117 protein-coding genes (2 of these 117 running past the window's edge) are annotated in these 111,424 nt (G+C 60.3%); 42 read left to right on the forward strand and 75 right to left on the reverse strand.

Annotation, left to right across the window (positions count from 1 at the left end):
* The 6 genes from fdhF to HGP17_RS19990 all read right to left on the reverse strand — a co-directional run.
* Window positions 1–568: the beginning of a formate dehydrogenase subunit alpha gene (gene fdhF / locus HGP17_RS19965; RefSeq protein ID WP_168812199.1), read on the reverse strand. It extends 2,312 nt beyond the left edge of the window; only the first 568 of its 2,880 coding nucleotides appear in the window; its start codon is at window positions 566–568; the stop codon falls past the left edge of the window.
* Between the two features lie 5 nt (window positions 569–573).
* Entirely contained in the window at window positions 574–2,130 is a 1,557-nt protein-coding gene (locus HGP17_RS19970) for an NADH-quinone oxidoreductase subunit NuoF (RefSeq protein ID WP_168812200.1), read from the reverse strand.
* The gene (locus HGP17_RS19975) at window positions 2,127–2,606 is read right to left on the reverse strand and encodes a formate dehydrogenase subunit gamma (RefSeq protein ID WP_168812201.1); all 480 of its coding nucleotides are present in this window, start codon (window positions 2,604–2,606) and stop codon (window positions 2,127–2,129) included. The genes HGP17_RS19970 and HGP17_RS19975 overlap by 4 nt, the downstream gene beginning before the upstream one ends.
* Before the next feature lie 162 nt (window positions 2,607–2,768).
* Complete coding sequence (locus tag HGP17_RS19980) at window positions 2,769–3,662, reverse strand: LysR family transcriptional regulator (protein ID WP_168812202.1); 894 nt, start codon at window positions 3,660–3,662, stop codon at window positions 2,769–2,771.
* A 69-nt stretch (window positions 3,663–3,731) separates the two neighbouring features.
* Window positions 3,732–4,070, reverse strand: coding sequence for a metalloregulator ArsR/SmtB family transcription factor (locus HGP17_RS19985; protein WP_168812203.1), 339 nt, complete (start codon window positions 4,068–4,070; stop codon window positions 3,732–3,734).
* A gap of 102 nt (window positions 4,071–4,172) precedes the next feature.
* On the reverse strand, window positions 4,173–4,943 hold the full coding sequence (locus HGP17_RS19990; RefSeq protein ID WP_168812204.1) for an SDR family oxidoreductase: 771 nt from the start codon (window positions 4,941–4,943) through the stop codon (window positions 4,173–4,175).
* Between the two features lie 97 nt (window positions 4,944–5,040).
* Here HGP17_RS19990 and HGP17_RS19995 point away from each other — a divergent pair, with 97 nt between their 5' ends.
* Together HGP17_RS19995 and glpD are read left to right on the forward strand one after the other, a co-directional pair.
* Window positions 5,041–5,814, forward strand: coding sequence for a DeoR/GlpR family DNA-binding transcription regulator (locus tag HGP17_RS19995; protein WP_168812205.1), 774 nt, complete (start codon window positions 5,041–5,043; stop codon window positions 5,812–5,814).
* A 115-nt stretch (window positions 5,815–5,929) separates the two neighbouring features.
* Window positions 5,930–7,441, forward strand: a complete 1,512-nt coding sequence (glpD, locus tag HGP17_RS20000; RefSeq protein WP_168812206.1) for a glycerol-3-phosphate dehydrogenase — start codon at window positions 5,930–5,932, stop codon at window positions 7,439–7,441.
* A 9-nt stretch (window positions 7,442–7,450) separates the two neighbouring features.
* Here glpD and soxR read toward each other — a convergent pair whose 3' ends face one another.
* Entirely contained in the window at window positions 7,451–7,915 is a 465-nt protein-coding gene (gene soxR, locus HGP17_RS20005) for a redox-sensitive transcriptional activator SoxR (protein ID WP_168812207.1), read from the reverse strand.
* Between the two features lie 74 nt (window positions 7,916–7,989).
* Here soxR and HGP17_RS20010 point away from each other — a divergent pair, with 74 nt between their 5' ends.
* Together HGP17_RS20010 and HGP17_RS20015 are read left to right on the forward strand one after the other, a co-directional pair.
* Entirely contained in the window at window positions 7,990–8,565 is a 576-nt protein-coding gene (locus HGP17_RS20010; protein ID WP_168812208.1) for an NAD(P)H-dependent oxidoreductase, read from the forward strand.
* Window positions 8,566–8,731: 166 nt separating this feature from the next.
* Window positions 8,732–9,943, forward strand: a complete 1,212-nt coding sequence (locus HGP17_RS20015; protein ID WP_168812209.1) for an acyltransferase — start codon at window positions 8,732–8,734, stop codon at window positions 9,941–9,943.
* Between the two features lie 43 nt (window positions 9,944–9,986).
* Here the strand turns inward: HGP17_RS20015 and HGP17_RS20020 are convergent, their stop codons facing one another.
* The 3 genes from HGP17_RS20020 to HGP17_RS20030 form a co-directional block, all read right to left on the reverse strand.
* A complete protein-coding gene (locus tag HGP17_RS20020; protein WP_168812210.1) occupies window positions 9,987–11,108 on the reverse strand; it encodes a mandelate racemase/muconate lactonizing enzyme family protein in 1,122 nt (373 codons plus the stop codon).
* A 76-nt stretch (window positions 11,109–11,184) separates the two neighbouring features.
* Window positions 11,185–12,684 (reverse strand): aldehyde dehydrogenase, encoded by a 1,500-nt coding sequence (locus HGP17_RS20025; protein WP_168812211.1) that lies wholly within the window; start codon window positions 12,682–12,684, stop codon window positions 11,185–11,187.
* Between the two features lies 1 nt (window position 12,685).
* Entirely contained in the window at window positions 12,686–13,831 is a 1,146-nt protein-coding gene (locus tag HGP17_RS20030) for an iron-containing alcohol dehydrogenase (protein ID WP_168812212.1), read from the reverse strand.
* A gap of 117 nt (window positions 13,832–13,948) precedes the next feature.
* On the opposite strand from HGP17_RS20030, the gene HGP17_RS20035 reads away from it, so the two are divergent.
* Window positions 13,949–14,854 (forward strand): LysR substrate-binding domain-containing protein, encoded by a 906-nt coding sequence (locus tag HGP17_RS20035; RefSeq protein ID WP_168812213.1) that lies wholly within the window; start codon window positions 13,949–13,951, stop codon window positions 14,852–14,854.
* Window positions 14,855–15,132: 278 nt separating this feature from the next.
* On the opposite strand, the gene HGP17_RS20040 is transcribed toward HGP17_RS20035, so the two are convergent.
* The 9 genes from HGP17_RS20040 to HGP17_RS20080 form a co-directional block, all read right to left on the reverse strand.
* Entirely contained in the window at window positions 15,133–15,540 is a 408-nt protein-coding gene (locus tag HGP17_RS20040) for a F0F1 ATP synthase subunit epsilon (RefSeq protein WP_112795443.1), read from the reverse strand.
* Window positions 15,541–15,617: 77 nt separating this feature from the next.
* Window positions 15,618–17,048, reverse strand: a complete 1,431-nt coding sequence (gene atpD, locus HGP17_RS20045; RefSeq protein WP_168812214.1) for a F0F1 ATP synthase subunit beta — start codon at window positions 17,046–17,048, stop codon at window positions 15,618–15,620.
* A gap of 23 nt (window positions 17,049–17,071) precedes the next feature.
* Window positions 17,072–17,956 carry a F0F1 ATP synthase subunit gamma gene (locus tag HGP17_RS20050; protein ID WP_168812215.1) on the reverse strand — a complete coding sequence of 295 codons (885 nt, stop codon included), beginning with the start codon at window positions 17,954–17,956 and terminating at the stop codon, window positions 17,072–17,074.
* 29 nt (window positions 17,957–17,985) lie between these two features.
* Window positions 17,986–19,515: a F0F1 ATP synthase subunit alpha gene (atpA, locus tag HGP17_RS20055; RefSeq protein ID WP_168812216.1), complete on the reverse strand. Its 1,530-nt coding sequence runs from the start codon at window positions 19,513–19,515 to the stop codon at window positions 17,986–17,988.
* Window positions 19,515–20,081 carry a F0F1 ATP synthase subunit delta gene (locus HGP17_RS20060; protein ID WP_168812217.1) on the reverse strand — a complete coding sequence of 189 codons (567 nt, stop codon included), beginning with the start codon at window positions 20,079–20,081 and terminating at the stop codon, window positions 19,515–19,517. Before HGP17_RS20060 ends, atpA begins: the two co-directional genes overlap by 1 nt.
* Window positions 20,082–20,343: 262 nt before the next feature.
* Complete coding sequence (locus HGP17_RS20065; protein ID WP_168812218.1) at window positions 20,344–20,727, reverse strand: DUF4345 domain-containing protein; 384 nt, start codon at window positions 20,725–20,727, stop codon at window positions 20,344–20,346.
* Between the two features lie 107 nt (window positions 20,728–20,834).
* Window positions 20,835–23,066, reverse strand: a complete 2,232-nt coding sequence (locus HGP17_RS20070; protein ID WP_168812219.1) for a primosomal protein N' — start codon at window positions 23,064–23,066, stop codon at window positions 20,835–20,837.
* Between the two features lie 164 nt (window positions 23,067–23,230).
* Window positions 23,231–23,629, reverse strand: coding sequence for a hypothetical protein (locus HGP17_RS20075; RefSeq protein WP_168812220.1), 399 nt, complete (start codon window positions 23,627–23,629; stop codon window positions 23,231–23,233).
* A gap of 83 nt (window positions 23,630–23,712) precedes the next feature.
* Window positions 23,713–23,928 carry a hypothetical protein gene (locus tag HGP17_RS20080; protein ID WP_168812221.1) on the reverse strand — a complete coding sequence of 72 codons (216 nt, stop codon included), beginning with the start codon at window positions 23,926–23,928 and terminating at the stop codon, window positions 23,713–23,715.
* Between the two features lie 401 nt (window positions 23,929–24,329).
* On the opposite strand from HGP17_RS20080, the gene HGP17_RS20085 reads away from it, so the two are divergent.
* Window positions 24,330–24,566, forward strand: coding sequence for a hypothetical protein (locus HGP17_RS20085; RefSeq protein ID WP_348648981.1), 237 nt, complete (start codon window positions 24,330–24,332; stop codon window positions 24,564–24,566).
* An 84-nt stretch (window positions 24,567–24,650) separates the two neighbouring features.
* Here the strand turns inward: HGP17_RS20085 and HGP17_RS20090 are convergent, their stop codons facing one another.
* The 5 genes from HGP17_RS20090 to HGP17_RS20110 form a co-directional block, all read right to left on the reverse strand.
* The gene (locus HGP17_RS20090; RefSeq protein WP_168812223.1) at window positions 24,651–24,932 is read right to left on the reverse strand and encodes a hypothetical protein; all 282 of its coding nucleotides are present in this window, start codon (window positions 24,930–24,932) and stop codon (window positions 24,651–24,653) included.
* Between the two features lie 284 nt (window positions 24,933–25,216).
* The gene (locus HGP17_RS20095; RefSeq protein ID WP_168812224.1) at window positions 25,217–25,693 is read right to left on the reverse strand and encodes a hypothetical protein; all 477 of its coding nucleotides are present in this window, start codon (window positions 25,691–25,693) and stop codon (window positions 25,217–25,219) included.
* Window positions 25,694–25,862: 169 nt separating this feature from the next.
* Window positions 25,863–26,558: a uridylate kinase gene (locus HGP17_RS20100; protein ID WP_168812225.1), complete on the reverse strand. Its 696-nt coding sequence runs from the start codon at window positions 26,556–26,558 to the stop codon at window positions 25,863–25,865.
* A 60-nt stretch (window positions 26,559–26,618) separates the two neighbouring features.
* Complete coding sequence (locus tag HGP17_RS20105; RefSeq protein WP_168812226.1) at window positions 26,619–27,755, reverse strand: AAA family ATPase; 1,137 nt, start codon at window positions 27,753–27,755, stop codon at window positions 26,619–26,621.
* 26 nt (window positions 27,756–27,781) lie between these two features.
* Window positions 27,782–28,726, reverse strand: coding sequence for a 1-acyl-sn-glycerol-3-phosphate acyltransferase (locus HGP17_RS20110; RefSeq protein WP_168812227.1), 945 nt, complete (start codon window positions 28,724–28,726; stop codon window positions 27,782–27,784).
* Between the two features lie 246 nt (window positions 28,727–28,972).
* Here HGP17_RS20110 and HGP17_RS20115 point away from each other — a divergent pair, with 246 nt between their 5' ends.
* The 3 genes from HGP17_RS20115 to HGP17_RS20125 all read left to right on the forward strand — a co-directional run bounded on the left by HGP17_RS20115 (window position 28,973) and on the right by HGP17_RS20125 (window position 32,257).
* Window positions 28,973–29,908: a tyrosine recombinase XerC gene (locus tag HGP17_RS20115; protein ID WP_168812501.1), complete on the forward strand. Its 936-nt coding sequence runs from the start codon at window positions 28,973–28,975 to the stop codon at window positions 29,906–29,908.
* A gap of 130 nt (window positions 29,909–30,038) precedes the next feature.
* Window positions 30,039–31,130 carry a TraB/GumN family protein gene (locus tag HGP17_RS20120; RefSeq protein WP_168812228.1) on the forward strand — a complete coding sequence of 364 codons (1,092 nt, stop codon included), beginning with the start codon at window positions 30,039–30,041 and terminating at the stop codon, window positions 31,128–31,130.
* 92 nt (window positions 31,131–31,222) lie between these two features.
* Window positions 31,223–32,257 carry a TraB/GumN family protein gene (locus tag HGP17_RS20125; protein ID WP_168812229.1) on the forward strand — a complete coding sequence of 345 codons (1,035 nt, stop codon included), beginning with the start codon at window positions 31,223–31,225 and terminating at the stop codon, window positions 32,255–32,257.
* Window positions 32,258–32,304: 47 nt separating this feature from the next.
* On the opposite strand, the gene HGP17_RS20130 is transcribed toward HGP17_RS20125, so the two are convergent.
* From HGP17_RS20130 to sdhC, 20 genes are all read right to left on the reverse strand, one after another.
* Window positions 32,305–35,166, reverse strand: a complete 2,862-nt coding sequence (locus HGP17_RS20130; protein WP_168812230.1) for a M16 family metallopeptidase — start codon at window positions 35,164–35,166, stop codon at window positions 32,305–32,307.
* A 113-nt stretch (window positions 35,167–35,279) separates the two neighbouring features.
* A complete protein-coding gene (lpdA, locus tag HGP17_RS20135) occupies window positions 35,280–36,686 on the reverse strand; it encodes a dihydrolipoyl dehydrogenase (protein WP_168812231.1) in 1,407 nt (468 codons plus the stop codon).
* 28 nt (window positions 36,687–36,714) lie between these two features.
* Window positions 36,715–37,353 carry a LysE family transporter gene (locus HGP17_RS20140; protein ID WP_168812232.1) on the reverse strand — a complete coding sequence of 213 codons (639 nt, stop codon included), beginning with the start codon at window positions 37,351–37,353 and terminating at the stop codon, window positions 36,715–36,717.
* Window positions 37,354–37,374: 21 nt separating this feature from the next.
* Window positions 37,375–38,127 carry an SDR family oxidoreductase gene (locus tag HGP17_RS20145; protein WP_168812233.1) on the reverse strand — a complete coding sequence of 251 codons (753 nt, stop codon included), beginning with the start codon at window positions 38,125–38,127 and terminating at the stop codon, window positions 37,375–37,377.
* Window positions 38,124–38,645, reverse strand: a complete 522-nt coding sequence (locus HGP17_RS20150) for a hypothetical protein (RefSeq protein ID WP_246704156.1) — start codon at window positions 38,643–38,645, stop codon at window positions 38,124–38,126. Before HGP17_RS20150 ends, HGP17_RS20145 begins: the two co-directional genes overlap by 4 nt.
* Before the next feature lies 1 nt (window position 38,646).
* Window positions 38,647–39,396, reverse strand: coding sequence for a DUF4241 domain-containing protein (locus HGP17_RS20155; protein ID WP_168812234.1), 750 nt, complete (start codon window positions 39,394–39,396; stop codon window positions 38,647–38,649).
* A gap of 14 nt (window positions 39,397–39,410) precedes the next feature.
* Complete coding sequence (gene odhB, locus HGP17_RS20160) at window positions 39,411–40,646, reverse strand: 2-oxoglutarate dehydrogenase complex dihydrolipoyllysine-residue succinyltransferase (RefSeq protein WP_168812235.1); 1,236 nt, start codon at window positions 40,644–40,646, stop codon at window positions 39,411–39,413.
* Between the two features lie 30 nt (window positions 40,647–40,676).
* Window positions 40,677–40,799 (reverse strand): hypothetical protein, encoded by a 123-nt coding sequence (locus HGP17_RS33940; protein WP_281412774.1) that lies wholly within the window; start codon window positions 40,797–40,799, stop codon window positions 40,677–40,679.
* An 89-nt stretch (window positions 40,800–40,888) separates the two neighbouring features.
* The gene (locus HGP17_RS20170; RefSeq protein WP_168812236.1) at window positions 40,889–43,873 is read right to left on the reverse strand and encodes a 2-oxoglutarate dehydrogenase E1 component; all 2,985 of its coding nucleotides are present in this window, start codon (window positions 43,871–43,873) and stop codon (window positions 40,889–40,891) included.
* 174 nt (window positions 43,874–44,047) lie between these two features.
* Window positions 44,048–44,950 (reverse strand): succinate--CoA ligase subunit alpha, encoded by a 903-nt coding sequence (gene sucD / locus HGP17_RS20175; protein WP_077471929.1) that lies wholly within the window; start codon window positions 44,948–44,950, stop codon window positions 44,048–44,050.
* Between the two features lie 12 nt (window positions 44,951–44,962).
* Window positions 44,963–45,454: a DUF1579 family protein gene (locus HGP17_RS20180; RefSeq protein WP_168812237.1), complete on the reverse strand. Its 492-nt coding sequence runs from the start codon at window positions 45,452–45,454 to the stop codon at window positions 44,963–44,965.
* A 5-nt stretch (window positions 45,455–45,459) separates the two neighbouring features.
* Window positions 45,460–46,653, reverse strand: coding sequence for an ADP-forming succinate--CoA ligase subunit beta (gene sucC / locus HGP17_RS20185; protein ID WP_168812238.1), 1,194 nt, complete (start codon window positions 46,651–46,653; stop codon window positions 45,460–45,462).
* 27 nt (window positions 46,654–46,680) lie between these two features.
* Complete coding sequence (mdh, locus tag HGP17_RS20190; RefSeq protein ID WP_149635909.1) at window positions 46,681–47,643, reverse strand: malate dehydrogenase; 963 nt, start codon at window positions 47,641–47,643, stop codon at window positions 46,681–46,683.
* A 180-nt stretch (window positions 47,644–47,823) separates the two neighbouring features.
* Window positions 47,824–48,987: a cell division protein ZapE gene (gene zapE, locus HGP17_RS20195; protein ID WP_168812239.1), complete on the reverse strand. Its 1,164-nt coding sequence runs from the start codon at window positions 48,985–48,987 to the stop codon at window positions 47,824–47,826.
* 60 nt (window positions 48,988–49,047) lie between these two features.
* A complete protein-coding gene (locus HGP17_RS20200) occupies window positions 49,048–49,569 on the reverse strand; it encodes a protease inhibitor Inh/omp19 family protein (protein ID WP_168812240.1) in 522 nt (173 codons plus the stop codon).
* Window positions 49,570–49,714: 145 nt separating this feature from the next.
* The gene (locus HGP17_RS20205) at window positions 49,715–50,521 is read right to left on the reverse strand and encodes a nucleotidyltransferase domain-containing protein (protein ID WP_168812241.1); all 807 of its coding nucleotides are present in this window, start codon (window positions 50,519–50,521) and stop codon (window positions 49,715–49,717) included.
* Window positions 50,522–50,570: 49 nt separating this feature from the next.
* The gene (locus HGP17_RS20210) at window positions 50,571–51,350 is read right to left on the reverse strand and encodes a succinate dehydrogenase iron-sulfur subunit (protein ID WP_047630647.1); all 780 of its coding nucleotides are present in this window, start codon (window positions 51,348–51,350) and stop codon (window positions 50,571–50,573) included.
* Window positions 51,351–51,367: 17 nt separating this feature from the next.
* Complete coding sequence (gene sdhA, locus HGP17_RS20215) at window positions 51,368–53,224, reverse strand: succinate dehydrogenase flavoprotein subunit (protein ID WP_168812242.1); 1,857 nt, start codon at window positions 53,222–53,224, stop codon at window positions 51,368–51,370.
* Window positions 53,225–53,231: 7 nt separating this feature from the next.
* Window positions 53,232–53,612 (reverse strand): succinate dehydrogenase, hydrophobic membrane anchor protein, encoded by a 381-nt coding sequence (sdhD, locus tag HGP17_RS20220; RefSeq protein WP_168812243.1) that lies wholly within the window; start codon window positions 53,610–53,612, stop codon window positions 53,232–53,234.
* A 65-nt stretch (window positions 53,613–53,677) separates the two neighbouring features.
* A complete protein-coding gene (gene sdhC / locus HGP17_RS20225) occupies window positions 53,678–54,076 on the reverse strand; it encodes a succinate dehydrogenase, cytochrome b556 subunit (protein WP_168812244.1) in 399 nt (132 codons plus the stop codon).
* Window positions 54,077–54,379: 303 nt separating this feature from the next.
* Here sdhC and HGP17_RS20230 point away from each other — a divergent pair, with 303 nt between their 5' ends.
* Window positions 54,380–54,781, forward strand: coding sequence for a hypothetical protein (locus HGP17_RS20230; RefSeq protein ID WP_168812245.1), 402 nt, complete (start codon window positions 54,380–54,382; stop codon window positions 54,779–54,781).
* Between the two features lie 6 nt (window positions 54,782–54,787).
* Here HGP17_RS20230 and HGP17_RS20235 read toward each other — a convergent pair whose 3' ends face one another.
* The 5 genes from HGP17_RS20235 to tsaD are packed head-to-tail and all read right to left on the reverse strand — an operon-like array spanning window position 54,788 to window position 58,296.
* Window positions 54,788–55,438, reverse strand: a complete 651-nt coding sequence (locus HGP17_RS20235; protein ID WP_168812246.1) for a methyltransferase — start codon at window positions 55,436–55,438, stop codon at window positions 54,788–54,790.
* Window positions 55,439–55,455: 17 nt separating this feature from the next.
* Window positions 55,456–55,887 carry an EVE domain-containing protein gene (locus HGP17_RS20240; RefSeq protein WP_168812247.1) on the reverse strand — a complete coding sequence of 144 codons (432 nt, stop codon included), beginning with the start codon at window positions 55,885–55,887 and terminating at the stop codon, window positions 55,456–55,458.
* Between the two features lie 3 nt (window positions 55,888–55,890).
* Window positions 55,891–56,184 (reverse strand): YciI-like protein, encoded by a 294-nt coding sequence (locus HGP17_RS20245; protein ID WP_168812248.1) that lies wholly within the window; start codon window positions 56,182–56,184, stop codon window positions 55,891–55,893.
* A 28-nt stretch (window positions 56,185–56,212) separates the two neighbouring features.
* The gene (locus HGP17_RS20250; protein ID WP_168812249.1) at window positions 56,213–57,202 is read right to left on the reverse strand and encodes an NAD(P)H-dependent glycerol-3-phosphate dehydrogenase; all 990 of its coding nucleotides are present in this window, start codon (window positions 57,200–57,202) and stop codon (window positions 56,213–56,215) included.
* A complete protein-coding gene (tsaD, locus tag HGP17_RS20255; protein ID WP_168812250.1) occupies window positions 57,199–58,296 on the reverse strand; it encodes a tRNA (adenosine(37)-N6)-threonylcarbamoyltransferase complex transferase subunit TsaD in 1,098 nt (365 codons plus the stop codon). The genes HGP17_RS20250 and tsaD overlap by 4 nt, the downstream gene beginning before the upstream one ends.
* 84 nt (window positions 58,297–58,380) lie before the next feature.
* On the opposite strand from tsaD, the gene hemC reads away from it, so the two are divergent.
* The 6 genes from hemC to HGP17_RS20285 all read left to right on the forward strand — a co-directional run bounded on the left by hemC (window position 58,381) and on the right by HGP17_RS20285 (window position 64,321).
* Window positions 58,381–59,310, forward strand: a complete 930-nt coding sequence (gene hemC, locus HGP17_RS20260) for a hydroxymethylbilane synthase (protein WP_168812251.1) — start codon at window positions 58,381–58,383, stop codon at window positions 59,308–59,310.
* 6 nt (window positions 59,311–59,316) lie between these two features.
* Complete coding sequence (locus tag HGP17_RS20265; protein ID WP_168812252.1) at window positions 59,317–60,045, forward strand: uroporphyrinogen-III synthase; 729 nt, start codon at window positions 59,317–59,319, stop codon at window positions 60,043–60,045.
* An 80-nt stretch (window positions 60,046–60,125) separates the two neighbouring features.
* Window positions 60,126–61,382: a hypothetical protein gene (locus tag HGP17_RS20270; RefSeq protein WP_168812253.1), complete on the forward strand. Its 1,257-nt coding sequence runs from the start codon at window positions 60,126–60,128 to the stop codon at window positions 61,380–61,382.
* Between the two features lie 15 nt (window positions 61,383–61,397).
* Window positions 61,398–63,005, forward strand: coding sequence for a heme biosynthesis protein HemY (locus tag HGP17_RS20275; protein ID WP_168812254.1), 1,608 nt, complete (start codon window positions 61,398–61,400; stop codon window positions 63,003–63,005).
* A 112-nt stretch (window positions 63,006–63,117) separates the two neighbouring features.
* Window positions 63,118–63,603: a TerB family tellurite resistance protein gene (locus HGP17_RS20280; RefSeq protein WP_168812255.1), complete on the forward strand. Its 486-nt coding sequence runs from the start codon at window positions 63,118–63,120 to the stop codon at window positions 63,601–63,603.
* A complete protein-coding gene (locus tag HGP17_RS20285; RefSeq protein WP_168812503.1) occupies window positions 63,596–64,321 on the forward strand; it encodes a glutamine amidotransferase in 726 nt (241 codons plus the stop codon). Before HGP17_RS20280 ends, HGP17_RS20285 begins: the two co-directional genes overlap by 8 nt.
* A 69-nt stretch (window positions 64,322–64,390) precedes the next feature.
* Here the strand turns inward: HGP17_RS20285 and HGP17_RS20290 are convergent, their stop codons facing one another.
* Window positions 64,391–65,647, reverse strand: coding sequence for an MFS transporter (locus HGP17_RS20290; RefSeq protein ID WP_168812256.1), 1,257 nt, complete (start codon window positions 65,645–65,647; stop codon window positions 64,391–64,393).
* A 112-nt stretch (window positions 65,648–65,759) separates the two neighbouring features.
* Here HGP17_RS20290 and HGP17_RS20295 point away from each other — a divergent pair, with 112 nt between their 5' ends.
* Complete coding sequence (locus HGP17_RS20295; RefSeq protein ID WP_168812257.1) at window positions 65,760–66,083, forward strand: YggT family protein; 324 nt, start codon at window positions 65,760–65,762, stop codon at window positions 66,081–66,083.
* 196 nt (window positions 66,084–66,279) lie between these two features.
* Here HGP17_RS20295 and ppa read toward each other — a convergent pair whose 3' ends face one another.
* The 3 genes from ppa to typA form a co-directional block, all read right to left on the reverse strand.
* The gene (gene ppa / locus HGP17_RS20300; protein ID WP_168812258.1) at window positions 66,280–66,816 is read right to left on the reverse strand and encodes an inorganic diphosphatase; all 537 of its coding nucleotides are present in this window, start codon (window positions 66,814–66,816) and stop codon (window positions 66,280–66,282) included.
* Window positions 66,817–66,913: 97 nt separating this feature from the next.
* Window positions 66,914–67,420, reverse strand: coding sequence for an N-acetyltransferase (locus HGP17_RS20305; RefSeq protein WP_168812259.1), 507 nt, complete (start codon window positions 67,418–67,420; stop codon window positions 66,914–66,916).
* A 200-nt stretch (window positions 67,421–67,620) separates the two neighbouring features.
* Window positions 67,621–69,438, reverse strand: coding sequence for a translational GTPase TypA (gene typA / locus HGP17_RS20310; RefSeq protein ID WP_168812260.1), 1,818 nt, complete (start codon window positions 69,436–69,438; stop codon window positions 67,621–67,623).
* 115 nt (window positions 69,439–69,553) lie between these two features.
* Between typA and HGP17_RS20315 the strand changes: the two genes are divergently transcribed.
* Entirely contained in the window at window positions 69,554–70,102 is a 549-nt protein-coding gene (locus HGP17_RS20315; RefSeq protein WP_168812261.1) for a hypothetical protein, read from the forward strand.
* A 101-nt stretch (window positions 70,103–70,203) separates the two neighbouring features.
* On the forward strand, window positions 70,204–70,734 hold the full coding sequence (locus tag HGP17_RS20320) for a hypothetical protein (protein ID WP_168812262.1): 531 nt from the start codon (window positions 70,204–70,206) through the stop codon (window positions 70,732–70,734).
* A 99-nt stretch (window positions 70,735–70,833) separates the two neighbouring features.
* Here HGP17_RS20320 and HGP17_RS20325 read toward each other — a convergent pair whose 3' ends face one another.
* Complete coding sequence (locus HGP17_RS20325) at window positions 70,834–72,897, reverse strand: M3 family metallopeptidase (protein ID WP_168812263.1); 2,064 nt, start codon at window positions 72,895–72,897, stop codon at window positions 70,834–70,836.
* 98 nt (window positions 72,898–72,995) lie between these two features.
* On the reverse strand, window positions 72,996–73,637 hold the full coding sequence (locus HGP17_RS20330; protein ID WP_168812264.1) for a LysE family translocator: 642 nt from the start codon (window positions 73,635–73,637) through the stop codon (window positions 72,996–72,998).
* A gap of 161 nt (window positions 73,638–73,798) precedes the next feature.
* On the opposite strand from HGP17_RS20330, the gene HGP17_RS20335 reads away from it, so the two are divergent.
* The gene (locus tag HGP17_RS20335; protein WP_168812265.1) at window positions 73,799–74,281 is read left to right on the forward strand and encodes a MarR family transcriptional regulator; all 483 of its coding nucleotides are present in this window, start codon (window positions 73,799–73,801) and stop codon (window positions 74,279–74,281) included.
* An 87-nt stretch (window positions 74,282–74,368) separates the two neighbouring features.
* Here HGP17_RS20335 and HGP17_RS20340 read toward each other — a convergent pair whose 3' ends face one another.
* Complete coding sequence (locus tag HGP17_RS20340) at window positions 74,369–75,592, reverse strand: argininosuccinate synthase (RefSeq protein WP_168812266.1); 1,224 nt, start codon at window positions 75,590–75,592, stop codon at window positions 74,369–74,371.
* 179 nt (window positions 75,593–75,771) lie between these two features.
* On the opposite strand from HGP17_RS20340, the gene HGP17_RS20345 reads away from it, so the two are divergent.
* Both HGP17_RS20345 and HGP17_RS20350 read left to right on the forward strand, forming a co-directional pair.
* Window positions 75,772–76,626 (forward strand): SDR family NAD(P)-dependent oxidoreductase, encoded by an 855-nt coding sequence (locus HGP17_RS20345; protein WP_168812267.1) that lies wholly within the window; start codon window positions 75,772–75,774, stop codon window positions 76,624–76,626.
* A gap of 65 nt (window positions 76,627–76,691) precedes the next feature.
* Window positions 76,692–77,333, forward strand: coding sequence for a LysE family translocator (locus HGP17_RS20350; RefSeq protein WP_168812268.1), 642 nt, complete (start codon window positions 76,692–76,694; stop codon window positions 77,331–77,333).
* Here the strand turns inward: HGP17_RS20350 and HGP17_RS20355 are convergent.
* The 5 genes from HGP17_RS20355 to HGP17_RS20375 all read right to left on the reverse strand — a co-directional run bounded on the left by HGP17_RS20355 (window position 77,317) and on the right by HGP17_RS20375 (window position 80,925).
* The gene (locus HGP17_RS20355; protein WP_168812269.1) at window positions 77,317–77,745 is read right to left on the reverse strand and encodes a hypothetical protein; all 429 of its coding nucleotides are present in this window, start codon (window positions 77,743–77,745) and stop codon (window positions 77,317–77,319) included. The genes HGP17_RS20350 and HGP17_RS20355 overlap by 17 nt on opposite strands.
* 5 nt (window positions 77,746–77,750) lie before the next feature.
* On the reverse strand, window positions 77,751–78,986 hold the full coding sequence (gene rlmN, locus HGP17_RS20360; protein ID WP_168812270.1) for a 23S rRNA (adenine(2503)-C(2))-methyltransferase RlmN: 1,236 nt from the start codon (window positions 78,984–78,986) through the stop codon (window positions 77,751–77,753).
* A 295-nt stretch (window positions 78,987–79,281) separates the two neighbouring features.
* Window positions 79,282–79,830, reverse strand: a complete 549-nt coding sequence (locus tag HGP17_RS20365; RefSeq protein WP_168812271.1) for an invasion associated locus B family protein — start codon at window positions 79,828–79,830, stop codon at window positions 79,282–79,284.
* 333 nt (window positions 79,831–80,163) lie between these two features.
* A complete protein-coding gene (locus HGP17_RS20370; RefSeq protein WP_168812272.1) occupies window positions 80,164–80,553 on the reverse strand; it encodes a YkvA family protein in 390 nt (129 codons plus the stop codon).
* Window positions 80,554–80,619: 66 nt separating this feature from the next.
* Window positions 80,620–80,925: a 4a-hydroxytetrahydrobiopterin dehydratase gene (locus HGP17_RS20375; protein WP_168812273.1), complete on the reverse strand. Its 306-nt coding sequence runs from the start codon at window positions 80,923–80,925 to the stop codon at window positions 80,620–80,622.
* Between the two features lie 35 nt (window positions 80,926–80,960).
* Here HGP17_RS20375 and HGP17_RS20380 point away from each other — a divergent pair, with 35 nt between their 5' ends.
* The gene (locus HGP17_RS20380; protein WP_168812274.1) at window positions 80,961–81,425 is read left to right on the forward strand and encodes a low molecular weight protein-tyrosine-phosphatase; all 465 of its coding nucleotides are present in this window, start codon (window positions 80,961–80,963) and stop codon (window positions 81,423–81,425) included.
* On the opposite strand, the gene thpR is transcribed toward HGP17_RS20380, so the two are convergent.
* Both thpR and HGP17_RS20390 read right to left on the reverse strand, forming a co-directional pair.
* The gene (gene thpR, locus HGP17_RS20385; protein WP_168812275.1) at window positions 81,374–81,970 is read right to left on the reverse strand and encodes an RNA 2',3'-cyclic phosphodiesterase; all 597 of its coding nucleotides are present in this window, start codon (window positions 81,968–81,970) and stop codon (window positions 81,374–81,376) included. The two genes, HGP17_RS20380 and thpR, sit on opposite strands and share 52 nt — an antisense overlap.
* 68 nt (window positions 81,971–82,038) lie before the next feature.
* Entirely contained in the window at window positions 82,039–82,689 is a 651-nt protein-coding gene (locus tag HGP17_RS20390) for an arylesterase (protein WP_168812276.1), read from the reverse strand.
* Between the two features lie 81 nt (window positions 82,690–82,770).
* Here HGP17_RS20390 and HGP17_RS20395 point away from each other — a divergent pair, with 81 nt between their 5' ends.
* From HGP17_RS20395 to HGP17_RS20410, 4 genes are all read left to right on the forward strand, one after another.
* A complete protein-coding gene (locus HGP17_RS20395) occupies window positions 82,771–83,481 on the forward strand; it encodes an ABC transporter ATP-binding protein (RefSeq protein ID WP_168812277.1) in 711 nt (236 codons plus the stop codon).
* Entirely contained in the window at window positions 83,478–86,024 is a 2,547-nt protein-coding gene (locus HGP17_RS20400; RefSeq protein WP_168812278.1) for an ABC transporter permease, read from the forward strand. Before HGP17_RS20395 ends, HGP17_RS20400 begins: the two co-directional genes overlap by 4 nt.
* 194 nt (window positions 86,025–86,218) lie before the next feature.
* Window positions 86,219–86,959 (forward strand): Bax inhibitor-1/YccA family protein, encoded by a 741-nt coding sequence (locus tag HGP17_RS20405; RefSeq protein WP_168812279.1) that lies wholly within the window; start codon window positions 86,219–86,221, stop codon window positions 86,957–86,959.
* Window positions 86,960–87,075: 116 nt separating this feature from the next.
* Window positions 87,076–87,633 carry a GNAT family N-acetyltransferase gene (locus tag HGP17_RS20410; protein ID WP_168812280.1) on the forward strand — a complete coding sequence of 186 codons (558 nt, stop codon included), beginning with the start codon at window positions 87,076–87,078 and terminating at the stop codon, window positions 87,631–87,633.
* Between the two features lie 16 nt (window positions 87,634–87,649).
* Here HGP17_RS20410 and HGP17_RS20415 read toward each other — a convergent pair whose 3' ends face one another.
* The 3 genes from HGP17_RS20415 to acnA form a co-directional block, all read right to left on the reverse strand.
* On the reverse strand, window positions 87,650–88,051 hold the full coding sequence (locus HGP17_RS20415) for a DUF2794 domain-containing protein (RefSeq protein ID WP_168812281.1): 402 nt from the start codon (window positions 88,049–88,051) through the stop codon (window positions 87,650–87,652).
* A gap of 348 nt (window positions 88,052–88,399) precedes the next feature.
* Window positions 88,400–89,143, reverse strand: coding sequence for a thioredoxin family protein (locus tag HGP17_RS20420; RefSeq protein ID WP_168812282.1), 744 nt, complete (start codon window positions 89,141–89,143; stop codon window positions 88,400–88,402).
* 259 nt (window positions 89,144–89,402) lie between these two features.
* Window positions 89,403–92,093: an aconitate hydratase AcnA gene (acnA, locus tag HGP17_RS20425; protein ID WP_168812283.1), complete on the reverse strand. Its 2,691-nt coding sequence runs from the start codon at window positions 92,091–92,093 to the stop codon at window positions 89,403–89,405.
* Window positions 92,094–92,354: 261 nt separating this feature from the next.
* On the opposite strand from acnA, the gene ccmA reads away from it, so the two are divergent.
* The 5 genes from ccmA to HGP17_RS20450 all read left to right on the forward strand — a co-directional run bounded on the left by ccmA (window position 92,355) and on the right by HGP17_RS20450 (window position 95,536).
* Complete coding sequence (ccmA, locus tag HGP17_RS20430) at window positions 92,355–93,002, forward strand: heme ABC exporter ATP-binding protein CcmA (RefSeq protein WP_168812284.1); 648 nt, start codon at window positions 92,355–92,357, stop codon at window positions 93,000–93,002.
* A 256-nt stretch (window positions 93,003–93,258) separates the two neighbouring features.
* Window positions 93,259–93,918, forward strand: a complete 660-nt coding sequence (ccmB, locus tag HGP17_RS20435; protein WP_168812285.1) for a heme exporter protein CcmB — start codon at window positions 93,259–93,261, stop codon at window positions 93,916–93,918.
* Window positions 93,919–93,997: 79 nt separating this feature from the next.
* Complete coding sequence (locus tag HGP17_RS20440; protein ID WP_168812286.1) at window positions 93,998–94,759, forward strand: heme ABC transporter permease; 762 nt, start codon at window positions 93,998–94,000, stop codon at window positions 94,757–94,759.
* A 1-nt stretch (window position 94,760) separates the two neighbouring features.
* Window positions 94,761–94,934, forward strand: coding sequence for a heme exporter protein CcmD (gene ccmD, locus HGP17_RS20445; protein ID WP_168812287.1), 174 nt, complete (start codon window positions 94,761–94,763; stop codon window positions 94,932–94,934).
* Window positions 94,931–95,536: a DsbE family thiol:disulfide interchange protein gene (locus HGP17_RS20450; RefSeq protein ID WP_168812288.1), complete on the forward strand. Its 606-nt coding sequence runs from the start codon at window positions 94,931–94,933 to the stop codon at window positions 95,534–95,536. The genes ccmD and HGP17_RS20450 overlap by 4 nt, the downstream gene beginning before the upstream one ends.
* 9 nt (window positions 95,537–95,545) lie before the next feature.
* On the opposite strand, the gene HGP17_RS20455 is transcribed toward HGP17_RS20450, so the two are convergent.
* The 6 genes from HGP17_RS20455 to HGP17_RS20480 form a co-directional block, all read right to left on the reverse strand.
* Window positions 95,546–96,136, reverse strand: coding sequence for a DUF2585 domain-containing protein (locus tag HGP17_RS20455; RefSeq protein WP_168812289.1), 591 nt, complete (start codon window positions 96,134–96,136; stop codon window positions 95,546–95,548).
* Complete coding sequence (locus HGP17_RS20460) at window positions 96,133–96,852, reverse strand: septation protein A (RefSeq protein WP_168812290.1); 720 nt, start codon at window positions 96,850–96,852, stop codon at window positions 96,133–96,135. The genes HGP17_RS20455 and HGP17_RS20460 overlap by 4 nt, the downstream gene beginning before the upstream one ends.
* On the reverse strand, window positions 96,849–98,396 hold the full coding sequence (ftsY, locus tag HGP17_RS20465; RefSeq protein WP_168812291.1) for a signal recognition particle-docking protein FtsY: 1,548 nt from the start codon (window positions 98,394–98,396) through the stop codon (window positions 96,849–96,851). Before ftsY ends, HGP17_RS20460 begins: the two co-directional genes overlap by 4 nt.
* A gap of 18 nt (window positions 98,397–98,414) precedes the next feature.
* Window positions 98,415–99,689, reverse strand: coding sequence for a tRNA (N(6)-L-threonylcarbamoyladenosine(37)-C(2))-methylthiotransferase MtaB (mtaB, locus tag HGP17_RS20470; protein WP_168812292.1), 1,275 nt, complete (start codon window positions 99,687–99,689; stop codon window positions 98,415–98,417).
* Window positions 99,686–100,591 (reverse strand): diaminopimelate epimerase, encoded by a 906-nt coding sequence (gene dapF, locus HGP17_RS20475; protein ID WP_168812293.1) that lies wholly within the window; start codon window positions 100,589–100,591, stop codon window positions 99,686–99,688. Before dapF ends, mtaB begins: the two co-directional genes overlap by 4 nt.
* A gap of 210 nt (window positions 100,592–100,801) precedes the next feature.
* A complete protein-coding gene (locus tag HGP17_RS20480; RefSeq protein WP_168812294.1) occupies window positions 100,802–101,251 on the reverse strand; it encodes a PACE efflux transporter in 450 nt (149 codons plus the stop codon).
* A gap of 87 nt (window positions 101,252–101,338) precedes the next feature.
* On the opposite strand from HGP17_RS20480, the gene HGP17_RS20485 reads away from it, so the two are divergent.
* Entirely contained in the window at window positions 101,339–102,253 is a 915-nt protein-coding gene (locus tag HGP17_RS20485) for a LysR family transcriptional regulator (protein ID WP_168812295.1), read from the forward strand.
* 162 nt (window positions 102,254–102,415) lie between these two features.
* Window positions 102,416–102,859, forward strand: a complete 444-nt coding sequence (locus HGP17_RS20490; RefSeq protein WP_168812296.1) for an SRPBCC family protein — start codon at window positions 102,416–102,418, stop codon at window positions 102,857–102,859.
* 71 nt (window positions 102,860–102,930) lie between these two features.
* Here the strand turns inward: HGP17_RS20490 and HGP17_RS20495 are convergent, their stop codons facing one another.
* Together HGP17_RS20495 and HGP17_RS20500 are read right to left on the reverse strand one after the other, a co-directional pair.
* Window positions 102,931–103,947: an MBL fold metallo-hydrolase gene (locus HGP17_RS20495; RefSeq protein WP_168812297.1), complete on the reverse strand. Its 1,017-nt coding sequence runs from the start codon at window positions 103,945–103,947 to the stop codon at window positions 102,931–102,933.
* Window positions 103,944–104,921, reverse strand: a complete 978-nt coding sequence (locus HGP17_RS20500; RefSeq protein ID WP_168812298.1) for a hypothetical protein — start codon at window positions 104,919–104,921, stop codon at window positions 103,944–103,946. Before HGP17_RS20500 ends, HGP17_RS20495 begins: the two co-directional genes overlap by 4 nt.
* Before the next feature lie 375 nt (window positions 104,922–105,296).
* Between HGP17_RS20500 and ffh the strand changes: the two genes are divergently transcribed.
* From ffh to rplS, 8 genes are all read left to right on the forward strand, one after another.
* Window positions 105,297–106,865, forward strand: coding sequence for a signal recognition particle protein (gene ffh, locus HGP17_RS20505; RefSeq protein ID WP_168812299.1), 1,569 nt, complete (start codon window positions 105,297–105,299; stop codon window positions 106,863–106,865).
* Between the two features lie 18 nt (window positions 106,866–106,883).
* Entirely contained in the window at window positions 106,884–107,186 is a 303-nt protein-coding gene (locus HGP17_RS20510; protein WP_168812300.1) for a chorismate mutase, read from the forward strand.
* Between the two features lie 130 nt (window positions 107,187–107,316).
* Entirely contained in the window at window positions 107,317–107,679 is a 363-nt protein-coding gene (gene rpsP, locus HGP17_RS20515) for a 30S ribosomal protein S16 (protein WP_168812301.1), read from the forward strand.
* Window positions 107,680–107,898: 219 nt separating this feature from the next.
* A complete protein-coding gene (rimM, locus tag HGP17_RS20520; RefSeq protein ID WP_168812302.1) occupies window positions 107,899–108,480 on the forward strand; it encodes a ribosome maturation factor RimM in 582 nt (193 codons plus the stop codon).
* Window positions 108,481–108,507: 27 nt separating this feature from the next.
* Complete coding sequence (trmD, locus tag HGP17_RS20525) at window positions 108,508–109,200, forward strand: tRNA (guanosine(37)-N1)-methyltransferase TrmD (RefSeq protein ID WP_168812303.1); 693 nt, start codon at window positions 108,508–108,510, stop codon at window positions 109,198–109,200.
* A gap of 166 nt (window positions 109,201–109,366) precedes the next feature.
* Entirely contained in the window at window positions 109,367–109,927 is a 561-nt protein-coding gene (locus HGP17_RS20530) for a YcxB family protein (RefSeq protein ID WP_168812304.1), read from the forward strand.
* Between the two features lie 34 nt (window positions 109,928–109,961).
* Entirely contained in the window at window positions 109,962–110,402 is a 441-nt protein-coding gene (locus HGP17_RS20535) for a DUF1801 domain-containing protein (RefSeq protein WP_168812305.1), read from the forward strand.
* Window positions 110,403–110,679: 277 nt separating this feature from the next.
* Window positions 110,680–111,228, forward strand: coding sequence for a 50S ribosomal protein L19 (rplS, locus tag HGP17_RS20540; protein WP_168812306.1), 549 nt, complete (start codon window positions 110,680–110,682; stop codon window positions 111,226–111,228).
* A 62-nt stretch (window positions 111,229–111,290) separates the two neighbouring features.
* Here the strand turns inward: rplS and HGP17_RS20545 are convergent, their stop codons facing one another.
* On the reverse strand, window positions 111,291–111,424 hold the 3' portion of the coding sequence (locus HGP17_RS20545; protein WP_168812307.1) for a hypothetical protein. 19 nt of this gene lie beyond the right edge of the window; the window shows 134 of its 153 coding nt (coding positions 20–153); its start codon lies beyond the right edge, outside the window; its stop codon occupies window positions 111,291–111,293.

Genomic DNA, 111,424 nt, shown 5'->3' on the forward strand with positions numbered 1-111,424 from the left:
CCTCGCAGGCGCGCACGCAGCGAGAGCAAACGATGCACTTCGACGGATCATAGGTGAAATAAGGATTCGACTCGTCCTTCGGCATCCATTTCAGATTGATGTCGCCGTTGTTGCGCGCCTTGACGTGGTTGTCGCCCTCATAGCCATAGCGCACATCGCGCAGGCCGACGGCGCCGGCCATGTCCTGCAGCTCGCAATCGCCGTTGGCGGCGCAGGTCAGACAGTCGAGCGGATGGTCGGAGATATAAAGCTCCATCACGCCACGGCGGATATCCTTCAGCCGGCCTGTCTGCGTGTGGACGACGATACCCGGAGCAACCGGCGTCGTGCACGAGGCCGGCGTACCGTTGCGACCTTCGACCTCCACGAGACAGAGGCGGCAGGAGCCGAAAGCATCGACCATGTCGGTCGCGCAGAGCTTCGGCACCTGAATGCCGGCCTCCATGGAAGCGCGCATGATCGACGTGCCCTCAGGCACTGTGATCTGGCGTCCGTCGATGGTGAGCGTCACCATGGTTTCGGATTGGGAGGCAGGCGTGCCGTAATCGATTTCTGGAACGAGGGACATGGATCTTACTCCGCCGCTTCAATCAAGGGAGCCGGAGAAAAGTCCTCCGGAAAATGGGTCATCGCACTCAGCACAGGATAGGGCGTGAAGCCGCCGAGCGCACACAGTGAGCCGAATTTCATCGTATTGCAGAGATCGGCGAGCAAAACCCTGTTCTTCTCGGGCTCGATCCCTTGGGCGATCTTGTCGGCCGTCTCGACACCACGCGTCGAGCCGATGCGGCAGGGCGTGCACTTGCCGCAGCTTTCGACCGCGCAGAATTCCATGGCGAAACGCGCCTGCTTCAGCATGTCGGCGCTATCGTCGAAAATGACGAGGCCGGCATGGCCGATGAGGCCATCCTTGGCGGCAAAGGCTTCATAGTCAAACGGCGTGTCGAACAGAGCGCGCGGGAAATAGGCTCCGAGCGGTCCGCCCACCTGCACTGCCTTGACCGGCCGGCCCGTCGCCGTGCCGCCGCCGATCTTGTCGACGATATCACCAAGCGAAAGACCGAAGGCCGTCTCATAGAGGCCGCCATATTTCACATTGCCGGCGATCTGCAGCGGGATCGTGCCGCGCGAACGGCCCATGCCGAAATCGCGGTAGAAGGCCGCGCCCTTATCCATGATGACCGGGACGGAGGCGAGCGAAATCACGTTGTTGATGACTGTGGGACGGTTGAAAAGGCCCCTATGTGCCGGCAGCGGCGGCTTGGCGCGCACGATGCCGCGCTTGCCCTCGAGGCTGTTCAGCAGCGCCGTTTCCTCGCCGCAGACATAAGCGCCGGCGCCGGTGCGGATCTCCATATCAAACGCCTTGCCGGAACCGAGCACCGAAGCGCCGAGAATGCCGGCCTTACGGGCAATTTCGACCGCTTCCGTCATCGCAGCGATCGCATGCGGATATTCCGAGCGCGTATAGACGAAGCCTTTGGTCGCCCCCGTTGCGAGGCCAGCGATCGTCATGCCCTCGATCAGCACGAAGGGATCGCCCTCCATGATCATCCGGTCGGCAAAGGTGCCGCTATCGCCCTCATCGGCATTGCAGACAATGTATTTGCGGTCACCCGGCGCATCGAGCACCGTCTTCCACTTGATGCCGGTCGGGAAACCTGCGCCGCCACGGCCGCGCAAGCCGGAATCGGTGACTTCCTTGACGATATCTCCGGATGCCATGCCGATGGCGCGACGCAGCCCCTTGAGGCCGCCATGCGCTTCATAATCCTGCAGCGAAAGCGGATCGGTAACACCACAACGGGCAAAGGTCAGGCGGGTCTGTTCTTTCAGGAATGGGAGGCTTTCGACCTCCCCAAGACAGAGCGAATGTTCGCCGCCTTCGGCGAGCCCGGCGTCGAACAGTGCCGCGACATCCCTAGCCTTCACCGGGCCATAGCCGATGCGCTTGCCGTCGATCTCGACTTCGACCAGAGGCTCGAGCCAGAACATGCCGCGCGAACCATTGCGCACGATGCGTGCATCGAGCCCGCGCTTGGCGATTTCCTGAGCGACCGATTTCGCGACCTTTTCCGCGCCGAGTGAAAGGGCTGCGGCATCGCGAGGAATATAAATGGTGAGCGTCATTGGCGCGCCTCCTTGACGAGGTCGTCCGCGCTCTCATCATCGAGCCGACCATGGAGTTCGCCATCCAGCATCGCGGCCGGAGCGCACGCACAGAGCCCGAGACAGTAGACCGGTTCGAGCGTGACGCTGCCATCGAGGGTCGTCTGATGGAAATCGATGCCGAGCAGCCGCTTGATGCGCTCGGCCAGCGCATCGCCGCCCATCGATTGACAGGCTTCGGCGCGACAGAGCTTCAGGACATGGCGGCCTGTGGGGTGATCGCGATAATCATGGTAAAAGGTCATGACGCCGTGGACTTCGGCGCGCGAAAGGTTCAACGCCTTGGCGATCAGCGGCAGCGCATCCTGCGGCACATAACCGAATTCCTCTTGAATCCCATGCAAAATGGGCAAAAGTGGCCCTTCCATCGATTTCATGCTATCGATGATGGTCCCGGCGCGGTTGGCGACGTCGCTCGCAGCCTGATTCAAACTCATTAGCAGCCTCCCACGCATAGCTCCGAAAATCGAAGGCGAATCTTCAGACGCGCTTATGCGGCATTTCCTCCGTGGCGCGCGATCGACACGCCATAATTAAACGTCGCAGGGACGGCGCAAAGGATCAATAAGGCAGTCTCGTTGCTCGATAGAAAATTTCTATCAATCTTTGATCGATTCCGCGAGCAATCTCGCCTCATGCAACAAAGCGGAAACCAGTGGCGTGAAGGGCTCCCGGTGGGTAGCGACCAGCCCGACGAGATGCTCCGCATCCGGTTCCGTGATCGGTATTTTGCGAATATCAGCCGGAAAACCGAAGGAATCGGCAATATTCTTCGGCATGATGCTTGCCCAGCGCCCGGTCTGGACATGCGCAAAGAGAACGATCATCGAATTGGATTCGAGTGTCGGATTGGCGATCGCGCCCGCCTCGGCAAGGTGCCGATTGATAATACGGCGGTTCTGCATGTCCGCCGTCAATAGACAAAGCCGAAGATTGCCGATCTCTTTCCACGTTACGCTTTCACGCTCGGAAAAGGGGCTGCCCGCTGCAGTAATCAGATGATAACGCTCAGCAAAAAGCGGGACGCTGGTGACGCGGCCGAGCGGTTCGTTTTCGAGATAGGTGATACCGGCATCGATTTCGAGATTTTCCAGCAGGCTCAAAACCTGCAGCGAATTGCGCGATATGATGGAGAAGGTGACGTCCGGATGCCGTTCCTGAAAAGGCGTGGTGATCCTCGGCACCATTGCAAGCGCCGTCGGAATGGCCGCGATGCGGATGTGGCCAGCCAGACCCTTGCGCGCCGCTCGCATTTCCTCGCGCATGGTGCGGCTGTCGCCGACGATGCGGCGCGCCCATTCCAGCACACGCTGCCCCTCAGGCGTCAACCCCTGAAAACGCGAGCCGCGGCTGACGAGCATCACACCGAGCTGATCTTCCAGCTGCCGGATCGCCGCCGACAAGGTCGGCTGCGTGACGCCGCACTCTTCGGCCGCGCGGCCAAAATGCTTCTGATTCGCCAGCGCTATGAAGAATTCCAGCTTCTCGATCATCCACCTCTCCCGCAAGGAAAGAGTTAGACCGCAAGCCCTGCAAGCGCAACACGCAAGGCTCGATAACCCTCAACAGTCCTTGGGGCAAAAAGCTTCATGTAGCGAAGTGACGACAGCGCAAATTTCCGAGCGCGCGACGGCGTAATGAATAAGCCGTCCCTCGCGGCGCGTGTCGACCAGCTTATCCAGACGAAGACGCGCAAGATGCTGCGAAACGACCGCCTGCGGCAGGTCGAGGAGAGCTTCCAATTCCATCACTGTCTTTTCGCGCTTAGCGAGCATGAACAGAATGGCGAGCCGGGTTTCATGCGAAAGTGCCTTCAACACAGCGCTTGCCTTGCGCGCCTTCGCCGATAGCTCCTCGACATTATGTTCCGCAGCACCGCCCTGTGGTGGAGACGACGACATATCACAGCCTTCAGTGAGAACTCACATAGAGGTATGCTTATAATATTATCAAACCACAAACTGATTGAAAAAAGACATGAAAACCAAAAAAGGTCCGATTTGTCAGCAAATCAGCTGACCACCGTTGATTTCTATAACTTGTCCGGTGATGTAACCGGAGAGTGTGGGCGCGGCGAGAAAGAGATAGGCAGGGGCGCAATCTTCCGCCGTCCCAAGACGCTGCAACGGAATGGATTTGCGGGTCTGCTCCAGCTTCTCCTTGGAAGAATATCGCTCGTGGAAGTCGGTCGTTATCGTGCCTGGCGAAACACAATTCACGCGAATGCCATCCGGCGCGAGCTCGCGCGCCAAGGCCTTGGAATAGGTGACGACAAAGGCTTTGGACGCGGAATAGATAGCGGATCCGGGGCTTCCGCCCGTCAAGGCCGAGATCGATACCGTATTGATGATCGCCGCCTCTCCGCCAACCCGCAACAAGGGAAGCAATCCTCTCGTCACTTCCATGACCGAGGTCTGGTTGAGGTGGACGATCTTCTCATATTGATCATCCGTCAGTTCGCCCGCCAGAAACCGGCCAACCATCGTCCCGGCATTGTTGACCAGCACATCGACGCGATCGAAACGCTCGCCGGTCGCACTGACGAAATTCCGCGTGCCTTCCCCGCTGGAAAAATCGCCGGCGACGAGAAAGGCACGGCGCTCAGCCTGCGCCTCCATCAGAAAATCCGGAAGGTCGCGATTCGAATCACGCCCGACGTGAACGAGGACATGAGCGCCGCAATCGAGAAATTGCCGCGCCACCTCGAGCCCTATTCCACGGCCGGCGCCGGTCACGACGACATTGCGATTCTCGAACAACTTAGGATGAAACACGGCAGCCCCTCCACCCGCACAATTCGCGCGCCGGTAATTGCGGAATTTTCACTTTATCATATGATGACGAAAAAACGAAAGAAAGGGAGCGAAAATCATGTTCCTGTCCGGGCGCCAAACCGAGATTCTCGAGATCGCCAAAACGGAGGGGCGCGTGCTGGTGGAGGAGCTGGCACTGCGCTTTTCGGTAACGCCGCAGACCATCCGCAAGGATCTGAACGACCTCTGTGACGGCCGCGTCCTGTCGCGTGTGCACGGCGGCGCAATCTTCCCCGGCGGTACCGAGAATGTGAAATACGAAGCGCGCCGCTCGATCGCCGCTGTCGAAAAGCAGGCAATCGGCCGTGCCGCCGCCGCCATCATTCCAAGCAACAGCTCGCTTTTCATCAATATCGGCACCACCACCGAAGCTGTCGGCGAAGCACTGCTCGGCCATCACGAATTGATGGTCATCACGAATAACATAAACGTTGCCAACAAGTTACGTATCTTCCCATCCATCGAAGTGGTCATCGCGGGCGGCGTCGTGCGCGGCTCGGACGGCGGCATCGTCGGCGAAGCTGCGGTCGATTTCATAAGGCAATTCAAGGTCGACTATGCCGTCATCGGCGCCTCGGCCATCGATGCGGATGGCGCGCTTCTCGATTTCGATTTTCGCGAAGTGAAAGTCGCCCAGGCCATCATCGCCAACGCCCGTCATGTGATCCTGGTGGCCGACAGCACCAAGTTCGAGCGAACGGCTCCGGTTCGTATCGGGCACCTGTCGCAGGTTCATACCTTTGTCACCGATGAATGCACTATTGAATCCATACGAACTATCGCGAACGAGCACGATGTTCGCCTTGTCGAAGCGGCTCGCCACCCGACCTGATCGACGCACTTTCCGTCAACAAACGTTCGTTTGACATTCGTATCTATTTCGCTTTAGATGGTTTAATTTTCGAATTTCCATCTTCAGGGGATGGTGGACCTTTGCGGAGGGACGGGTGAGCGAACAGGTCTACGATATTTTCGTTATCGGCGGCGGCATCAACGGTTGTGGCATTGCCCGTGATGCCACGGGGCGTGGCTACAAGGTCGCGCTGGCCGAAATGAACGACTTCGCCTCCGGCACATCCTCCGGCGCCACCAAGCTTATCCATGGCGGCCTGCGCTATCTCGAGCACTATGAATTCCGGCTCGTGCGCGAATCCCTGATGGAGCGCGAAATCCTCTGGGCCATGGCGCCGCACATCATCTGGCCGATGCGCTTCGTCCTCCCCTATCACAAGGGCGGTATCCGGCCGGCCTGGCTCATCCGCCTCGGCCTGTTCCTCTACGATCATCTTGGCGGGCGAAAGCTGCTGCCGCCGACAGCGACACTGGACATGAAGAGGGATCCGGCCGGCAAGCCGCTGAAGGCGCTGTTCACCAAGGCCTTCGAATATTCCGACGGCTGGGTCGACGATGCCCGTATGGTTGTCCTGAACGCCCGCGACGCTGCCGATCGCGGCGCGACGATCATGCCGAGAACGAAAGTCGTGTCGGCTCGTCGCGAAGGTGCTGTCTGGACCATCGAAACCGAAAACACGATCAGCGGCGAGAAGCGCGAGTTTCGCTCGCGGATGCTGGTCAACGCCGCCGGGCCATGGGTCGACCATGTTCTCTCCGGCGCCTTCGGCAAGAACGAGGTGCACAATGTCCGCCTCGTTCAGGGCAGCCACATCATCGTTCGCAAGAAGTTCGATGATCCCCGCGCCTATTTCTTCCAGAACCCGGACAACCGCATCATCTTCGCCATTCCCTATGAGCAGGATTTCACGCTGATCGGCACCACCGATCGCGATTACAAGGACGATCCGAAGGATGTGAAGATCACCGCCGAGGAAACGACCTATCTCTGCAACGCCGCCAGCGAATATTTCAAGGAGCCGGTGCGGCCCGAGGACATCGTCTGGACCTACTCGGCCGTACGCCCGCTTTACGACGACGGCGCATCGAAGGCACAGGAAGCCACCCGAGATTACGTGCTCAAGGTAGAAGGTGAAGAGGGTCAGGCGCCGCTGCTCAATGTGTTCGGCGGCAAGCTCACCACATATCGCCGCCTGGGCGAACATGCGCTCGAAAAGATCGGCGAGGCGATCGGCCTCAAGGGCACGCCCTGGACCGCCAAGAGCTCGCTGCCGGGCGGCGATTTTCCCGCGCGCGGCTATGAAAGCGAAGTTTCGAAGCTGAAATCGCGCTACCCTTTCCTTATCGACCAGCATACGCGCCGCCTTGTCCGCCGGTATGGCACACGGGCCAGCATGATCCTTGGCGACGCAAAGACGGTCGCCGATCTCGGCCGCTGTTTTGGCAGCGACCTTTATGAAGCGGAGGTCCGGTATCTGGTCGACCAGGAATGGGCTCACAGTGCCGCCGACGTTCTCTGGCGTCGCTCAAAGAAAGGCCTCTACCTGTCTAAGGAAGAAGCCGCCGCACTCGAAAGCTATATGGCCGACAGCCGCGTTCACGCCTGAGCGCCAAGCTCATTCTCCAGGGTCGAGCAGTCGCGGCCCTGCCCCTTGTTCGGAAAGCGTATCCCAGGGATTGCGCAATGGACAGCTGTCGAGCGACAGGCAGCCGCAGCCGATGCAGCCGTCCAATTGATCGCGAAGCCCCTGCAGCCGCTTGATGCGCGCATCGAGATCACCCTTCCACAATCCCGAAAGCGCCTTCCAGTCGGAGGCCGTCGGCGTTCGTCCCTGCGGCAAGGCGCTCAAGGCCGCCTGAACTTCAGCAAGGGGAATGCCGACCCTCTGGGCTACTTTTATAATGGCGACCCGTCGCAGGATCTCACGAGGATAGCGCCGCTGGTTGCCGCTGCTGCGATGGCTCTCGATCAGGCCCTTTGCCTCATAGAAATGCAAAGTAGATACGGCCACGCCGCTGCGCGCCGCCACCTCCCCGACCGTCAGCAATCTGGGCATCTGTGCAGGATCGATTTTTCCCATAATTCCCTATTGACCTCAATCTTACTTGAGGTTTTATAACCCTGGCTCCAAACCGCGTAAAGCAGGAGCAAGACATGACTGAAAGAACCCGGCTGGCGATCATCTACGGCAGCACTCGCCCGGGCCGGCTGTGCGACCGGGTGGTCAAATGGGTCGCGCGGGAATTGGAGCAGTATCCTCTTATCGATATCGACCTGATTGATCCTCTCGAATTCGATCTGCCTTTCGTGCACGACCGCGAGCATTCTGGCGTTGCGGCTCTTTCGGAGCGGCTTGCGGACGCCGATGCCTTCATCGTCGTCACGCCTGAATACAATCACAGCTTCACGGCTTCGCTGAAGCTCGTGCTCGATCTCGTCTATGAACCTTGGCACGGCAAGCCCGTCGCCTTCGTTTCCTATGGCGGCATTTCAGCCGGCCTGCGCGCTGTCGAGCAGTTGCGGGTCGTATTCTCGGAACTGCACACCGTCACCGTGCGCGACACCGTGAGTTTCGCCAACCCGTGGGGCCAGTTTGCCGAAGACGGCACGCTGGAAAACCCTGCACGGGCAAGAAAGTCTCTAGCGCTTTTGATGGCGCGCTTGAACTGGTGGGCCAACGCTTTGAGACCTGCCCGCTCCGGCAGTCCCTATCGCCTGGCAGCCGCCTGACCCTTCTTCCAACATTCGAATCCGGTCTCCCGTTTCTGGCAGGTGCGTGAGATCGGTTCAACGCCCGGACCTTCATCAAGGTTCGGGCGTCATGTCGACAGGGATGCGCCTTGCCCAAATCGTCCCGATGACCTAACGCAGGGAGAGGAATTTAGGCGGTGCGGAAATGGAGAACGACGGGCGTCTCGGAGGAGCGGATTTCATGCGCGCCGTCGCATGCCTGATGGTGCTCGTCCACCACCTCGTGCTTCGTATGGATTTCAACAAACTGCCGCCGAGCCTGGAGACCAGCTTTATCGTCGCGCGCTTCGGCAATTACGGCGTCGCCGTCTTCTTCGTTCTCAGCGGCTTTCTCCTTTCGCGCCCGTTCTGGCTCGCCCTCGATAGGGGAGAGCCATTGCCGTCCATGAAAGTCTACGCGATACGCCGCGCCGCCCGCATCATGCCGGGCTTCTGGTTTGCCCTGACGATCGGCTTCCTCATCAGCTTCACCGTCTATGACTTCACGCTGGATGGCGAACTCGTCGGCCGCTATATCGCCGGCTTCTTCCTGATGAGCCAATGGCACTGGCGCACCTTTTTCCCCGTGCAAGGCGATGGGCCTTTGTGGTCTATCCCGTTCGAGACGACCTGCTACCTGCTTTTGCCGATCGGCTTCCTGCTGCTGTTCCATTCGAAACTCGGATCGCGCTCCGCGCTCCCTGGCCGTCTGCTGTGGGTCGGCATCATTGCGGCAGCACTTGTCGGGCACTGGCTCGTGGTCACCTCTTTCCCAACCGATAGCGTCGGACGCGGATGGCAATATGGTTTTCAAGGGGGCGCCAAGGAATGGATGCCGCGCTACAACCCGATCGGCTTCTTCGCAGTATTCGCGATCGGGGCGCTCGCCGCCGGCGTTCAGACCATCATCCCCTCCCGCCGCATGGCAATCTACGACGTCATCGCAGCACTTGCGATCGTCCTTGGCGCATGGCAGCTACCGCGATCGATTGGCGGTGACTGGGAAGGATATGCCTGGCTCGGCATTCCCTATCAGTTTCCGTTTCTTCCATTGGCGGTAGCGATCGCGCTTTGCACGCTGCCGCAATCGCGGCTGTTGGCAAATCTGCTCGACAACAGCCTTACGCGATATATCGCCACCGTCTCCTTCGGGGTCTACATCTGGCAGGATATCGTGCTGACTTTGATGCCGCGGCTTGTCCCCTCGTCCTTCGGCTCCGGCACGGATGACGTTTTGGGCGGCTGGGCAATCTCAAGCCTCATCGCGACCGCCGTCATCTTCACCATCGGCACGCTGAGCTATGTTCTGCTTGAACGCCCCGTCATCCGTTGGGCACGGACGCGAGAGAGCAAAAACATGCGGCCCGCCACTACGTGACGGGCCGAAAAAGCAGCAGGAGCAAGCCCCGCCGACAGCGCCTTTAGATACGGGTCGCCTTCAAGCGCTCTTCATCGAGAACGATACCGAGCCCCGGCGCGGTGCCGAGATCGAGCCAGCCGGCCTCGTGCTTGAGCGGCGACGCCATCGGATAGTCGCGGCGGGCTTCGCTCCATTCCGGATTGTCGTAGGGATATTCGAGCCAGGCTGCGTCGGCAACGCCGGCGGTCAGATGCGCATTGGCAAGCACGCCGATGCCGTTCGTCCAGGAATGCGGCGTGAACTGCACGCCCGCCTCGCGCGCCTGATAGGCCAGCCGCCGGCAACCCGTAATGCCACCGACGAGAGCGACATCCGGCTGGATGACGTCGAAAGCCCGCTCCTCGATGATGTCGCGGAACTCGTAGAGTTCACGCGTCATCTCGCCGCCGACGATTCTGATCGACGTTGCCTGCTTCAATTCCTTCATGCCCTTGCGATCCGAGCGATAAAGCGGCTCCTCCATCCAGTAGACGCCGAGCCGCTCCAGTTCCTTGGCGACGGTCAGCGCATCCTTGAAGGTCCAGGGGAGCGTCGTGTCCCAGGGCATGCGCCAACCCTGATTGCAGTCGACCATCAGCTCCAGACGGTCGCCGACGCGGGCGCGGATCGCTTCCAGCGCCTTCACGTCCTCACGCCAGCCGCCACGCCCGCCCGAAGACGAGGAAAAGCGCACCTTCATGGCCGGGAAGCCCTCATCAAGATAACGCTCGGCCTGATCAGCCATCGCGGACGGCTCGCGCAGCACGCCGGAGGAAGCATAGAGCCGCACGCGGCTGGCGCGGCCGCCGAGCATCCGCCAGACCGGCTCGCCCGTGATCTTGCCGGAAAGGTCCCACAGCGCAAGGTCCATCGGCCAGCAGCGGCCATAATGGAAATTGATATGCGAAAGGACTTCATAGTGACGTTCGAGGTGTCGCGGGTCCTGCCCGATGAACAGATCCTCGTGGCCTTCGAAACCCTTCATCAGGTCGCCGGAGCCGATGCCTTCGCGGCCCTCATCATCCCTGACGCGCACGATGGTCGCATCGAAATGCTTGCGTGGGCGACCATCCCAACTCGCCTTGAACGCCGGATCGAGCGGCAGGCGATGATGGGTGATTTCGATGGAAACGATCTTGCTCATTATGGCTCCCCTTTATCCTCCGATCATGATCCCGCAAGCGTCGCCGCTTTGTGCGGGATCATGCAATTCCAATGTCTCAGGCGAACTGCTGCCAGATGGTCTTGTAGTCGCAATATTTGTCGATCGCATGCACCGAGCGGTCACGCCCGAAACCGGACTGCTTGAAACCGCCGAACGGCGTTGCGAAATTCGACATATCATAGGTGTTGATCCACACCGTACCCGCATGGATCTCCTCGGAAAAGCGGTGAGCGCGATCCATATCCTTGGTGAAGACCGCTCCGGCCAACCCGTAGATCGTATCGTTGGCGATCTTCAGCGCCTCTTCCTCGGTATCGAAGGGAATGGCTGCCAGCACCGGACCGAAGATTTCCTGACGCGCCAGGCTCATGTCGTTGGTCATGTCGACGAAGACGCCCGGCGAGACGTAGTAGCCGCCGGTCTCGCTCAAGACACGCTCGGCCCCGAAGGCACGGCGCGCGCCTTCCTTCTCGCCAGCTGCGATCATCGCCAGCACCTTGTTCATATGTTCTTCCTCGATCAGGGCGCCAATCTGGGCTGCCGGATCGAGCGGATGCTTGAGCGCAATATCGGAGTTGGTGACTGCCTGGATCTTTGCAATCAGCTGGTCCTGCACAGACCGCTGCACGATGAGGCGCGTCGAGGCATGGCAGGTTTCGCCGGAATTGTAGAAGCAACCCCAGGCAGCCGCGACAGCTGCGGCATCCAGATCGGCGTCTTCGAACACGACGAGCGGCGACTTGCCGCCAAGTTCCAACGCCACGCGCTTGACGTTCGATTGCGCCGCATAACCCATGATCAGCTTGCCGACTTCGGTCGAGCCCGTGAAGGCGATCATGTCCACGTCCATGTGCAGCGCCAGCGGCTTGCCGGTTTCTTCGCCGTAACCAGTCACCACATTGAAGACGCCAGCCGGCAGACCAGCTTCAATCGCAAGTTCGGCAAGGCGGATCGCCGAAAGCGACGACTGTTCGGCCGGCTTCAGCACCACGGAATTGCCAGCCGCAATCGCCGGCCCGAGCTTCCAGGCATCGATGATCATCGGATAGTTCCAGGGCGTGATCGCCCCGATGACCCCGAGCGGCACCTTACGCACGAGTGCCCGCGCATTCGGCCCGGTCGGCGCGATCTCGTCATACATCTTGTCGATCATTTCGCCGTAGAACTGGATGCCTTCGGCGCAGAGGCGCACATCGACACCGAGCGACGCCATGACCGGCTTGCCGACATCAATCGTCTCCAGCATGGCCAGCTCGTCGCCATGGGCGCGAATGAGATCGGCCCATTTCAGCATGATCTTTTTCTTTTCCAGCGGCTCCTTCTTGCGCCAGACGCCACTTTCGAAGGCGGCGCGGGCTGAGGCGACCGCAGCATCGACATCAGCGGCATTGCCGCGCGCAAGCTGAGCGCCGGGCTTGCCGTCCATCGGCCGGATGCGGGTGAACGTCTCGCCCGAGGAGGCGGCGCGATGGGTGCCGTTTATGAAATGACGCCCTTCCGGCTTGATGTCGGAAAGAACGCTTTCCCAATAGTCGCGCGTATAGTTCTTGGTCATCTCAAATTCCTTTCGGCAGCGCCATGACGGCGGCTGCAAAGCGGTCGATATCGGCATCCGTCACGTCGCGGATCGTCGAGCGCCGCATGGGCTGGTTTTCGGTGGCGCGCATTTCGCGGGCGAGATCGGCTTCGTCGAACGGCTTGAACGCCGCCGGCAGTGACCGCACGATGCCGCAGCGATCCATCCAGTCCGACACGAATGCCGGCAGTTCAGCGGCGCTATCGAGACCGCAGGCCTTGGCTGCAGCATCGAGATCTGCCGTATTCGCTTCGACCAGCCAGGGAAGCGTCGCTTCAAAGCCGAGCGCCGTTGCAAGCCCATGGTGGACCGGCGCGAGACCAGCCATCGCATGGCTGACATTATGCGCGATCGCCGTGCCGCAATTGTCGATGGCGATGCCGCCGAAGCAGGAGCCGAGCAGCACATCGCCGCGGGCCACCATATCGTCGGGATGCTTGACGGCCGTTTCCAGCGCACCTGTCAGAAGCCGCAGCGCCTGATGCGCGTAGAACTGCGCACCGCGATGCGCATTGCGGTTCGTCGCCGCTTCAAAGGCGTGGATGAAGGCATCGAAGCCGCACCACGCCGTTAGGCTGGCGGGCAAGGTCCTCGTCAGCGCCGGATCGAGAATGACGAGATCCGCCTTCGTCTCCGGGCCCCAGATCCAGAGCTTCTTGCCCTCTGGGCCGGCAAAGATATTCGTGGCAGATGTCTCCGAACCCGTACCGGCCGTGGTCGGGATCATGATCTTCTTCAGCGCATTCTTCGGCAGCGGGTTGGCCGCCAGCGCGTAATGCATCGGGTCCTCGCCGGAGGCGATGCAGCAGGCGACGATCTTGCCGATATCGAGCGCGGAGCCACCACCGATGCCGATCACCATGTTCGCGCCCCGCCCTGCCTCGATGGCGGCATGAACATGTGCAAGCTTCGGTTCACCGGCAAAGTCCGAGAAAACCAGCGCCCTCACGCCCACCTCGGCAAGATCGGCGCTGACCTTGGCGGCCAGGCCAGACTGCGCCAGGAAGGCATCGATCACGAGCAGAACGGTGCCGACGCCATCGAAAGATTGAACCGCAGCGGGAAGGCCGGAGAGCGCACCCTCGCCGAAACGAATGTCAGGAATGGCGGAAATCGAAAAGGACACGAGGGATACCCCTGGAAAAACGACTGATATGATGCCGACGATCCTGCATCACAATTTCAGATCTTCAAATCCGGGCAATTATCGGGAATATTGATGATCTGACGTTATGGAGAGCCAATGCTAGAGAAAATACCGCTGGAGGCCTTCCGCGTATTCGATGCCGCCGCGCGCGCCATGAATTTTTCCCGCGCTGGCCGCGAGCTGAACATCACCCAGGCGGCCGTCAGTCGCCGTATAAAGGGGCTGGAAGATCACCTCGGCGCGACGCTCTTTACCCGACGCGGCCGCAACCTTGCACTGACGCCGGATGGCGAGCGGCTGTTTCAACGCGTGCGCGCGACGCTGGAATATCTGGAGGAAAGCCTGGAGCCCTTCCGCGCCGGGACGGGCGAAATCATCTCGATTGCCGCGAGCGGCTCGATCTCGCATCTCTGGCTCGGGCAGCGGCTGAGAGACTTCGGCAAGGAGAGCCCGGGCATCTCCGTGCGCCTGCTGACGACGGACGTCCATTCCGAACTCGCCTCGGAAAACAACGATCTCATCATCATCTATTCCACCGGCGAACATCCCCGCTGGAGCCTCACACCGCTTTTGAAGGAAGTCTTGGTGCCGATCGCTTCACCGGAATACCTGGCGACGCGTGGCCTCGACCCGCAAACGCTGACATCAGTAGACATCGCCGCGCTCAATCTCATCGATTACGAACGCGCCAATGCCCACTGGATCAGCTTCCGCCAGTGGTTCGGCCGCATCGGGGACCCCTTGAAGGGCAAGCTGCCGCGACCGCGGCTATCGTTCTCGACCTATATCATGGCTGTGGAAGCAGCACTCCGGGGTGAAGGCATAGCGCTCGGCAGCCTCGGCCTCATCGAAGAGTACCTGCAAGCAGGCACCCTCGTCACAATCGGCAACGACCGCGTCGAGAGCGGTTTCGGATATTATCTTGGCGCGCCACGCTTCCGATCTCTTTCGCCTGAAGCCGCGCAGCTGCACAGGTTTCTGCTGGACGGCCAGCAGGTCTAATACGATTTCGGCAGCAATCGCCTTACCGGCTTCTACCTTGCGAGGGAGTCTTGCAGATGTTGCTCACGGCGCTACTACCCTAAGCAAGGTGCAGCACGGCTAGGCGACGAACCACGAGATGATCCGAGTTCGCGCCGGATGCTACTCAATCGCGTGGTTTGCCGTGCCCTCCTCTGAAACAAGCGGCCAACGCCTAGGACGAGGATGGTCGCAGACGATTAAACAAAAAAAGCGGCCCGAAGGACCGCTTTAATCTCATTCACTAATCTTGGATCCTATCAATCCTGCGGGATCGAGCCTCGCAGATGCGACAGTTCCATGATGAAATGCTCAAGACGCGACTTGTGCTCGTGATGCTCGGCATCCTCAAGCTCGGTCTTGGCGGCATTGATGCGGCGATCCAGTTCGTCGCGGCTCATGTCCTCGACCGGAACGGCCGATTCTGCGAGCAGCGTGCAGCCGGTCGGCAGGATGTCGGCGAAACCGCCGAAAACAACGTAATCCTGCTTCTTGCCCGAAGCCGAATGCACCTTGACGACGCCCGGCTTGATGGTGGTCATGGTCGGCGCATGATGCGCCATGACGGTCATCTCGCCTTCGGTCGCGGGGATGACGACATCGATGACCTGCTCCGACAGCAGCAGACGCTCCGGAGAAACCAGTTCGAAATTGAAATTGTCAGCCATGGCCCGTCACTTCTCGATTGTCTTATTCGCAAGGCAAGGGCGCGCGGGCAACGCCGCGCGCCGATGGATTGGCCTGATTAGGCAGCGAGCTTCTTGGCCTTTTCGATCGCTTCGTCGATCGAGCCAACCATGTAGAAAGCAGCTTCCGGCAGGTGGTCGTAATCGCCGTTGACGAGGCCCTTGAAGCCCTTGATCGTGTCTTCGAGAGCGACGAGCTTGCCCGGCGAACCGGTGAAGATTTCGGCAACGAAGAACGGCTGCGACAGGAAGCGCTCGATCTTGCGGGCGCGGGCAACAGCCAGCTTGTCGTCTTCAGACAGTTCGTCCATGCCAAGGATGGCGATGATGTCCTGCAGGGACTTGTAACGCTGCAGCGTCGACTGAACCTTACGAGCAATTTCGTAGTGCTCTTCGCCGACGACCAGCGGGTCGAGCATGCGCGACGTGGAGTCGAGCGGGTCGACGGCCGGATAGATACCCTTTTCAGCGATCGAGCGCGACAGAACGGTCGTTGCGTCCAAGTGGGCGAACGAGGTTGCCGGTGCCGGGTCGGTCAAGTCGTCGGCCGGAACGTAAATGGCCTGAACCGAGGTGATCGAACCCGTCGTCGTCGTGGTGATGCGTTCCTGCATCTGGCCCATGTCGGTGGCGAGCGTCGGCTGATAGCCCACGGCCGAAGGAATACGGCCGAGCAGAGCGGACACTTCCGAGCCTGCCTGCGTGAAGCGGAAGATGTTGTCGACGAAGAACAGAACGTCCTGGCCTTCATCGCGGAAGTTTTCAGCAACGGTCAGACCGGTCAGAGCGACGCGTGCGCGTGCGCCCGGCGGTTCGTTCATCTGGCCGTAAACCAGCGCAGCCTTGGAGCCTTCGCCGCCGCCGTGCTTGTTGACGCCCGATTCGATCATTTCATGGTAAAGGTCGTTGCCTTCGCGGGTACGCTCACCCACGCCAGCGAACACCGAGTAACCACCGTGCGCCTTGGCGACGTTGTTGATCAGTTCCATGATGAGAACGGTCTTGCCGACGCCGGCGCCGCCGAACAGGCCGATCTTGCCGCCCTTTGCGTAAGGAGCGAGAAGGTCGACGACCTTGATGCCGGTGACGAGGATCTGCGCTTCCGTGGACTGCTCAACGTAGGACGGAGCATCCTGGTGGATGGCGCGCTTCTTGGCGGTGTTCAGCGGACCTGCTTCGTCGACCGGCTCTCCGATGACGTTCATGATGCGGCCGAGCGTCTCATGTCCAACCGGAACGGAGATCGGTGCGCCCGTGTCCTTGACCGGCTGGCCGCGAACCAGACCTTCGGTCGAGTCCATCGCGATCGTGCGAACGGAATTTTCGCCGAGGTGCTGTGCGACTTCGAGAACCAGACGATTGCCGTTGTTGTCGGTTTCAAGCGCGTTCAGGATCGCCGGGAGTTCGCCGTCGAAAGCAACGTCCACAACGGCGCCGATAACCTGAGTAACCTTACCGACAGAACCTGCGGGGGTAGCTGCGTCAGCCATTTTCTTACCCTCTTTCCCTAACCTCAGAGCGCTTCCGCGCCCGAAATGATTTCAATCAATTCCTTGGTGATCTGTGCCTGGCGCTGACGGTTGTAGTTCAGCGTCAGCTTGTTGATCATCTCACCAGCGTTGCGCGTCGCATTGTCCATCGCGCTCATCTTGGCACCCATCTCGCCGGCGACGTTTTCAAGCAACGCGCGGAAGATCTGGACAGAGATGTTGCGCGGGATCAGGTCCGCGAGGATCGAAGCCGCATCCGGCTCGTATTCGTAGACGGCGCCCTTGTGGGCCGCATCTTCTTCGACGACGGCGGGAGCCGAAGCCGGAATGAGCTGCTGTGCCGTCGGCACCTGGCTGATCACCGACTTGAATTCGGAGTAGAACAGCGTGCAAACGTCGAATTCGCCTGCTTCGAACATTTCGATGATGCGCTTGCCGATGGCATCCGCATTGTCGAAGCCGATACGCTTGACGTCGCGCAGTTCCTTGCGCTCGACGATCAGCGATGCATATTCGCGGCGAAGTACGTCATAACCCTTCTTGCCGACGGTGAAGATCTTCACCGTCTTGCCTTCGGCCAGAAGCTTGCGGGCATGATCACGGGCGAAACGCGAGATCTGCGAATTGAAGCCGCCGCAAAGGCCGCGTTCGGCCGTGCAGACGACGAGCAGATGCACATCGCTCTTGCCGGTTCCGGTCATCAGAAGCGGCGCACCGTCAGCATCGCTGACGGCAGCCGAGATGTTGGCCAGAACAGCGGCCATGCGCTGCGAGTAAGGCCGGGCGGCCTCGGCCGCCTCCTGCGCACGCCGAAGCTTCGCCGCGGCGACCATTTTCATCGCCTTGGTGATCTTCTGCGTCGCCTTGACGGAGGCGATCCGGTTTTTCAGATCCTTTAGTGAAGGCATCCTTGGTCCGTCCTAGAGCTTGGGCCCGATTACGTGAAAGACTTGACGAAGCTGTCGAGAGCAGCGGTAAGCTTGCCCTTCGTCGCGTCGCTGACGGCCTTCTCGGTGCGGATGGTGTCGAGGATTTCCTTGCCTTCCGAGCGGAGGTAGGAGAGCAGACCCTGCTCGAACTTGCCGACCTGGTTGACAGGCAGCTTGTCGAGGTAACCGTTGACGCCAGCGAAGATCACAGCAACCTGCTCTTCGGTCTTCAGCGGCGAGAACTGCGGCTGCTTCAGGAGTTCCGTCAGACGCGAACCACGATTCAGCAGGCGCTGCGTGGCGGCATCAAGGTCGGAACCGAACTGAGCGAAGGCGGCCATTTCACGATACTGGGCGAGTTCGCCCTTGATCGAGCCTGCAACCTGTTTCATCGCCTTGATCTGAGCGGACGAACCGACGCGCGAAACCGACAGACCGACGTTAACGGCCGGACGGATGCCCTGATAGAACAGGTCGGTTTCGAGGAAGATCTGGCCGTCGGTGATCGAGATCACGTTGGTCGGAATGAAGGCCGAAACGTCGTTACCCTGCGTTTCGATGACCGGGAGAGCGGTGAGCGAACCCGCGCCCTTCTCGTCGTTCATCTTTGCAGCGCGCTCGAGGAGACGCGAGTGGAGGTAGAAAACGTCGCCCGGATAAGCTTCACGGCCCGGCGGGCGGCGCAGCAGCAGCGACATCTGACGATAGGCAACAGCCTGCTTGGAAAGATCGTCGTAACCGATCAGGGCGTGCTGGGCGTTGTCACGGAAGTATTCGCCCATCGCGCAACCGGCAAACGGTGCCAGGAACTGCATCGGAGCCGGATCGGAAGCGGTCGCAGCAACGATGATGGAGTACTTCAGTGCGCCGCGCTCTTCGAGCACCTTCACGAACTGAGCAACGGTCGAACGCTTCTGGCCGACGGCGACGTAGACGCAGTACAGCTTTTCGCTGTCCGGGCCTGCATCGTGGATGGCCTTCTGGTTCAGGATCGTGTCGAGAATGATGGCGGTCTTGCCGGTCTGGCGGTCGCCGATGACGAGCTCGCGCTGGCCGCGGCCAACCGGGATCAGAGCGTCGATAGCCTTGAGGCCGGTCGACATCGGCTCATGAACCGACTTGCGCGGGATGATGCCAGGAGCCTTGACGTCGACGCGCGAACGGCGGGTCGCATTGATCGGGCCCTTGCCGTCGATCGGGTTGCCGAGCGCGTCGACAACGCGGCCGAGGAGTTCCGGACCAACCGGAACGTCAACGATCGCGCCGGTGCGCTTGACGGTGTCGCCTTCCTTGATGTCACGGTCGGAACCGAAAATAACCACACCGACGTTGTCGGCTTCAAGGTTCAGCGCCATGCCGCGAATGCCGCCGGGGAACTCGACCATTTCGCCGGCCTGAACGTTGTCCAGACCGTAGACGCGGGCGATACCGTCACCGACGGAGAGAACCTGGCCGACTTCGGAGACTTCAGCTTCCTTGCCGAAGTTTTTGATCTGATCTTTCAGAATTGCGGAAATTTCCGCTGCGCGGATATCCATCAGCCGACCTCTTTCAATGCAAGCTTAAGGGTGGAAAGTTTGGTGCGAAGGGACGTATCGATCTGACGCGAACCGACCTTGACGATCAGGCCGCCGAGGATCGACGGATCGACGGTGACGGCAATCGCCACGTCCTTGCCGGTGACGCCCTTCAGCGCCGCCTTCAATTCATCTTCCTGCGCCGGGGTGAGCGCATGAGCCGAGGTTACCTCGGCGGAAATCTCGCCGCGATGCTGGGCGGCGATGATGCGAAAAGCCTTGATCATGCCCGGCAGCGCAAAAAGGCGCCGGTTGCTGGCCACGAGCTTCAGAAAATTGGTGACGAAAACGCCAAAGCCAGCCTTGTTCGCCAGCGCTTCTACAGCGCCGACCTGCTCTTCAGCCGAAAAGACCGGGCTGAGGACGAAACGCTTCAGATCATCGCTTTCGTCGAGCATGGCTTGGAACCGATCGAGATCGGCGGTCACTGCCGGCACGGCACCTTCCTCAAGGGCCAATTCGAACAGCGACGAGGCATATCGTTCTGCAACACCAGAAACATGCTGGGATGTGTCTGCCACGGGCACAAAATTCCCTGATTTCAACCCAAGAACTCGACTCCCGGAGAACGGAAGACATATGCCCTTGAATTCGTTTTGATTTCCCCCAGAAATCAGCCGGAGCGCGCTCCTGCCTCATCCGAAATTCGGGGTTCGTCTAACATAGGATATTGAGACTCGCAACACGCGTATTCGACGAATACGCCATTCGGGCGAATTTATGATGGCAAAATTCGAAAAGCATGGGGATAGCGCGGGCAAAAAAGGCCGCGCGGAAACCATTTTTCACTCAAATATAGCCGAGACCATAGAGAAAAGGTAGCGCAGCCAGAGCAGCCTGCACAACCAGAAGAAGAAGGCTGACATAAATGCTGCCACGATCCGACATCAGCGAGAGGATGCGACCGAAAGCCGCGACGCCGAAGGCAGCGCCGAGCGCCAGGTAAATCATCGGCTGTGCAAGCAGGATCGCGACCAATCCGAAGCCGACCATGAAGCCGCCGGCCGAACGCGCTTCCGCATAGGCTTCCGAGCGCCCTTCCCTCACCTGAAGTTTGAGGAAACGGTAGGTATAACCGGGGGCAAACATCATGAAGAGGCCAATCAGCGCCGTAACCACGGCGGAACAGTATGCAAGCTGCTCACCGAATTCGGTCGGAAAATAAAGCTCCATCGGTCGCCCTCAAAATCAGTCGCGCAAATCACGTCAATGAGACGGCCGACTTATGGCATGATCCGCGCCGCAAGGGGAAGGCGCAGTCAAGCTATCTGCAACGTCAATCACAGAAAGCTTTGCGGATCGATGTCGAGATGCACCTGAACGGAGCCCCGTTCCTTCGGTGATTGCGCCAGCATGGCCCGCAGAAAACCCTGCATGTCGGAATTGCGCCGGCCGTGCACGAGCAGCCGGAAGCGATGGCGGCCGCGCACGAGCGCGATCGGCGCTTCGGCCGGCCCGAGCACGGATATGCCCGTCACCTGCGGCGCTGCATTGCGCATGCCGCGCGCATGGGTCTCGGCATCCTGCCTGGTATCTGCGGAGACGATGATCGAGGCAAGCCGGCCGAAGGGTGGCAGGATGGCTCTTTCGCGCTCCAAAATCTCGCGCTCGTAAAAGGCCCCGGCATCGCCCGAAACAATCGCCTGCATCACCGGATGCTGCGGTTGATACGTCTGCAGCAAGCCATGGCTCTTCAAGCCGGTTCGCCCGGCGCGCCCCGTTACCTGCGACAGCAACTGGAACGTCCGCTCGGCGGCACGCGGATCGCCGTTCGCCAGTCCAAGATCCGCATCGACGATGCCGACCAGCGTCATCAGCGGGAAATTGTGTCCCTTGGCGACGAGCTGCGTGCCGATGACGATATCCGCCTCGCCCTTGGCAATCGCATCGAGCTCCAGCCGCAGTCGCTTCACGCCCCCCATGATGTCGGAGGACAGCATGATCGTCCGCGCCTCAGGGAAGTGCCGCTCGACTTCTTCTGCAATGCGCTCGACGCCCGGCCCGCAGGCGACGAGATGATCGAGCGTGCCGCATTCGGGGCAGGCCTCCGGCGTGCGTTCCGCATAGCCGCATTGATGGCACTGGATCTGGCTCCGAAACCGGTGTTCCACCAGCCAGCTCGAACATTGAGGGCACTGGAATCGATGGCCGCAGACCCGGCAGAGCGTCAATGGCGCGTAGCCGCGCCTGTTGAGAAACAGCAGCGCCTGCTCGCCTTTCGCAACCGTCTTGCCGATTGCTCGCAACAGGACCGGTGACAAGAAGCCGCCGCGCTCAGGCGCATGCCGACGCATGTCGATCAGATGCAGATCGGGAAGTGCGGCGTCGCCATAGCGCGTCGGCAGGTGGATTGTGGTGTAGCGGCCGCTCTGGCCATTGACCTGGCTTTCGACAGAAGGCGTCGCCGACACCAGCACGACGGGGAAGTCGCCGATGCGGCCGCGCACCACAGCCATATCGCGCGCATTATAATAGACACGATCTTCCTGCTTGTAGGCGGGGTCATGCTCTTCGTCGACGATGATGAGGCCCAGATCTTCGAAAGGCAGGAAGAGCGCCGAGCGCGCCCCGGCCACGACCCGCACCTCGCCGGTGACCGCCTGACGCCAGACCTTTTCGCGCATTTTCGGCGCGAGATCGGAATGCCATTCGGCCGGCTTGGCGCCGAAGCGATCCTGAAAGCGCTCCAGAAAGCTCGCCGTCAGCGCAATCTCCGGCAAGAGGATCAAGACCTGCTTGCCGCGCCTCAGCGTTTCGGCGATGGCCTCGAAATAGACCTCCGTCTTGCCGGAACCGGTGACGCCGTCGATCAGCGAGACCGCAAATTCGCCCTTGCGCACATCGACCAAGATCTCGTCGGCCGCATCTTTCTGCGGCCCCTGCAGCCGCGACGCGGTGAATTCCGGATCGGGCTTGGCGACGACAGGCGGCGGCGGCAGGAAGATGGTTTCGAAAATGCCTTGCGAAATCAGTCCGTCGACGACGCTGGTGGAAACACCGGCGGCATGCGCCAGGCCAAGCCGCGTCCAGGAAAGCCCGTCGGCGGCGATCTCCATCACCTTGGCGCGGGCCGGCGTCAGCCGCTCCGGCTGGCCGCCGATGAACCGCAAACCTTCGACCATCGGCTCGGGATCGAAGGCGGCCGGCGCACGCAATGCCATGCGCGCCACCAGCCCTGGCGGCGATAGCGTATAGCCGGCAACCCAGTCGATGAAATCGCGCATATGCTTGCCGAGCGGCGGACAATCGAACACATGGCTGATCGGCCGAAGCTTCTTCGGATCGACCCCGCCATCATCCTCGCCATCCCAGACAACGCCGATGACCTGTCGCGGCCCAAGCGGCACCTGCACGACCGAGCCCGGCTCCACCGCCATGCCCTCAGGCACGGCATAGGAATAAGCCCTCGGCGCCGGCATCGGCACGAGAACGGGAACCGTACGGCTCATCACAGACTTTGCGGGCGCCGCCTCGAAAAGCGCACCGAACAGATCGGAAGAATCTTTGCTCATTGCGCGAGACCATGCCCCGGACGGATGAAAAAGGAAACCCGGGGGTGGGGCGTGACGATCCGCAAAATGGGGATGGCCTGAAGCTAAGGAGAATATCCATGGCCTTGTACGGCCGCGCCATCAATGACCGATATCGGCCCGCTGCAGACGAACATGTCCGGCGATCATCTCTCCCAAGCAAGCCTAGTCTCATAGAAGCTTTCGGCAAACTGAAGGGTAAGACCCATTGAACTCGCCTTCGTTCGAAGATCGAAATCAATATGATTTGCGTCGAATTTCCTCCCCAGCGCCATGTCGCCCAAAATACCGACAATGGTTTTGAGCATCTGTTCGTCCGGGAAATAGTGAAACGCAGAACCATCTTTTGTCGCGCTTGAGAATTTCTTTCCGCTCTGCCTTATGAAAATCTGATTGATGCCTCCGACAATTTCCACTTCTTCTTTCTTATCCGCCAAAACAACTGCAAATAAGGCGAGGGCTTGGCAGAGGTTCAGGTTGTGAATCTGAATTGAAACATGATCGGAAAGGACGGAGATATCATCTTTGAAGTTGAGTTTTATCAATGATGCGTCCTTTCAGAAGTTAGCGGCGTCTGCTTTCGGCCCGAAGCGGACGCACAAGGCCTCCATTAGACCAGAACAACGTCTCAGCCATTCCAATACCGCATCATGTCAGGAAATCTTTCCAATATCTTATTGCAGTCTTCGTTTCTGAAGCCTTTTTCTATTTGATTAAGTGCTGCGATGGTGGAGGGGCTTCGATTGTCTGCAAACATCTGATGAAAGTTTTGAGCTTTTTCGGTCAAGGTGGTGGCAATGTTGCAATAATCTTCAATCGCTCGAACTGCACCAAGCTTGTACAACTCGTCCTCAGACAGAGGTAGAGATACGGATGGCTGCCAGGTCTGATGAGTAATTGTCCATACGTGGACGAATATTGGAACACTGATCAACAAGCAGAAGATCCCAATGCCTAGCCAGTAGTCTTTCAAAAAAGCACCTTACGTAGCCGGATTGAACATGATGGTATTTCTATACAACTTTTGAAAGCATTGGCATCTTGTCGTTGACCCAAATGAGGGTGCTGCGTCAAGCTTTGCTCGCCTCAGTGACCGCAATCGGCCCTTTTCGGACATTCGGTTGCTATGCTTCCACCATAGAGTTGCCAGCGGGGGTCTTTCTGGTGGTGATGTGGACAGTCTTGACTGCAATATGGTCAAGCCGAAAAATGTGTTAAGCGGCAGCCAGACAACAACAGGAGTGTATCGTGAGCGAACCGACCGTAGCAGAGGCAACAGACCGTATTTATGAATCGCTCCGGGCAGACAATGCCGACATCGACCTACATATCGCAACCCTCAAGGCAGCCTTGGCGCGGGCGGGCTTGAAAGAGGCCTTCTTCGATCCGGCCAAGCTTGTGCACGGCAATCGCTCCGGCCGGAAACTCATGCAGGCCTACTTTCGGCAACGTGGCGTGACGGTGACATTCACGGCACAGTGACGCTGTCAGACGATGTCAGATGCGGCTTCAGTTCCGGAGCGCGACGAAGTCCAAGCGAGATAGCAGCTATCGGCCCATTGCGGATTAAAGGTGAATTTCGGCGACATCACCCTCGGCCTTCCAAGCGGTTGCCATAGCGAGCACTTCTTCCAATCGATCATGCGGATGTGATGTTGTGCAGAGGAAGCGACCGGGCTGGAGGTCACCTATTATCAGCCAGTCGATTTTTTCCTCCAGCTCCTCGCAACCTGGGCCGATAATCGCAAGGAGTGAAACCTTATCTCTCAGGCATTGTTCGACGAAACCTTCGAGGAGGGTTTCATCTGAGATCGGCGAATGCAGGATGAGCTTTTGATTGAGCGGCATTTCCTCGATGCTAAGCGATCAGTCAAAGGTCTGCAAACGTCCCGGAGCGGGCGTAGCCAGCTTAGCCGGGAAACAGATTCCGTTGGACCCATCGCCATCAGTCTGGCATAAGTGCCGACGGACGCGACCGCCGTTATCTATAGAACGGGATCGGGCGACAGATTGACGTCACGTTGCTGCCGCGAGACCACGCTGGCCGTCCATTCAATCATAGAGCTTCATGACGACCCTGGGCTCCAAGCAAGCAAACCTCAACCCGGCAAACTCTCCTCAATTCATTCAACTCATTCCGCGATTTTTTTTGCCTCTGTTCGACGAAGATAAACCGCTGCATCAGATCCGGGAAGCAGCGACCTATTGACGATCCCGAGCACATGATAATGAATAATAAGGGGCGTCGATCCGAAAGGCGTTCCTTGACCGGTCGGGTTGGCAAGCATCAACAAGTCGCCCGGAGTGATCGATAGTTGTTGTGCCAGCGCTGGGCTTACAAACACGCCTTTGCCCCGTCTAAATTCCTCCAGAGCCGCCTGTCTGACAGAACTTGGAAGGGCCTTTAGGGGTGATATGTCGTCTGCTTCGAAACTAAAGATCAAAACACCGCTGATTCCCTTCGCCGTTGTGGCAAGAGCCTGTCCTTCGAAGACTGAACCGGAACCTTGTTCACCATATGCCGGAGACACACTGATCGACAGTTGTGGAGAACAAAGCACCAGGAAGGATAACGCCCATAAGGCACAGCGAGATCTGGAGAGGGTCATCGTGTCTTTCGTTCCGCTTATCGATCATATCTATAGAGCGATCAGTCCTCGACCAGAGTGAAAGCGCATTCGAGTTCGATGTCTCCGATTGGCGCAAACCAGCCATACCCGCCACCGCCGACGTTGGTGTCACATCCGCCACCATGTTCGGTGCATATCAGAGATCCGACTACCTCGCAGCCAGCCTGCCACCCTCACGAAGCCGAAGAGCTGGCCGCTCAAAATCGTCGTTGTTGATAATCGCATCGGCCGAGAGAGTGGGCGCAGCCAGGCTTTCATAGAGTGCGAAGGCGGGGCGGTATCGATCGGCATAGAGCTGGCGGGTCGTCTCCGCTCCGCCGAGAAGCTGGGTGTCGCGCGCAATGCCGCGCTGCTCGGAGACATGCTCGGAGGTTTCGACGAAGATGGCGAGGTCCCAGCCCTCGCGCAGCTCCGGCCGCTGCAGAAACGTCCCGTCGACGATGAGAATCGCGTCGGCGGACGCAAATTCCGGATCCTGCTCGATCGGAACGTCATTGTGCAGGTCGAAGGAAGCCGTGCGATACCATTGGTCGCCGCCCGGCCCGAGCGGGTTCAGAAGCAGCGCATTGATGGCGGGAAGATCGCGCGCATCGTGGTAATAGCCCTCGGCGGAATGCCGCCCGCGCGCATAGCGCTCCACTTTCGGCCGATGGAATCCATCGATCGAGGTGCGGATGATTTGTCGTCCGCTGCCTTTCAGACACTCGGCCAGTTCGTTCGCCAGCGTGGTCTTGCCGGAAGCCGTCCTGCCGTCGATCGCAACACGGATCGGCCGCGCGGCGTTGAGCTTCGCGATCATGGCAGCCAGATCGTTCAATAGCGCGGTTCTATTCATAGAGGTCATTTCAAAAATTCCTTTTGGATAATTTCATGCGTCAATATTGAAAGTGCCGCCACACGGGGGCTAGTCGTCATCCTCGTCGATTTCTCCGGTCAGTCGCATGCCGTCGATCCAGGTGGAGCCGTCCTCGCGGATCACCCGGCGCGGCTTGGCACTGCAGCGTTCGCGCACGGCCTCGGCCAGACGTTCCGAGTGGGTCACAATCCAGATCTGGCTGGTCTTTGCGGCCGTGGCGATCATGTCGGCAAGCGGCACCAGCATGTCGGGATGCAGGCTGGCTTCCGGCTCGTTGAGCGCAATCAGCGGCGGCAGCCGATAGGACATCAAGGCGGCGGCAAGACCAAGAAACCGGATCTGGCCATCGGAAAGCTCTCGCGGCTGGAAAACACGGTTGGGAAATTCCGGCAACATCAGCCCGAAATCCGCCGTTTCCTGCGGCTCAGGCACGACGAGCCGCGCACCACCGAGCGCTGCGGCAAGAACGCGGTCCAGCTCGACGGTATCCTCACGCGTGTGAACGAGAGTGGCGAAAACGGCGGCGATATTGGCGCCGTCCTCATCCAGCATCGGCGAGGTCACGGCAAGGCAGGGCGCCCGCAACGGTGAGCCACGATCCGTGCGGAAGCCGTGGTAGAACCGCCAGGCATCGACGGCGCGACGAAAGGTGCCGATCTCCGGAAAATAGCCGGCATCGCCCAAAAGCGCGATAGCCGTCTCCGACGTCAGTGCGTTCTCGGGATAGGCCTGCATACGGCCGCTCTCGCCGCGCACGGAAATGCCCGGGCCTTCGCGCTTCATCATCGTCACCGGCCGCCGCCCGGTTTCGACCGAAAGCTCCTCGGCCTTGATTTGCGGCTCCAGCGGAAAACCGGCAGCGGCGCAGGGCGGCCGCATGCCGGCCTCGATCCAGTATCGGAAGGTCGCCGCGCGCTCCATGTCGAGCAGCTCGACATCGAAGCGGATGCGGGCAGACTCATGCGAGCGCCGCTTGCCTGACCACATGGCCGAGAACATGCCGCCTTCGCTGGAGATTTCATGCGCAAGCCGTCCGCGAACGGCCGACTGCACCAGCTGCAACGAGCGATAGAGATTGGATTTGCCGACACCATTCTCGCCGATGAACAGATTGACATCGGAAAGGTCCATTCGAATCGAGCGCAAAGAGCGATAATTGCGTGCAAACATCGAGCGTAGCTGCATGCCACGTCGTCTAGCCGATTCTCTTGTCACAGAGAATGCGAAACCAGAGGCTCATCCTGCTTTAGAGGAGCGAGCGGCGAAAATGTTGCGTTGCCGTCGGCAGCGAGATCGAAGACCGTGTGGTTCTCCAGCGCCTTCGTCACCTCGTTGACATCGCCGTCCAGATGCTCGACGGGGATCAGATTGCCGACCAGGAAATCGAACCGGTCGCCGCGCTTGTTCAGCAGCTCGTGGAAGACCGTCATATCGCGCAGTTCGGTCGACCATTTGGCAAACCAATAGAACAGGCCGGAATTGCGCGCCGTCAGATGCACCGGCAGGATCGGTAGATTGTATTTGCGCGCCAGCCCCACGGCCGAAGTCTTCCAGGGCCGCTCGTTGAGCTTGCCGTTCGCCCAGTAGGCGATGCGGCCGGAGGGAAACAGCACCGTGACCTTGCCGTCGGCAACGGCACGGTTGGTCAGCTGCAGCGTCTCGCGCGTCTTCGGCTTGCTCTTGTGTTCTTCGCGCCATTCGACCGGAATGATCATCTCGGCAAAGCGCGGATTGACGCGGACGGCATCGCGGTTGGCAAAGACCATCATGTCTGGCCGGCGCGACTTCAAGAGATCGAAGACGGCGACGCCATCGGCAATGCCGGTGGGATGGTTGCTGACGAGAATGAAGCCGCCGGACGCAGGGATGCGCTCGGCATGCGTGACCCCGATATCGAGCCGCAGCAGATCGCTCATATATTCGAAGCACTGAAAGCCCGAGAGCTTGGCGACATCATCGGCGAATTCGATCGCCTTGTTGTAGCGCAACAGCGTGTAGAGAAACGGGCGCATCAACGGCCAGAGCGGATTGCGCACGATCTTCTGCCCGCGCTCGGCGATCAGCGTATCGACGATATGTCCCGGCTGGCCTTGAGACACCAAAGCGATCGCTTCTGCAAGCTGTCCCAGTGCAGTTATCGACCCGCGGCGCGCCATGAAGTGTCCTGAATGGTTGAGAAATATTCTATCGCAATCGAATATGATCGAAGCATGACAAGCGCCTTGCATTCGGCCGCTGAACCATCGGAGGTCTGAAAGAGGCCTATATGCGGTTTTCTATTTAAAAGCCGCCACATGCGCGGCGCATCGGAAACGCCGGGGAAGCGACGGGAAAGTTAGCGATTCCATAACCTTCCTTACTTCAAAGTGGCAGAAGGAATCCGAATTTCAAGGGGTTTTCCACTGAACGAGTTGTTGATCATCGCAGACCCAGGGTTGATGGCGGAGCGCAGTCGCTGGCTTGCGGCGCTCGGTCAGGAGCGACGGCTCGCGACCCACACGTTGAATGCCTATGAGCGCGACACGCGGCAGTTCCTGACGTTCCTCACCGGACATCTCGGCGGCCCGGCGACGATCGAGGATATTCACGCGCTGCGCCCGGCCGATTTCCGTGCTTTTCTGGCGGCCCGACGCAAGGATGGCGTCGGCGCACGTTCGCTCGGACGCAATCTCGCCGGCCTTCGTTCGCTGCTCCGCTATCTCGAAAAGAAGGGCTTGGTGAATGCCGCCGGCGCTGCCGCCGTGCGCTCGCCCAAACAGCCCAAATCATTGCCGAAGCCGCTCTCAGACACGCAGGCAATCACAGTCGTCAGCGACGAGGCGCAATTGCACGAGGAACCATGGATCGCCGCGCGTGACGCCGCGGTTCTGACCCTGCTTTATGGTTGCGGGCTGCGCATTTCGGAAGCGCTCGATCTGAAGCCGCAGGATTTTCCAGCCGGCGCAACGTCACTGCGTATCACCGGCAAGGGCAACAAGACGCGGCTGGTGCCGCTGTTGACGATCGTCATCGAGGCGGTGGCGCATTACCGGGCAATCTGCCCCTACCATCTTGAATCGGATGGAGCGCTGTTCCGCGGCGCCCGTGGCGGCAAGCTGCAACCGGGCATCATCCAGCACGGCATGCAGAAGCTGCGCAGTGCCTTCGGACTGCCGGATACGGCGACGCCGCACGCGCTTCGCCACTCTTTCGCAACCCATCTTCTGGCCGGCGGCGGCGATCTGCGCACCATCCAGGAACTCTTGGGCCACGCCAGTCTCTCGACGACGCAGGTCTATACCGGCGTCGATTCGTCTCGCCTGCTCGAGGTCTACGACCGTGCCCACCCCCGCGCGTAAGAAAAGATTAACCCCTTGCGTTAAGGGAATCTCCGTCTCGTGCGCCTAAAGCAAAGCGATACTCAGGCACGCCTCCCGAAAGCCGCTTTCACGCGTTAGGGATGACGCCCTCTGCGAACGGAAGGTTTTGATGATTTCTGCCCTCGGACCCAAGACGATACGGTCGACGAAGCCGACGCTCGGCGATATCATTCTCTGGCTCGCGACAGCCTTTCCGCTGATGCTGGCGATCGTTTTGGCGACGACGATACTCTCCCTACGGCCGGCGCATGCGGATGATACCGTTTCCGACAGCTGCGGCGGCAAGGATCTGATGGCCGAGCTTCAAAAGTCCGACCCGGCGAAATACGCCTCCATCATCGCCGACGGCGACAAGGTGGAAAACGGCAGGGGCATTTTCTGGAAAATCGAGAAACCCAGCCTCAAGCCGTCCTGGCTGCTCGGCACCATGCATGTCTCCGATTCCCGTGTAGTGACCATGCCGAAGGGCGCGCCGGAAGCCGTTGCGGCGGCTGACACGATCGTGGTCGAATCCGACGAAATCCTGGATGACAAGAAGGCGGCCGCCGCTCTCTTCGCCAACCCCTCGCTGACCATGCTGACCGATGGCTCCACCATCAGCCAGCATCTGTCTCCAGAAGAGAATACGCGTCTTGAAGCTGGCCTGAAGGCGCGCGGCATTGCCCTTGCCGCTGTCTCCCGCATGCAGCCGTGGCTGATCTCGAGCTCTTTTGAAATGACCGGCTGCGAGGTTCGCCGTAAGGCCGCCGGCGCCAAGTTCCTCGATCAGAAGCTGGCGGGCGATGCCGCCGCGCAAGGCAAGCAGGTCAAGGGGCTGGAAACGCTGGCCGAGCAGGCCAAAGCCATGAGCGACCTGCCGATCGCGCTGCATCTGAAGTCGCTGATGCAGACCCTGTCGCTCGGCGACAAGATCAATGACGTTAACGAAACCATGACGGACCTCTATCTCGCCGGCAATATCGGCGCGATGATCCCCATGCTCAAGGTCATCGAGCCCGACCAGAATATTTCGGACGACGATACAGCCGCGTTCGAGCAGCGCATCATTCTCGATCGCAACAAGGTGATGGCTGAACGCTCCGCGCCGATTCTCGAGAAAGGCAACGCCTTCATCGCCGTCGGCGCGCTGCATCTGGCCGGCGACCAGGGGCTTGTCGCGCTGTTGCGCAAGCAGGGCTTCACGGTCACCGCCGTCAACTGAAGCCGCTGATCGGCAACACACAACTAGCGCTTGAGTTGCTTGGCGCCGTTGGCCATACTGCCGGGATGTTGGTCAGACGCATCCGGAGTTTCATGACAAACAGGTCCCTTGGAAGCCTGGCAGGCCGCTTCAGAGGCTTTGCATCCCGTATCGCCGCACCCCTCCTGTTATCAGCCTTTCTCGCTGCACCGCCGGCGCTGGCGGATAACTCCGGCAGCTGCGGCGGCAAGGATCTGCTGATGCAACTGCGCAAAAGCGATCCGCCACGCTACGGCGCGATCATCGACGAAGCGTCGAAGATCGTAAACGGCTACAGCACCTTCTGGAAAATCCAGAAACCCGGCGTCGAGCCGTCGTGGCTTTTCGGCACGATCCATTCCAGCGACGAACGCGTGCTCAATCTGTCGCCCGAGTTTCAGGATGCCTTCGACAATATCGATACCCTTGTTCTTGAGCTGAAAGATATCTCCAATCCGAACACCATCGCGATCGAGCTTTTGAAACATCCCGAGCTGACGATGCTGCCGCCTGACAGGAATCTGGATCAGATTCTGCCGGCCGAACAGACCACGCAGGTCGCAGCCGGGCTCGCCAAGAGAGGTGTACCGATCGCTTCCGTTCTGCGCATGCGGCCCTGGTTTATCTACATGTCGCTGCTGGTGTGCAACGCTCCGAAGAACGCGAAGGGCCAATCGTTCCTGGATGGGCAGCTGGCCATTGACGCGCAGAATAACGGCGTTGATGTCGAGGGTCTCGAAACGCCGCTCGAGCAATTTCAGGCGATGGCGGATCTCTCCGACGAGCTGACGATGAAGGGGCTTCTGGAGGTCTTTCAGATGCCCTACAGCACAAACGATATGACCGAGACCCTGATCGGGCTCTATCTGACGGGAAATAGCGGCTTGATGAAAGCCTTTGCCGAAGGCCTCTCCGATGACAAGGCGCTCGACAGCGCCTTCATGAAGCGCATCGTCACGGATCGCAATCGGGTGATGGCAAAACGCATTCTGCCTTATCTGGAGAGAGGCAATGTGATGATGGCCGTCGGCGCGCTGCATCTTCCGGGGGATCAAGGCGTGGTCGAATTGCTGCGCCAGCAGGGCTACACGCTGACCCCGGTCAATTGATCGAGCGGGTGGCGAGCGCCTCGATCAAGGCGCTCGCAATGGCAACTCTAGCGCACGGCCGTTCCGCCGGCAGGCAGTATCTTCAGCCGCCAGGCCGTATCGGGTTTCAGATATGTGGTCGCAATCGCCCGAACATCCTTTGCCGTCACGGCCTGATAACCGCTGATGCTGTTGCGGATGCGCTCGAGGCGGCGCGGATCGGTCTGCGCCTCGCGCAGACTGTCCAGCCAATAGCTGTTCGTCTGCTGCGTCCGCTTCACCTCTTCGACGATCGGAGCCCTTGCCCTCGTCAGCTCGTCCGGCGTTGCATCCTTGTCCCGCAAATCCGCGGCGATCTTGTCCACCAGGTCGAAGAAATGATCGACCTTGGCCGGTGTCGTCTCGACATAAACATAGGAGAAGCCGTAGCCCGGGATCGTTCTGGACAGATCGACATCGCCCTGCGGGCTATAGGTCGCGCCTTCGGCAATGCGGAACTCATCGATCAGACGATTGCGGAAGATCGCCCCGGCGACATTGGCAGCCGCGGCGCGCGGCAGATCGGACAGGAAATCCCCGATCGGCGTGGCAACCAGCGCGCCCGCGCTATCGCTGCGCCCATCATGAAGCAGGACAACCGGCGCCGACGTCGGTGCCGGGAAGCGCGCAGCGCTGGCATCGACCTTTTCCGGCAGCTCCTGACGGGCCGGCAGGGCGCCGAAGGTTTCCGCCGTCATGCGGATGGCATCATCCACCTGAACATCGCCTGCGATGATGATCTCAATCGATCCCTTGGCAAGAAGCGGCTTGAGGAATGCTTCGAAATCCGCCGGCTTGGCGTCGAGCAGCTGCGTCCGATCCGGGAAGCTCCAGCGCGGATCACCGGAATGCAAAAGGCCCGGAAGATCTCGGCCGACGACAGTGCCCGGCGTCGCCTGAAGCTGCGTCAGGCTGTTCAGATAAGCCTGCTGCACTCGCTTGAAGACGTCCGGACGGTAGTCGGCATCCGAGACATAGGCCGTGAGAAGCTGCATCTGCGTTTCGAGATCGCTCGGCCGGGTCGTGCCCTCGAACCGGAAAGATCCATCCTGGATCGAAAAATCGTTGCCGAGGACATTCGGGGCGAGCGCCCTCTGCATGTCCTCGTAGCCGATCGCCTTCAGGCCGGACAACGGCACCGATGGCGCCCCCCAGATCGGCAGGGATTGGTCATGTGGCAGATCGAAGCGGCCATGGCCGACATTGGCTCGCACCAGCACCTCGTCTGCGCGAAACTTGGTCGGCTTCACGGTCAGGCGCACGCCGTTGGCAAAGCGCACCATCGTGACACCGAGGTCGTCGATCACTCGCCGTTCGACAACGGTGCCCGCCTTGCCGAAATCCGTGTAAGGCCAGACGGCCGTTGCCGTATGTTCCGTCGCGGCCACGGGGACAGCACGCGCATCCGCATAGGCCTTCTCGACGGCAGCCTCGCCGCCTTCCGGCATCTGCGGGATTTGCAGCACCACTTGTGGCCCGTTGCCGGCAAAAGCATTTTTCAGAGCCTGGTCCACCTCAGCAGCGGTCAGGCCCTTCATGGCATCATCGAACAGCGACAGGTCTTCGGCAGGTGATGTGAAGACCACATTTTCACCGATGCTCCACGCCAACCCGCTGGCGATATCCGGGCTGGAACGCGTCGTCGCGCCACCCGCCGCCGCCTGCAATGTCGAACGATATTCGGCAATTTCCCGATCGATTTCGCCTTGCGCGACACCGAATTCGACAATGCGACGCTGCTCAGCATCGATCGCGGTAAGCGACGCCTGCCATTTGGCAGGATCGCCATTGGCGGCAATGATGGTCGCGCGAGCCGACCTCAGGAGATCCTGCACGCCGGCCTGTGCGCCGACAAAGGGAGCGTCGGGCTGCTGCGCCAAAACGGACAGGCGGCGATTGAGAACCGCAAGGCCGATACCCTCGACCAATTGCTGGCGGCGCTTTGCAGCCGTGTCCAGCGAGGTATCGTAAGGACGGGTCCATGCGATCTGCACACGGGTCGCCCCACCGGGAACGACCACGGTTCCAACACGCAGCCCGTGCTTTTCGAGCGTGCCCATATCGACATCGGCAGGAGCCGGCGTACCGACCTTCCAATCGCCGAAACGGCTGCGGATATCGGCTTCGATGGCACCGGCATCGATATCGCCGACGACGATCAAGGTCGCCCGCTCGGGCCGATAATTGGTTCGATAGTAATCCCGCACCCGATCGACCGGCGCGTTGCTGATGATATCGGTCTTGCCGATCGGCGGCCGCACCGTCACGCGCTGGCCGGGCAGCACCATATTGAGGAAGCCGATGCCGCCTCGATATTGCGGCGTGTCGCGCAGCTTCTCCTCGGAAAGAATGACGCCGCGCTCCCGGTCGAAGGCACCGGCGTCGAGCTTCAATTCACTCGCGGTCTCGCGCATCAGCATCAGCCCGGTCGACACGGTCTCCGGATCGGCCTCGGGCAGATCGAGCGAATAGACCGTCTCGTCGTAGCTCGTGGATGCGTTCGTGTCCGCGCCGAACGCCAGCCCGAGACGCTGCAGCGTGCGGATCATTTCGCCTTCGGCAACGTGGGTCGATCCCTTGAAGGCCATGTGTTCCAGAAAATGCGCCAGACCCTGCTGCTCGTCCGTTTCCTGGAGAGATCCGGTGCCCATGCGGAAGCGGATGGCCACCTGCCCCGCCGGCGTCGCATTGTGCATGACCGCGTAACGCATGCCGTTGGGCAGGATGCCGAATCGGATACCCGCTTCAGCCGGCAGATCGCTGGAAGCCTGCGGCCAACCGGCGGCTGGCGTTTCGGCGCTGGCCGGGAGAGCACCGGTCCACAGAACCGTAAAAGCGACGACGATGAAGAGACGGAGGAATGCGGAAACGGCTGGGATTTGGCGTGACATGCTGACTTCGGTTTATGGATGATCTTCGATGATGCGATGCACGAGAGGTTTCGTTCATCGCATCATCGGATATGCATTGCAATCCCAGGTTCAGACCAACCCGGATGCCGATCTTACATATGGATCGGCTTGAAGAAGGTCGCGAGCGCGGCTTCCTTCACGGCTTCCGACATGGTGGGATGCGCATGGCAGGTGCGGCCGAGATCTTCCGACGAACCACCGAATTCCATCAGCACAGCAATCTCGTGGATCATTTCGCCAGCGCCGAAGCCGACGATATGGCCGCCGAGAACGCGATCGGTTTCCTTGTCGGCGAGGATCTTGACGAAGCCATCCGTCGCGAGCATCGCGCGGGCGCGACCGTTGGCGGAGAACGGGAACTTGCCGACCTTGTAGGCGATGCCCGCGGCCTTCAGCTCTTCCTCGGTCTTGCCGACGGAGGCGACTTCCGGCTGCGTATAGACGACGCTCGGGATGACGTCGTAGTTCACGTGGCCGGCCTGGCCGGCGATGATTTCGGCAAGGGCAACGCCCTCGTCTTCCGCCTTGTGCGCCAGCATCGGGCCCTTCACGACGTCGCCGATGGCATAGATGCCGGCAACATTTGTCTTGAAGTGACCATCGATTTCGACGCGGCCGCGATTGTCGAGCGTAACGCCGGCTTCCTCAAGGCCGAGGCCTGCCGTGTACGGCTTGCGGCCGGTGGCAACGAGAACGACGTCGGCATCGAGCACGACCTTGTCGCCGCCCTTGACGGGTTCGAAGGTGACCTTCGCGCCGCTGCCGGACTTTTCAACACCGACGACCTTGGCACCGAGATGGAACTCAAGACCCTGCTTGGCCAACATACGCTGGAACTGCTTGGAGACTTCGCCGTCCATGCCGCCGAGAATGGTGTCGAGATATTCGACGACGGTGACCTTGGCGCCGAGACGCGACCAGACAGAGCCGAGCTCGAGGCCGATAACGCCGCCGCCGACCACGATCATCTTGCCCGGCACCTTGTCGAGCGCAATGCCGCCGGTCGAGGAGATGATGACCTTTTCGTCGATCTCAAGCGGCACGCCCGGGATGCCGGCAACGTCAGAACCGGTGGCGATGACGATGTTCTTGCCTTCGATATCGGTCACCTTGCCGTCGTCTGCCGTAACGGAAACCTTGCCGGCCGAAACGATCTTGCCGGTGCCCTGGAAGGCATCGATCTTGTTCTTCTTGAACAGGAAGGCGACGCCGTCGACGTTCGACTTAACCGTCGCATCCTTATGCGCCAGCATCTTGCCGAGGTTCAACGTCGGCGCAGCGACTTCGACGCCGAGTGCATCCATGCCATGGCCGGCATGATGGAACACTTCGGAAGCATGCAGCAGTGCCTTGGACGGGATGCAGCCGACGTTGAGGCAGGTGCCACCATAGGTCGCACGCTTTTCGACGACCGCGACCTTCATGCCGAGCTGCGCTGCCTTGACCGCGCAGACATAGCCGCCCGGGCCGGTTCCGATAATGATCACATCGTAGGACATGTCTTAATTTCCTTGTTTGGTATTTCTGTTAGTCGGTCGCCCGTGCCAAGGCGAGGCGGATGCCGAAGCCGACGAGCGCTGCTCCGGTGATACGGTTGAACCATTTGCCCGACGCGACGAAGCGATCGCGAACCGGCTTGACGGTAAAGAAGGTGGAAACGCCGGCAAACCAGGCGACAAGCGCCACTGCCATGCCGATCCCGTAGCTGAACTGGATGAGCGCCGGCGTATCGTGATGAACGAGCGTCGAAAACAGCGACAGGAAGAACAGCACCGGCTTGGGATTAAGCGCATTGGTGATGAAGCCCGTCGCGAGGCAACGCCATACGGAAACCGGCTTGCGATCCGCTTCGGTGATCTCAACATCCTTCACCTGAAAGCCGGACTGGCGGAAGGATTTGATGCCGAGATAGACGAGATAGGCAACGCCAGCCCATTTGATCAGGCTGAACAGGAAAAGCGACTGCGAAACGATCAGGCCGAGGCCGAGAATGGTGTAGCTGATATGAAAGAGCAGCGAGAAGCCCATGCCGAGCCCGGTCATCATGGCGGCACGACGGCCATGCACGATGCTCTGGCGCAGAATGACGGCGAAATCAGCGCCCGGGACGACGATGAAGATCGAGAACACCGCCATCAGACCGAGGAATTCAAACATATACTGCATCACGTCACCTATCCGTTCTGATCAGCGGCCGCCGCTCACATCGAGCACGGCACCCGTTATATAGGATGCTTGTGCGCTGAGCAGGTAGAGGATGGAATCGGCGACCTCGCCGGCTGTCCCGGCTCGCTTCATCGGCAGTTGCGGCGCGATATCGCGAGCACGATCCGGAAGGCCGGCAGCGGCATGGATATCCGTATCGATAATCCCCGGCCGGACCGCATTTACGCGGATGCCCTCGCCCGCCACCTCACGCGCAAGCCCGACGGTAAACGTATCGATCGCCCCCTTGGAGGCGGCATAATCGACATATTGGGCGCCACCGCCGAGCGTTGCCGCCATGGAGGAGACATTGACGATCGCCCCGCCCTTGCCGCCATGTCGGGTGGACATGCGGCGAATGGCTTCGGCCGCAGCAAGCATGGAGCCTGTGACGTTGATGCGGAACATCCGTTCGATCCGCTCCGGCGTCATCTCATCCAGGCGCTGGATGGCGTCGACGATACCGGCATTGTTGACGAGCCCGTCGATGCGACCGAAATGCGCGTCGACGTCAGCGAAGATGGACTTGATATCCTCCGGCTTGCCGACATCGCCGGCAATCGCGATCGCCTCGCCGCCGGCCTCGCGGATCGTGGCCACCACGGCGTCTGCCGCATCCTTGCTGGACGCATAGTTGACGGCAACGGCCCAGCCATGCCGCGCGGCCGCGATGCAAACGGCAGCGCCGATGCCACGGCTGCCGCCGGTCACGAGGAGAACGGGCGCACGGCTCATTGATTGCATCCTTTCAGGCTGAGAACGTCCCATGGGGCGACGGTCGCTTTTCCCTTGCCCCAGAGCGAAGATTTCTGAATCGAAGGACCGAGCGCCGGCAGGAAAAGCCGCTCGGCGGCGATCTCGCCTTCGGCCGGCAGCGCCCGGATATGCCCCTTCAGATCGGACGCATAAACCATGCCCTGCCAGACGGTGCAGGCTCTCAGATCATCTCCGGTCACATCACCTTCGGGGCATGCAAACAGGATTTTGCCATCGGCGCGCAGCTGGTCGTCGGTGCGCATGACAATGCCGTCCGCCACGACGGCGGTATTGCGCACGGCAAGTTTGAACTTGTTGCTGACAGCAGACTCCGAATCCATCGGTTCGAAGCGCAGCTCGTAGGCATTGTCCATATCGACGTAGACAGCCTTCTCCTGCACGCATTCGTCGGCGTAGGCATACAAGGGCGCAAGCGAAAAAGCGGCCGCCGCGCAGCAGATCGGAGCAAATCTTGCCTTCATCAACCGAGCCGCCATGTCATTCGCCTCCCGGCTTATGACGGCCGTCGGCATTCTCCGTCACGCCGAAATCGGTGAACAGCACGAGAGGCCGGTCATTGGCATCGAGCCCCCAGAAAACCGGATAGAACCCATCGCCCCAGCCGCTCCAGAACACGGCGACATTGCCGCGCTTGCCGGAGATCGGCCGATGCATGGTATAATTGTCGCTGTTCGCCTGAAGTTCGGATGCCAGGACATCATCGTAATAATTGATATCGGACGACGACTTCTCGAGCTGGACCTGCTTCTCGCGTTCCTGGATCAGCGCATAGGTATCGGCATCCATGTGGCAGCCAAGACCCGCATCCACCGGATAACCGAAAAACTCGTCACCCTTCAGCGTCTTGATATCCTGGCCCGGGATGACAGCCAGCTCCCAGCGCACCGGCTTGCCCTCGGCAAAACGCATGCTGGCCGCGGCAATACGACCAAAGGCTTGATAGAGCGTGACGGGATAATCACCGGGGGTAACAGTTCGCACGAGCGCCGGCCGATCAGGCCCGACAAGCGGATCGCTGGCCACGATGCGCCCGGAGGTCAATTCCACCTTGCCGATGCGCAGGATATTGATCGAGCGGGCGGCAAGATCGGCGTCGCTGAGCGACGCCAGATCGAGATTGCTACTGAGCTTGGAAATATCGAGTTCCGCCGCAGCGGCAGTTAATGGCACCCACGCGGCGACAGCGCACAACAATCCGCGCAGCGTCCGCATGGGCCATGTCGACATGATCCACCGCTCCCTTAGAGATCGAGAACCAGACGTTCCGGATCTTCCAGGCTTTCCTTGACGCGCACGAGGAAGGTCACCGCTTCCTTGCCGTCGACCATGCGGTGATCGTAGGAGAGCGCCAGATACATCATCGGGCGGATGACGACCTGACCGCCGATGGCGACCGGACGCTCCTGGATCTTGTGCATGCCGAGAATGCCCGACTGCGGTGCATTGAGGATCGGCGAGGACATCAGCGAACCGTAAACGCCACCATTGGTGATGGTGAAGGTGCCGCCCTGCATGTCAGCCATCGACAGCGTTCCGTCACGAGCAGCCTTTGCCAGACGGCCAAGTTCCTTCTCGACTTCGGCGATGGACATCTGGTCGGCGTCGCGGATAACCGGAACGACGAGGCCCTTGTCCGTGCCAACGGCCATGCCGATGTGGCAGTAGTTCTTGTAGACGATGTCGGTGCCGTCGATCTCGGCGTTGACAGCCGGCAGCTCCTTCAGCGCGTGAGTGACGGCCTTCGTGAAGAAGCCCATGAAGCCGAGCTTCACGCCATGCTTCTTTTCGAACACGTCCTTGTACTTGTTGCGCAGGTCCATCACGGCCTTCATGTCCACCTCGTTGTAGGTGGTGAGCATGGCAGCGGTATTCTGCGCATCCTTCAGGCGGCGGGCGATCGTCTGGCGCAGGCGGGTCATCTTGACGCGCTCTTCGCGGTTGACGTCTTCGACGGCGGTCGGCGCGCGAGCGGCAACCGGAGCTGCCGGTGCGGCGGCCGGCGTCGAAGCGGCCTTGGCAACGGCTGCGATGGCATCGCCCTTCAGAACCTGGCCGCGCTTACCGCTGCCTTCGACCTGATCGGCGGAGAGATTGTTTTCAGCAAGCACCTTTGCAGCAGCCGGTGCCGGCGGCATGGAGGTGGCCGGTGCGGAAGCCGCAGGAGCGGGAGCAGCCGGTGCGGCAGCGGCCGGAGCCGGAGCAGCCGCCGCGGCAACCGGTGCCGGAGCAGCGGCAGCACCGCCAGCGGCGATCTGACCGAGCAGCGCGCCAAGACCGACGGTCTCACCTGCCTGCGCAACGATTTCGGAAAGAGTACCTGCAGCCGGTGCGGGAACTTCGATCGTCACCTTGTCGGTTTCGAGCTCGAGAAGCGGCTCATCGGCCTTGATGGCATCGCCGACCTTCTTGAACCAGGTGCCGACGGTCGCCTCGCTGACGGATTCGCCGAGGGTAGGAACGCGGATTTCAGTGGCCATTGTTCAGATCCTGATTTTCGTCTTTATGAGTTAAATGGAATTCCGGCGACAGAGGCTCGGGCGGCGGATGGCGCCATCTGCGGCAATCGCCCAACCGGCGACGACCGACCGGGCTGCTGCTTCGTCATGGCGATAGGCGGCATGTGTCTGCATGGCGGCCATCTTCTCCCCCGTCGCATCATGCGGAAGGCAGGAGCGCGACGACGCGATTTTCAAACGAAAACACATCGTCGCGCAACCCCTCAACCGCCGAGCGCGTCCTCGAGGAACGCCGCAAGCTGCGACAGGTGCTTGGACATCAGGCCCGTCGCTGGAGAGGCGGCAGCCGGACGGCCGGTGTAGCGAACGCGCTGATACTTGGCATCGATATGGGCAAGCACCCATTCCAGGTATGGATCGATGAAGGACCACGCGCCCATGTTCTTCGGCTCTTCCTGGCACCAGACCATTTCCGCGTTACGGAAGCGGCTGAGCTCGTTGATGAGCGCCTTGGCCGGGAACGGATAGAGCTGTTCGATACGCAGCAGGTAGATATCGTCGATGCCGCGCTTCTCACGCTCTTCCAGGAGATCGTAGTAGACCTTGCCCGAGCAGATGACGACGCGACGGATCTTGTTGTCCTTCTGCAGCTTGATCGGACCGTCCTTGATCACTTCCGCATCATCCCAGAGCAGACGGTGGAAGGAGGTATCTCCCGCCATCTCTGCGAGACCCGACACTGCGCGCTTGTGGCGCAGCAGAGACTTCGGCGTCATCAGGATCAGCGGCTTGCGGAAGTCGCGCTTCAGCTGACGGCGCAGGATGTGGAAGTAGTTCGCCGGCGTCGTGACGTTGGCGACCTGCATGTTGTCTTCGGCGCAAAGCTGCAGATAGCGTTCGAGGCGAGCCGAAGAGTGTTCCGGACCCTGGCCTTCATAGCCATGCGGCAGCAGGCAGACGAGACCCGACATGCGCAGCCACTTGCGTTCGCCGGACGAGATGAACTGGTCGAAAACGACCTGCGCACCGTTGGCGAAGTCACCGAACTGGGCTTCCCACAGGGTCAGCGCATTCGGACGGGCCAGCGAGTAGCCGTATTCGAAGCCGAGAACCGCTTCTTCCGAAAGCATCGAGTTGATGACTTCGTAGCGAGCCTGGGTCGGCGAGAGGTTGGCGAGCGGGATGTAACGCTCTTCGGTCTCCTGATCGTAGAGAACCGAATGACGCTGCGAGAACGTACCACGTTCGCAGTCCTGGCCGGACAGGCGGATCTTGTGGCCTTCGACGACAAGCGAGCCGAATGCCAAAGCTTCCGCCATGGCCCAGTCGATGCCTTCAGTCGTCTGCACCATGTTGGCGCGGTTTTCCATGAAGCGCTGGATAGTACGATGTGCATGGAAGCCTTCCGGAATTTCCGAAAGCTTGCGTCCGATGTCCTTCAACGTCTTCATCGGCACGCCGGTCTTGCCGCGGCGCTGCTCATCGGCGTTGTCGGCCGTGTGCAGACCGGACCACTCACCGTCAAGCCAGTCGGCCTTGTTCGGCTTGTAGTGCTGGCCGGCTTCGAACTCCTGCTCGAGATGCGCGCGCCAGTCGGCCTTCATCTTTTCGATTTCGCCTTCGGTCAACACGCCTTCGCTGACAAGACGCTGCGAATAGATCTGCAGCACCGTCTTATGCGCGCGAATGACCTTATACATGTTCGGCTGCGTGAAGGACGGTTCATCGCCTTCATTATGGCCGTAACGGCGATAGCAGAACATGTCGAGGACCACAGGCTTGTGGAACTTCATGCGGAATTCGGTCGCGATCTTGGCCGCGTAGACAACGGCTTCCGGATCGTCGCCGTTGACGTGGAAAATCGGAGCTTCGATCATCTTCGCGACGTCGGACGGATAAGGCGACGAGCGCGAGAAAGCCGGGTTGGTGGTGAAGCCGATCTGGTTGTTGATGATGACGTGCATCGTGCCGGCAACGCGATGGCCGCGCAGACCGGAAAGACCAAGGATTTCGGCGGTCACGCCCTGACCGGCGAAAGCCGCGTCACCGTGGATCAGCAGCGGTACGACCTTGGCGCGCTCGGACAAGGGAATGATGTCACCGTCCCACTGCGTGGCGCCCATGTCCTGCTTCGCACGGACCTTGCCCATGACGACTGGATTGACGATTTCCAGGTGCGACGGGTTTGCCGTCAGCGAAACGTGCACCTTGCTGCCGTCGAAATCACGGTCCGAGGAGGCGCCGAGATGGTACTTCACGTCGCCGGAACCTTCGACTTCGTCAGGCGCGTAGGAGCCGCCCTTGAATTCGTGGAAGATGGCGCGGTGCGGCTTGCCCATGACCTGGGACAGCACGTTCAGACGGCCGCGGTGGGCCATGCCGAAGACGGCTTCACGCAGACCGAGCTGGCTGCCGCTCTTCAGGATCTGCTCGAGCGCCGGGATCAACGATTCGCCACCGTCGAGACCGAAACGCTTCGTGCCCTTGAACTTGACGTCGAGGAACTGTTCGTAGCCTTCGGCCTCGATGACCTTCTGAAGAATGGTCTTCTTGCGCTCGGGGTTGAAGGCGATGCCCTTGTCCGGCCCTTCGATGCGCTCCTGAATCCAGGCCTTCTCCTCAGGATTGGAGATGTGCATGAATTCCACGCCGAGCGTCGAGCAGTAGGTGCGCTCGAGAATCTCGATCATTTCGCGCACGCTGGCATATTCGAGGCCAAGCACGTTATCGATGAAGATCTTGCGGTCGAGGTCAGCCTCAGTGAAGCCATAGGCTTCCGGCGACAGTTCCTTGTAGTCTTCGACCGGAGCGGCAATCCCGAGCGGATCGAGCTTGGCATGCAGGTGGCCACGCATGCGATAGGCGCGGATCATCATGATGGCGCGAACGCTGTCGCGCGTCGCCTGCAGGATGTCGGTCGTATCTGCCGGTGCGCTGGCGACTTCGGCCTTGGCCTTCAGCTTGGTCTCGATGACCTTTTCGACCACGCCCCAGTCGCCATCGAGCGCCGAAACAAGCTCGCCCTTTGCAGGGATCGGCCAGTTCTTGCGCTGCCAGGAAGCACCCTTGGCTGCCCGCTTCACGTCCTCGGGACTGTCCTCGAGCGCCTTGAAGAATGACCGCCATTCGTCGGAGACCGACGACGGGTCATCCTCATAGCGCGCATAGAGCTGCTCGATATAGGCAGCGTTGGCGCCATCCAGGAACGAGGTGATCTGAAATTGCTCGTTGGCTTCTTGCCTTGCCATGGTGATATGCGGACGCCTTCGTCCGCCTCCCGACTTGATTTGCATTGCCGGCTTATGGACGTCCGGCGACCGTATTTCGTCCGCGATCTGTTGGACCGCACATCCGCTTTCGCGGGTCGAAGCCGGACGGGATAGGCAATGCCGCCACCCGTCCGGGTCTTGCTATAGGTAGGTTCAGCCCTTGAGGACTTCCACCAGCGTCTTGCCGAGACGCGCCGGCGATGGCGACACGCGAATGCCTGCCGCTTCCATCGCTGCAATCTTGTCTTCCGCGCCGCCCTTGCCGCCCGAAATCACGGCGCCTGCGTGGCCCATGGTGCGGCCGGGAGGTGCCGTGCGGCCGGCGATAAAGCCGACCATCGGCTTCTTGCGGCCCTTCTTGGCTTCATCCTTGAGGAACTGCGCGGCTTCTTCTTCAGCCGAACCGCCGATTTCGCCGATCATGATGATCGACTTGGTTTCGTCGTCCGCGAGGAACATTTCCAGGATGTCGATGAATTCGGTGCCCTTGACCGGGTCGCCGCCGATGCCGACAGCCGTCGTCTGGCCAAGACCTTCATTGGTGGTCTGGAACACGGCTTCGTAGGTGAGCGTGCCGGAACGCGAGAGAACGCCGACGGAGCCCTTCTTGAAGATGGAGCCCGGCATGATACCGATCTTGCATTCGTTCGGGGTCAGAACGCCCGGGCAGTTCGGTCCGATCAGACGCGACTTCGACTTGATCAGACGGTCCTTGACCTTGACCATGTCGGCAACCGGAATGCCTTCCGTGATGCAGACGATCAGCGGGATCTCGGCGTCGATCGCTTCGAGGATCGCCGCCGCGGCGCCTGCCGGCGGTACGTAGATGACCGAGGCGTTGGCGCCGGTGGCATCCTTGCCTTCGGCGACGGACTTGAAGATCGGCAGCTTTTCGCCGTCCTTGCCGGTCCAGGTTTCACCGCCCTTGGACGGGTGGATACCGCCGACCATCTTCGTGCCGTGATAGGCAAGAGCCTGTTCGGTGTGGAAGGTACCGGTCTTGCCGGTCAGGCCCTGAACCAGAACCTTGGTGTCTTTGTTGATGAGAATAGACATGCGAGGCCTTTGTTACGAGAGGTTGGAAGACGCGGAGGCAACGCGGCGATATAAGCCGCTGACGACCTCCTGCCATGTATCGCTGCCGACAGGCGAGAACGTGACGCCCATGCGGTAGCAGTCTTCATTTTCGAACTGAAAGAGAGTGCGCTGCGCACCGCGCGGCGAGACCTTGGTCAGGACAAGCTTGCCATCGATCCACTCGCCGGAAGCCGGCGCGGCAGGCACGAAGCCCACCGTATCGAATTGATAGAGCTTGTAGGCCTGATCCGCAGCGTCGAAGCCGAAAATATTCCGGGCTTCGAACGATGTGGCTCCGTCCCGCGTCTGCACGTAGTGCTGTTCGACGAACGCACCGTCGAACAGACACTGGGCCGTGAGGCGCGCGGTTGCCGTGCCTTCCTTCGTCCAGGCCGAAGCCGCGACATGCTCTTCCCCTTCCCAGGTGCCGGCAAAGGCACCGAGGCGAAGATGAGCAGCCGTTGGAGCGAAGGAAGCAGCCATCCCGATCAGCCCTTGACTGCCTTGACGATCTTCTGGGCGGCATCGTCCAGGTCATCTGCGGAGATGACGTTGAGACCGGATTCGTTGATGATCTTCTTGCCGAGCTCGACGTTGGTGCCTTCGAGGCGAACGACGAGCGGAACCTTAAGACCGACTTCCTTGACGGCTGCGAGCACGCCTTCGGCAATGACGTCGCACTTCATGATGCCGCCGAAGATGTTGACCAGAATGCCCTGGACAGCCGGATCGGCAGTGATGATCTTGAAGGCAGCCGTAACCTTTTCCTTGGTGGCGCCACCGCCGACATCGAGGAAGTTCGCCGGCTCAGCGCCGTAGAGCTTGATGATGTCCATGGTTGCCATGGCAAGACCGGCGCCGTTGACCATGCAGCCGATGTTGCCGTCGAGCGCGACGTAGGCCAGGTCATATTCGTGAGCCTGGATTTCCTTCTCGTCTTCTTCCGACGTGTCGCGCAGTGCGCGGACGTCTTCATGACGGAAGAGAGCATTGCCGTCGAAGGATACCTTGGCGTCGAGAACGCGCAGACGGCCATTGGTCATGACGATCAGCGGGTTGACTTCGAGCAGAGCCATGTCCTTCTCGACGAAGGCTTTGTAGAGGATCGGGAAGAGCTTGGCAGCATCTTCGCGAGCAGCACCCTCGAGCTTCAACGCGTCGGAAAGAGCGGCCGAATTGGCGTCCGTAACACCCGTCGACGGATCGATCGCGACGGTGATGATCTTTTCCGGCGTGTCGTGCGCGACGGTCTCGATGTCCATGCCGCCTTCGGTCGAAACGACGAAAGCGACCTGACCGACCGAGCGGTCGACGAGGATCGAGAGATAGAGTTCGCGGTCGATGTCGGCGCCGTCTTCGATGTAGAGGCGATTGACCTGCTTGCCGGCCGGGCCGGTCTGCTTGGTCACCAGCGTGTTGCCGAGCATGTCCTTGGCGTTGGCGACGACGTCGTCAACAGACTTTGCGAGGCGAACGCCGCCCTTGGCATCCGGACCGAGTTCCTTGAACTTGCCCTTGCCGCGGCCGCCAGCGTGGATCTGGCTCTTGACGACGTAAAGCGGGCCTGGAAGCTGCTTGGCAGCAGCGGCGGCTTCGTCAGCGGAGAAAATGGCAACGCCGTCCGCGACGGGTGCGCCATAGGTCTTCAGCAGAGCCTTGGCCTGATATTCATGAATGTTCATGGATTTATCCCTGTTATAGCGCGGAAATTACTTCAGCGACGGCGCGATCGTGGCGCAGGCTTCGCAAAGACCCGCAACGGCTGCAACCGACTTGTCGAAGGCTTCCTTTTCGGCCTTGTTCAGGTCGATTTCGATGACGCGCTCGATGCCGCCGGCACCGATGACGGTGGGAACGCCGACATACATGTCCTTGACGCCATACTGGCCGTCGAGGTGAGCGGCGCAAGGCAGAACGCGCTTCTTGTCCTTGAGGTAGGATTCAGCCATTGCGATGGCCGAAGCGGCCGGAGCGTAGTAGGCCGAACCGGTCTTCAGCAGACCGACGATTTCGGCGCCGCCATCACGGGTGCGCTGGATGATTTCTTCGAGGCGCTCGGCGGTCAGCCAGCCCATGGTGACGAGATCCGTCAGCGGGATGCCGGCAACGGTGGAGTAACGAGCGAGCGGAACCATCGAGTCGCCGTGGCCACCGAGAACGAAAGCGGTGACGTCTTCGACTGATACGTTGAATTCCTTGGCAAGGAACAGGCGGAAGCGCGACGAGTCGAGCACGCCGGCCATGCCGACGACCTTGTTGGCCGGGAGGCCGGAGAACTTCTGCAGCGCCCAGACCATGGCGTCGAGCGGGTTGGTGATGCAGATCACGAAAGCGTTCGGGGCATACTTCTTGATGCCGGCGCCGACCTGCTCCATGACCTTGAGGTTGATGCCGAGAAGATCGTCGCGGCTCATGCCCGGCTTGCGGGGAACGCCGGCGGTGACGATGCAGACGTCAGCGCCTTCAATCGCGGAGTAGTCGCTGGCGCCGGTGAGGTTGGCGTCAAAGCCTTCGACCGGAGAAGACTGGGCGATGTCGAGACCCTTGCCCTGAGGGATGCCGTCCGCGATGTCGAACAGGACGATGTCGCCCAGTTCCTTCAGGCCGGCGAGATGCGCCAGCGTGCCACCAATCATGCCAGAACCAATAAGTGCGATCTTGTTGCGCGCCATTTCGGTGTATCCTTTGCGATCAAAATCCGTGGCGGGACGCCGAGCACGGCATCCACAATAGCCGTCAATCGCATAGACCCAAAGGGCCAAATTGGCAATTGATTATTTTGAGAGCAGCAATTTCAATCGGTTAGATCGTAAAATTCTTACGTAAACGTAACTCGATTTGTCACCGAATTGTTACTCGGCCGCACGCTTAGCTGAAGTTTGTGCCAAATATTCGGCACTGCGCATTTCGAAAAGCCGCGACGCGGTACGATCGAATTCGAAACCTTCAGTGCCTCGCCGCTCCTCAAGCAAATCCTCCGGCATGGCGGCTGCCGATACGTAGAGGCGGATATGATGATCGTAGAGCGTGTCGACGAGAATGATAAAGCGCTTGGCCTGATTGCGCTTTTCCGGGCCGAGTTTCGGCACGTGATCAAGGAAGATCGTGTCGAAGCGCTCGGCAATGGCGAGGAAATCCGCGGGTCCGAGCGGCGCGTCACAGAGATCGGCGAAGGAGAAGCGCGCCATTCTGTCGACCGCAAGCGGCACATGGATGGATCGTCCCTTCATCGGGATTTCCATCGGCTGCGCCCTGCGGCCATGCAGCGCCTGCATCCAGGATGCATCCATGGCCATATCCGCACGGTGATCGAGCGGCGTCAGATAGACCGGCTGACTGTTCAGCTTTTCCATGCGGTAATCGGTCGGCGAATCGAGCGTCACCACATCGACATAGCGCTTCAAAAGGTCGATGAAGGGGAGGAAAAGGCCGCGGTTCAGCCCATCGCGATAGAGATTGTCCGGCTCGACATTCGAGGTCGCGATCAGCACGCAGCCGAGCGAAAACAGCTCGGAAAACAGCCGTGACAGGATCATGGCGTCGGCAATGTCGGTCACGGTGAATTCGTCGAAACACAGCAGCTCGGCGTCGGCAAAAAGATCGGCGGCGACAGGCGGAATGGGATCGGTCTGCTTGGTTTCGCCGTTCTTGAATTTCAGCCGCTGCGCCGCGATGCGATTGTGCACATCGGTCATGAACTCATGAAAATGCGCGCGGCGCTTTTTCTTCGAGGGCGCCATGGAGAAGAACATGTCCATGAGCATGGTCTTGCCGCGCCCGACGCTGCCATGGATATAGAGACCCTTGATCGTCTCCGCCGACTTCTTGCGGGCGGCGAACATCCAGCCGAGCGCACTCGTTTTGGCGGCAGGCCGCTTCTGCTTGAGATCGGCAAGCACGCGGTCCAGCATCTTTGCCACATCCATCTGCGCCGCATCCACACTTAAGGATCCGGACGCCGTCAGCGCCTTGAGCTGTTCGCTGACGCTGATCGAGTAGTCTGGCATCGGCTGCATGGGGAACTATCCGCCTGTGCAAATGGGGCGCATCAAGAATGCAGCCCCTTTCAAATAAGCTTATCGGCTGAGGCTGATCGGCTGACCGGACGCGGTCGAACCGTCAAAGCGCGCATCGGCCGTCTTGTAGAGCGTGCCGATCGTGGAGCCGTCGCGGTTTTTCAGGAGAACCTGCTTGCCGGACACTTCCCAGGACCCCATCGACGTGAGTTCGCCTGCGCAACCGCGCGTACCGCCGCGCGAGCCGCTGCCGAGGTTCGTCAGCGTCAGGAACATATCGCAGCTCGAACCGCCATTGCTGACCTTCCAGCTTCCGACCATCGATTCCTTCGTGACGTCCATCGCGGAAGCGGCCATCGCCTGCTGCTGTCCTGGATTGCCGGCATTCGGCGCATTGGTGGGCGCTGCCGGATATTGAGAGCCATCGGCGCCATTAACAGGCGGAAGCTGGCTTGACTGGACGGATGGAACGGGCTGAGCCTGCAGCGGCGGGGCAGAGTAATTATCGTTGTATGCTGTTCGCTGGCAACCGGCAAGCGACAGGCCTATCACCGCAGCCGTCACTGCATATTTGAACTGCATCATCACACTCCTAATTAATTGTCCACCGCTGACATTCGCAAAGTCATGCTCAATGACGTGGGAATTATCGTATTTCACTTTGGTTAATCAAGTCGATACCGCTACAAATTGCCATAAGCCATAGCTGGACAAGAATCAGGTGGTTTCAAGGCCTGATCCGGCAAACCTCGTCCAGATAGAAACGGTCAGCAAGTTCCTGCATGTTTTTGTCGCGGACCTGATCCTTGCTGAAGCTGCCCGATAAATCGGAATAGCGCACAAGCGAGGCCGATAAAAACTCCGTGAGTGAGGATGGCGGCACGCCTTCCCCCATTTCACGCGTCTCTTTCTTGACACTGACGAGCTGCAGGATACTGGCGCGGACATCATCGGCGATGTCGATAGCCGCCAGGCATTCGAGCATGTTCATCGGCGGCAGTTTGGCGAAGTTCGTTTGCCGCATCCATTCCAAGGCGGTCGCCGGGCGAATGGCGTAAAGCAGCTTCTTGAGACGGAGAGGCGCGCCCGCATTCTCCGGCTGATGCTGCTTCATAAGGCCGATGTAGTGCTGAGCGACCTTCTCCGGCACCATGATAACTTCGAGCAACGCGCCGAGGCGGTCTCGAAAGCCCGCTTCCTCTTCGTAAACGATGGGCGATTTCAACCATTCGACAAGAACGGCGTTGCCCTTCAGCGCCAGAAGCAACGCCTTGCGCAGGTCCCATCCGCCGGTGTCGATATCATCAACAATCGGAAACTCGATGACGTCGCGATGCGAAAATAGAGTCAGATGATCCCGTTGCGACCGCACATAGACGAAACGGCAATCATAATCGCTATCCGGCGAAGGAAATCCCCATGCACGGCTTCCGCTCTCGATGGCAAAGCCGATCCGAACGCCCTCAGCCTTGACCGCAGCGAGCCGCAACCGGATTTCGGCCACGGCCTTAGGGGCAAAGCCTTCCATGCTCATGCGGATATCATCCTCGTCGAAAGCTGAACAAGAGCAGTCGGAGCCGGGGTTAAACCCGGCGCTCGACCATCATCTTCTTGATTTCGGCGATTGCCTTGGCCGGGTTCAGACCCTTCGGGCAGGTCTGGGCGCAGTTCATGATCGTATGGCAACGATAGAGGCGGAAGGGATCCTCGAGGTTGTCGAGGCGCTCGCCCTTGGCTTCGTCTCTGGAATCGATCAGCCAGCGATATGCCTGCAGCAGGACGGCCGGACCAAGGTAACGGTCGCCGTTCCACCAGTAGCTCGGACAGGACGTCGAGCAGCAGGCGCAGAGAATGCACTCGTAGAGACCGTCAAGCTTCAGGCGGTCCTCATGGCTCTGCTTCCATTCCTTGGCGGGCGGCGGCGATACCGTCTTAAGCCACGGCTCGATCGAGCGGTGCTGGGCATAGAAGTTGGTCAGATCCGGCACGAGATCCTTGACGACGGGCATGTGCGGCAGCGGATAGATCTTCACCGTGCCCTTGATCTCGTCGAGACCCTTGGTGCAGGCGAGCGTGTTGGTGCCGTCGATGTTCATTGCGCAGGAGCCGCAAATGCCTTCGCGACAGGAGCGGCGCAGCGTCAGCGTCGGATCGATCTTGTTCTTGATATAGAGCAGACCGTCGAGCACCATCGGGCCGCAATCGTCGATATCGATATAGTAGGTATCGATGCTCGGGTTCTGTCCGTCATCCGGGCTCCAACGATACACGCGGAATTCGCGCGTATTCTTGGCACCGACCGGCTTCGGCCAGACCTTGCCTTCGCGCATCTGAGAGTTCTTGGGGAGAGCGAGTTCAACCATGGTCAGTTCCTCTCAGATCAATACACGCGTGCCTTCGGCTCGATCTTGTGCGGATCGATGCCTTCGGCGATCAGGTCTGTGTGAACCGGACGATAATCCAGCGTCACCTTGCCTGCCTCGTTGACCCATGCAAGCGTATGCTTGCGCCAGTTTTCGTCGTCACGGCCGGCGAACTTGCCCTCGGTATAGTCCTCGCGGGCATGCGAGCCGCGGCTTTCCTTGCGGGCCTCGGCGCCATAGATCGTCGTGATGGCGTTGGACATCAGATTGTGCAGTTCGAGCGTTTCGACGAGATCGGAATTCCAGATCAGTGAACGGTCGGTGACCTTGATGTCGGACATTTCGCCCCAGATCTCCGAAAGACGGCGGCAACCGGATTCCAGCGATTCCTGGGTACGGAACACGGCCGCATCTTCCTGCATGGCGCGCTGCATCTTTTCGCGCAGCGCGGCCGTCGGCGTCGAGCCGCTGGCGTGGCGCAGACGATCAAAGCGATCCATGATCTTGTCACAGGCCGCAACGTTGACGGGCGGAACCGGGCCGACGCGGTCGATGACCTGACCGGCGCGGATGGCGGCGGCGCGGCCGAAGACCACAAGGTCGATCAGCGAGTTGGAGCCGAGGCGGTTGGCGCCGTGCACCGAAGCGCAGCCGGCTTCACCGACGGCCATCAGCCCCGGCAGCACGCGCTCGGGATTGTTGCTGTCGGCGTTCAGCACCTCGCCCCAGTAGTTCGTCGGAATGCCGCCCATGTTGTAGTGAACGGTCGGCAGAACCGGGATCGGATCACGGGTCACGTCGACACCGGCGAAGATGCGGGCGCTTTCGGAAATACCCGGCAGACGCTCATGCAGCACGGCCGGATCAAGATGGTCGAGGTGCAGGAAGATGTGGTCCTTGTTTTTGCCAACGCCGCGTCCCTCGCGGATCTCAAGCGTCATGCAGCGCGAAACGACGTCGCGCGAGGCAAGGTCCTTCGCCGAGGGAGCATAGCGCTCCATGAAGCGCTCGCCTTCGGAATTGACGAGATATCCGCCTTCGCCGCGAGCACCTTCGGTGATCAGGCAGCCGGAGCCGTAGATGCCGGTCGGGTGGAACTGAACGAATTCCATATCCTGCAGCGGCAGGCCGGCACGGGCCACCATACCACCGCCGTCGCCGGTGCAGGTATGGGCTGATGTGGCCGAGAAATAAGCGCGGCCGTAACCGCCGGTCGCCAACACCACCATCTTGGCGGCGAAGCGATGGATCGTACCGTCATCGAGGCACCAGGCAACGACGCCGGTGCAGCGGCTGCCGTCATCGGACATGATGAGGTCGAGCGCGAAATATTCGATGAAGAATTCGGCGTTGTTGCGCAGCGACTGGCCATAGAGCGTGTGCAGGATGGCATGGCCGGTACGGTCGGCGGCGGCACAGGTGCGCTGTACCGGCGGTCCCTCGCCGAAATTCTGCATGTGGCCGCCGAACGGACGCTGATAGATCTTGCCTTCCTCGTTACGCGAGAAGGGCACGCCGTAGTGCTCAAGCTCGTAAACGGCCTTCGGCGCTTCCATGACCATGTACTGCATGGCGTCGACGTCGCCGAGCCAGTCGGAGCCCTTGACGGTGTCGTAGAGGTGCCACTGCCAGCTGTCCGGCGTCATGTTCTGCAGCGAGGCGGCAATGCCGCCCTGCGCCGCAACCGTGTGTGAGCGCGTCGGGAAGACCTTGGTGATGCAGGCGGTGCGGAAACCCTGCTCGGCCATGCCGAGCGTAGCGCGCAACCCGGCGCCGCCGGCGCCGACGACGATCACGTCATAGGAGTGATCGATATACTTGTAGGCTTTCCCGTTCTGGGCAGCCCCATTCTGAGCGGATGAGTTCGGTGCCATGATGCAATTATCCTACGAACGCGATCTTCAGAATGGCGAAAAGACAGAGCCCCGCCAGAATGATCGCGAAAAACGTGTTGAGCATGAGAAGGACGATCTTGCCGAATTCGCCGTGCACATAGTCTTCGATGATGACCTGCATGCCGAGCTTCATGTGAATGACGCCGGAGATCACCATCAGGCCGAAGATGACGGCGACGATGGGGTTCGAGATCGCATGCACGACTTCCGCGTAGGGCGCGCCGGCATAGATCAGCAGGAAAATGACGAAGAAGAGGAAGAGAGGAACGTTGGCAACGGCGGTCAGGCGCTGACGCCAGAAATGATCGGTGCCTTCCTTGGCGGAACCGAGACCGCGGACTTTGCCCAGAGGAGTGCGCATATCCATGAGAAATATCCTTTAAAGCATGATCCCGAGAGGCATTGGAGCACCTTCAGGAGCGATCATGCCAATCAACCCAGCCGGATGACGATGCCGATGACCCAGACCAGGACGGTCAGACAGATCGAGGCGACGAGCGTCAGCTTTGCCATTCTGGTCGAGACGGCAGGATCGAAACCATGCCCGAGATCCCAGACGAAATGGCGGAAGCCGCCGATCATGTGGTGGAGCAACGCCCAAGTGTAGCCGAACAGAATGATCCGGCCGATGAGCGTGCCCATGATCCAGTTGACCAGGTCGAAATAGGCCTGGCCCGTCGCCGCGGCAATGAGCCACCAGGCAACCAGCACGGTACCGAAGTAGAGCGCGCCGCCGGTGATGCGGTGGACGATCGACATGACCATGGTGGGGATGGGTTTGTAAATTTGCAGATGCGGCGACAGGGGCCGGTTTTGTGTGACGTTCGCCATCAGAACCTCGCGGCGTTACGATACGCTTAGAACCCGGATATCCGGGGCAACGCGCGCACGGGGACGTGCAGTGTGCGTTGCATCATTGCGACCATTAATCGCCGAAATGCCTATCGACAAGCACAATTGCTGCATGCTTCGAATTTAATCGATTGTGATCGCTCTGCACTTTAGCGAGCATGCAAGGATGGGCTTCCCATTGCGGGCTATTTACCATTTCATCAACCATGACGTGGACTTCACGCCGGTCTTGGGGCAATCTGCCGTTAATATTTCTTTAACGGATTGAAGGCGAGACGAATCATGAGGCCGCATCTTTTCAAGGCAGCAGCGCTCATTTTGGCGGTAGGAGCCGCCGGTTCCGCCACCACGGCAATCGCAGGCGATTATCGCCACTGGCATCACCACAGTCATTCCGGCATCGTGCGCCTGCATCAGATTTCCGAGCCGCAGGGTTCGGGCCGTCAGCAGCCTGCCCGAATAGTTCTCATGGAGCGCCGCGAAGCGGCAAGCGCCGGCACCTATGCGGGTAGCGCTGATATCTATCAGGCCGATGGCGGCACCTATGTCGTCGGCTATGGTGGCTATAATCCCTATGCGCGACCTGCCCCGGTCCAACTGCGTCCCCGCGCCAAGGTCATCAATGTGCGCTACGCCCCCAACCCATGCTCATATGAGGCGGGCGTCTGTGTCATCCGGCACTGATGCTGCTTAATCGGCGAGAAATCGCCAGACCGTCGTCTTCTTGATCTCGCTGTCCTCAAGCGCCCGGGTGACGGGGACCTGATAGGTTGCCTGCGCCTCGAGACGATCCTTTGGAAGATAGGCCCTGCCCGGGTCGCCGACGAGAACAAGTTTTCCCTCGCTCGCGAGCTGCCGCAGCCAGGGAACAAGGCTCGCGGCAAAGTCCTGATCGTAAAAGACATCGCCGGCCAGAATAACGTCGGCCTCCACCGCTTGGCCGACGATATCGCCGCCTGCAGAAGCGATTTCCACCCCATTTTCAGTTGAATTCAACCGGATCGCCGTGCCGGCCCATGGATCGATATCGACGGCCAGCACATCGGACGCGCCCGCACGCTTGGCTGCAATCGCGACAAGCCCGGAGCCGCTGGCGAAATCCAGGACGCGTTTGCCCGCCACGACTTCCGGATGGTCGAGAACGTAGCGTGCCAGGCCTTGGCCGCCCGCCCAGGCAAAGGCCCAGAAGGGCGGCGGCAGACCGATCTCTTCCAGCTCCTCTTCCGTCTTCAGCCAGAGCTCATGCGCCTCGCTTGCAAGATGCAGCCGGATTTCCGGCACATGCGGAGGCGTCATAAGGCTGGTATTGGCGCGGATGAAGCGTTCGGGATCGGTTTTCAATGACGCCTCGAACCGAATCAGACGGGTGGATTGTCGAGTTCACCCATACGGCAGACTTCGAGCCATTCATCATCCGTCACCGGCTGCACGGAAAGCCGCATGGAGGTGACGAGCGCCATTTGCGAAAGCTTCGGGTTGGCCTTGATGTCCTTCAAGGAGACGAATTTCGGCATGTCGCGAACGGCACGAATGTCGACGCACTCCCAGCGAGCATCGTCCTTGGCGGTCGAATCGGGATGCGCGAGCGCGCAGACCTCGACGAGGCCGACGACTTCGAGCCCGTCATTGGAGTGATAGAAGAAGCCCTTGTCGCCGATCTGCATGGCTCGCATGTTGTTGCGGGCGAGGTAGTTGCGCACGCCGGTCCACTCGGTGCCTTTTTCGCCGGCATCCTTCTGCTGCTGCCAGGACCAGGCCGACGGTTCGGATTTGTAAAGCCAGTGCGCCACGCCTTATGCCTCCGGATTGTTGAAGACCCAGTTGAACGGCCTGATTTCGACGCTCTCGAAAAGGCCGGCCTTTGCATAGGGGTCGGAATCGGCAAGTGCCTTGGCCGCCTCGGCGGTCTCGACATTGACGACAACGAGGCTGCCATTCGGCTTGCCATCGGCATCGAGGAAGGGGCCGGCCATCTTGAGCGTCCCTTCGGCATTGAGCCTGTTGAGATGTTCCACATGCGCAGGGCGCGCTTCCGTGCGGACATTCAGGTGACCGGGCTTATCCTTGCAGACAAAGGCGAACAGCATTGCTTGGCGCTCCTTCAGATATCCAAAATTATTCAGTCGTAATCGGCCGTGTCATCAATTGCCCGATGGCCGTGGCAATGTCGAGCTTGCCGTCGATGATGGCGGATACCGCATCGGTGATCGGCATCTCCACATTCAGTTCATGAGCGAGCCGCGCGGCGATAGAGGCCGCATAAGCGCCCTCGACCAGCGCCCCGCGCGTCGGATCGGCGGCTTGGCCCTCACCGAGTGCGATACCGAAACGCAGATTGCGGGATTGGTGACTGGTGGCTGTCAGTACGAGGTCGCCGAGGCCGGAAAGGCCGCGCACGGTTTCGGCCTTGCCGCCATTTGCTGCGACGAAGCGCGACATCTCGGCGAGCCCACGGCTGATCAGCGCCGCACGGGCGGAATCGCCGATGCCACGGCCCTCGACGATGCCGCAGGCAATCGCCAGCACATTCTTCAAAGCACCGCCAAGCTGAACGCCAATGCGGTCATCGGAGGCGTAGAGACGGAAGGTCGGCCCGGAAATCGCCTGCGCAAGCCGTTCGGCCACCGCCATATCGGCTGCGGCAATCGCCATGGCCGTCGGCAGGCCCTTGGCGATGTCGGCGGCAAAGCCAGGCCCGGAGAGAACGGCAATGGCATGCTGCGGCAGCTCGCGGCCCAGCATGTTGGTGAGGAGATCGCCGGACACCTTGTCTATCCCCTTGGCGCAGGTGACGACGACGGCATCCTTGGCCAGATAGGGGCCATAATAGCGGGCAGCATCGGCCTGCGCCTGCGACGGCATGGCGAAAAGAACGATGCCGGCATTGGCAACGGCATCCGGCTCGGCGGAAAAGCCTAGCGAATCCGGCAACGCTATTCCGGGCAACACGGCGTCATGCATGCGATCGGCAGCCAGATCGGCCATCAGCGCGGCCTTGCGCCCGACGAGCGTCACGTCGACACGGCCGGTCAATGCAATCACCGCTGCGAGCGCGGTGCCGAAAGCGCCGGCGCCGATGACTGCAATCCGTTCGTTACCGCTCATGCCTTCGCTCCTCGCTTGCCATATCCGAGCAGGGTTTCCGCCTTCTGGTCCAGCGGCCAGCGCGAGCGCGGCTGCACGTCGAGATCGTCAGGCGCAGCCCCCGTCGCCATGCGCTCCAGTCCCGCCCAGGCGATCATGACGGCATTGTCCGTACACAATCTCAATGGCGGCGCGATGAAGCGAAAGCCGTTGGCATCGCAAAGCTCCTGCAGCGTGCGGCGCAGCTCGAGATTGGCGGCGACACCGCCCGCCACGACAAGCGATGGCTTTTCCTCGGTCTTCGGAAATTCCGCCTTGAAGCGCTGCAGCCCACGACCGATGCGGTCCTTCAAAGTGCGCGAGATCGCATTCTGGAAAGAGGCGCAGATATCGGCAATATCCTGCTCCGTCACCGGAGCGATCGCCGTCGCCGCCTGCCGCACCGCCGTCTTCAGACCGGAAAAGGAAAAATCGAGACGCGCTTCGCCAACCAGAGGCCGCGGCAGATCGAAACGATCCGGATTACCGTTCTTCGCGGCTGCCTCCACTGCGGGACCGCCGGGATAGGGCAGCCCTAAAAGCTTGGCCGTCTTGTCGAAGGCTTCACCGAGGGCGTCATCGATGGTCGTGCCCCAGCGTTCGTACTGACCGACGCCGCGCACCAGAATAAGCTGGGTATGGCCGCCGGAAACGAGCAGCATCAGGTAGGGAAAGGAAAGGCCGTCCGTCAGCCGCGCGGTAAGCGCATGGCCTTCCAGATGGTTGATGGCGTATAATGGCTTGCCGGTCGCGCGCGAAATCGCTTTGCCGGTCATCAGCCCGACGAGCAGGCCGCCGATAAGACCCGGACCGGACGTTGCGGCGATCGCATCGACGTCTGAGAGCGACACATTGGCGCGTTTCAATGCTTCGTCTATCAACGTATCGAGCGCCTCGACATGGGCTCGTGCAGCAATTTCCGGCACGACGCCGCCATAGGCGCTATGCTCGTCCAACTGACTGAGGACGACATCGGAACAAACGGTAGGCGTACCGTCATCCCGGCGTTCGACAATGGCGGCGGCGGTCTCGTCGCAGCTTGTTTCTATGCCGAGAATGCGAAGATTCGATGACATGGAGAGTGTTCGTTGCCTACAGGTCGATTGCGGTAAAGCGGAAATATGGTTACGGGAACTGTCGGTAACAACGGATCAAAGCGGATGCAAACAAAACCTTTCCGGATCGGCACGCGCGGCAGCCCGCTGGCGCTTGCCCAGGCACACGAGGCGCGCGACCGTCTGATGGCGGCCCACGGCCTTCCGGAGGAGATGTTCGAAATCGTCGTTCTCACCACCAAGGGTGATCGCATCACCGACCGCTCGCTGGCGGCGATCGGCGGCAAGGGCCTGTTCACCGAGGAATTGGAAGAGAAGCTGACCTCGGGCGAACTCGACTTCGCCGTGCACTCCGCCAAGGACATGGCGACGAAGCTGCCGAGCGGCCTGGCTTTGACCGCCTATCTGCCGCGCGAAGATATGCGCGATTCCGTCATCGGCCGCACCGCGCCGAAATTGATCGAACTGCCGCATGGCGCGACCGTCGGCTCGGCGTCGCTGCGTCGGCAGGCGCTGATCCGCCGCCTGCGCCCGGACATCAACGTCATTACCTTCCGCGGCTCGGTCCAGACCCGCCTGCGCAAGCTGGAAGAAGGACAGGCCGATGCGACCTTGCTGGCGCTCGCGGGCCTGAAGCGCCTCGGCATGGTCGAGACCCTCACCGATATTCTTGATCCCGATGAATTCCCGCCGGCTCCCGCACAGGGTGCCATCGCCATCGAAAGCCGCATCAGCGACGCGCGGATGAACGATCTGCTCGCCGCCGTCAACGACAGTCCGACTTTCGACGCAGTCTCCTGCGAACGCGCCTTCCTGGCCGCACTCGACGGCTCCTGTCGTACGCCGATAGCCGGCTACGCAATTTGCGAAGGCGATCATCTGCGCTTCTTTGGCATGATTCTGACGCCGGACGGCACGCAGGTTCACACGACCACCATCGAAGGCCATCGCCGCGATGCCGAGGCCCTCGGCGTCAATGCCGGCCAGGCGATCCGCGCCGAGGCTGGCAGCGACTTCTTCGAAGACTGGACCTGATAGGCGATGCGCGTCGTCGTCACCCGCCCACGGCATTCGGGTGAACGCACCGTCAGGCGGCTGACGCAGATGGGACACGACGCATTCCTGCTTTCGCTTGCCGAGCCGATCCATCACACTGGGGAGGCTGCCCGGGCCCTCTCGAACACCGAAGGCGCGATCGCCGTCACCAGCGCTGAAGCGATCCGCGCGCTGGCGACACTGGGGCCGGATCTCGCCCGACACTTCCATCGTCCAATGTTCGCCGTCGGCAAATCAACAGCCAAAGAGGCGGCGGGTCTCGGCTTTACCGATATTACCGCGTCCGAAGGCGGTGGCATCGAGCTGGCGACGCTGATTTCCGCGCGCATGGGCGGCCCTGCGCAATCTCCACTCCTTTATCTCGCGGGAGATCCGCGCGCTGCCGGCTTCGAGGCGAAGCTGACGGAACTGCAACTGCCGTTCCGCACGGTGGAATGCTACCGGATGCAGGATACGATCCCCGACGAGGCTATCCTTCGTCAGCTGTTCGAAGATGCGCCGGCAGATGCGGTGCTACTCTATTCCCATCAGACGGCGCGGCGTTTTTTCGTGCTGCCATTCATACAAAAGAACCCCGCGGCCCTGTCGGAAACACGCTTCCTCTGCCTGAGCGAAGCCGTGGCAGGAGCAATTCCGCCGGCCATGCGTTTACACGCCGATATCGCCGAAATGCCGAATGAAGACCAGCTTTTGGCGCTGCTCGTCACCGCCTAAGGCCTCAATTTTGATCTAAAGGCCTTTCCATAATCGCCTTGTCTGTCTAACTTCGTTGCAGCGCATGAAAAGAGGACCTCATGGTACCGGGAAAACCGCCTAACCATTCGAAGCCCAACGACGAGCCGGTCACGATTGATCTGGAAGCCGAAAAAACTGCGCAGGACGCAGCACCCGAAGATGTGACGGAACGCAGCCACGATGAATTCGGCTCGTCTTCCGCCAATGAAGTGGAAATGCCATTCGAAGCGGAGAAGGAGCCCCTGCGCGAAAACGCCGGGGAGCAAACCTTCGAACGCGATGCAGAAGAACCCGCATCCACTCGTGCCCAGCAATCCGATCCTGCTTCCACCTACGCCGCGCAGCCGCGACGTGAAGGCGCGACATCGGGCCTGATCGCCGCCGGTATCGTCGGCGGCTTGATTGCGCTCATTTGCGCCGGGGCAGTGCAATATGCAGGTCTGTTGCCAGGCCGAAGCGCGGCCAAGGATAACTCCGCAGAGATCGCAACCCTCAACGAGCAGATGACCGAGCTGAAGCAGACCGTCGCCAAGCTTAGTGCAGCGCCGGCAGCACAGCCGGACGACGCACTCGCCGCTCGCGTTTCGGCGCTTGAGACGGCTGCCAGCAGCTCGTCGTCAAGCGGTTCGGCTGGAGCGACAAGCGGCGATGCCGACCAGAAGATTGCAGCTCTGACCTCGGAACTCGGTCAGTTGAAGGCTGACCTTGGAAAAGCGACCGAAAGCCAGGCGACGTCCGACGCGCAAGTCAGCAAGCGGCTGGACGATGCCGAAAAGAAGCTCAGCGAACCGAGCCAGGAAAGCGCCGTAGCGCGCGCCATCGCCGCCGCAGCCTTGAAGGCCGCGATCGATCGCGGCGGCCCCTTCCGTCCTGAGCTCGATACGTTCGCCAATGTCGCGCCGGACGATCCGGCCGTGACCGATCTCAAGAACTTTGCCCAGACCGGCGTTCCCTCGCGTGCCGACCTGATCCGTCAGGTCACCGATGTGACGACCGGCATCGTTACTGCGACGCAGAACGACAACCCCAACCAGAGCTGGAGCGACCGGTTGATGTCGGGCGCAAAATCGCTGGTTCAGGTGCGTCCGGTCGGCAATGTTCCCGGCGACGGCGTTGATGCGATCGCCGCGCGCTTCGAGGATAAGGTGAAGAATGGCGATCTGCCGGGCGCGGTCACGGAGTGGAACAGCCTGCCCGAAGCTGCCAAGTCCGCCTCGGCCGCCTTCAAGCAATCCCTGGAAGCCCGCATCCGGGTCGAGGATCTGGTAAGCGATGCGCTGTCGAAGGCCATCGCCAATACCGGGAAACAGAACTAAAGACGGAGCGCAGCAATGATCAGACTGCTCATCTTCGCCATTATCGTGCTGGCTCTCGGCTATGGCTTCTCGTGGCTTGCGGATCGGCCGGGCGATCTTTCGCTGGTCTGGGAAGGACAGCTCTACCAGACCCGGCTCATCGTGGCCGCAGGCATCCTCATCGCCCTGATCGCCATCGTCATGATCGTCTGGTGGTTCATCCGGTTGATCTGGACCTCGCCCTACTCCGTCACTCGCTATTTCCGCGCCCGCAAGCGGGACCGCGGCTATCAGGCGCTCTCAACAGGCCTCATCGCCGCCGGCGCCGGCAATTCGCTGCTGGCCCGCAAAATGGCAGCTCGCACGCGCGGCCTCATCCGCGCCGACCAGGAACCACTTATCAACCTTCTCGAAGCGCAGGCCGCCCTGATCGAAGGCAAGCATGACGAAGCGCGCCAGAAGTTCGAGTTGATGGCCAACGATCCCGAAACACGCGAGCTTGGCTTGCGCGGCCTCTACCTCGAAGCAAAACGGCTTGGCGCGCATGAAGCGGCCCGGCAATATGCGGAAAAGGCTGCGGACCATGCGCCTTATCTGCCCTGGGCGGCACAGGCGACACTGGAATACCGCAGCCAGTCCGGCCGTTGGGACGATGCCATCAAGCTGCTCGACCAGCAAAAGGTCGCGCATGTCGTCGACAAGGAAACGGCGCATCGCCAGCGCGCAGTGCTGCTGACGGCACGCGCCAACGACAAACTGGAAAGCGATCCCGCCGGCGCTCGCGACGATGCGCTCGCAGCCTTGAAGCTTGTCGCCGATTTCGTGCCTGCGGCACTCATTGCCGCCAAGGCGCTGTTTCGTGAAGATAAGGTGCGCAAGGCCGCGTCCATGCTTGAGCAGGTCTGGAAGGCGCATCCGCATCCGGACATCGGCAAGGCTTATGTGCGTGCCCGCAGCGGCGATTCCGTTCTGGATCGGCTGAAGCGCGCCGAAAGGCTGGAAGCCATCCGCCCGAACAATGTCGAGGCGCTGCTTTTGACCGCAAAGGCGGCATCGGACGCCGGAGATTTCAGCAAGGCCCGCGCCAAGGCTGAAGCGGCCGCCAGGATCGATGCCCGCGAAGGCGCTTTCCTGCTGCTGGCCGATATCGAGGAAGCCGAAACCGGCGATCAAGGCCGCGTCCGCCACTGGATGGCGCAGGCCCTGCGCGCGCCGCGCGATCCCGCCTGGGTTGCCGATGGTTTCGTTTCGGAGAAATGGCTGCCGCTCTCTCCGGTGACAGGTCGCCTCGACGCCTTCGAATGGAAAGCGCCGTTCGGCCAGATCGAAGGCCCTGTGGAAGAAGGATCGACTGTGTCGGTCGATGCTGCCCTGAAGTCGCTGCCACCGGTTCGCGAGGCTGCTCCCGCAACCGCAGCGCCGCCGCCAAATTCACCGAAAGTTGCGTCGCCCGCTGCCAATTCCTATGTCATGGAGTTGGAACCGACGCCGCCAAAGCCAGCGCCGAGCGCATCAGCGCCCACGGCGCAGCCGCCCAAAAAAGAGCCGGAACCCCGGCCCTTCTTCGGTGGCGCACCGGATGATCCAGGCGTGAAAGATCGGAAGCTTGAACCGGAACCCAAGACGCGTCTCAAGCTTTTCTGAGGCAGTTCCAGCAGATGCGCCTGGTGGTTTTGCATTCGGAATTGCACGACAACGAAAAGATCGAGCATGGTGCCCCAAGAACCTGCTCCAGCTGATTTAAGAATGGAAACGGATGTTTGAACGCTTTCAGGAATTCCTCCACAACCTGACCCAGGACCACCCCAAATCCGGCTTTGCACCCGACGATCCGCGCGTAGCGGTCGCGGCGCTTTGCATCCAGGTGATGGAAGCCGACGGCAAGATCGAGAACAGCGAGAAGAAGCGGCTGCGCAAGCTGCTGAAAGAACAATATGGCCTCGATGGTCGCCAGCTCGACGCGCTGATCGCCGCCGGCGAGGAAGCCGAAAGCGAGGCTGTGGATTATTATCGCTTCACCTCCGACCTGAAGCGCCATCTCGACAGCACGCAGCGACTGGAGCTTCTCGGCATCCTCTGGGATATCGTCTATGCCGATGGCGAGCGCAGCGAGATGGAAGACCATGCAATCTGGCGCATCGCCGATTTGATGGGAATTTCCGATCGCGAACGCATCATGAAGCGCCAGGAAGCGGCCGCACGCGCGCCCGGCTCGATGGTGGAGACAGGCAATGATGATTGAAGCGCCGAAGAGCGCCGGCCGTCCCGTCCTGATCGTGCTGCACCAAGAGCGTTCCAGCCCCGGCCGTGTCGGCCAGATGCTGCTCGAAAAGGGCTACGATCTCGATATACGCCGCCCGGTTCTCGGCGATCCCCTGCCGCAGACGCTTGAGCGCCATGCCGGTGCCGTGGTCTTCGGCGGTCCGATGAGCGCCAACGATCCGGAGGAGTTCATCAAATCGGAAACCGACTGGCTGAAAGTTCCCCTTAGGGAGAACAAGCCCTATCTCGGGATCTGCCTTGGGGCACAGCTGCTCGCCCGCCATCTCGGCGCCAAGGTCATGGCGCGCGAGGACGGCAAGACGGAGATCGGCTGGTATGCCCTGCAGCCGACCGAAAAGGGCCGCTTGCTGATGCGCTGGCCGCAGATGGTCTATCATTTCCATCGTGAAGGCTTCGAGCTGCCGCACGGCGCCGATCTGCTCGCAACCGCCGAGACCTATCCCAACCAGGCCTACCGTTACGGCGCCAATGCATGGGGCGTGCAGTTCCATGCCGAACTCACCCGCGCCATGATGCAGCGCTGGGTCGTGCATGGCGAACACCGTTTCTGCATGCCCAACGCCCAGCAGGGCCGCGAACACCTGGAAGGCCGGATGATCTTCGATGCCGCTCTCAAGGCCTGGCTATCGGAATTCCTCGATCTGGTTTTCGCCGGCAAGCAGGCGATGGCTGCTTGACGCTTTCAATTTCTTACCCTGAACCGAGACCACAACCGTATCGCGCTGCGACCTTCATTCGCATCGCGCTCAAGCGGTCTGCGGCTCACCTTCGCGGTCCGGTGCGTCCAGGCTGTCGATCTGGCGGAGCTGCGGAAAGCCCGTGGCCCATATGGCAGCGACCGCGAGCGTGCCGATGCCGCCGACAACGACAGCAGGAATAGCACCGAAATAATGCGCCATGGTGCCGGCACGGAACTCGCCGAGCTCGTTGGAGGCCCCAACGAACACCATGTTGACGGCGTTGACGCGGCCACGGACATGATCCGGCGTCCATAGCGTAATCAGCGTTTCACGCACATAGACCGAAATCAAGTCGGACGCGCCCATGATCGCAAGCGCTGCAATCGACAGCCAGGCCGTGTGCGAAATGCCGAAGATCAGCGTTCCCAGGCCGAACAGGGCGACGCCGATGAACATGCAGATGCCGGCACGCTGGCGGATCGGATAGGTGGCCAGAAACAGGCCCATGGCGATGGCGCCGAAGCTCGGCGCCGCTCGCAGCAGCCCCAGGCCCCACGGGCCGAGATCGAGAATATCATGGGCAAAGACCGGCATCAGCGCGACGGCGCCACCGAGAAGCACGGCGAAGAGATCGAGCGACACGGCGCCGAGCACCACTTTTTCCGACCAGATGAAGCGGAAGCCGGCAAGCATTTCGTTGAGGCTGCGCCGCTCATGCGCGACGCGCTGCTGCGGCTTCGGGATCAGGAAGGTCAGCACCGAGCCGGCACCAAAGAAAAGCACCGCAACCGTATAGGCGACGTCGGCTCCGAGGCCATAAAGCAGGCCGCCGGCCACCGGCCCGAGAATGGCAGCGGCATCCCAGGACATCGAATTCCATGTGATGGCGTTCGTCAGATCTTCGGGCGGGATAAGATTGGGCGCCAGCGATTGCGTCGCCGGTGTCATGAAGGCGCGCTCGATGCCGAACACCGTGAGGATGACGAAGACGGGCAGCGGCGCGAAGGTGCCTGAAACAGTGAGGAACAGCAGCGCCGCCGTGCAGAGCGTGCCGACGAAAATGCAGATCGCGGCGACCATGCGCCTGTTATAGCGATCGGCAACCGTCCCGGTCACAAGGATCAGCAACAGCGATGGCAGGAATTGCACCAGCCCGATCAGGCCGAGATAGATCGGCTTGCCGGTGTGCGCATACATCTGCCAGCCGACGGAAACGCTGACGACCTGCGTCGCGAACGCGGTCAGAAAGCGCGCGAAGAAGAAATAGGTATACGCAATGTGCCTGAAGGCGGCAAACCGGTCTCCGCTGGCAGCGAACGACATGAGACAAGACTTTCCGGGCTGACGGCCAGCGCAAAGGCGCTTGCTCGCCATTTAAACATGATTCAACACGCTTGGGAGCATGGGACTTGCCCGTTTAGTCGCCAATGTCTACATGTCTGTCAACCGCGAAATGGAGACGGACATGCTCGCCTTATTTCAAACCATTGATCTGGCTTTGAATCTTTATACTTGGGTGCTGATCGCCAGCGCCATTTTTTCCTGGCTTTATGCTTTCAACGTCATCAACTCGAGCAATCAGTTCGTCAATTCCGTCGGCAGCTTCCTGTATGCGGTCACGGAACCGGCGCTGCGTCCGATCCGCCGTATCCTGCCGGATCTGGGCGGCATCGATATCTCGCCCGTCATCCTGCTGCTGCTGATCTTCTTCATTCGCTCGCTGATGTGGAATTCGATCGTTCCGCTGTTCCTGCGCTAGGCACGTCCCACGGGCGGCTCAAGCCATTGTGACATACCGCTCGCCCGCACTCTTTGTTGCGGGCGACATCGCGAACGGGCACCCGCCAAATCTTCGACCGGCACGCTTGAAGGCGATCCTTCATAAAAAATCCTCCGGATCGCAAGCGAGCCGGAGGATTTGTCTGTCGGAAAAGATCGCTGCCGCGAAGCCTTGATCAGGCCTTTTCTCTCTTGGCGCGCTCGATTGCTTCGATGATCAGTTCGCCCGCTTCCTTCGCGCCGCCCCAACCGAAGATCTTGACCCACTTGCCGGGCTCGAGATCCTTGTAGTGCTCGAAGAAATGCTCGATCTGCTTCAGCGTGATATCGGGAAGGTCGGTATATTCCTTCACCTTCTCGTAGCGCAGCGTCAGCTTCGGCGAGGGAACGGCGATGATCTTCTCGTCCTTGCCGGAATTGTCTTCCATCTTCAGCACGCCGATCGGGCGCACATTGATGACGCAGCCGGGAACCAGCGGGCGAGTGCTGGCGATCAGCACGTCGATCGGGTCACCGTCTTCGGAGAGCGTGTGAGGAACGAAGCCGTAATTGCCCGGATAGGTCATCGGCGTATAGAGGAAACGGTCGACGACAAGCGTGCCGGCTTCCTTGTCCATTTCGTACTTGATCGGGTGGCCGCCGACCGGCACCTCAACGATGACGTTGATGTCTTCGGGCGGGTTCTTGCCAATGGAAATCGCGTCGATACGCATGCGTGTCCCCTCGTAAGGATGGTTGCCGCCAGCCAAATAATAGGAATCATGACGCAACGCAACAATGCATCGAGATAGCGCCGGATTTAGTTTGGCATCACTGCCAGACAAAACCGATCTTTTTCAACTGCCGATGGTCGAACGTTTCGATGCCTTCGCAGAAATCGGCGCCGCCCTGTCCGCGATAGAAGCGGTAGGCATTTTCGTTGTCCTCGAGGCACCAGACGACAAGGCCCTTGCAGCCGAGAGACTTCAACAGCCGGCGCGCTTCGCCGAACAGCATGCGTCCAAGCCCCAGCCCCTGATATTGAGGACGCAGATAAAGCTCGTAAATCTCGCCTTCCTGCGGCAGGGCGCGAGCACGGTTGAGCCCAAGCGTGGCATAGCCTGCAATTTCACCTGCAACGTCGAGAACCAGCAGCGTCGCCGGGCCACTCGTCGCCTTGCGCCACCAGTTTTCGCCACGACGCTCGATCATCTGGCCGAGAGCGCGATGCGGAATGATGCCGGCATAGGTGTACTGCCAGGACTGGCGGTGCACCTCCGAAATGGCTCGGGCATCATCAGGTTCTGCCCGCCGAACATCAATCGACAACGTCTTCATAACGTCTACTCTGGTCTTGCCAACACGAATTAACCATCCTCATTCATAAAGATGGCGGACTTGCCCACAGCCTTTATCCGTGGATCATCAAGAAAAATTAACGGATTTTTAACCTTTGGGACAGGGGCTCAAAAACCGAACATCAAAATAAAAACCCCGGCACGAAGGCCGGGGTCGAATGGTTCGATTTCGAGGCGTGATCAGGCCAGACGGGCCTTCTCGAAACGCTTGCGCTCGTTGGCATCGAGATACATCTTGCGCAGGCGGATCGACTTCGGCGTCACTTCCACGAGCTCGTCGTCCTGGATCCAGGAGAGCGCGCGGTCGAGCGTCATGCGGATCGGCGGCGTCAGCTTCACGGCTTCATCCTTGCCTGCAGCGCGGATGTTGGTGAGCTTCTTGCCCTTCAAAACGTTGACTTCGAGATCGTTGTCGCGCGAGTGGATGCCGATGATCATGCCGGCATAAACCTTCTCGCCGGCGTCGATGATCATCGGGCCGCGGTCTTCCAGGTTGAACAGGGCGTAGGCCACGGCTTCGCCGGCTTCGTTGGCAAGCAGAACGCCGTTAACGCGGCCACCGATTTCGCCCTTGTAAGGCTGGTAGTCATGGAACAGACGGTTCATGACGGCCGTGCCGCGCGTATCGGTCAGAAGTTCCGACTGGTAGCCGATGAGGCCACGGGTCGGCGCCCAGAAGACCAGACGGACGCGGTTGCCACCCGAAGGACGCAGCTCGACCATTTCGGCCTTACGCTCGGACATCTTCTGCACGACGATGCCGGAATGCTCTTCATCGACGTCGATGACGACTTCTTCGATCGGCTCGAGCAGCTGGCCGCTCTCGTCCTTGTGCATGACGACGCGCGGACGCGACACGGCAAGCTCGAAGCCTTCGCGACGCATGGTTTCGATCAGAACTGCGAGCTGCAATTCACCACGGCCGGATACGTAGAACGAATCCTTGCCTTCGGCTTCTTCGATCTTCAGCGCAACGTTGCCTTCGGCTTCCTTGAAGAGGCGGTCGCGGATGACGCGCGAGGTTACCTTGTCGCCTTCGGTGCCTGCATAGGGGCTGTCGTTGACGATGAAGGACATGGTAACGGTCGGCGGATCGATCGGCTGGGCGATCAGCGGCTCCGAGACCTGCGGGTCGCAGAAGGTATCCGCAACGGTGCCCTTGGACAGACCGGCGATGGCGACGATGTCGCCTGCCTGCGCTTCTTCGATCGGCTGACGCTCGATGCCGCGGAAGGCGAGGATCTTCGAGATACGGCCGGTTTCGATGAGGTTGCCGTCAGCACCAAGAACCTTGACGGCCTGGTTCGGCTTGATCGAACCGGAATGAATGCGGCCGGTGATGATGCGGCCGAGGAAGGGGTTTGCTTCCAGGATCGTCCCGATCATGCGGAACGGGCCTTCGCCGACGGTCGGCTCCGGAACGTGCTTGACGACGAGATCGAGAAGCGGGCCGAGACCTTCGTCCTTCGGACCTTCCGGCGAATAGTTCATCCAGCCGTTACGGCCGGAACCGTAGAGGATCGGGAAGTCGAGCTGCTCGTCGGTGGCGTCGAGATTGGCGAAGAGGTCGAAAACTTCGTTGATGACTTCTTCGTGGCGCGCGTCCGGACGGTCGATCTTGTTGATCGCTACGATCGGGCGAAGACCGACCTTCAGCGCCTTGCCGACAACGAACTTGGTCTGCGGCATCGGGCCTTCGGCGGCATCGACGAGAACGATCGCACCGTCCACCATCGACAGGATGCGCTCGACTTCACCGCCGAAGTCGGCGTGGCCGGGGGTGTCGACGATGTTGATGCGGGTATCCTTCCAGACGACAGAGGTCGCCTTGGCAAGAATGGTGATCCCGCGCTCCTTTTCCAGGTCGTTGGAGTCCATGACGCGTTCTGCAACGCGCTGGTTCTCACGGAACGAACCGGACTGCTTCAAAAGCTCGTCGACGAGGGTGGTTTTCCCATGGTCAACGTGCGCGATGATCGCGATGTTGCGAAGTGCCATATGTCTTTATCTCTGAGGCTGGGGCGCAGTGTCTGGTCAACACGCCAATTGCATTTGGCGCGCTCATAGCCTTTTTTTCGCGAATGCGAAAGGGGGGAGGCAAGAAAGGGGCTGCATGGCTGCTATCCCAACTCTCTTATATGTTAATTTCACGCTGTTCGACAGAAATTGCCGACCTATAGAGGCCCATATGTCTAAAACCCTTTATGAGGGCAATCTCTTTGCCGACTATTTCCAAATATATCTACGTGACGCAGCCCATCCCGAGCTACCTGACGATGGTATCGATGAGGTAATCGCGCGCCGTATAGCCGTCAGTCCTCATGCGATCATTATTCATACGGCTCGCAATATGACTGTACCAGTGCGCGTCGAGTGGTGCGATGAACGCCCGGCACTCGTCCTCGACGCCTTCCAGCACGTGGTTGAAACTCATTTCGACTGCCCTTCCGGCGAACTCGTTTTAGCCGGCTTGACGGACTACGATCCCACCGCTCCGCGTCTTCCGGTGAAAGCGGGGACTCTCGGCGTCCGGGTCAGTATGTCCGGCCTCGATACCATTAGCGAAGACGGGCTTGAGGGAGATGACCAGTATACTTTGAAGCTTTGGTCCGGAACGGAGCCGACAACCGTGCGTATATTGAAATCATGGCCCGACAAATAGCTTGCTGCAAGAAATCCAAGGCTTTGCGTCATAAGATCTAGTTAAAAAATGTGCCGCAGATCACCGAATGTCCGTAGTTTGTTTCGAGTGGATGACACGTATTGAGCAAATTTCCATGGGCTGTGCGAGCAAAGGACGTCGAGGAAGCGCGAAAGGCAATCAATGCCTCCCCACGGACGCATGAGCTGGTTGAACGCTTTCAGAGTGCCGTCGAGGCAGCTTATCCGCCAGGCTTTTGGGAGCACTATGACCGGCTCAAAGGCGGCGACGCGCGTGGTGTGGAAATGGCCATCGAATTTCTCGAAGCCGACCCATGGTTCTTTCGATCAGGCTATATCAAGGCAAATCTTGCAAGATTTCTGAAGCGCGTCCCCTTATCGAAGCGTCAGGTTCGTCGCCTGGAAAGCGTCTTGCTTAAGATCGTCGATGAAAGAAACACCGAGGAGTTTCGTAATTATTGCCGTCTGGCACGCGTTATTGTCACGCCGACCTTGCAGGACGCACTTACAGAGCGCCTAACAGATGAAAATTTTGGTCGTGTGCTTAGAGCGAGATGGATGCTCTCCTGTATAGGAGAGAAGTTTATGTTGCAAAAATCTCCGCGTGTAAGTCAGCAAAAGCCAGAGAGTTAAAGGGTCAAGTCGGCCGCAGCGGCAACTCCCGATGCGGCTACAAGCCGACCCCAAGACACGGCTGGCGAAATTTTCGCTGCCTTCCTCAAACTTATTGGATTAAACCGCAAGCCCCTTCTTCTTCAGCATGGCTTCTGGGCTCGGCAGCTTGCCGCGGAAGGCCTTGTAGGTCTCTCCCGGGTCGATCGAGCCGCCGACGGAATAGATGTTGCCTTTGAGTTTTGCCGCCATGTCGGCGTTGAAGGCATCGCCCGTTTCCTCGAAAGCGGCGAAGGCATCGGCGTCGAGCACTTCCGACCACATGTAGGAATAGTAGCCGGCCGAATAGCCGTCACCGGCAAACACATGCTGGAAATGCGGCGTCGCATGGCGCATGACGATGGATTTCGGCATGCCGATCTCGGACAGCACGTCACCCTGCACCGCCATCGGATCTTCGACCGCGCCGCGCGTATGGAACGCCATGTCCACCAGAGCCGAGGACGTAAACTCGACCGTGTTGAAGCCGGCATTGAAGGTGCGCGCTGCCAGAACCTTGTCGAGCAGAGCCTGCGGGATCGGAGCGCCGGTTTCATAGTGAACGGCATATTCCCTAAGGATGGCAGGCACGGTCAGCCAGTGCTCGTAAAGCTGCGACGGCAGCTCGACGAAATCGCGGGAAACGCCGGTGCCCGAGACCGAGGGATAGGTGACGTTCGACAGCATGCCGTGCAGCGCGTGGCCGAATTCGTGGAAGAGCGTGCGGGCATCGTCGAGAGACAGCAGCGCCGGCTTGCCTTCGGCCGGCTTGGCGAAGTTGCAGACGTTGTAGATGATCGGCAGCTCGCCGACATCACCGTTCTTGAGCGGCAGTTTATGCTGGGACTGGAACGAGCTCATCCAGGCGCCGGAACGCTTCGAGCTGCGCGCGAAATAGTCTCCGAGGAACAGCGCGACGAGCTTGTCGGAACGGTCGCGGATCTCGAAGACGCGAACATCGGGGTGATAGGCGGGAACGCCTTTCTGCTCGACGGCCTTGATGCCGAAGAGGCGCCCGGCGACATCGAAGCAAGCGGCAATGATCTTTTCGAGCTGTAGATAAGGCTTCAGTTCGGTCTCCGAGAAATCGAACTTCCGTGTCCGGATCTTTTCGGCGTAGTGCCGCCAATCCCAAGGCATGACCTCGTGATTGCGGCCCTCTTCGGCGATCAGCGCGGCAATATCCTGCTCTTCCTCTGCAGCGCGTGCGGCGGCTTTCTTCCACACGGTCATGAGCAGGTCGTTGACGGCTTCAGGCGTCTTTGCCATGGTGTTGTCGAGCTTGAGCTCGGCGAAGTTGCCGTAGCCGAGCAGTTTCGCCTTCTCGGCACGCAGCGCCAGCGTCTCGCGAATGATCTCGCGATTATCGCTCTTGCCGCCATTGGCACCGCGCGCGACCCAGGCGTTGAAAGCCTGCTCGCGCAGATCGCGACGCGCCGAGGACGTCAAAAATGGCTCGATGATCGAGCGCGATAGGGTGACGGCGTATTTGCCCTCTTCGCCGCGTTCGCGTGCCGCAGCAGCCATCGCATCGCGCAGGAAGTCCGGAAGGCCGGCAAGATCGGCCTCGTCCGACAGAAGGAGTGCCCAGCTCTTTTCATCGGCCAGCACGTTTTGGCCGAACTGCGCGCCGAGACCGGCCAGTTTTTCATTGATCGCGGACAAACGCTCCTGCTCCGCTTTCGGCAGCTTGGCACCCGCTTTGACGAAGCCCTTCCAGTGCCGCTCGAGCACGCGGGTTTCCTCAAGCGTCAGCCCAAGCCCGTCACGGCCCTCCCAGAGCGCATCAAGCCGAGAAAACAGCGCCGCATTCGTGCCGATCTTCGAATAGTGCCGCGACATCTTCGGGGCGATCTCACGTTCCAGCCCCTGGATCGTCTCGTTGGTGTGGGCGCCGGCCTTGTTCCAGAACAGCGCCGAAACGCGCGAAAGCTCGTCGCCGGCGATTTCGAGCGCAGTCACCGTATTGGTGAAGGTCGGCTTCTCGCTGTTGCCGGCAATCGCATCGATCTCCGCCTCGTGCGCGGCAAGCGCTGCATCGAAAGCCGAGGCGAAATCACCATCCTTCACCGCGTCGAAGCGCGGTAGCCCCTGATGTCCGGTCCATTCGACGAGTGCTGGATTGACGGAGGTTTGGGAAGACATGCGGGGCATCCTTTCGACAGTCAGCTGATCGAAGCACGATATAAGTCTGGCTCCCGCAGATTGGTATGGCGGGGCAGAATAAAATCGCCAAGGGGCGGTCAGGCCCTGCGTAAGCCAAGCAGACCTGGGGTGGCGTGCCAGAGCGCCTGGGCCGCAAAGCCCATGAAGAGCACGCCGGAGCAGCGCACGATCAACCGCTCATGCGCACGGTAGAACCGCCGCACCGCGCTTGCGCCAATAATGCCGACCAGGATCAAGTCAGCCGTTATGAAGCCGGCGAACGAAATGACAAGCAGCAGCGGCAGCGCGCCGAAGGTCAACGCGTTGGCGGATCCGGCCACCAAAGCGGTGAAGGTCGCGAGCGCCACCGGATATCCCTTCGGATTGGTGACGCCGAAAATCAGGCCGCGGCGAAACGGGCGGTCGACGTTGACGAGCGACTTGCCGTCACCCTTCGGCTTGGCCGTAACTGCGCTCCAGCCAATCCAGGCGAGATAGAGGCCGCACAACAGCCCCAGGAGATCAAAGACAAATGTACCGATGGTCCTGGCGCCGACAATGGCGACGAGCGCAAGCGTGGACCAGACGAGATCGCCCAACAGATGCCCGCTGACAAAAAACGCGCCCGCCTTGCGCCCCTGCCCTGCGCCGATGCCGAGCAGCGCCAGGAAGGCGGGGCCGGGAATGAGGACATAGAACATCGCCGCCAGAAAGGCGCCGACAACAAGCGATTGCGTCATGGTGGGAGTTCCTGCTGCGGATCGCCCAAGAGTAGCAATCGGCGGAGTCCGGTCAAGTCGTCGTTCGTTTTATCACCGAACAAGCGTTGTATTCATGGGTTTAAACCAATAAGAACGTAGCCCGGGGCCCAAAAACTAAAAGCGTAGGTAGGGAAACGCTTATGAATAGCAGGATTAATACGGATTCGCTCGCGTTCCTTGTGAGCGATTGCGCCCGACTAATCAGATCTGCCTTCGAGCGACGAATCGTTGCCGCCGGGCTCGGCCTGACGGCTGGCGAAGCGCGGACGCTGATGCAGGTCGCCGCCATCAATGGCAGCCGGCAGCTGGACATCGCCTCCCGGATGGGGCTGGAGCCGATGACGGTCAGCGCTTTTCTCGATAAGCTGCAGGCTCGCGGCCTGATCGAACGTCAGCCGGATCCGCTCGATCGGCGCGCCAAGCGCATCGTGCTTTCCGAAGCGGCGGACGCCAAGCTGAAGCAGATCGACAAGGAAGTCTGCGAAGTCGAACGCAACGCCACGCAAGGCTTCGACCAGGAAATGCAGACCCAGCTACACGATACGCTTTGCGTCTTCCGCAGCAATCTGCAGAACTCGGAGCTTCCAGCCGAAATCGAACGCGACCTTCGGCCGGTGGACTGATCGCCACCGATTGGTCAAAGGCGAAAATGACCCATGAAAAGCCCGCTTCCGGTGACCGGAAGCGGGCTTCTTGCATTCTGATGGCGTTTACTTCGACAGATTGCGCTTGCCGAGCGTGCGCAGGCGCAGCGCGTTGAGCTTGATGAAGCCGGCCGCATCCTTTTGGTCGTAGGCGCCCTGGTCGTCTTCGAATGTAACCAGCTTGTCGGAATAGAGCGACTTCGGGCTTTCGCGGCCGATGGTCATGACATTGCCCTTGTAGAGCTTCAGCGTGACTTCGCCCTCGACATGCTCCTGGCTCTTGTCGATAAGAGCCTGCAGCATTTCGCGCTCCGGCGAGAACCAGAAGCCGTAGTAGATAAGCTCGGCATAACGCGGCATCAGCTCGTCCTTGAGGTGCGCGGCACCACGGTCGAGCGTGATGGATTCGATGGCGCGATGCGCCGCAAGCAGGATCGTGCCGCCGGGCGTTTCGTAAACGCCGCGCGACTTCATGCCCACGTAACGGTTCTCGACGAGATCGAGACGGCCGATGCCGTTGTCGCGACCATATTCGTTCAGCTTCGCAAGCAGCGTCGCCGGGCTCAGGCGCTCGCCATTGATCGAAACGGCATCGCCCTTTTCAAAGCCGACCTTGATGATGGTGGCCTTGTCGGGAGCGGCTTCCGGCGAGATCGTGCGCATATGCACATATTCCGGAGCTTCCTGTGCCGGGTCTTCCAGAACCTTGCCTTCGGAAGAGGAGTGCAGCAGGTTGGCGTCGACGGAGAATGGCGCTTCGCCCTTCTTGTCCTTGGCGACCGGGATCTGGTGCTTCTCGGCGAATTCGAGCAGGTCGGTACGGCTCTTGAACGACCAGTCGCGCCAGGGGGCGATGATCTTGATGTCCGGGTTCAAGGCATAGGCCGAAAGCTCGAAGCGAACCTGGTCGTTGCCCTTGCCGGTCGCGCCATGCGCGATGGCATCGGCGCCGGTCTTCTTGGCGATCTCGATCAGGTGCTTGGAAATCAGCGGACGTGCGATCGAGGTGCCGAGCAGATAGACGCCTTCATAAACGGCATTGGCACGGAACATCGGAAAGACGAAATCGCGCACGAATTCTTCGCGCACGTCCTCGATATAGATTTCCTTGATCCCGAGCAGCTCGGCCTTCTTGCGTGCCGGCTCCAGCTCTTCGCCCTGGCCGAGATCGGCGGTGAAGGTTACGACTTCGGCGCCCAGCTCCGTCTGGAGCCACTTCAGGATAATCGAGGTGTCGAGACCACCGGAATAGGCGAGAACGACTTTCTTCACGTCTTTATGTGATGCCATGATGAGTTCCGTTTCAAGGCGAGCCAGGGGAAAGGCCCGCAAATCTGTGTCGCGAAACTTTTAGCGAGATTATCGTGAGGCGCAAGGGGAAGCGCGGCCTGGTGCTTCGCGCGGGTTTGACACCTCCTCGCAAAGCGCCATATTCGGCGGCGAGAACGCAATGCCTGGAGGGCAAGCCTTTGACCGATATTCAAGCTATTTTCAAGAAATCCAATGTTGCCGTCATCACCGGAGGCGCATCCGGCATCGGCCTCGCTGCCGCGAAGTATTTCGCCTCGCTTGGCATGAGCGTCGCGATCGCCGATCTCGGCGGTGACCGGCTGGCACAGGCCGCAGCAGATCTCAAGGCAATCGCCGGTGAGGAACATGTCCTTGCCGTCGAAACCGACGTCTCCAGCAAGGACGCGCTGGAAGCATTGGAACGCACCGTGCATCAGCGCTTCGGCCGCGTGCATGTGTTGATGAACAATGCCGGCATCGGCCCGGAAACCTCGATCTTCAGCGCGCAGTCGGGCTGGGACGCAATTCTCGGCGTCAATCTCCTCGGCGTCATCAACGGCACGCGCACTTTCGGCCCGGGCATGCTGGCCCATGGCGAACCCGGCCTGATCATCAATACCGGCTCGAAGCAGGGCATCACCACGCCGCCCGGCAATCCGGCCTACAATGTCTCCAAGGCCGGCGTAAAAGTCTTCACCGAAGCGCTTGAGCATGAGTTGCGCAACACGCAGGGTTCGAAGATCTCGGCGCATCTTCTCATTCCCGGATTCGTCTATACCGGCCTGACCAAGGGCGATCGTGCCGAAAAGCCCGCTGCCGCCTGGACGCCGGAGCAGACAGTCGAGTTCATGGTCGAAAGTCTGAAGAAGGGCGATTTCTACATTCTCTGCCCCGATAACGATGTTGCCCGCCCCACGGACGAGCGCCGCATGCTGTGGGCAGCCGGCGATATCGTCGAAAACCGGCCGCCGCTGTCGCGCTGGCATCCCGACTATGCCGATCAATTCAAGGCCTTCCTTGAAAAGAAGGATTGATTTGCAATCAACCGAAAGCCGGATAAGAACGGACAGCCCTCCAATCCGGCTTTCGGAGCATACCCGTGGACTTCATACCCAGCCTGCCGACCCTTCTTGCGTTTTCCGCAGCAAGCCTGCTGCTGGCAATGACGCCTGGTCCCGACATGACCTTGTCGATCAGCCGCGCCATGGCACAAGGCAAAAAGGCGGCACTCTTCGTGGTGCTCGGCACGACACTCGGCGTCGTCGTCCACACATGCCTGGTGGCATTCGGCATATCAGCCCTGATTACGGCCTCTCCCATAGCCTTCACGATCCTGAAAACCGGCGGCGCCGCCTATCTCCTGTGGTTGGCGGTACAGGCGATCCGTTTCGGCTCGAGCCTTTCGGTCAAGAAGGTCGATGCCGTCAGCGGCACGCCGCTGTCCAACATCTCCAACGGCTTCTGGGTCAACCTTCTGAACCCCAAGGTCATCATCTTCTTCATGACCTTCCTGCCGCAGTTCGTGACCGCCGGTGACCCCGCCGTCACGCAGAAGCTGCTGTTTCTCGGATTCTTCTTCATCGTCATCGGCATGCCGGTGAACACGCTCGTCGTTCTGGCGGCTGACGGTCTGTCGGCATGGCTGCAGAGAAACCGTGGTGTGATGCGCGGCCTCGACTATGCCTTCGCCGGCGTCTTTTCGATATTCGCGGTGAAGATCTTCTTCACTCAGTCTCGCTGAGAACGCGGCAGCGACCGGCAAACCGTCCGGCGATCCACCAATAGACGGTGGCGCTACCCGCACCGAGGAAGGCGAAGCAGACCGCAATCGTGATCAGATTGAGGGTATGGGGCCTTTCAATTCCGCCTGAAATCAGGATGGAAGCAACGGCGGAGAGAATGGCGCCGAAAATTGCGTATCCATACCAGCGACGCATGCCACGCCATTCCAGTATCGGGATCACGACCAGCGTCGGGAGGATGCTGACGATCATTGCCACCTTGGTCAGTGCGATCGTCAGAACGAAGAGTTCGGGTGCCGCCGTCTCCGGCACCGTCCACGCCGCCACGGATGCCAGGACGAAGCCCATCAGAGCACAAGCAGCGACATAGCCCCACAGGAGGCGTATCGGCTTGCGCAGTCCGACGAGCATCAATCTCAATCCTCGCCGTGATTGGCGATCATCATCGCTTCGAAAGCCAACCGCTCCGTCTTGCGCATGCGCTCCGATTCCGACTTCAGCTGACCGCAGGCGGCGAGAATGTCACGCCCGCGGGGCGTGCGGATCGGAGAGGCGTAGCCGGCCGAATTGATGAAATCGGCGAATTTTTCGATGTGCTCCCAATCCGAACACTGGTAGTTCGTACCCGGCCAGGGATTGAAGGGGATCAGGTTGATCTTGGCCGGAACGCCCTTCAAGAGCTGGATCAGACCTTTCGCATCTTCGAGGCTATCGTTGACGCCCTTCAGCATCACATATTCGAAGGTGATGCGGCGAGCATTCGAGAGACCCGGATAGGCGCGGCAAGCGTCCATCAGTTCCTTCAACGGATACTTCTTGTTGATCGGCACGAGCATGTCGCGCAGGTCGTCGCGGACGGCATGCAGCGAGATCGCCAGCATGACGCCGATCTCCTCGCCGGTACGGTAGATTTCCGGCACGACGCCCGAGGTCGAGAGAGTGATACGGCGCTTCGAAAGCGACAGGCCATCGCCATCGGAGGCAATCAGAAGCGCCGTCTTCACGCTGTCGAAATTATAAAGCGGCTCGCCCATGCCCATCATGACGATGTTGCTGACCTTGCGGCCTTCAGCAGGCATGATTGTGCCCTGCGGCGCTTCGCGATCCGGGAAGTCGCCAAGCCGGTCGCGCGCCAGAAGCAGCTGCGACAGGATTTCTTCCGCCGTCAGGTTGCGCACGAGCCGCTGCGTCCCGGTGTGACAGAAGGAACAGGTGAGCGAACAGCCGACCTGGCTGGAAATGCAAAGCGTGCCGCGGCCTTCTTCCGGAATGTAGACGGTCTCGACTTCGACAGGACGGCCGGCGCCGCGCGGCGGATAGCGCAGCAGCCACTTGCGGGTGCCGTCGTTGGAAACCTGCTCCTCGACGATCTCCGGCCGCGCGATGGTGAAATGCGTCTTCAGCATTTCGCGCATGTCCTTCGAGACATTCGCCATGGCATCGAAATCGGAGACGCCGCGCACGTAGATCCAGTTCCAAAGCTGGGCAACGCGCATCTTGATCTGCTTGTCGGCGACGCCCTTTTCCTTCAGCGCTGCGCCCATTTCTTCGCGCGTGAGGCCGATCAGCGACGGCTTCGGCGATAGCTCGACCGGCTGCGATACGGGCATCGGCTTGAGCCGGGAGGGGGTTATGACATCGGTGGCGGACATAGGATCATTCCAACGGTTCACATCGGCGATGCCGCAAAAGCTGCGGATGCGGGCAAGGCACGGAAATCTGAAGATATGCGGTGGCGGAACATGCAATCTGCCGCACACCGTCTGTTGGCGCGGCGTTTAGCATTAATTTCCGCTCTCGTCATCCCTTTCCCTTAAAAGCGAAGTCCGACCCTCTAAAGCGAAACCTTGCGCCTCAAAAGCAAAAGGCCGGTCGATATGCCCGGCCTCTTCATTGCGGTCGCGGCAGCGGGAGGATCACGTTCGCGTGATCTCTCGGCCCTCGATGTTATTTGCAGTTTTCGATCTGCTTCAGCGCTGCGGTCACGCCCTTCAGCGAATAGGTATAGGAGGTAGCCGTGCCCTTCTTGGAGGTCGCGGAAACCTTCAGCGAATGACCCGACTTCAGTGCTGCCACCAGGGCGGGTTCCTGCGCGGCATTCTCAACCCAGGCAGCCTTTTCCTTGGTGAACATCACGAAGGTCTTGTTGTCGATCATGACGTTGACCTTGGAATTATCCTTTAGCGGATAACCCATCATCGCCTGCGGTTCGTAGGAGATGTTCTGGCCCGGACGCTGCGACACGATGAAGAAGTTATCGCCGTGGTCGATACCGGTCGGCGGCGTCTTTGTCGTCGGCACGGAGAGGACGTAGCAGACCTTGCCGCCAGCGGACTGATAGGAGTAAGCACCCCATGCGTCGAATTGCTGGATGCGCGAGGGAGCCGCCGGCGCCGCTGCGGCCGCTGCCTGCGTCTGCTTCTTGGTCTGCGCGGACGCGATGCCTGTTCCGGCCAATACGAGCGAGAGAGCGATTGCGAAGCTTTTTACAAACATGGTTTCCTGCCGATTTCTTGCGGTCCAGAGCTCATGGCGATCCGATTGACGCACGCCTATGCTCGTGAGCTGCCCTATTTTGACTTTATTCAGGTTACCAAACCGTCAACGGAGCGCTGCCCGCCACTGGCTCCGTGCCATTTCATTCCAGGTGTTGTGCAGAGTCTGAAACGCATCAGAAGGAATTGGAAAACCCGGATGGCGAAATACCATCCTACGGGATCGATTTAAGACAGAAAGATTCAGGCAAGAATTTGTCCTCGCTAAAATCAGATCGGCCTCATAAAGGACTGGAAAGCCGAAAGGATTCGATCTGCTTCGATCCAATGATATTTAGACCGTTTTCATGGCCTCGGGTTCATTCTCGAGCGCCCTGTCGGCCGCATCGTAATGCTGCTGATGGATATGACCCCGGATCAAACTGAAAGCGAGTGTCAGCACGGCGACATCATCCGAATAGCCGATCACGGCAAAAAAGTCGGGAATGATGTCGATCGGCATGACGAAATACCCGAGCGCGGCCAGCAATATGCCGCGAACGCGCGTCGGTGTTTGCGGGTCGAGCGCGCAATAGAAGGCGGCCACGACATCGCGTGAAAAAGGGATATGGCGAGCCGCCTTGCGCAAGGTCGGCCAGAATTTGCTGCGCACCGATTTCTCCTGCTCTTTTTGGGTCTCTTCGTCACCAGGCATCAGGATTTCCCCGTACTTGATGTCATCCATTCCATTCACCTCTATTCCCGCCCGTCATCCGGACCGTGTAAACATATGGTGATCAGCGCAGGCGATTCAATTGATCCGGCCGGCGGCCGCCTTGTCCATCGCCTTTGCCAGCTTGACGTCGTGATCCGTCAGACCGCCGGCATCATGCGTCGTCAGCTTCACCTCTACGCGGGAATAAACGTTGAACCATTCGGGATGGTGATTGAGTTTCTCCGCCGCAAGCGCGGCCTCGGTCATAAAGCCAAAGGCTTCGACAAAATTGCGAAACTTGAATGTCTTGGAAATGGAAAGACGATCGTCGGCGGGCGTCCACCCGCTCAACTCGACGGGAATCTGATCGATTGCAGCCGGCTCCAGCTTCTCGTATTTCATGGCACGTTACTCCTCTCAAGCGATTGAACGATAGCATGGATCGTCACAGGATTCTTTTTGTCTGCGCCGGCAACATCTGCCGCTCACCCCTAGCCGAAGGCATTTTCAGGCATCTGGTGACTGAGGCCGGTCGCTCCGCCGAATTCGAAATCGATTCGGCCGGCACTGGTGGCTGGCATCAGGGCCAGCGGCCGGACCGCCGCTCGGTTGCCGCGGCAGCGGGACATGGGATCGATATATCCAGCCAAAGGGCGCGCCGCATCGAACCTGCCGACTTCAGCAGCTTCGACCTGATCCTCGCAATGGATCAAGACAATTTGAAGAACTTGCGCAAATCAGCGCCTGCCGATGCGCTCGGCAGGCTGCACCTCTTCAATGCCTTCACGCTCGGCAGCAACAGGGATATTCCCGATCCCTATTACGGCGACCGCGAGGATTTCGAGGCCGTTTATACCATGCTCTTGGCTGGCTGCAGTGCGCTGCTGCCCAAGGCCGGGTAGGTACTTCTCGGCTCGTGAAGCGGGAAGATTTCTTCCGTGAGATAGGGACCGCCACCGACCGATTCGCGCGAGGACAGAAGCACGAAGCGTCCCACCGTGAACGGCGCCGTGTAGAAGTTGCCGCGACCGGAGAGATAGTGCACGACGTCATCGACACGCGAGGATTTCAACCTAGCGAGCGTGACATGCGGCGTGAACTTGCGCGGGTCCGGCTGCAGACCGATGCGCTGGCAAATGCGCTCGATCTCGCCTTGCAGCGCAAACATCTCCGGCGTCTGTGAGACGCCTGCCCAGACCGAATGCGGTTTCTTCGAACCGAAGGACCCGATACCCTCCAGCCGAAGCTGGAATTCAGGCCGATCTATCCGGTCCAGTCGATCGACGATCTCATCGGCCGTGCGCCCATCGACATCGCCGATGAAGCGCAAAGTGATGTGATAATTTTCAACGTCGATCCACCTGGCTCCCGGGAGACCACCGCGCAACAATGACAGGCTCATGGCCGCATTGCGCGGAATTTCGAGGGCGGTAAAAAGTCTCGGCATGACGAGCACTCCCCGAATCTCTTGCAGGTATTAGCAGGGAATCACGCATTTGCAGGCGGTGCAAGTATCTATTTCGCACCTGCGTCAATCATCCCTACAAAACTTATAACGGACGGTAAGATGCGCTCGACCATCACATCGACCCCCTTGGGGTTCGGATGCATCCCGTCGGAGAGCTGCAGGTCCGCCTGCGCGGCCACACCGTCGAGGAAGAAGGGATAAAGCGTAAGCTGATATTTGTCGGCGAGACGCTTGTAGATCGGGTTGAACTTGCCGGCATAGTCAGGCCCCATGTTCGGCGGCGCCAGCATGCCGGCGAGAAAGATCGGTATCTTCCGCTCTTTCAACTGCTCGATCATCGTCTCCAGATTTTTCTCGGTCTGCTCGGGCGGAATGCCGCGCAGAGCGTCGTTGGCGCCGAGCTCCAGGATCACGCCGTCCGTGCCATCAGGCACCGACCAGTCGATGCGCGAGAGGCCGCCGGACGTCGTGTCGCCGGATACGCCCGCATCGGCCACGGCAATATCGAGCCCCTTGGCCTTCAACGCCGCCTCCAGCTTGGCCGGAAAGCCGTCGCCGGGCGGCAGCTGATATCCGGCCATCAGGCTGTCGCCGAAACCGACCAGCTGAATGGTCCGAGCCTGCGCAGCACCGGCCGCGCCAAACAAAAGACCGAAAGTGATGACAGCGAAGTGAAGCGCAGCAACTTTAAATCCCATGATCCATTCCCTAAATTCGCTGCTCGGGCCAGTCGCGCCCGCCATTATCTCTGATGTTCTCTGATATATAGGGCGTTCGCATTGGCAAAAACCATCATTGAGCTGAAGAAGGCGGATTTGACGCTCGGCAATGCCGCCGCATCGGTCCATGTGCTGAAGAACATCGACCTTACGATCATGGAGGGTGAGTCCGTCGGCATCGTCGGTCCTTCGGGCTCCGGCAAGTCGACGCTGCTGATGGTGCTGGCCGGTCTCGAAAAACTCGACAGCGGCGAACTTTTGATCCGCGACACGCCCCTGCACAGCCTCAGCGAGGATCGCATCGCCGATTTCCGCGGCCGCAACATCGGCATCGTCTTCCAGTCTTTCCACCTGATCGCCAACATGACGGCGCTCGAAAATGTCGCGGTGCCATTGGAGCTTGCCAATGTCCGCGATGCTTTCGAGATCGCTCGACGGGAACTGGAAGCCGTGGGATTGGGCGAAAGGCTCCATCACTATCCGGGCCAGCTTTCCGGCGGTGAACAGCAGCGTGTTGCGATCGCCCGCGCATTGGCACCCTCTCCCGCCGTCCTGATAGCCGACGAACCGACAGGCAATCTCGATACGGATACGGGCCGGCAGATCGCCGATCTGCTTTTTGCCCAGCAGGCGGAGCGCGGAACGACAATGCTGCTCGTCACCCATGATCCGGCGCTGGCGGCGCGCTGCTCGCGCCAGATTCGCGTGCGCTCCGGCGAAATTGAAAACGACAGCACGCGCACACGCACCAACCAGGCAGCCATGGCATGAGCACGGCGGGATCTCGCCTGACGCTCGCCTTCCGCCTTGCCCTGCGCGAACTGCGCGGAGGCCTTGCCGGCTTCTATATCTTTCTTGCCTGCATTGCGCTCGGCACCGGCGCGATCGCCGCCGTCAACTCCGTCTCGCGGTCGATCACCGACGCAATCGCGACACAAGGCCAGTCGCTGCTTGCCGGCGACGCGCGCTTCGAGCTGCGCAACCGCGAGGCAACTCCAGAAGAGGTGACCTATCTCCAAAGCCTCGGCACGCTTTCCCGCTCCACCGGCGTCCGCTCCATGGCACGCCTGCCCGACGGTTCCGACCAGGCGCTGGTCGAAGTCAAGGCCGTCGATGATGCCTATCCGCTTTACGGCACCTTCACCGCCGAGCCCGATCAGCCTCTATCGATGCTGCTGGCCGCGAAGGATGGCACTTATGGAGCCGTCGTCGCCCCGCTGCTACTCGAGCGTCTCAATCTCAAGGTCGGTGGCGATTTGCTGCTGGGCAATACCAGGCTGCGCATCACCGGCACCGTCCAGAACGAGCCCGACGCCGTCTCTGAAGGTTTCGGCTTCGCGCCCCGCCTGTTGACGAGCCGCGACGCCCTTATGGCTTCCGGCCTGATCACCACAGGCAGCCTCGTCGAGCAGGCTTACCGGGTGCGAATGGCCGATCCAGCCGTCGGCATCCGCAATCTCGGCGACCGCGCCAATGCCGCCTTCCCGCAAGCTGGCTGGTCGATCCGCACCAGCAACCGCGCCGCGCCGCAGCTCGCTGATAACGTCACCCGCTTCTCGCAATTCCTGACGCTGGTGGGTCTGGCGGCCCTCATCGTCGGTGGCGTCGGCGTCGCCAACGCCGTGCGCGCCTTCCTGGATTCGAAGCGCACGACCATCGCGACCTTCAAATGCCTGGGTGCGCCAGCCTTCGTCGTCGTGCTGATCTATCTTATTCAGATTGCCGTCATCGCGCTCGCGGGCATCGTGATCGGCCTCGTGCTCGGTGCGATCGCCCCGATCATCGCCTCGCAATTCATGGCGGAATTTCTGCCTATTTCCACCGCCCCGCGGCTTTATCCCGGCGCGCTGACCCTGGCGGCTCTTTTCGGCCTGCTAACGACGCTCGCCTTTGCGATCCCACCGCTTGGCCATGCCCGTGAGGTTCCGGCAACGGCGCTGTTTCGCGAGCAGGGCTTCGAAGCGCGCCGCCTGCCCGGCTGGCCCTATCTGCTCGCCGCCGGCGCCCTGATGGCGGCTCTGGCGGCTCTTGCCATCGTTACCGCCTATGATCGGTTCATCGCTGTCGTCTTCATCGTTTCGATTGGCGCGGCCTTCATCGTGTTGCGCGTTGTCGCCGCCGTGCTGTCCTGGCTTGCCAAACGCAGCCCGCGCGTACGCTCGCCCGCACTGCGGCTTGCGATCGGCAATATTCATCGACCGGGAGCGCTCACCTCCTCCGTCGTGCTTTCGCTCGGCCTTGGTCTGGCACTTCTGGTCACGCTGACGCTGATCGACGGCAACATGCGCCGCGAGTTGATGGGGCGCATGAGCGAACAGGCGCCGAATTTCTTCTTCGTCGATATCCAAGGTCCGGAACTGGAAGGCTTCCGCAAAATCGTTCTTGCCGAAGATCCGAAGGGCAAGCTTGTAGAGGCGCCGATGCTGCGCGGGCGTATCGTCGCCTTCAACGGCGAGGATGTGACCAAGATGAAGGTGCCGGCAGCGGGTCAATGGGTCCTGCGTGGCGATCGCGGCATCACTTATGCCGAGACGGTGCCGGAAAACGCCTCGGTTACCGAAGGAAAATGGTGGGACAAGGACTATAGCGGCGAACCGCTCGTCTCCTTTTCCGAGGAAGAGGGCAAGGCGCTCGGTCTGAAGCTCGGCGACAAGGTCACCGTCAACGTGCTTGGGCGCAATATCACCGCCAAGATTGCCAGCTTCCGTAAGGTGCAATGGCAATCGCTATCGATCAATTTCGTGATGATCTTCTCGCCGAACACCTTCAAGGGTGCGCCGCACGCCTGGCTGGCGACCCTCACGGATACGTCCGCCACGTCGGAGCAGGAAGCCGCGATCCTGAGGAAGGTCACCAACGCCTATCCGACCATAACGAGCGTCCGCGTCAAGGATGCGCTCGATGTCGTCAACACGCTCGTGGGCCAGCTAGCGACCGCAATCCGCTCCGCCGCGTCGGTGGCGCTGATCGCTTCCGTTCTCGTACTGGCCGGAGCGTTGGCCGCCGGCAACCGAGCCCGCACCCATGATGCGGTCATTTTGAAGACGCTCGGCGCAACGCGCGCAACATTGATACGAGCCTTCAGCTACGAATATCTGATCCTGGGTTCGGCAACGGCAATCTTTGCCCTGATCGCCGGCTCGGCGTCCGCCTGGTACATCGTCAGCCGCATCATGCATCTGCCGTCGACATTCCTGCCCGATGTCGCCCTGTCCACCCTCGTCATCGCTCTGGTTCTCACCGTTGGCATCGGACTGATCGGCACCTGGCGCATCCTTGGCCAGAAGGCAGCGCCCGTTCTGCGCGAGCTGTAAATACTTCTCGCGCAGTGCGGAACACCTTGAAGCATCGCGATATTACGCCGATTTAACGTGTCACCGGTGGCTTGACCCTTGTCTATACGGCTCGAAAGCCTCATATTCTCTGCAGGCATGCTGAGCTCCGCAGCGGCGCCTGGACCCGATAAGGCCCGACACCGTATCCAAATCGGAGCTTGAAAGAGGAAAACATGGCTGACTTTCGCAATTACCAAAACCGGGTGCAGAGCGGTGCACGTTCCGGTGCGATGATAGACGAAGGCCTTCGAGCCTACATGCTCAAGGTCTATAACCTGATGGCGCTGGGTCTGGCGATCACGGGTGTTGCCGCCTATCTCGCCTTCTCGCTCGCTTTTGCCGACGGACAGATCACGGCCTTCGGCCAGGCGATCTATCTGAGCCCGCTGAAGTGGGTTGTCATTTTCGCTCCGCTCGCAATGGTCTTCTTCCTGAGCTACAGGATTAACCGCATGAGCGTGGCCGCCGCGACGACGACCTTCTGGGTCTATGCCGCGCTGATGGGTCTGTCGCTGTCGTCGATCTTCATCATCTACACCGGCCAGAGCGTCGTGCAGACCTTCTTCGTGACCGCCGCCTCCTTCGGCGCGCTGTCGCTGTTCGGCTACACGACGAAGCGTGATCTTTCCGGCATGGGCTCGTTCATGATGATGGGTCTCTTCGGCCTGATCATCGCCTCGCTGGTCAACATCTTCCTGCATTCCTCGGCAATGCAGTTCGCGATCTCCGCGATCGGCGTGCTGATCTTCGCAGGCCTGACGGCCTACGACACGCAGCGAATCAAGGAAATGTACTTCGAAGCCGACGACGCCTCGGCCGCCGGCCGCAAGGCGATCATGGGCGCCCTGTCGCTCTACCTCGACTTCGTGAACCTGTTCATGTTCCTGCTGCGCTTCATGGGCAACCGTAACTAAGCGCACGGCGTGACCAAAATGAAAGGCGGCTTCGGCCGCCTTTTTTATTTGCCTGGCCATGAGCCGTTCGATTTGATAGCTGCCGTCGCAAATTCGCAGATCAGGCAACAGTATCAATGTCCGTCAGCCTCCGCAGTGCAATCTCAGACGACCTTCCCTACATCACCGCGATCTACCGCGACTCCGTGTTGAACGGCACGGCAAGCTATGAAATCACGCCGCCCAGCATGGAGGAGATGACAGGTCGTTTCCTGGCGATCCGTGACAAGGGCTATCCCTATCTCGCCGCCGAGGACGAGAGCGGCGTGTTTCTCGGCTACGCCTATGCCTCGGCGTTTCGTCCGCGGCCGGCTTATCGCTGGATGGTGGAGGATTCGATCTATCTGGCGCCAGAAGCGCGCGGACGCGGCGTCGGCCGGCTGCTGCTCGATGCCCTGGTTGAAAGCTGCCAGACCCTCGGTTTTCGCCAGATGATCGCCGTCATCGGCGGCGCCCATCCCGCCTCGGTCGCCGTTCATCGCGCCGCAGGCTTCACCGAAACCGGGCTATTGAAAGGCACCGGCTACAAGCACGGCCGATGGCTGGATACCATGCTCATGCAAAAGGCGCTGGGCGAGGGCAACAGCACCGATCCGGATGCGTCCGTCTATCCGGGAATCTTGTTCGAGGGATAGCGCGCCTGCGGAAAAGCTACTTATCCACGAGCTTCAGCTGCTTGTCGAATACCTTGAGAACCTGCTGGAGGTCATGGCCGCGCTTCAAGATCATGCCGTTGGTGTTGACCACGGAAAACGCCCCTTGCTTGGCGGCAAGCTTCGGGTTCTTTTCGATGCGGAAGAGCGGCAGCTCGCCGGAGCGTTTGAAGACGGAGAAGACCGCCATGTCCCTCATGTGATCGATGGCGTAGTCACGCCATTCGCCCTCACCGACCATGCGGCCATAGATCCACAGAATGGCATCCAGCTCGCGACGATGGAACGTCACCGGCAGCGGATCCTTGCTCTGCTTGTATTCCCTGAGATCGACGACGACGGAGGAATTAGTATCGGCGGAACGGTTTTCGCTATGTCGCAAATCCGGCTGATCAGTCATCAATCCCCCAAGGGTTATCTCATGACAAGTGAATGACAGTTTGCCTCAGACGCACCAAATTGCAAGACGCCTGACGGCTCAGAATTTCGTTCGACGGCCAAAAGCACCTTGGCCGCGCCGCATTTCAGTCAAAACGAAGCCAAAATTACAGGAAGTATAAGCGCCGTTTGACGCCGCCGCGTCAAACGGCCCGGCCGGGGCGCATCGATTAAACCCCAGCCCCGAATGCGTCCTCGCCGGGCACTTCCCCTTTTGGCGCAGCCAAATCAGCAAGCCATTTTGGCGGACAGCCAAGATAGGGAAAGGGAAAGCCTTTCGGCACTCACCCTGCGGCTCTGCAAAAGACGGTCAGCCGTCCGAGCCGATTGTCAGAACCGTTGCACCGATAATGGCGGCGGGATCTCCTGAGGGCGTCGAAGACTGCAGGAGAACCGCAAGGCCTCTGCGCCCGGCCTTGTCGAGGACATTGGCTGGCAAAACGATATTCATGGCCTTGCCGTCCCACATGCCGACCGTCTCGACATCGGAAACCGCATGCATGTAGGCAATCTGCTGACCGTTGTTCTCGCCGCCCTTCGGAGCCACCATCTGTTCCTTATCGAAATAGACGACGACCACATTGGCCTTGCCGTGTCCATCGCCGATCTGAATGGAAAGCTCGTCACCCTTCATCGCGGCATTCACGGGAATGGTCAGCCCCTCGCCATCGCGCTGGAAATTATCGAGCTTGACGTTGATCGCATCGAGATCGGCACCGTTCATATGGTCCCTGCCGTTGACGACGGCCTGCGGCGTGTAGACCCCGCTGCGGCCCATCGTGCGGGCATAGGCATACTGGCGCGCCGTGTTGTCCTTGGACGCCATCGTGTCGCTCCAACCGAGATAATTCCAGTAATCGACATGATAGGCGAGCGCCACGACATTGCCCTGGCGGATGAGTTTGCGAAACGCCGCATCGGCCGGCGGACAGGAGGCGCAGCCCTGCGCGGTAAACAGCTCGACCACACCCTTGATCTTCGCGGCATCCTGCGCGTGCAGCGAACTTGCCAGCGCGATGCCTGCCAGGAGTGGAATCGAAAATCGAAGGCGCATTTCCCTTTTACCTCTGTCTCAAATTTCGAGAGCCGTCTGCTAAAGACAGGCTCCGAAACACGCACGCTCCCTATGCGGCCATGCCGACATCAAGCCTGAAAAATCTGAAACAAGAGATAATAGTTTAGCGCGATGACGCAAAGTCACGATGGGGTGAGGCCGGGGTGAGCCCGCAGGCTTGCCGTACACATCACCGTGAAAAACAAGAGGCCGCCGGAAGAGTTTTCCGGCGGCCTTCAGGAATGGCGTTGAAAGCCTATCAGGCGGCGAGGTCGCGCAGAACGGTCTGCAGGATGCCGCCATTGTTGACGTAGACGACCTCGTCCAGCGTATCGATACGGCAGATGATCGGAACATCCTTCACCGTGCCGTCGCCATAGGTGACCTTGGCGATCTTGCGCTCGCGCGGCTTGATGTCAGCCAGGCCTTCGATGGTGACGAGCTCGTCGCCCTTCAGCTCGAGGCTTGCCCAGGTGGTGCCGTCTTCGAAGACGAAGGGGATGACGCCCATGCCGACCAGGTTCGAGCGGTGAATACGCTCGAAGGACTGGGCGATCACGGCGCGTACGCCGAGCAGGTTCGTGCCCTTGGCAGCCCAGTCGCGCGACGAGCCGTTGCCGTATTCGACACCTGCGAAGATGACGAGCGGAACGCCCTCGGCCTTGTACTGCATGGCCGCATCGTAGATCGACGTCTCTTCCTTGGACGGGTAGTGGATGGTGTAGCCACCTTCCTTGCCGTTCGGGCCGAGCATGTGGTTGCGGATGCGGATATTGGCAAACGTGCCGCGCATCATGACTTCATGATTGCCGCGACGCGTGCCGTACTGGTTGAAGTCGGCAACACCAACGCCATGACCGATGAGGTAGGAACCGGCCGGCGAGGCAGCCTTGATCGAACCGGCCGGGGAAATGTGGTCGGTGGTGATCTTGTCGCCGAAGAGACCGAGAACGCGCGCGCCCTTGATGTCGGAAACGCCGGCGCCCTTCTTGCCCATGCCCACGAAGTAAGGCGGGTTCTGAACGTAGGTCGAATTGTCGTCCCAGGCATAGGTCTGGCCCGGAGGAACCTGCACGGCCTGCCAGTTGGCATCGCCCTTGAAGACGTCGGCATACTTGCTCTCGTAGAGCTCGCGCGTGACGTACTTCTGGATGAATTCCTGAACCTCATGCGACGTCGGCCAGATGTCCTTCAGATAGACCGGCTTGCCGTTCTGATCTTCGCCGATCGGCTCCTTCGTCAGGTCGAGCTGCACAGAACCTGCGAGCGCGTAAGCGACGACCAGCGGCGGCGAAGCGAGGTAGTTAGCCTGGACGTCGGGCGAAATACGGCCTTCGAAGTTGCGGTTGCCGGAGAGAACGCCCGACACGATCAGACCCTTGTCGTTGATCGTCTTGGAGATCGGCGCCGGCAGCGGGCCGGAGTTGCCGATGCAGGTGGTGCAGCCGAAACCGACCAGGTTGAAGCCGAGCTTGTCTAGGTCGGCCTGCAGGCCGGACTTGGCGAGATATTCGCCAACGACTTGGCTTCCCGGTGCCAGCGACGTCTTGACCCACGGCTTGGTCTTCAGGCCCTTGGCAACGGCGTTGCGAGCGAGAAGGCCGGCAGCGATCAGCACCGATGGGTTGGACGTGTTGGTGCAGGAGGTGATGGCAGCGATCGCCACGTCGCCATGGCCGATATCGAAGTCCGTGCCTTCGACCGCATAGCGGTTGGAGAGCTGGCCGGGCTTCTTGTATTCGGTGTCCATCGAGCCTGCGAAACCGGACGCGATGTTTTCGAGCGCGATACGGCCTTCCGGACGCTTCGGGCCGGCCATCGACGGCACGACGTCGTTGAGGTCGAGTTCCAGCGTGTCGGTGAAGACGAGGTCGGAACCGTCATTGTCGCGCCACATGCCCTGAGCCTTCGAATAGGCTTCGACCAGTGCGATGCGGTCCTTGGTGCGGCCGGACATGTTGAGGTAGTTCAGCGTTTCCTTGTCGACCGGGAAGAAGCCGCAGGTCGCGCCGTATTCCGGACCCATGTTGCCGATGGTAGCGCGGTCGGCGAGCGGCATGTTGTCGAGGCCGGGGCCGAAGAATTCGACGAACTTGGAAACAACGCCCTTCTTGCGCAGCATCTGCACGACGGTCAGAACGAGGTCGGTCGCGGTGACGCCTTCCTTGAGCTTGCCGGTCAGCTTGAAGCCGATGACTTCAGGCAGCAGCATGGAAACTGGCTGGCCGAGCATGGCAGCTTCAGCTTCGATACCGCCGACACCCCAGCCGAGAACGCCAAGGCCGTTGATCATCGTCGTGTGCGAATCGGTGCCGACGCAGGTGTCGGGATAGGCGATCGTTTCGCCGTCTTCTTCCTTCGTCCAGACGGTCTGGCCGAGGTATTCGAGGTTCACCTGGTGACAGATGCCGGTGCCGGGAGGAACGACGCGGAAGTTCTTGAATGCCTGCTGGCCCCACTTCAGGAAGCGGTAGCGCTCGCCGTTGCGCTGGTATTCCAGCTCGACGTTCTTGGCAAAAGCCTGCGGCGTGCCGAATTCGTCGACGATGACCGAGTGGTCAATGACGAGGTCGACGGGAACGAGCGGGTTGATCTTTTCCGGATCGCCACCGAGCGAAACCATCGCGTCGCGCATGGCAGCAAGGTCGACAACGGCCGGAACGCCGGTGAAGTCCTGCATCAGCACGCGCGCCGGGCGATAGGCGATTTCGTTCTCGACGGTGCCCTTGTTGGTCAGCCATTCGGCGACTGCAAGGATATGCTCCTTGGTGACCGACTGCCCGTCTTCAAAACGCAGCAGGTTTTCCAGAAGCACCTTCATGGAATAAGGCAGCTTGGAAACGCCCGGAAGACCGTTGGCTTCAGCCTTGGGAAGGCTGAAATACACATAGTCTTTCCCGCCCACGGTCAGCGTGGAACGACAACTAAAACTGTCAAGAGATTTAGACACGAGATACCCCGTTTCTGATAGCCAACACAGTCGTGCGAACGCCTATGCACTTTATGCACATCAGGATGCGGGTACGGCCATTTCCGCTGTCCGCACGTAAGGTAAAACCTTAAGTTCGGCGCAAGGATGGAATTCACGCCGACCGCTGGCGTGGTTGCAGGTCTTATAGATAATTTCGTAAAGAGTTGCCAGAGTGACAAAGCGCAAATTTGGACAATTTTTTGCGCGCTGCAGCAACGAAAACGGGGAAAGCCGGAGCGAATGCATCTAAGCGCTGAAAATCTGGCGGCGAGGCGGGGCGAAGACCTGATTTTCTCGAACGTTTCCTTTGACTTGGATGGTGGCGATGCCCTCATCCTGACCGGCCGCAACGGCTCGGGAAAATCGACGCTTTTGCGCGTTGTGGCAGGCCTTCTCAGGCAGGAGAAAGGCAGCATCACATTCACCGGAAATGACGGCGAACCGGGCCAGCCCGCGGGCGAGGCCAGCCACTATCTCGGTCACCGCAACGCGATGAAATCCGAGCTGACGGTCGCCGAAAATCTGACCTTCTGGAAAACCTTTTTCGGCGACATGGCGGATGGCTTCAGCCTCGATGTCGATGAAGCCGTTGACGCCGTCGGGCTCGCCAGCATCACGCATCTGCCCTTCGGCTACCTCTCCGCCGGCCAGCAGCGGCGAATCGCTTTTGCCAAACTTCTGGTCGGCTACCGCCCGATCTGGATCCTCGACGAACCGACGGCAGCTCTCGACAGCTCGGCCGACCAGCTCTTCGCCGATCTCATTACCGCCCATCAGAAGACCGGCGGCATCGTTCTTGCTGCAACGCACCAGCCACTGGGTCTGAAGAATGTGCAGGAAATGCAGATGACGGGGTTTGCCGGGGTGAGTGAGGGGGTGTGGGGATGAGTTGGATATTTTTGCCTACGCCGCACCTTCGACACCCCACTCTGTCCCTTTGGGACATCTCCCCCACAAGGGGGGAGATTATTGGGAGTTTGCCGTGCCGGCTTGCGAAGCCAGCGGATACTGCTTCTAGAGATTCAATGTTGGTTCGGGGCATGTACGCGCTACAAGTCACCAATCTCCCCCCTTGTGGGGGAGATGTCGCGACAGCGACAGAGGGGGGTATCCGGCCTATCCCTCAGTATGAAAGAGTCTCCCCATGACCGCCCTCTTCCTACGCGACCTCAGACTTTCGGTGCGCGCCGGCGGCGGGGCGCTGATCGGTATCCTCTTCTTCCTCACCGTCGTCGCCGTCATCCCCTTCGGCGTCGGGCCTGATCTGAAGCTCCTCTCGCGCATCGGCCCGGCCATCGTCTGGATCGGCGCGCTGCTTGCGAGCCTCCTTGGCCTCGACCGGCTCTTTCAAGCAGAACGCGATGACGGCTCGCTCGATCTGCTGGTCATACAGGAAACGCCACTGGTGCTGACAGTCTTTATTAAATGCGCGGCGCATTGGGTGGCGACCGGCCTGCCCCTCGTCATCGCCTCGCCGCTGCTTGGCCTCTTTATGAATATGAACGAGACCGCGATCGGCGCGACAGCGCTGACCCTGCTCGTCGGTTCGCCCGCGATTACCCTTATCGGTGCGGTGGGTGCCGCCGTTGCCGTGGCGCTGCCGCGCGGCGGGCTGCTGGTCTCCATTCTCGTGCTGCCGCTGACCATCCCTGTACTGATCTTCGGCGTCAGCGCCATCTATGCCGCCGTCGAAGGGCCGCAGCCCTTTCTGCCGCCGTTCCTGATCCTGATCGCGCTTACCCTGTTCTTCGCAGTCCTCGGGCCGACCGCTGCCGCCCTTGCCTTGCGGAACACGACTGATTGATTGCGATGAAATACTGTTTCGTCCATCTGAGGCAATACGGTCGATTGCCGGAAAAGCCATATCGGGTTAAACAAGCCGCATGAGCGATATCAGCCCTGCGATCAGCCGATTTTCCGACCTCGCCAACCCCACGCGGTTTCTGGCTTTTTCGGCGCGTGTCATTCCCTGGCTGGCTGTTATCTCGGCCATACTTTTCGCGATCGGTCTCTACCTGTCCTTCTCCACTGAGGGGGACTACCAGCAGGGTGACACCGTCCGCATCATGTATATTCACGTTCCGGCCGCCTGGCTGTCGATGATGTGCTACACGATCATGAGCATGTCGGCGATCGGCACGCTGGTCTGGCGTCATCCGCTCGCCGATGTCGCCGGCAAGACGGCCGCCCCGCTTGGCGCCGCCTTTACGCTGATCGCACTGGTGACGGGCTCGCTCTGGGGCAAGCCGATGTGGGGCACTTATTGGGTCTGGGATGCACGGCTGACTTCGGTTTTCATTCTCTTCCTGATGTATCTCGGCCTGATCGCACTCAACCGCGCCATGGACGACCCGTCGAAGGCGGCCCGCGTCGCCTCGATCCTGACGCTGGTCGGCTTCATCAATATCCCGATCATCAAGTTCTCCGTCGACTGGTGGAACACGCTGCATCAGTCGGAAAGCATCATGCGCATGGATGGCCCGGCCATCGACGCCGAATTCCTCTGGCCGCTCTTCATCATGGCGCTGGCCTTCACACTGCTGTTCTTCACGCTGCACCTGATGGCGATCCGCAACGAGATCTGGCGGCGCCGCATCGCCGCGCAACGCCGCATCGCCGCACGCATGGCGAGCCGGGAGGCATAGCATGTCGCATCCCTTCTACGTCTTCGGCTCTTACGGCTTTGCGGCTTTCATGATCCTCGCCATCATCGCATGGACATGGATCGACGGGCGCTTGCGCCGTCGTGAACTGGCAGCGCTGGAAGCCTCCGGCATCCGCCGCCGGTCGAAGCGTGCGCCCGAAGGCGATGCGAAATGACTGCCGATACCGACAACAAGGATCAGCCGAAATCCGGCAGCACGGCACGTTATTTATTGGCGCTCATTCCGCTCATCGTCTTTGGCTGCATTGCCATCGCGGTCGGCAAGGTCATGTACGATCAGGAAGTCCACGGCACCGACATATCGGCCATTCCCTCGGCCCTGATCGGCACCAAGGCGCCGAAGCTGGCTTTGGCGCCCCTCGACGGCTCCAGGCTTCCGGCCCTCACCGATGACGCGATCAAGGGCAAACTGACGCTCGTCAACGTCTTCGCCTCCTGGTGCATTCCCTGCCGCGAAGAGCATCCGGTGCTGAAGGAACTCGCCAAGAGCGGCCAGCTCAACATCGTGGCGATCAATTACAAGGATACCAGCGAAAACGCGCTCCGTTTCCTCGGCGAGTTGGGCAATCCTTACAATGCCATCGGCATCGACCCCAACGGCTCCGCCGCCATCGACTGGGGCGTCTACGGCATTCCGGAATCCTATCTCGTCTCGCCCGACGGCACGATCCTTTACAAGCAGGTCGGCCCCTTCACGCCGACGAGCTTGAAGGAAGGGCTCTATCCGGCGATCGCCAAAGCAACCGGCAAATCCTGACTATTCAGCTTAAAGCGCACCCTGCCATGTCTTGACCGCCTCTACCGGCCAGACCAGCATCAGCACGTTCAGCGTCAGGTTATCGCGGATCAGATAGCCGGTAAGGAGCTCGAAGAAAATGGCGATGACGACCGTCACCAGGACCGGTGCGCGCCAGGCAAACAGGAATCCGACCACCATGAACACGGCATCCATCGACGAATTGAGGATGCTGTCGCCGACATAATCGAGCGAGATCGTCGCCGCACGGTAGCGGTTGATGATGATCGGCGAGTTTTCCAGGATCTCCCACCCGGATTCGATCAGCATAGCCACGAAGAGCCGCATCGACAGTGGCTTGCGACGCATGATTAGATGCGTGAGCCCGAAGAAGAGGAAGCCGTGGATGATGTGCGACGGCGTGTACCAGTCGGCGATGTGCTGCGAATTGCCGCTCGACTTTACCACCGGTTCGAAGAGTTTGACGTAGCCGCAGGTGCAGATCGGCACACGGCCCATCATATATTCGGTGACGATCTGAACGAGCAGAACGACGGCGCAGGCGATCAGCCAGAAGCTCTGCTGCTGATAACGGCTTTGGGAGTCGGCGGTTGCGCTCATTTCCCCGCTTCCGCCGGCGGCTCGACCGTGTGCTTCATGATGAGCGGCATCTGCGCCAGCGTGAAGAGAATGGTGATCGGCATCGTTCCCCAAACCTTGAAATTGACCCAGAGATCGTCTGCGGCTTGCGTATTGGGGAGGTAATACCAGTTCGAGCCGCGCCAGACGACTTCATTCAGCGCAGCCAGAACGAAGAAGAAAATGCCCCAGCGCAGTGTCAGCTTGCGCCAGCCTTCGGCATCCAGCTGGAAGGCGGCATTAAAGACATGACCAAGCAGCGATTTTCCAAAGAAGAGTCCGCCAAGAAGGACGCCACCCAGCAGCGCGTTGATGATCGTGGGCTTCATCTTGAAGAAAGTTTCGTTCTGCAGGTAGATGCCAAGCGCCCCGAATACGACGACGACAATGCCGGAAACGAACGGCATCAGCGGCAGATGACCGAGAATGAGTTTCGAGACGACAAGTGAGATGACCGTTGCCGCCATGAATAATCCGGAAGCGATGAAAAGAGGGCCGCCAAGCAGTGCCAATTGCGGAAAATGCTGTCCAAGCCACTCCCCACGCAGATTGCCGAAGTAGAACACCAGCAGAGGTCCGAGTTCCAGCACCAGCTTCAGCATCGGATGGTGCTTGTCGGCTGCACTTGGGGTCAGTTCATTGTCGCTGGTGGTCATCGAAGCACTTTCGCTATCGTCGAATTTGTTCTTGTCGTTCATTGAGCGCTTCCGGCGCCGGTCCCGGCGATGGCATTGGCAAAATCCTCGGCCTCGAATGGCTCCAGATCGTCTACACCCTCGCCGACGCCGATGAAATAGACCGGTAGCTTGTGCTTGGCCGAGATGGCGACGAGAATGCCGCCGCGCGCCGTGCCGTCGAGTTTCGTCATGATCAGCCCGTTGACGCCGGCGACGTTGCGGAAGATTTCCACCTGGTTCAAGGCGTTCTGGCCCGTCGTCGCATCGAGCGTCTGCAACACGGTATGCGGCGCATCCGGATCGAGCTTGCCGAGCACGCGCACGATCTTCTCAAGCTCGGCCATCAGCTCCGCCTTGTTCTGCAGCCGGCCGGCGGTATCGATGATGAGCACGTCGCTCTTGTTGGCCTTGGCCTGCTGGAAAGCGTCGAAGGCAAGGCCGGCTGCATCCGCACCGAGCTTGGTGCCGATGAATTCCGACTTCGTGCGCTCGGCCCAGATCTTCAATTGCTCGATGGCGGCCGCGCGGAACGTATCGCCGGCAGCAACCATGACCTTCAGCCCGGCGCCGGAAAGCTTCGCCGCCAACTTGCCGATCGTCGTCGTCTTGCCGGTGCCATTGACGCCGACCACAAGGATGACATGCGGCTTGTGGCTGAGATCGAGCTGCAAGGGCTTCGCGACCGGCTTCAGCACCTTGGCGATTTCCTGCGCCATGATGCGGCCGACATCCTCGCTCGTCACATCCTTGCCATAGCGCTCGGATGCCAGCGTATCAGTGACGCGCATCGCCGTCTCGACGCCGAGATCGGCCTGGATCAACAGATCCTCCAGATCCTGCAGCGTCTGATCGTCGAGCTTGCGCTTGGTGAAGAGTGCGGCGATCTGGCCGGTCAGCTGTGACGAGGTGCGCGCAAGCCCGGCACGCAGGCGCTGGAACCAGGTAAGTTTCTGCTTCGGAGCTTCCGGAGCCGGCGCTGGAGCCGAGGCAGCAGTCGAAAAGCCCCTGGGGAGGATGGGGGCTGCGGTTGGGGTGTCGATAGCCTCGGAGGTTAGTTCGGCGGCCGTTGAAGTTTCCGAGCTTGCCGATGCTTCGTCACCCCCCTCTGTCCTGTCGGACATCTCCCCCACAAGGGGGGAGATCGGTTCGATGGGGTGCTCTTCCGAAACTACACTAGCTTCAGTATCGGCGCGCTGCTCCGGTTCGATCGCCTGAAGCTCTTCATGCTGATCTTTCGACTCGGATTCCAGGAAATGGGGAGCCTCGGCGGCCTCAATCTCTTCTGCGCCGGAAGCATCCGCCTGGCTTTCGGCCTGATGCTCTTGCTCAACCGGCGCGGCATCCTCCAGCTGATCTCCCCCCTCGTGGGGGAGATGTCCCGAAGGGACAGAGGGGGGCGATGCAGGCTCGGCAAGTTCAGAAGCCGGCGAAATATTTACAACAGGGGCTTCAGGCGCCGGAACAGGTTCGACGACACCAGGCGTAACTACCTCCGCAGGCGCCTGCTCCTCGGCCGGCTTTTCACGGCCGAAGGTGAAAACTTTTTTGATGAAACCGAGCGCCATGAAGTGTCCGTTGAAGCATTAGGCCGCGTCGGCGGCCAGAAGTTGCATGTCGAGGTGCTTGCCATTGTGGCCGGTGATTGCGACCTGCACAAGGTCGCGGGGGCGAAGGCCGGGGGCGGCGGCAAGCGTGAAGTTTTCCGTATGCGCCAACCCGCCATTCTCCACAAGCAGCCATTGCCGCGTGCCGACCATCTTGTCGAGATGGGCCTGGTGCAATCTTTGCCCGGCCTCGCGCAGACGGGCGGCGCGTTCCTTGATCAGGCCGCGATCGAGCTGCGGCATGCGGGCGGCGGGCGTGCCGGGGCGCGGGCTATACGGGAACACATGCAGATGCGCGATACCAGCCTCTTGAGCCAGACCGACGGCGTTTGCAAACATCTCTTCCGTCTCCGTCGGAAAGCCGGCGATCATGTCTGCGCCAAAACTCGTCTCGGGGCGCAGGCGCCGCACATCTTCTATGAAGCCGATCGCGTCAGCGCGCGAGTGCCGCCGCTTCATGCGCTTCAGTATCATATCGTCGCCATGCTGCAGCGAGAGATGCAGATGCGGCATGAAGCGCGGCTCGTCGGCGACGAGATCCATCAAATGCTGATCGGCCTCGATGCTGTCGATCGAGGACAGCCGCAACCGGCGGATCTCCGGGATCTGCTTCAGCAGCGTCTTGGCAAGCAGGCCAAGCGTCGGCGTTCCCGGCAAATCCGCACCGTAGCTCGTGGCATCGACGCCGGTCAGCACGATTTCGCGATAACCGCTCTCGACCAGATGACGGGCCTGATCGACGACAGCGCCCATCGGCACCGAACGCGAATTGCCTCGGCCATAGGGAATGATACAGAAGGTGCAGCGATGGTCGCAGCCGTTCTGTACCTGAATGAAAGCGCGCACATGGCCATCGATATGGCGGATCATCTGCGGTGCGGTCGCCCGCACACTCATGATGTCGTTGACCCGCAGCTTCTCTTCCGCCGAAACGCCGAAATCCGGCAGGGAGCGGTAGGAAGCGCTCTTCAGCTTTTCTTCATTGCCGAGCACAGCATCCACTTCGGCCATTTCGGCAAAGGTCTGCTTTTCCGTCTGCGCGGCGCAGCCGGTGACGATGATGCGGGCATGCGGATTGTCGCGGCGTGCCCGGCGGATCGCCTGGCGCGCCTGGCGGACGGCCTCACCCGTTACGGCGCAGGTATTCACCAGGATAGCGTTGTTGAGCCCGGCTTTCTCCGCCTCGGCCCTCATCACTTCGGATTCATAGGTATTGAGACGACAGCCGAAGGTAATGACCTCGACCCCGCTCACCGCGCCTGAGCCCCATGCTCCGGATCGCGCGCGAAGCGGCCCGTCACCGGATCGACCATGCCGGACCATTCCCATTCGGCAGGTCCCGTCATGACGACATGGTCGTTGCTCTCAAGCCACTCGATGGTGAGCTTGCCGGGCGCCGGTGCGGAAGCAACTTCGATCGTCACCTTACGGCCTGTACGGCCGGTGCGAGCGGCGCTGACGGCAGCGGCGCAGGCGGCCGAGCCGCAGGCAAGCGTCAGGCCGGCGCCGCGTTCCCATGTGCGGGTGCGCAGCGATGATGGCGATAGCACTTGCGCCAGCGTGATATTGGCGCGCTCGGGAAACATCGGATGATTTTCGAGCAGCGGACCGAAACGATCGAGATCGAATGACATCGGGTCCTTGTCCACCCAGAAGATCGCATGCGGATTGCCCATCGACGCCGCCGAAGGCGAATGAAGAATGGGATTGTCGATCGGGCCGATCTGCAGCTCGATGCGGCTGGTATCGGCAAATTCTTCGGCCAGCGGGATCTTGTCCCAGGCAAAGACGGGCGTACCCATATCGACCGAAATCGTGCCGTCTTCATGCTCCCTGGCATTGAGAATGCCCGCAACGGTCTGGAAGGTGAAGACCTTCTTGCCCGTCTCGGAGGCGAGCGCCTGGACGACGCATCGCGTGCCGTTGCCACAAGCCTGAGCCTTGGTACCGTCGCAGTTGACGATATCGATCCAGGCATCGGTGCCCTGCAGCTTCGGATCATGGATCGCCATGATCTGGTCGAACTGCGTGGACGGATCGGCATTGAGCGCAATTGCCGCCTCAGCCGTCACCATATCCTTGCGGCCGCGCATGTCGACGACCAGGATCTTGTTGCCAAGCCCGTTCATCCTTGCGAATTCGACCGTATCACTCATGGGACCATTCCTGTTGTTGAGCTGTATATGGCGGAAACGCAGGGGAATTACCAGTGGGATGATGGTCTCTCGACTTCGCGCGGAAAGCGGTTGCTGGGGTATCGGCATGGGTGCGACGATCCGGGCGCCACAATTGACTATCGCGACATGAAACGCCGCGCCGTCCGGCACGAAGACCCGACAGCGCTGGGATTTCACCTGTTTGGTCAGTTACCGTGCGGCAGCTACGGTGCGCTCGTCTCTGGACACTACCTTGACCGGAAACACCCAGTCATAAGCGATGTTGAAGACGAAGGCGTAGACCAGATAGTAGGTCACGACAGCGATATCCATCAGAAGCGCCGCGACGAGCGTGATCTGGAGATACCAGGCGATGAACGGGATCAGGATGACCACGAGACCGGCTTCGAACAGCACGGCATGGACGATCCGGATACTGATGGTCTTCTGGACCTTGCCGCGCAACCGCATCAGCGCGCGGTCGAAGCCGAGATTATAGATGAAGTTCCACAGCGTCGCGACGGTCGCCCCGACCACGCCGATGATACCCATGTGAGCGATGGGCTGATTGAAGACGATTGCCGCAAGCGGCGTGAATGTGGCCAAGCCAATAAGTTCAAACAGGACGGCGTGGCGAACACGATCTCCGAAACTGCGCATTTTTCAAGTTCCTACCTTTGTTATCGGCCGCCGTTCTATCAGATAGATTGGGGCAACAAAGTTAGTAACTATCTGGAATTCTGATAGATGAGCGTGTCTCTCGAGCAGCTGGAAGCCTTTGTGGCATCCGCCGAAAACGGATCTTTCTCGGCCGCGGCGCGCCGGCTTCGAAAGGCGCAGTCCGCCGTCAGCCTGCTGATATCGTCGCTGGAGGACGACCTGGGCATCAAGCTGTTCAGCCGTGCGACCCGAAACCCAACCCTCACCGAAGCCGGAACGAGGCTGCTTCCGGAAGCCAAACTGCTGCTGGACCGCCGCGAACATCTGATCGGCGTTGCCAGGAGCTTTGACGAACACATCGAGACGCGTCTGGTCGTCGCAATCGACGAGTTCTATCCCGAGCCTGCGATCGGAAGCCTCTTCGCCGATTTCGCCGAGCGGTTTCCCCATGTGGAGCTGGAGTTGCTCTCTCCCCACTCGCAGGCCATAACCGGAATGATTCTCGACGGTGAGGCGGATATCGGCGTGATGTGGCGAGAGGAACAGCTGCCACCTGAGCTGGATTTCATCACCATCGGCTGGGTTCCGCTCGTCATGGTCTGCGGCCGCGATCATCCACTGGCGGAAAGCCCTGTCAGCTGGGAGGATCTGAAGCGCCACCGCCAGATCATGGTCACGAAACGGCGTGACATCGCAAGACGACATCAGGTCAGGGTCGCCGCCGAAGTCTGGTGGGTCGAGAGCCATTGGGTCATTCTTCAAATCTTACGGCAAGGCATCGGCTGGGCACTCATTCCAGCCCATATTCTGGCAAACTCACAGCTGGCGCTCGAACTTGCCACGCCTCAGCTTCGCTTCGACAGCGGCGCGCATCCGGTCGCGCTTGAGCTCGTCTGGCACAAGCAGCGACCGGCTGGTCCGGCAGCAAAATGGCTGAGGGAGCATTTCACCGCAAACGGCGGCAGGCATGGAATATTGGAAGCCAGCACCAGCCAGCGATAAATACTGGGGGTGGTGGCGGCACTCGCCTTTCGGCATAGTCTTTTTCCAATGCAGCCGCGCAGGCTGACGATTTCCGGAAAAAAATTCGACGCCGCTGTCGGATTGCCGAAAGCTGCAACGTCCTAGGCTCGTCCACTTCGTCAAACCAGAAGGATTTTGACAATGCCGAATACCATACACCTGCACCGCGTCCTCGCCACCAGCCCGGAAAAGGTCTATCGCGCATTCATCGAAGCGGATGCGCTTGCCAAGTGGCTGCCGCCGAACGGCTTTGCCTGCACGGTACATCATATGGAGCCGAGCGTTGGCGGCACGTTCAGAATGTCATTCCGCAATTTCACGACGGGCGACAGCCACTCCTTCGGCGGCGAATTTCGCGAACTCGTCCCCGGCGAACTGGTTCGCTACACCGACAAGTTCGACGATCCGAACCTGCAGGGCGAAATGGAAGTGACCGTGACCTTGAAGAAGGTCCTCGTCGGAACCGAAGTGAACATTACCCAGGCCGGCATACCGGACTTGATTCCGCCGGAAGCCTGCTATCTCGGCTGGCAGGAATCGCTAATCAACATGGCAAAGTTGGTTGAGCCTGAAATCAAGCAATAAGGCTCTGTATCCTGAGCTTATCCGACGCCCCTTCTCCCCTGCGGGAGGAAGGGGCTTTGGGTCTGCCGCATTCAGGCGACAGGCACATCAAATACTTCGCCGGCCCGAAGCGGGCGAAACCGATCCGCCTCCACGCCTTCAGCTTTCAGCGCAACATCCAGCGCATGAACGGGCTCGTCGATGCCCTCATCCGTCAACTGGAAGGTCGCGAAGTGATGCCCGGCGACATAAGCGGCATTGCAAAGCTTCATGCCTTTAACGGCCTCTTCCGGGTTCTGGTGCTGCCCCTTCATGAACCAGCGCGGCTCGTAGGCGCCGAACGGCAGGATCGCGAGGCGAAAGCCGCCGTGTTTCTGCCGGACAGCTTCATAATTGATGCCGTCGTGGAAGCCGGTATCGCCGATGTGATAGATCTTGCCTGATGGCGTGGTCAGCACGAACGCGGCCCATAACGCCATGCGCCGATCGCCCATGCCCCGCGCCGACCAGTGATGACAGGGCTCGACATCGATCGTCAAGCCGGCCTTGACGGCAATGCGATCACCCCAGTCGACGACGGTGATATCGGCATCGGGAACGGCGCGCCGGATGATCGTGTCATTGCCAAGCGGCGTCACGATCTGCGGACGATGCGCCTGCTGCAGGCGGGCAAGCGTCACAAGGTCGAGATGGTCGTAGTGATTGTGCGTCACCAGCACGAGATCGATATGCGGCAGGTCTTCGAAGCGGATGCCCGGCGGCACCACGCGCTTCGGCCCCACGGATCGGAAGGGGCTGACGCGCTCGGACCATACCGGGTCGGTCAAAATGTTCAGCCCGGCAATCTGCACCAGCATCGATGCGTGCCCGACCATGGTGAGCCGCATCTGATTGCCGAAAACATGCCGGTCGGGCTTGGCCGGAGGAAAAGCGCTGATCACCGGATTGGGCCAGCGCACCCGGCCGCCGCCGAACTGCCATTTCAGCAGATCTAACGGACCGCCCGGCGCGACGCCGCCTGGATTGAAGAAGCGCTGACCATCGAAATGATCGGAAACCGGTCCCTGGTAGTACGGGTTCTTCTTGCCCGAGCCGGATGCGGTGGTCATGCCTTCTTCACCCTTTGCACATCGGTTGTCACACCGGTCTTTGCGAACCACTCTTCCGCCTCGGAGGCCGTCAGCGTCTCCTCAAGCACGACACTCGCCGGCATGGCGAAAAGCTGCGGCGTGAAGAAACTCGTGTCCCACAATGCCGCGCCTTCGACCGGAGGTGAAAGCAGGATGACCTGCCGCCCATCGATACGGGAAATCGTCTCGACGGATGCCTCTCCGGAAATCTCGACCAGACCCCGCTCGTTCGCCTGCACCGTCTCGTAGCGCCACCAGGGCTCGTCATTGCCCTCTTCAGCCACGGTTATGCAGCGCGCCATGTCGACGATGAATTTGTTGGGCACCCGACCGCCAGGCAAGGTCTCGCCGAATACAGCCTGGATCAGTGTGAAGAGATGAAAGCCATTGACGATGTTCTCATAGCGAAGGCGAAAGCCCTGGCGGCTCGGCAGATGCAGCACCAGCAGAGCGTCGCTGCGGCTCAAGAGCATCTGACGAACCCAGGCCGCACCCGGCGTATAGTCCTGCAACTCGGAAAGCTGCGCCATCAGCGTCTTGTTGCTGGCGGCGAGCGCGCGCTCCTGCGGCATCGCGGAAAGATGCGAAACAGCCGATTGGCTGAGCAGCTGGAAAGCCTCAAGCAGCTGCCTCTGCCTCGGGCTCAGCTCCTTGCGCCCGGAAAAGCCGCGATGAATCTGCGGCAGCCAGGCCTGATACAGCTCCCATACGGCCGGACCGCTGCGCTCGACCGAGCCTCCCTTTTCAACGATGGTGCCGAGCATATTGGCAAGGACTGCGGCTCCCGGCGGCGGCAGGCTGCCAAGCTCTCGGGCCGCCCGCGCCGCGATCTTCGGCTGAGCATTGGCGCTGGCGTAGAAGGCTTGCGCCGCCGCGTTGAAACGGGTGTCGACCCGCCCGCCGGCATAGGTGCGGCAGGCGGCAAGAAGATCGGTCAGGGCTGCATCATTCATTCGAAACGGTCTCGGGGAATCACTTGGCGGCGGGATCGATACAACAATTGAAAGACAGTGGTACGGTCAATTCGACATCGATATGGTGATCCCATCCGCGCATTTAACGCATTTCGGCCGCTTTGGGTTGACTTTGCCGGCCTTTTCCTGTTTATCGCCCGCAATCTGCGACGAGCACAAGCCTCCTAGCCACCGACCGGGACCCATTAAGGTATAAAGAGATCCCGGAGGTCAACACCCGACAGCGCGATGCGCCCTCGGGTGCTTTTTGGCTTTGCGTCTTGTTTTCGTCATGGAAAAGCACGACGTTTTCGGGCGAGGAACCGCGCAAGTTGCGCCAAGTCCAAATCCCAAGCGATCGATAAGGAAGAACCGATGTTTGAAAACCTCCAGGACCGTCTTGGTTCCATTCTGAATGGACTGACAGGCCGCGGCGCGCTTTCGGAAGCCGATGTTTCCGCAGCCCTTCGCGAGGTTCGCCGTGCGCTTTTGGAAGCCGACGTGGCGTTGGATGTCGTTCGCTCCTTTACCGACCGCGTCCGTGAAAAGGCCGTCGGCGCCGAGATCCTGAAGTCGATCAAGCCCGGCCAGATGGTCGTCAAGATCGTCCATGACGAGCTGATCGAGATGCTCGGCGGCGAAGGCGTGGGCATCGATCTCAATGCGCCGGCCCCGGTCGTCGTCATGATGGTCGGTCTGCAGGGCTCCGGTAAGACCACCACATCGGCCAAAATCGCCAACCGCCTGACGAGTCGCGACCGCAAGAAGGTCCTGATGGCCTCGCTCGACACGCGCCGTCCGGCAGCGCAGGAGCAGTTGCGCCAGCTCGGCGTGCAGACGGGCATCGACACGCTTCCGGTCATCGCAGGCCAGTCGCCGACCGATATTGCCGCCCGCGCCGTTCAGGCCGCCAAGCTCGGCGGCCATGACGTCGTCATTCTCGACACCGCCGGTCGTACGCATATCGACGAGCCGCTCATGGTCGAGATGGCGGATATCAAGAAGAAGTCCAATCCGCACGAAATCCTGCTGGTTGCCGACAGCTTGACCGGCCAGGACGCAGTCAATCTCGCCCGCAACTTCGATGAGCGCGTCGGGATCACCGGCCTCGTGCTGACCCGTATGGACGGCGACGGACGCGGTGGCGCCGCCCTTTCGATGCGCGCCGTCACTGGCAAGCCGATCAAGCTGATCGGTGTCGGTGAACGCATGGGCGAGCTGGAAGAATTCCACCCCCGCCGTATCGCCGACCGTATCCTCGGCATGGGCGACATCGTCTCGCTCGTCGAGAAGGCGGCCGAGAATATCGATGCCGAGAAGGCAGCCGCCATGGCCGCCAAGATGGCCAAGGGCAAGTTCGATCTGAACGACCTCGCTGATCAGCTCGCCCAGATGCAGAAGATGGGCGGCATGGGCGGCATCATGGGCCTGATGCCCGGCATGTCCGGCATGAAGGACAAGATGGCCGCCGCTGGCCTTAACGACAAACTCTTCGGTCGCCAGATCGCCATCATCTCTTCGATGACCAAGGCAGAGCGCGCCAATCCGGACCTCTTGAAGCATTCCCGCAAGAAGCGCATCGCCGCCGGCTCCGGCACCGACGCCTCCGAAATCAACAAGCTTCTGAAAATGCACCGCCAGATGGCGGACATGATGAAGATGATGGGCGGCAAGGGCAAAGGCGGCATGATGAAGCAGCTGATGGGTGGCCTTGCCGGCAAGATGGGTCTCGGCGGCGGTATGGGCGGCATGCCCGACCTGTCGAACATGGACCCCAAGCAGCTCGAAGCCCTGCAGAAGCAAGCCGAAGCAGCCGGCCTCGGCCGTCCCGGCGGCATGCCGGGCCTCGGTGGCGGCGGTGGATTGCCGGGCCTGGGCGGCGCCAAGCTGCCAGGCCTCGGCGGTGGTTTCCCCGGGCTCCCCGGTTTGCCGAAGAAGAAGTGAGAAGGGATCGTTGACCCCATGATTGATCCAGACGTAAAGGCCCAACTGGGCAACTATCGCCAGTCGATCGACAATATCGATGCCGCACTGGTGCACATGCTGGCTGAGCGCTTCCGCTGTACGAAGGAAGTGGGCGTGCTGAAGGCCAAATACGACCTGCCGCCGGCCGACCCGGCGCGCGAAGAATACCAGATCGAACGCCTGCGCCGTCTGGCAAAGGACGCCAATCTGGACCCGGATTTCGCCGAGAAGTTCCTGAACTTCGTCATCAAGGAAGTCATCCGGCATCATGAACAGATCGCTGCCGATTTCAAAGGGTAACCCCTGGCCGCATGATCCCGAAAGACGCGAGCACGTTTTCGAGAGGGATCACGCAGCACGAGAAAAGCAGCGCGACGTAACCAATACCGCCTCAACGAAGCGGTCAAGAAAAGCCTAAGGAGTTAGAAACATGGCACTGAAAATTCGTCTCGCCCGCGGTGGTTCCAAGAAGCGCCCGTACTACCACGTTGTTATCGCCGACGCCCGCTCGCCGCGCGACGGCCGCTTCCTTGAGACCGTAGGCTCCTGGAACCCGATGCTCGCCAAGGACGACGCCAAGCGCGTTGAGCTCAAGGCCGAGCGCATCAAGCATTGGCTCGACCACGGCGCACAGCCGACCGACCGCGTTCTGCGCTTCCTCGCTGAAGCCGGCATTGCTACCCGCGATGCCAAGAACAACCCGGAAAAGGCAAAGCCGGGCAAGCGCGCTCAGGAACGCGCTGCTGAAAAGGCACAGAAGGCTGCTGACGCCGCCGCTGCTGCTTCTGAATAATCTGTCCTTGTGACGATCGAAAACGGGCGGCATGGCCACATGCTGCCCGTTTTTTGTTTCCCATCGGCGGATGTTCATCCTATGAGAGAACGCAACGACAGCGCCGTGCGCCACATGTGACGCGCAAGGGCCGCTGTCGCACTTTACATTGGCTGCATAATTTTGAGATCGATTCCGATCTGAGAACTATGCAGCGAACCGGCAATCGGCGAAGAGACAATGACCAAACTGCAAAACCCGGTATTGATGGCGACGATCGGTGCGGCACAGGGCCTCAGGGGTGAAGTGCGCGCCCGGGCCTACACGTCCGATCCGACGGCGCTCGGCGATTATGGCCATCTGCACAGCATGGACGGCCGCAGCTTCGAGGTGCTGGAGATCCGGGAAGCCAAGAACATGGTCGTCGTGCGGCTGCGCGGCGTCAATGATCGCAATGCCGCCGAGGCGCTGAATGGCCTGGAACTCTACATCGAGCGCGACAACCTGCCGGACGAAGAGCTCGACGATGACGAATTCTTCTATACCGATCTCGAAGGGCTCGAAGCCGTCGATGACAAGGGCACCGGCTATGGTACCGTCAGCGGCATCTATGATTTCGGCGCCGGCGACCTGTTGGAGCTGAAAGGTCCCGGCAAGCGCCCGGTGCTGATTCCCTTTTCAGAAGCTGCCGTGCTTGAAATCGATCTGGAAGGCGGCAAGATTCTGATCGACCCGCTGGCCGCAGGCCTGATCGACAACCCCGACGATCTGATCGGCAAGCCACCGAAGCCGGAAAAGCCCCAGGACGAGACAAAAAAGTAATCCGCATTGGGAAGAAGTGAGCAGGCCATGAGTTTCCGGGCGACCATCTTGACGCTCTATCCCGAGATGTTTCCCGGTCATCTCGGCACGTCGCTCGCCGGCAAGGCGATGGAACGCGGGCAATGGTCGCTCGATACCGTGCAGATCCGCGATTTCGCCACCGACCGCCACCGCACGGTCGACGATACCCCGGCCGGCGGCGGCGCCGGCATGGTGCTGAAGCCGGATGTGCTCTCCCGCGCCATCGATCACGCCAGCGAAAACGACGGTCGCCCGCGTCTTTTGATGAGCCCGCGCGGAAAACCGCTGACACAGAAGCGCGTTCGCGAACTTGCCGAAGGGGACGGCGTCATCATCGTCTGCGGCCGCTTCGAAGGGGTCGACCAGCGCGTCATCGACGGCCGCAATCTCGAGGAAGTCTCGATCGGCGACTACATTCTTTCGGGCGGAGAACCCGCCGCACTGATCCTGCTCGACGCCATCGTCCGCATCCTGCCGGGCGTCATGGGCAATGACCTTTCAGGCCTGCATGAAAGTTTCGAAGGTGGCCTGCTGGAGCATCCGCACTACACCCGTCCGCAGATCTGGGAAGATCGCGAAATTCCCGCCGTGTTGACCTCCGGCAACCACGCAGCCATTGCCAAATGGCAGCGCGAACAAGCCGAGCAGCTGACACGTGAGCGCAGGCCGGATCTCCTGAACGAGCCTGCCTCGAAATGAGTCGGCGACGCATTCGCAGCGCCTGACATATCCAACGCTATATGCTTTTTCGAAAGCCGCGCTATTTCCCCACACTTGGAACGCGAGTCGTTTGCTTTAGAGTGATCGCAGAGGCTCCGCTCATCCAGTACAACCGATCGGTCGGCGGCGCGAAACCGGGAAGCCTATGTCAGAACTCAGGCAGGACGAGCAGCGTATAGACATTCTTTTCCAGCTGACGCCGCAGGATCTGACCGACGCTCTCCGCCTTCATTTTCGCCAGCATCTGAGAAGCCGGCCCGGTATCGTGCGAATGGTCGTACTTTGGATTCTCGCTCTGCTGGGCTATGGGCTCATCGTCGCCAGCCTCATCGATGCCAACGATGCGCTTGTCGCCATTCTCTGTTTTGCCGTTGTTGCACCGCTTGCGATCGTCGGCATTCCATTCCTGATCGTCTATACACTGGGTGGAAGAACGGCCCGGAAAACCTATGCGGAGCAGCGCACGCTGCAAAAGCCCATTCACCTCTCGTGGAATGAGGATGGCGTGCATCTCAGAAGCGATTTCGGCGAAGCGAAGATGCAATGGACCGATTTCGTCAAAACGCGACAGGATCGGCATTGCCTGTTGTTCTACGAGTCCCAGCGCCTCTACAGAATCATCCCCAAGCGTATTCTCACGAGGGAACACATTCTCGAGTTGCAAGGCCTGGCGCTCAAGGTTCGTGATCACAGAGGTTTTGAATAGTCGCGCGATATCGCTATAAGACCTGCTTTTGGCGATGGTGAGGAGGACGAGGACTATGGCAAAGGACAACGCGGCGAATGGGGAACCGGCGGAATCGGCTTCCAAGCTGATCGACCAGAAAATCGAAGCGCTGGCCGATTGGCGCGGCAAGACGCTTGCCAAGGTGCGCGCGCTCATCAAGCAAGCCGAGCCTGATGTGATCGAGGAATTGAAATGGCGCGGCGTGCCGGTGTGGTCCTCTGACGGCATCATCTGCACCGGCGAGACCTATAAGAGCGTCGTGAAGCTGACCTTCGCGAAGGGCGCTTCGCTGGAAGACCCTTCCCGTCTTTTTAACTCCAGCCTCGAAGGCAATACGCGGCGGGCGATCGATATCAGTGAAAACGAAGAGATCGATGGCGAGGCTTTGAAGGCACTGACCCGCGCGGCAGCCGCCCTCAATGTGACGTCGAAGAAAAAGCCTCGAAAATCCTGAGCCTTGAATGACGGGACGGCGGCGAGCCATAAGTGCTCTTGGCGAGCCGCCGACATGGCAAGAAAGGCCACATAATTCGGCCCGAAGGGGTGACAAAGGCGTGACAATAGGATATGTGCGCGCCCGGCATGGGAAAATTCCCATCAACCACCAAAGAAAAGCAGACGTATCCGCCCCTGCCGTAACAGGTATATATCACGCGGCGAGACCTTCGGGTCCGACCAAGGATAGATCGTTCGGGCGCTCTGGCTGTTGAAGCAACAACGAGGTTGATACTATGAACATCATTCAGCAGTTGGAAGCCGAACAGGCTGCCAAGATCGAAGCCAAGCGCACGCTCCCCGAATTTTCCGCTGGCGACACCGTTCGCGTCAACGTGAAGGTCACGGAAGGCACCCGTACCCGCGTTCAGGCCTATGAAGGCGTTTGCATCGCTCGCTCCGGCGGCGGTCTGCAGGAAAACTTCACCGTTCGCAAGATCTCCTACGGCGAAGGCGTGGAGCGCGTATTCCCGGTTTACTCGCCGCTGATCGAAAGCGTCGAAGTCGTTCGCCGCGGTAAGGTCCGTCGCGCCAAGCTCTACTACCTGCGCGACCTGCGCGGTAAGGCTGCCCGTATCGTTGAAAACACCGGCACTCGCGCCCGCAAGCTCAACGATGGCGAGCGCCAGGCTCTGGCCGAAGAGAAGGCACGCATCGAAGCCGAGAAGGTTGCAGCAGCTCAGGCTCTCGCAGCTGAAAAGGCCGCAGCAGAAGCCGCCGAGAAGGCAGCTGCCGAAAAGGCCGCCGCTGAAGCCGCAGCCGCAGCTGAGCCGGCAGCAGAATAAGTTTCGATCTCAACGGATCGCAACAATGAAAGGCGGCCTCCGGGTCGCCTTTTTTAGTGCCGTCACCCGGCGGCACGGCAAACGGAAATTTCTCCGTCAACCGCCAGTTTTAGAGTTGCTTTTCCATTTTTCGTGATTGCACCCTTGGCAACGGCCTTGCCATGAGCTTTGCAAATATGACAGTTTTCCGCCACGC

Source organism: Rhizobium sp. P38BS-XIX (assembly GCF_012641435.1).
Lineage (GTDB): Bacteria > Pseudomonadota > Alphaproteobacteria > Rhizobiales > Rhizobiaceae > Rhizobium.

What these genes read in the sequence shown, in the direction of transcription:
- HGP17_RS19970 (WP_168812200.1), bottom strand. Translation starts at nt 2,130, where the DNA reads ATGACGCTCACCATTTATATTCCTCGCGATGCCGCAGCCCTTTCACTC.
- HGP17_RS19975 (WP_168812201.1), bottom strand. Translation starts at nt 2,606, where the DNA reads ATGAGTTTGAATCAGGCTGCGAGCGACGTCGCCAACCGCGCCGGGACC.
- HGP17_RS19980 (WP_168812202.1), bottom strand. Translation starts at nt 3,662, where the DNA reads ATGATCGAGAAGCTGGAATTCTTCATAGCGCTGGCGAATCAGAAGCAT.
- HGP17_RS19985 (WP_168812203.1), bottom strand. Translation starts at nt 4,070, where the DNA reads ATGTCGTCGTCTCCACCACAGGGCGGTGCTGCGGAACATAATGTCGAG.
- HGP17_RS19995 (WP_168812205.1), top strand. Translation starts at nt 5,041, where the DNA reads ATGTTCCTGTCCGGGCGCCAAACCGAGATTCTCGAGATCGCCAAAACG.
- soxR (WP_168812207.1), bottom strand. Translation starts at nt 7,915, where the DNA reads ATGGGAAAAATCGATCCTGCACAGATGCCCAGATTGCTGACGGTCGGG.
- HGP17_RS20010 (WP_168812208.1), top strand. Translation starts at nt 7,990, where the DNA reads ATGACTGAAAGAACCCGGCTGGCGATCATCTACGGCAGCACTCGCCCG.
- HGP17_RS20015 (WP_168812209.1), top strand. Translation starts at nt 8,732, where the DNA reads ATGGAGAACGACGGGCGTCTCGGAGGAGCGGATTTCATGCGCGCCGTC.
- HGP17_RS20020 (WP_168812210.1), bottom strand. Translation starts at nt 11,108, where the DNA reads ATGAGCAAGATCGTTTCCATCGAAATCACCCATCATCGCCTGCCGCTC.
- HGP17_RS20025 (WP_168812211.1), bottom strand. Translation starts at nt 12,684, where the DNA reads ATGACCAAGAACTATACGCGCGACTATTGGGAAAGCGTTCTTTCCGAC.
- HGP17_RS20035 (WP_168812213.1), top strand. Translation starts at nt 13,949, where the DNA reads ATGCTAGAGAAAATACCGCTGGAGGCCTTCCGCGTATTCGATGCCGCC.
- HGP17_RS20040 (WP_112795443.1), bottom strand. Translation starts at nt 15,540, where the DNA reads ATGGCTGACAATTTCAATTTCGAACTGGTTTCTCCGGAGCGTCTGCTG.
- atpD (WP_168812214.1), bottom strand. Translation starts at nt 17,048, where the DNA reads ATGGCTGACGCAGCTACCCCCGCAGGTTCTGTCGGTAAGGTTACTCAG.
- HGP17_RS20050 (WP_168812215.1), bottom strand. Translation starts at nt 17,956, where the DNA reads ATGCCTTCACTAAAGGATCTGAAAAACCGGATCGCCTCCGTCAAGGCG.
- atpA (WP_168812216.1), bottom strand. Translation starts at nt 19,515, where the DNA reads ATGGATATCCGCGCAGCGGAAATTTCCGCAATTCTGAAAGATCAGATC.
- HGP17_RS20065 (WP_168812218.1), bottom strand. Translation starts at nt 20,727, where the DNA reads ATGGAGCTTTATTTTCCGACCGAATTCGGTGAGCAGCTTGCATACTGT.
- HGP17_RS20070 (WP_168812219.1), bottom strand. Translation starts at nt 23,066, where the DNA reads ATGAGCAAAGATTCTTCCGATCTGTTCGGTGCGCTTTTCGAGGCGGCG.
- HGP17_RS20090 (WP_168812223.1), bottom strand. Translation starts at nt 24,932, where the DNA reads ATGCCGCTCAATCAAAAGCTCATCCTGCATTCGCCGATCTCAGATGAA.
- HGP17_RS20095 (WP_168812224.1), bottom strand. Translation starts at nt 25,693, where the DNA reads ATGACCCTCTCCAGATCTCGCTGTGCCTTATGGGCGTTATCCTTCCTG.
- HGP17_RS20100 (WP_168812225.1), bottom strand. Translation starts at nt 26,558, where the DNA reads ATGACCTCTATGAATAGAACCGCGCTATTGAACGATCTGGCTGCCATG.
- HGP17_RS20105 (WP_168812226.1), bottom strand. Translation starts at nt 27,755, where the DNA reads ATGCAGCTACGCTCGATGTTTGCACGCAATTATCGCTCTTTGCGCTCG.
- HGP17_RS20110 (WP_168812227.1), bottom strand. Translation starts at nt 28,726, where the DNA reads ATGGCGCGCCGCGGGTCGATAACTGCACTGGGACAGCTTGCAGAAGCG.
- HGP17_RS20120 (WP_168812228.1), top strand. Translation starts at nt 30,039, where the DNA reads ATGATTTCTGCCCTCGGACCCAAGACGATACGGTCGACGAAGCCGACG.
- HGP17_RS20125 (WP_168812229.1), top strand. Translation starts at nt 31,223, where the DNA reads ATGACAAACAGGTCCCTTGGAAGCCTGGCAGGCCGCTTCAGAGGCTTT.
- HGP17_RS20130 (WP_168812230.1), bottom strand. Translation starts at nt 35,166, where the DNA reads ATGTCACGCCAAATCCCAGCCGTTTCCGCATTCCTCCGTCTCTTCATC.
- lpdA (WP_168812231.1), bottom strand. Translation starts at nt 36,686, where the DNA reads ATGTCCTACGATGTGATCATTATCGGAACCGGCCCGGGCGGCTATGTC.
- HGP17_RS20140 (WP_168812232.1), bottom strand. Translation starts at nt 37,353, where the DNA reads ATGCAGTATATGTTTGAATTCCTCGGTCTGATGGCGGTGTTCTCGATC.
- HGP17_RS20145 (WP_168812233.1), bottom strand. Translation starts at nt 38,127, where the DNA reads ATGAGCCGTGCGCCCGTTCTCCTCGTGACCGGCGGCAGCCGTGGCATC.
- HGP17_RS20150 (WP_246704156.1), bottom strand. Translation starts at nt 38,645, where the DNA reads ATGGCGGCTCGGTTGATGAAGGCAAGATTTGCTCCGATCTGCTGCGCG.
- HGP17_RS20155 (WP_168812234.1), bottom strand. Translation starts at nt 39,396, where the DNA reads ATGTCGACATGGCCCATGCGGACGCTGCGCGGATTGTTGTGCGCTGTC.
- odhB (WP_168812235.1), bottom strand. Translation starts at nt 40,646, where the DNA reads ATGGCCACTGAAATCCGCGTTCCTACCCTCGGCGAATCCGTCAGCGAG.
- HGP17_RS33940 (WP_281412774.1), bottom strand. Translation starts at nt 40,799, where the DNA reads ATGCAGACACATGCCGCCTATCGCCATGACGAAGCAGCAGCCCGGTCG.
- HGP17_RS20170 (WP_168812236.1), bottom strand. Translation starts at nt 43,873, where the DNA reads ATGGCAAGGCAAGAAGCCAACGAGCAATTTCAGATCACCTCGTTCCTG.
- sucD (WP_077471929.1), bottom strand. Translation starts at nt 44,950, where the DNA reads ATGTCTATTCTCATCAACAAAGACACCAAGGTTCTGGTTCAGGGCCTG.
- HGP17_RS20180 (WP_168812237.1), bottom strand. Translation starts at nt 45,454, where the DNA reads ATGGCTGCTTCCTTCGCTCCAACGGCTGCTCATCTTCGCCTCGGTGCC.
- sucC (WP_168812238.1), bottom strand. Translation starts at nt 46,653, where the DNA reads ATGAACATTCATGAATATCAGGCCAAGGCTCTGCTGAAGACCTATGGC.
- mdh (WP_149635909.1), bottom strand. Translation starts at nt 47,643, where the DNA reads ATGGCGCGCAACAAGATCGCACTTATTGGTTCTGGCATGATTGGTGGC.
- zapE (WP_168812239.1), bottom strand. Translation starts at nt 48,987, where the DNA reads ATGCAGCCGATGCCAGACTACTCGATCAGCGTCAGCGAACAGCTCAAG.
- HGP17_RS20200 (WP_168812240.1), bottom strand. Translation starts at nt 49,569, where the DNA reads ATGCAGTTCAAATATGCAGTGACGGCTGCGGTGATAGGCCTGTCGCTT.
- HGP17_RS20205 (WP_168812241.1), bottom strand. Translation starts at nt 50,521, where the DNA reads ATGAGCATGGAAGGCTTTGCCCCTAAGGCCGTGGCCGAAATCCGGTTG.
- HGP17_RS20210 (WP_047630647.1), bottom strand. Translation starts at nt 51,350, where the DNA reads ATGGTTGAACTCGCTCTCCCCAAGAACTCTCAGATGCGCGAAGGCAAG.
- sdhA (WP_168812242.1), bottom strand. Translation starts at nt 53,224, where the DNA reads ATGGCACCGAACTCATCCGCTCAGAATGGGGCTGCCCAGAACGGGAAA.
- sdhD (WP_168812243.1), bottom strand. Translation starts at nt 53,612, where the DNA reads ATGGATATGCGCACTCCTCTGGGCAAAGTCCGCGGTCTCGGTTCCGCC.
- sdhC (WP_168812244.1), bottom strand. Translation starts at nt 54,076, where the DNA reads ATGGCGAACGTCACACAAAACCGGCCCCTGTCGCCGCATCTGCAAATT.
- HGP17_RS20230 (WP_168812245.1), top strand. Translation starts at nt 54,380, where the DNA reads ATGAGGCCGCATCTTTTCAAGGCAGCAGCGCTCATTTTGGCGGTAGGA.
- HGP17_RS20245 (WP_168812248.1), bottom strand. Translation starts at nt 56,184, where the DNA reads ATGCTGTTCGCCTTTGTCTGCAAGGATAAGCCCGGTCACCTGAATGTC.
- HGP17_RS20250 (WP_168812249.1), bottom strand. Translation starts at nt 57,202, where the DNA reads ATGAGCGGTAACGAACGGATTGCAGTCATCGGCGCCGGCGCTTTCGGC.
- tsaD (WP_168812250.1), bottom strand. Translation starts at nt 58,296, where the DNA reads ATGTCATCGAATCTTCGCATTCTCGGCATAGAAACAAGCTGCGACGAG.
- hemC (WP_168812251.1), top strand. Translation starts at nt 58,381, where the DNA reads ATGCAAACAAAACCTTTCCGGATCGGCACGCGCGGCAGCCCGCTGGCG.
- HGP17_RS20265 (WP_168812252.1), top strand. Translation starts at nt 59,317, where the DNA reads ATGCGCGTCGTCGTCACCCGCCCACGGCATTCGGGTGAACGCACCGTC.
- HGP17_RS20270 (WP_168812253.1), top strand. Translation starts at nt 60,126, where the DNA reads ATGGTACCGGGAAAACCGCCTAACCATTCGAAGCCCAACGACGAGCCG.
- HGP17_RS20275 (WP_168812254.1), top strand. Translation starts at nt 61,398, where the DNA reads ATGATCAGACTGCTCATCTTCGCCATTATCGTGCTGGCTCTCGGCTAT.
- HGP17_RS20280 (WP_168812255.1), top strand. Translation starts at nt 63,118, where the DNA reads ATGTTTGAACGCTTTCAGGAATTCCTCCACAACCTGACCCAGGACCAC.
- HGP17_RS20285 (WP_168812503.1), top strand. Translation starts at nt 63,596, where the DNA reads ATGATTGAAGCGCCGAAGAGCGCCGGCCGTCCCGTCCTGATCGTGCTG.
- HGP17_RS20290 (WP_168812256.1), bottom strand. Translation starts at nt 65,647, where the DNA reads ATGTCGTTCGCTGCCAGCGGAGACCGGTTTGCCGCCTTCAGGCACATT.
- HGP17_RS20295 (WP_168812257.1), top strand. Translation starts at nt 65,760, where the DNA reads ATGTCTGTCAACCGCGAAATGGAGACGGACATGCTCGCCTTATTTCAA.
- ppa (WP_168812258.1), bottom strand. Translation starts at nt 66,816, where the DNA reads ATGCGTATCGACGCGATTTCCATTGGCAAGAACCCGCCCGAAGACATC.
- HGP17_RS20305 (WP_168812259.1), bottom strand. Translation starts at nt 67,420, where the DNA reads ATGAAGACGTTGTCGATTGATGTTCGGCGGGCAGAACCTGATGATGCC.
- typA (WP_168812260.1), bottom strand. Translation starts at nt 69,438, where the DNA reads ATGGCACTTCGCAACATCGCGATCATCGCGCACGTTGACCATGGGAAA.
- HGP17_RS20315 (WP_168812261.1), top strand. Translation starts at nt 69,554, where the DNA reads ATGGCTGCTATCCCAACTCTCTTATATGTTAATTTCACGCTGTTCGAC.
- HGP17_RS20325 (WP_168812263.1), bottom strand. Translation starts at nt 72,897, where the DNA reads ATGTCTTCCCAAACCTCCGTCAATCCAGCACTCGTCGAATGGACCGGA.
- HGP17_RS20330 (WP_168812264.1), bottom strand. Translation starts at nt 73,637, where the DNA reads ATGACGCAATCGCTTGTTGTCGGCGCCTTTCTGGCGGCGATGTTCTAT.
- HGP17_RS20335 (WP_168812265.1), top strand. Translation starts at nt 73,799, where the DNA reads ATGAATAGCAGGATTAATACGGATTCGCTCGCGTTCCTTGTGAGCGAT.
- HGP17_RS20340 (WP_168812266.1), bottom strand. Translation starts at nt 75,592, where the DNA reads ATGGCATCACATAAAGACGTGAAGAAAGTCGTTCTCGCCTATTCCGGT.
- HGP17_RS20355 (WP_168812269.1), bottom strand. Translation starts at nt 77,745, where the DNA reads ATGCTCGTCGGACTGCGCAAGCCGATACGCCTCCTGTGGGGCTATGTC.
- rlmN (WP_168812270.1), bottom strand. Translation starts at nt 78,986, where the DNA reads ATGTCCGCCACCGATGTCATAACCCCCTCCCGGCTCAAGCCGATGCCC.
- HGP17_RS20365 (WP_168812271.1), bottom strand. Translation starts at nt 79,830, where the DNA reads ATGTTTGTAAAAAGCTTCGCAATCGCTCTCTCGCTCGTATTGGCCGGA.
- HGP17_RS20370 (WP_168812272.1), bottom strand. Translation starts at nt 80,553, where the DNA reads ATGGATGACATCAAGTACGGGGAAATCCTGATGCCTGGTGACGAAGAG.
- HGP17_RS20375 (WP_168812273.1), bottom strand. Translation starts at nt 80,925, where the DNA reads ATGAAATACGAGAAGCTGGAGCCGGCTGCAATCGATCAGATTCCCGTC.
- HGP17_RS20380 (WP_168812274.1), top strand. Translation starts at nt 80,961, where the DNA reads ATGGATCGTCACAGGATTCTTTTTGTCTGCGCCGGCAACATCTGCCGC.
- thpR (WP_168812275.1), bottom strand. Translation starts at nt 81,970, where the DNA reads ATGCCGAGACTTTTTACCGCCCTCGAAATTCCGCGCAATGCGGCCATG.
- HGP17_RS20390 (WP_168812276.1), bottom strand. Translation starts at nt 82,689, where the DNA reads ATGGGATTTAAAGTTGCTGCGCTTCACTTCGCTGTCATCACTTTCGGT.
- HGP17_RS20400 (WP_168812278.1), top strand. Translation starts at nt 83,478, where the DNA reads ATGAGCACGGCGGGATCTCGCCTGACGCTCGCCTTCCGCCTTGCCCTG.
- HGP17_RS20405 (WP_168812279.1), top strand. Translation starts at nt 86,219, where the DNA reads ATGGCTGACTTTCGCAATTACCAAAACCGGGTGCAGAGCGGTGCACGT.
- HGP17_RS20410 (WP_168812280.1), top strand. Translation starts at nt 87,076, where the DNA reads ATGTCCGTCAGCCTCCGCAGTGCAATCTCAGACGACCTTCCCTACATC.
- HGP17_RS20415 (WP_168812281.1), bottom strand. Translation starts at nt 88,051, where the DNA reads ATGACTGATCAGCCGGATTTGCGACATAGCGAAAACCGTTCCGCCGAT.
- HGP17_RS20420 (WP_168812282.1), bottom strand. Translation starts at nt 89,143, where the DNA reads ATGCGCCTTCGATTTTCGATTCCACTCCTGGCAGGCATCGCGCTGGCA.
- ccmA (WP_168812284.1), top strand. Translation starts at nt 92,355, where the DNA reads ATGCATCTAAGCGCTGAAAATCTGGCGGCGAGGCGGGGCGAAGACCTG.
- ccmB (WP_168812285.1), top strand. Translation starts at nt 93,259, where the DNA reads ATGACCGCCCTCTTCCTACGCGACCTCAGACTTTCGGTGCGCGCCGGC.
- HGP17_RS20440 (WP_168812286.1), top strand. Translation starts at nt 93,998, where the DNA reads ATGAGCGATATCAGCCCTGCGATCAGCCGATTTTCCGACCTCGCCAAC.
- ccmD (WP_168812287.1), top strand. Translation starts at nt 94,761, where the DNA reads ATGTCGCATCCCTTCTACGTCTTCGGCTCTTACGGCTTTGCGGCTTTC.
- HGP17_RS20450 (WP_168812288.1), top strand. Translation starts at nt 94,931, where the DNA reads ATGACTGCCGATACCGACAACAAGGATCAGCCGAAATCCGGCAGCACG.
- HGP17_RS20455 (WP_168812289.1), bottom strand. Translation starts at nt 96,136, where the DNA reads ATGAGCGCAACCGCCGACTCCCAAAGCCGTTATCAGCAGCAGAGCTTC.
- HGP17_RS20460 (WP_168812290.1), bottom strand. Translation starts at nt 96,852, where the DNA reads ATGAACGACAAGAACAAATTCGACGATAGCGAAAGTGCTTCGATGACC.
- ftsY (WP_168812291.1), bottom strand. Translation starts at nt 98,396, where the DNA reads ATGGCGCTCGGTTTCATCAAAAAAGTTTTCACCTTCGGCCGTGAAAAG.
- dapF (WP_168812293.1), bottom strand. Translation starts at nt 100,591, where the DNA reads ATGAGTGATACGGTCGAATTCGCAAGGATGAACGGGCTTGGCAACAAG.
- HGP17_RS20480 (WP_168812294.1), bottom strand. Translation starts at nt 101,251, where the DNA reads ATGCGCAGTTTCGGAGATCGTGTTCGCCACGCCGTCCTGTTTGAACTT.
- HGP17_RS20485 (WP_168812295.1), top strand. Translation starts at nt 101,339, where the DNA reads ATGAGCGTGTCTCTCGAGCAGCTGGAAGCCTTTGTGGCATCCGCCGAA.
- HGP17_RS20490 (WP_168812296.1), top strand. Translation starts at nt 102,416, where the DNA reads ATGCCGAATACCATACACCTGCACCGCGTCCTCGCCACCAGCCCGGAA.
- HGP17_RS20495 (WP_168812297.1), bottom strand. Translation starts at nt 103,947, where the DNA reads ATGACCACCGCATCCGGCTCGGGCAAGAAGAACCCGTACTACCAGGGA.
- HGP17_RS20500 (WP_168812298.1), bottom strand. Translation starts at nt 104,921, where the DNA reads ATGAATGATGCAGCCCTGACCGATCTTCTTGCCGCCTGCCGCACCTAT.
- ffh (WP_168812299.1), top strand. Translation starts at nt 105,297, where the DNA reads ATGTTTGAAAACCTCCAGGACCGTCTTGGTTCCATTCTGAATGGACTG.
- HGP17_RS20510 (WP_168812300.1), top strand. Translation starts at nt 106,884, where the DNA reads ATGATTGATCCAGACGTAAAGGCCCAACTGGGCAACTATCGCCAGTCG.
- rpsP (WP_168812301.1), top strand. Translation starts at nt 107,317, where the DNA reads ATGGCACTGAAAATTCGTCTCGCCCGCGGTGGTTCCAAGAAGCGCCCG.
- rimM (WP_168812302.1), top strand. Translation starts at nt 107,899, where the DNA reads ATGACCAAACTGCAAAACCCGGTATTGATGGCGACGATCGGTGCGGCA.
- trmD (WP_168812303.1), top strand. Translation starts at nt 108,508, where the DNA reads ATGAGTTTCCGGGCGACCATCTTGACGCTCTATCCCGAGATGTTTCCC.
- HGP17_RS20530 (WP_168812304.1), top strand. Translation starts at nt 109,367, where the DNA reads ATGTCAGAACTCAGGCAGGACGAGCAGCGTATAGACATTCTTTTCCAG.
- HGP17_RS20535 (WP_168812305.1), top strand. Translation starts at nt 109,962, where the DNA reads ATGGTGAGGAGGACGAGGACTATGGCAAAGGACAACGCGGCGAATGGG.
- rplS (WP_168812306.1), top strand. Translation starts at nt 110,680, where the DNA reads ATGAACATCATTCAGCAGTTGGAAGCCGAACAGGCTGCCAAGATCGAA.